Genomic DNA, 104,806 nt, shown 5'->3' with positions numbered 1-104,806 from the left:
TGTTTATGTATTTCTATGTTTTCATTTCAGTTTATACAAAAGACATTTGCTGGTAACCTACTCATCAATAGTAAGAGCTTTAACCCTGTTGCTGTATTCAGAGCAGTAATCGCGGATGGGACAGTAGATCAGGAACACACCAAAGAATGGGATGTTATGTCAGTTGTGAGGGATTCTGAACATTTTAATAAACCTAAAACGGAACTCAAAGCAATATCCACCAATTTACAGGAGGAATCTTTTACAATTGCGCAAATTGAACAGGAACATGAAAAAGTGAAAAGCGGAGCAGATTTCCCCCAATATATTCAAGCGATCAAAAAGTTAGGAGTGGAAGAATTTGTAACCCACGTATCCGACAGCCATACCCAGTACTATGGGCATAATGGCCATCAACTCAGCTCCAAGGCAAAGTATGAACCTTTAGTCGTCGCTGCTGTAAGTCATAAGAAAAAGTTTACGAAGTATTTGAAAATGCATCAGGCGGGGCAAACAGATTACCTTAGCTTTTGCAGGCATTGTGCAGAAACAGGAATCGATAGATGGATGGTGAATTTATCATTGATGACTTGCAGTTATTACGATCAGAAAGATCAGCTCATCCTGACAGAATCGATCCCCAATTCCGAATTACATTATGGACAATTCATAGCTAACTTCCTGACTAATAATTCCTGTTAAAGGCTTTACTTCCAATTCCAAAGGAAAAGCTTTTAATGCCGGATATGGTGCCCAGTAATGCTCTGCATCCTTACCCATATTTAATACCGCATTTCCGGAAAGCAGTTTAAACCTGAACTTATGCTTACCCACAGTGATCAAAACCGTATAGGCATCGATTTTCGTAAACACCATACCTTTACAATGAATAATGGGTTCAATGATTTTTACCACCGGCCAGGCATCATGATAAACCAGTCTGATGGTTTTTACCACGGCACTATCAGAAAAGAGATATTTCATATGGTAGCCAAGGCCTGCCGCCAGCCAGTTTTTATCCTTCAGTTCACCAGAAACGCTGACTTCAAATCTGTTGCTACCTGACTGCTTCGCTTCCATCCTGCTGTCAAACTCAAATAGATTCGTAAAATAACCCAAGCTATCGGTAAACTCTATTCTTGGAGTTAAGGACCTGACGCCAGCTGCTTCGGGAAAACTCATCGGCTCAGGTCTCGAGTACTCCGTTACACTGGATGCAGTCAGATAACCATGATCCTTTACCCATAAAGCAGAAATAGTTCCACCCACCGGGCGGTACATGTATTTACTCTTTGCGCCAGCTTTATAATCTTTATAGCCATAGGAAGTAATGGTTGCCATAAAATTTTGGGTCCGTAGCTGGGCAACATCAACTGTTTTAAAGTATTTTACCCAGCCGCTTTCTTCAGTTGGCAGTTTCGCTAATAGCCGGTTCTGTTTTGTTTCCAGTTCATAAGCCATAGCAAGGTTCTTGGCCTTGGTGAAAGTTGGATAAATACAAGGAGGATGATCCATCACTTCCTCGTGTTGCGGCCCATAGCCGATAAGTCCATTTGGTAGGATATTTTTACGCAGGTATTCCAGGTTTTTTAAGGAAGCAGCACCATACCTGGAATCTTCATCCGCATATAGCGAAAATAAAACCTGGCAACCATCAGAGGTGGCTCCCCCATAGGTAGTCCACTTATTGGAACGGATACCCCAGGAATTGTCCAGCGAACCATCAGGGTAAATAAAATAAAGATGGCTTTTCAGCGCATGTTTAACCGCATTATTAACCAGGGTATCGCCAGTTAATTTTGCATAAAGGCCCAGCCCCCATAAAGACATTTCCATGCTGTAGCCTAGGTCTACACCCAGTTTATTGGCATGGGTACGTCCACCTTCTCCATTTAAAAAGCCGTCCTCATCCATCTTGGAGACTGTGCGATGTGCAAGTTGATTCGCCCTTTTAGCATATTTGCGGTCATTAAAAAAAATGCCTGCCTTCGCCAGGGTCGCACAAGTGGTTGCTACATAATTGATACTGGCAAACTCGGGTGTCATTACCCCATGCAAATAATCAACCGCTTGATGTATCGCGTTGCGCCAGCCGTCTTTTTCAGTTTTGCTGAGCTGAGGAGCAATATTGTCCCAGGCCAGCATCAGCATTAAAACCTGGTCGGTCGTAGTACCTGTCCATTCTTCAGGCGTTTCTTTCCAGCTTCCGTTTTGCTCCTGCTGCTGAATCAGCCAGTTTCCCGTGCCGATCGCCGCCTCGAGGTATTTACGTTCACCGGTAATTTTATAGGCCGCAGCAAAAGGGTAAACCGCCTCTGAGGCCCTGGTGTGTAACACTCCATCATAGTCGCATTTAAGCGCACCAAAACCAGGCATTCCCTTTTCTTTCAACTGGTGTTGCAACAATACATCAGCCAGCTGAACCAATGTTTTCCCATATTCCTTTTTAAGGTTAACAGATTGGGTTTGAGCGGATGATGACGCAACCCCGATAACCAATAGGACGAACAATATTTTTAACTTATATCCTGCCATAATATATGGATTTACGGGGTTAAACGATAGGATGCGGTATTGTTAAGTGTTGTAATTTCGGGATGATTTGTAAATACCCTAACTGAAATCGCTGATATTGCCCTACCAGTTTCGATTTTAAAGCTGATTTTTTTCCAGCGTGGAACCAAGTCATTTGGTGCGGGAATCTCTGCTATTTTGCTCAAGCCGATCTTTCTCGCTCCAGCCCACAGTTCAACCCTGATGTTTTTGGCCGTCACATTCCCTACATTATGGATTTTAACACTGAGCTGATCATTAACAATTGAGATATCCCGATCAGAAAGTGCAACATCAGCCGCAGCTTCAGGCTTTGGGTATGCCTTTAACTGTTCGATCCTCACAGCCTGGAGTTTCCCTGCCGGCACCTGCAATCGCACCTGGTTTACCCTTTCCTTCAGCACAAGGACCCGTTCCAATTGATCTGCATCAATTTCACCATCATCATTGGTATCAGTGCCGCTACTCAGTTTATAAGTGCCGGGTTCCAGCAGCCAGGTTTGCATGGTCACCATCTTGGTTTTCCCAAAATTGTAAAGAGACACCTTTGCCGATGTAGCGTCACCATGACGGACAAACACGCCTATATCCGACCCTGTATTTTTCCAGGTGGCCACCGTTGAGGGGTATTCATATCCCGAACCAAAATGCCCGGTATACATACCAAACAGCAGCTCGCTACCCCGTACATAGACACGGTCGGTATATTTAACTTCAGTAGTTAAAAGCGGAAAATTATACCTTAACGAGTTTAGCAATTCCTCAAAGCCTTTATTGATGGTTTCCGGATCTTTGTTAACCAGATATTTGTTATAAGGATTGCCATGAAGGGCAATAAACTCATCATACTTAGAACTGTTGCTAATCCGCCCGGCCATAGCAAAAACATCAGTCATCGGATTATCTGCTCCGCCCTTATCTACCCCACCCTGCAGCAATACCTTTTTTACCCAATTTAATGAACCTTGTTCAGGATTCTCCGGCAGCTTCTCCTGGGCAGCACCGATCATCAGGTCGTAACAAAAATTTACAGGCTTTAAAAAAGACGTATTGTTGGTAATACCGTACATGCCAATCAATTGCGCCTGCGTTTCATTAACATGACCCAAGCTCTCCCATTTATAATAATCGTATTCCAGCCCGGGGTCATACCATTTCCCCGTATGGGCCCCTATCCCATCATCAGCAAAAGCAATTGCCGCAGGCAATACACCCGCAGGCTTTCCTCCATCGGTACGGGCAGCATCTGCTACCCAGGCATTGCCCCATTCGCTAAATAGCTGAATCAATGTAGGGTTCCGGTTATACCAAGCGGCCCATAAACCCGGCAAAACTGCTCTTGCATTAAGCGGGACATCCACATTCATGGGTGCCTGCTCCAGCACTGCTGTTGCAGAAAGATAACAGGACTTAAAATGACGATGCCCCTTAGGCGTTATACCTGTCCATACTTTCTCAAAATTCTGCATGCTGATCAGACAGCGCTCTATGTATTCGGGATCACCATAATGGATCATAAACATCGAAGGATGTGTATCACGGAACAGTTCTGCAGAATGTTCTACATCATCAATTTTTTCAGCAAAGCCACGTTCCATGATACCACTGTTCCAAACCCCATCTGCCAGTCGCATGTACCCTCTTTTTGCCGTAGCATCGTCGGCACCTAAAATTGCAGGCAGCCACCAGCGCAGGATTTCCACATCATCACCATATTTACCACCCAGTTCGCCATTCGCCTCCTGTCGTTCGTTTACCCACCAGTAAATAATTTTCAGCATTCTTTGCATAGCCTCATGTTGCTTAACCGCCCATTGTGGTGCAGCTTTTCCATCAACATGATCCGGCAGCTCAAAGGGGATCTGCTCACCCAGGTACATCTTAATCAGTTCCGCGTCCGGGTATTTCTTTTTTAAGATAGTAAAATACTTTCTGGCTTCGGCTTCATGGTAAGGATCATTGTCTTCCTGGTCTAGCCAATAATGGATTTTAGCCAGCAGATAAATGGCTTTATCATATAAAGGATCATTTTCAGAGGCGGCAATCTGCTCCAGCATATCTGCTGCGAGGTACATTCTAAATGTAAAGTTGATGCCCGAAGTTTTGGCTGATTTCGACCAGGCGCCCAGGTCATAATAGTAACTAGCTTTTAAATATTTAGCGGCAAAATCTCCTCCTAAATGTTTTATGGCAATGGTATCCTGTTCAAACCCGGTAAGCGTGCTGATCTTTTGCCTGGCAATCGGCCGGAATTCAATATTTTGAACTGCCACCAGCGATGCGGAGCTAATCTTTACAACCGCTACTCCATTGCTGATGGTTATTTTTTTATTTACACTTTTAAAGGGAATACGGTACCAGGGTGTGATCACCGAATCTGCAATAAGTGCTCCGTTAAAATAAACAGATTGGTTTAACTGTTTTTCGGTATTATCGCCCAAGGTAAGCGTTAAAAGGTACACCCCATTGGGGATGTTTGCCTTAAAAACAAGACTGTCTTTTGCCCATACCCCATCCCTGTTCAGGTCATTGTTCCATTTCCCGGCAAGGGTATCAAAGGCCCCCTCAGGTTTATTTAACCAACCGAAACCAGCATTTTCAGTATAAGTACCAGCCGGCGTAACCTGTATATACCCTTTTTCAACAGCCGAATTTTCGGTTCCCATATCGTACAGGTATAAATTCTGCCCGACATTTTCAGTACAGGAAACCAGGCCCATTACAGTCCACATTAAAAATACCAGGTTTAATTTCCGTTGTATGCTCATTTCCTGAGTTTTGATATTTCTATACCTGCAGTAATTACAGCGCCCATGCCACGGGGGTCATTGTTTATCGTTTTCCTTTTCATATAGAATTCCTGATTGTAACCGATATCTGTACCCTGACAAATACCATATACCACACCATTTTCATCAATTTTTGTCTTAACCGCTTCCCAGCCGGCATGAGCATTTTTCTTATAAGCAGCACTTAACCAACCTTCCCTAACACCTCGGGCAAGGGCAATTGTAAACAATGCTGTACAGGAAGTTTCTTCGTATGAGTCAGGTCTGTCCAATACCTGGTGCCAGAAGCCGTTTTTATCTTGATAAGCGATCAATGCTTTCATCTCCTGGCGGAAATTCCGGAGCACCTGCTTGTAGGCAGGATGCTTTCTTGGTAGCTTCGCCAACAGTTCCGCATTAGCCCAGGCAACCCAACCATTGGCACGCCCCCAATAGGCAGCAGATTGCTGCCGTTTGTCATTAAACCAGGCATGTTTGTATAATCCTGTTGCAGAGTTAAGCAGGTATTTTCTAAAGTTTACAACCTGAATACTGGCATCATCATAGTATTTGCGGTCACCGGTAATTTCTGCCATTTGTAGCAAGAAAGGCACCCCCATAAACAAGTCATCCGCCCATACGGTAAACTCCACAGGTTCAGGCCGACAAAAAGTACCGTCCTTTAGTCTGTGTTGTTCGTTCGCTACATAGTTAGCTATAGGCATCACCAATTCTTTAACGGCCGCATTCTTTTCCCTTAACAACCATTCTGCAAAAGGTAAAATTGGCGCCCCTGTATCATCCAACATGGTGCGTCTAAAAATCCTATGATAACTTCCACGCCAGGCGAATAGCGAATTGTACTGGTAAACGAAATAAGGTATCTGTTGTAGTGTAAAATCAATGTATTGCTTCGCAAAGGCACTATACTTTCCGTCTGTATCCAGCGCCATAATACTCCAAACCATTGCACCATGCGAATAATGCCAATCGGTGTAGGGATCACGCTGATAGGCGGCAGTGGCCGGTGTTTCCAGCTCAGGTATAAAACGTTGCGGACTTTTAACCCAGTTTAACACTCCTGTACCTTCCATCAGGTAATCGGGTAGTCTGGCCTGCATATTCAGCTGCCGCATTTTATTAAACGGCCCTAAAAGCATCCAGGAAGTATTCTGGCTTTCCTCTTTAATTCCGGAGCTGAATCTTGCAGCTGCATCCAAATCGCCCTCCTTTGTGGCTGGCATTAAAAATACGACTGGAAGTCTGGGCTCAACGGCCGTATAACGGATTACAATTTCATTATCACCTTTTTTTAAACCAGCAGAAAACCGCTGATTAAAGGTAAACCGGTTATAGGAAATCTCTTTAGGGATTTTAACAACAGAATTTTCTCCATCATACACTGGCTTGCTGTTGATCCAGATGCTGATCTGACCGGCATAGCTGAGGCCAAAGCTAAGGACGGTATCATTAATGGCGGTAAGCTTACTTTTTGCATAGACCTGCTGTCCTGAAACAGGCCTCAAACTTCTAAAATCTACCACCTGCAAGCCCAGCACTTCTTTTTGAGGCACTAATGTAAAAGCAAAATGAGTATCGGCGATGACCTTATCTGCAACCTTTTTCGCGACAGACAAGCCATCATTTTCCTGCGGAAATACCTTTAATGACATTCCTGTTAAGACTGCCGTACCTCCTATACCTAAAAATATCTTGCTGAATAAGTTCATGGCCTAATTTTTTAAAGGATCAGTGCAGCACTGTCCTGATCTAAAAACAAGATGGCATCAGCATGATCTCTCAACGAAGTAGATGGATATTTTGCACTAATGGCCTCAGTCAGCGTATGCTTCACTGCCTGTGCTTTATTTTTACCGGGAACCATGCAAAAAATATACGCCGACTGCAATAAGGCCGGGATGGTTAAGGTGTAAGCGTATGAAGGCACATCAGCAACTGTAGCAAAACAGCCATCGTGTACCTGCTGCAGCTTACAGGGTTCATCCAGGTCGACGATCTTGACCAGCACAGGATCGTTAAAATCGGCTACATGCGGATCATTAAATGCAAGATGTGTATTTTCACCTATGCCCATAAATGTTATATCTGGTGGCATCTTTTGCAGCAATGCAGCATACCGTATACTTTCAGCTTCGGTATCATTGCCTTCTTCATTCAGGTAATAAACTTTTTTCAACGGCAGCTTCGAAAAGATCCGCTCATTCAGGAAATTTCCGAAACGTTGTGGGTGAGCTACGGGCAAGCCTGTATATTCATCCATATGAAAGGCATTTACCCGGTCCCATTCTATATCTTTTTCCAGAACTATCGCTTCCAGAAACTCCAACTGAGAAGCCGCCGCAGCAAAGATCATGTTAACCTCATCTTTCTGCCGCAACAATTCCCTTAAACATTGCGCTGCCAGTTTAGCAGCGCTGATGCCCATTTCTCTCCTATTTGAATAAATTTTAACCTGTAAATGGTCTTTTAAAAATTCTTTAATCATTGTCATTTAATAGCGGTATTTTAGTCCGGCACGGGCCGAATAATCATAAAATGTTTTCGTAAAAATGCGGGAACGCTCTCCAAAATATTCTACCTGTGGTTCATTAGTAAGATTTACACCCTCGGCATAAATAGTAAGGCCTTTGGTGATACGGAAAGAAGCATTCACATCCACCTGGTAACGTGCGGCCCTGATCACATCAGTCGCATCATCAGTACCTAATGTAGAGGTATAGGCGCCATTATAGTTCAGATTTCCCTGTAGCGTAAAGCCCTTTAAAGTATAAGAAATAGAACCGTTAGCAGTATGATCAGCCTGTCCGGGTAAACGGAGTTTTTTCCTTCCCAATGCATCAGCCCTTGAGTGGGTATAGGTATAATTGGCATACAATGAAATTCCTTTCAGGATGCCCGGAAGAAAAGTAAGGTTAGTTTGCGCATTAACTTCAACACCAATTACCTTGGCCAAATCTCCATTGTAAGTCTTGTAATACAAATAATCTTTGTAAGCAGCAGCATCAGGGAACTCTGTGCCTGCTAAAGTAACCACGCTGTTATATTGAAACTTATTGATGTGTTTGTAGAATGCGCCTACAGAAAGAATACCCAGATTATTTAAATATTGCTCAATGGATAAATCGTAGTTTGTTGCAAATGCGGGTTTTAAATCAGGATTACCATCTGTTAATGTCCTGTTCAGTATACTCACCACACGACTTGGCACCAGGTCGTTAAAGTTTGGTCTTGAATAACCGAAAGATACGGCACCACGTGCTACCATGTTTTTGGTCAGATCATACTTACCCTGCAGATTCGGTAAAAATTTGGTGTAATTATATTTCGAATTAACTGGTACTGATGAAGTCAGTTTACCATCACCATCCTGATTTACCAGCTTCGCATCGTAATCAACATCTGTTCGCTCTACCCTCAAACCTCCTAACAACATCAATCTCTTGAACTGAATGCGGTTCATCAGGTATCCGGCTACAACGTTCTCCTCTGCATCGTAAAAGTACGAATCGATTGATATTTGTTTTTGATCCGCATTTTGTGTAAAATAAGAAGGGTTGCCATTAAAAAAACCTATTGTAGCGTCCTTATCCACGCCTAAACCGAAATTGATATTATTGTCCAGAAAATCAGCGGAAACTTCTGAATCTCCTTTAAAATTATTGAGATTACCTACACCGGCAGGCCCACTATAATTCGCTACAAATGTACTTAATGGTCTGAAACGCTTGTTGCTCATTCTTTTCACCTTTGCACCCATCTTAAAATAAGCATCATTATCACCTATTTTGTAGGGGTAGGTAAGGTTTACACGAGCCACAAAATTGCGACCTTGTGTTTTAAAGTCATTCGCTTCAATGGTATTATAGTTGTATAAAGCTGCATTATTTTTGGCATCTGTCGAGCCTGTTGCCTGGATATAATCGCCCGATATATTGGCAATCGTTAATGGAACATTACCCGTGATATAGTTGTACGCCGCCGCACGTTGATCAAAATTAGATCCAGTAATGAATATTCCTCCATCTAGCTTAACCTCACTTAACATGGTCTCACCTTCCAAACTAAAATTGATATTATTGTTTCGCATCTGTCTGTCCAGTACCTCATTGTAGCCTCGGCCCCGGGTAGTGGTATAAACACCGTTTGCAAATGTAGTATTGGCAGTCTGCATACGGGTACGTTTGCGGTAGCGGGTAGCATCATTGTCTAGACTATTGAAAGTTAAGTTCGCCACGATTGAAGTAGTAGGGCTAAAGCTATAATCTAATGTGGTTGTGGCACCCATACGGGTACGGTCATTCTCCAGATAGACAAGACGAATATCGGTTGGAAAATAGATATTGCCTTTTCCGTCAGCAAAATCTTTCAACTGCCAGGCCTGTGCGTTAATCTCGTCATAGCCATTACTTGTTTTGTAATAACTACCGGAAACCGTAACACCCAATTTACCATTTGGCATATCCTCCGTTGCACCATAACGACGGCCAAAGCTGATGTTACCGATGCCATTTGAATTGTCGCGCAGTTTATTATAGCCACCGCCAAGGTCAACCGATAATTGCGGCTTTAAGCTGATCGCTGTAGGAGTTTTTAAGTTGATAGCACCCGAGATCGCATCACCATCCAGATCAGGAGTTAAAGTTTTAACCACTTCCATAGAAGCCAGCACATTGGCAGGGATCAGGTCCAACTGTGCATTCCGCTGCCCAAGTTCCTGGGTACCCATAATCTGTTCACCATTAATATTGATATTGGTATAGCCACCTGGTGTACCACGTAATTGCACAGTAGAGCCCTCGCCCTGCTCACGACCAATGGTTACTCCCGGAAGTCTTTGCAGTGATTCGGCAACGTTAAGATCAGGAAAACGGCCCATCAAATCCGCAGAGACCACCTGTTTGATGTTATCTGCGTTTCTTTGCTGATTCAAGGCCTTTTGCTGTCCTTCCATCACGCCCGACACAGTAACGCCTTTTAAAGCAACGCTGCTCGTAACCAGTCTAATGTTTTGTACCAATGTTTGTCCAGCTTTAAGTTCCACATTCGTTTCAACGGGACTAAAACCCATATAAAACACAGTTACGACATAGCTACCCGGCTTCAGGTCATTCAGTTGAAAGTCGCCGGTAGTACTGGAAGAAGTCCCTTTGTTGCTGCCCTTAATTTTTACAGAGGCCCCCGGCAATGCTCCGCCCTGCTCATCAATCACTTTACCCCTGATGTTGCCCATGGTTTGGGCCTGAGCAGGAAAACTAATCCCTGCGGCGGAAATGATGACTGCCAATATCCACATGAGATATGATTTAAAAATAGATTTTTTCATGACAAGTTCTTTTTAGAGTTTGCATTTGGTTGTTTGGTTGATATATTCGGTTAGTTCTGAAATGATTTAAATTTGTAGTAATCACTTAAAAAGCGGAGTGCGAAGCTGGTACCGATGTCGCGATTGACCAGCCAAACCTTGCCTTTAGAACGGATTCTGGTCTCTATGACCTGCCCTCTCAGGTTTTTGTCGGGGTGGTCTTCAGCAAAACGATTGTGCACCAGCCAATAGGCAGACTTCTCGATATTGGCATCAAATTCCTTATAGCCTAATCTGGAAAGCTCTATCCATACGATGCCCGAAAGGGCAACCTCTGATCCTGTTACAGATCCTTTGTCTGGTGCTTTGCCATTTGTATAATTATCGTAATACATGGTGCCATCTTTTTGCTGGGCTTTGGCATGTGTGCGTGCCGTTCTGGCCGCAGCCTCCAGGTACTTTCGATCTTTGGTCAGTTTAAAGGCTTCAATCAGCGATTCGGCATACCAGAGGTTAAACCTGGGGTGGAAAGAATGTACCTCCTTGAAATTAGGCATAAAATCAGACCATATCCCATTTTCATCCTGTAGCTTCAACAGACTGTTACATAAATTGATGAAGGCATCTTTAAAAGCTGTATTGCCCGAAAACTCATAAGCATCTTTAAACAAGGAGCCCTCGGTATTTGGGCGAGAAACATCGAATAATGTTTGTTCACCAACCTTTTTATCCTTCCAGAAGGGACTGAATTCCCTCTGTACATCACCAGTTTTCAAGTCTACATTGTCATAACACACCCCTTTCTCGGCATCGTACATATTTTTCATCATCCATTCAGCTGCCTCTGTGGCCGTTTTAGCATATTTTTTGTCTCTAGTTACCCTACTCAGCTCATAAATACCTGGCGTACCATCAGATATGGTGGCAAAAACAATGACATCATCGCCTATAAAATCACCATGTGTAGCACCGAGCATACCTTTCAGTTTGGGATGGTCTTTGATCTGCAGGCTAACCCAGTAGTTCCCGGCTTTCTTAGCCGCATTTAACCAACTTTCATTGCCCCTGATTTTATAGCCTGCCAGCAGGGCATTGATAGCCTGGCCAGTATGCCATGGCACCTCATAAGGATACCATTTACCTTCCGTCAGGTTGTAATCGCAACGTGATTTACCCTGCTCATCCAGGATCACATTGACAATACAATTGGCCGTCTGATCAATTGCGGTTACAATCTCTTCCTTTTTTACTTGAGAAAAGGCAGGAATTGAGGCGCTAATAAGGGCGACCAGGATTAAACTGGTTAGGATCTTAATCTGCTTCATGGCTCTCTTGGTTAGCATTGATAGTGTATTTATGTTTATGGTTGGTTAGTGGCTCATTGGTGTCTAAGCGAAAGGTGAAAGCTGCATTTGTGGCATTACTTTTTACCTTTAACACGATATAATTGGTACCTGCTTTTAAAGGCAGGTCATAGGATTTCTCTTTTGGCAGGGCTATATTTCCTGCGGGGCCTACAGCCCCTTCGACTACCTGGCTACCGTTACAGAATAGCTGCACTGCTGAGTTGTTTCCAATCCATGCTGGTAGCGGTTTAGCGGTTTCAGTAGTGATCGTACAAAAAGCATAGACATAAGTATCGGTCCCAGGATTTTTAAATTTATCGATGATGCCACCATTGTCGGTATTGTATTTCATCCAGCGGGATTGTTTACCGTTGTACTGCGCAAAATCTCCGGGTTTGGGTGGATGATCGGCCTGTTGGTCTTCAGAATATAGAAACGTTGGGAATGTATCGCTTTTAAAAGGGCCTGTAAGTAGCCAATAATTGAAATAGAAACGGTTGCTCTCTACCACATTCAGACCAATCGCAGTAGCTGGAGGCAGTGTGGCGTTTGCGGCAGCAGCTATACTGACCATGGTCAGCTTACGCTCCAGCTCTGCTAAAGCTGCAATTCGGTTTTTATATGGTTTTAAGGCGTAGTCCAGTGTGTAGGGCTGATTTTCCCGGTTCCATTTATTTTTGAAATCGGCTTCCATGGAGATGTACCTGTTCTTCAGGCTGCGCAGGTTTGCTATTTTCGGTTCTAAACCGGCAATTCCCTTTCCTTCATTTTGCTGGTACCATTTAGCAATTTCAGCAATCTGTATGCGGGTATCAAAAAGCAGCTTGTAACGATCTACAATGTATTTTAATGTCGCCAGGTCGGAAAGATTTCTTGCTGGCTTTGCTGACTGTAGCAGCGCTGCAGCTTCATCTACCAGGCCTAAGCCTTCGGGAACATCTTTATTGTTCAGAATCAGGGCTTCTCCATTTTGAGGTAAAATGTGTTGCCACCAAATTTCGTGAGTCATATTGTAAGTCAGGGGCAGGTCTCTCAACTCCATCAACTTATCGATCGCTTTCACATAGGCGCCATTTTCGGTACCATAAGCTGTTTTTTCATAGCGTTTATCAAACCCATCGTTGAAAACAGCTTTTGTATTCCAGCTTTTCTCTGCCGCCATATAAACACCGTACCAATCTTCCGAAAACAGCTGGTCACCGCCTTCATCCCAAATGGTGGTACATGCACCAATTGCACCTTTTTCATAACCTTCATTGATAAATCCCTTGATATTTGCTTTGGCGATGGCCAGATCAGGGAAAAGCCTATTGGTGTTTAAAATACCTGGACAAACCATAAACTGTAGGTTACGTTTTACAAAGGGGTCTATCCATTTGCTGTACGATTTCGGATCACCATACTCCCAGGTCATATAAACAATATCATTTGGCAGCATGTCCAGAATTTCCTCATGTTGTAATGCAATGTCACCCCACATCATCAGTTTCTTGCCGTTCTTTTTTACCACATCATACAGGAATTTAAGATGGTCGGCATAGAATTTAGCTATCCCGACACTGTCCGTATATTTTTTAGATTTCCCCTTCCCCAGGTCGAAAGTCTCATCACAGTTGACATTGAAATAAGGAGCGCTGAAAGCACCACACATTTCAGTGATCACGCTTTCCAGAAAGTGTTTTGCCTTAGGATCGAGCGGTGAGATCATGGTTGAAGTTTCGCCCATCGACTGGTATTGGGGCAGGGACAAGATGTTATTAAAATGTCCGAATGACTGGAAGCTCCCTACTAGCTGCATATGGTATTTCGCAGCATAAGCATCCAGTTCTTTGACATCAGCAATGGTTAGCTTTCCATCCTCGGGGGCAAAATCGGGATACGCATTAGTCTGGATCACATGTTCAATATAAAACGACAAGCCATTCACCTTTAAAGCGGCCATCCTTTCAATCTGACGTTTGATATAGGCGACCTTTGAAATGGGGCCACGGCTAATGTCGTCAAACATGATCCTGTTCGGCAGGGACGGCCAGTCGGCAATAACCAGCTCTTTATTCCAGCCAGCATCGGTTAATTGCCTTAAAGTCTGCAATCCGTAAAACAGGCCTGTTTCTGTGTTCGCCACCAGCAGCTGTTCCTTTTTGTTCAGAACCAGCACATAGCCCTCTTTTCCGATCTGCGTTTTCCAGTCGACCTTTAGCTGTGTGTATGTCCTTATCAATGCGTCAACCGTTTTGTTGCCGCTTAAGCTTAGCTTCAGGGCGACACCAGTTCTGGTATCGGTGCTGTATTTAGCGACGTCGGCCAAGCGTTTCAACATGGGTAGATCTATCCCAATCGCTTTAACAGCTATGCGTTTACCCAATTTTATGGTAGCGCCCCCCTGCTGTACCTGTTGAGGATAAGGTACAACCGGAACCTCTGCCGAAAACAGTTTAGTGTTCAGTAATAAGAGCAAAATGAATATATTTATTCTGCTGATCATTTTTTTATGGTTTGATTACTGCCTGATTTAATTTTCGGGTGATGGTTATTGCTTACCGCTACATCGGTCACCGTACCTTCCTTCCATATGAAATGTTTCGCAGAGCTGTACACGGCGTTTGCGGTGATGAAGCCTCTTGTTGTATTTTTCAGGTAAACAGGCGCATTGGTCTTTGCAGTACTGCCCATTGTTGATCCTTTAATTTCAAAATCGCTGGTATTTTCCAGTGCGATAGCAGGGCGCTCATCAGTCTCCGTAAAGGAGCAACTGATGTTATTTAACCTGATACCTTTCACATGTTTGATAAATAAGCCGTATGCAGGCAGTGGACCAAACATAGTGGCTTCAGGATAATGATCAGCCAGGGTTTCAAGCGTCCTGAACATTGCATCAGCTTTAGCACCACCTGAACCAGATAGGGAAATATTGCTTAGAGAGACATTTTCAACAATAGCATTTTCGAGTCCTATTACCGAACTGCCGGTAATGTCTGCACCTGTAGCCGTCACATTTGAAATGTGGATATTCCTGGCAATGCCAACACCTGGCATCGGGGCGTTATCCGTATGTTTCCTTGCCCTGTTGCCCAGTCTGATAAACAAGGGCACCTGAGGGCCATCAATCACCACATTGCTGATGGTAATATTTTCCATAATCCCCCCATCTACCATTTCCAGTGAAATACCACTGTTACCGGCCGGTTTACCATAAATGGTGGTCAGCTGCGCAGATGGTTTGATCACAATATTGCTGACAGTCACATTCCTGAAACCACCTGTAGATTCTGTACCGAATTTCAACCCGTTACAATGACTACTGAATACACAATTACTGATGACAATATTCTCTGAAATGAGTTTAGAAGTACTTTTTAAGGTAAGGCCATCATCATCGGAATCTCCCTTAACATTGGTGATCAATACATTTTTACAGCCGTCAATATCAATCATGTCGTTGTTTTTATTCGAATGGTTCCAGATAGAGATACCATCTATGACCAGGTCTTCACAACCCAGGTAATGTTGCATCCAGAATGCAGAATTACGCAGGCGAACCTCCTTAACGCTCACTTTTTTACAGCCTACAAACCAGATCAGGTACGGCCTGTTCATATAACGATCTGGTTTTTTGATGGTATTGATCTCGAAGCTAGCTCCCTGACCATCTATTGTTCCTGATCCTTCAATACCTATATTTTCCGCTTTATTGGCATAGATTAGTGCCTGCTTTGCCCAGTTTTCTCCATAAAAAGGGATTCCTGCCTGCTGATATGGGTAATTTGAGGCGCCTTTAACGCCGATCAGTGTACAACCATTAGCAAGGTAGAGGGTCACATTGCTTTTCATGACTATAGTTGCCGTCATGAAATTGCCAGCAGGGAAGATCACTTTTCCCCCACCAGATCCAGCACAGGCATCGATACTTTTTTGAATAGCTACAGTGTTTACGGTACTTCCATCGCCTTTGGCGCCATAAGTGGTTACCTCCACATCGGCTGCCTGTGCAAGAATAGAAGTACCTGTTAGTATCACAAATAAGAAATTACGCATATGTAAGATTGAGCTAAGCATGATATGTTTGTTTTTTAGTCCTGGAGATTTGATAATACACATTAAAAAGGTAGCAGGGAACCAACAGCAGGTAAGCGAGCTGATTGTTGGAAATATGTGAAAGCCAGCTGTAAACCAATGGAAGGATGGCACCACCTGCAATACCCATAATCAATATGGCTGATCCTCTATTTAATAAGGCACCACTTAATCCATGTAGAGCGAGCGGCCAGATTGCCGGCCAAAGCATCGCATTGGCAAAGCCCAGTAATGCGATAAATACGATTGAGGTCTGGCCCGGTACGAATACCGCAAGCAGTGTAAGCAGTATACCCAGCAGGGAGGAATACAAAAACGCCTTTTCCTGGGTGATGAGTTTAGGGATAAATAAAGCACCCAGAATATACCCCGTAAGCATAGATGCCAGCGTATAAGAGGTGAGGCTTTTAGCTACATCAAGCCTTACCCCATGATAAATACCGTAATTACTAATAGTATCACCGGCAATTACTTCTACTGCTACGGTTACAAATATGGCTGTAAAACCTAGCGCGAATGCGGCATTATGACTTTTACCGGTATTAGCTAGTTCTTGTTTTTCATTCAGGGCCTGTTCTTCCTCCGAAGGTTTAATTTCAGGAAGATGTGCATACTTTATACCGAAGGCAATGATGCAGAGTACAATGGTTAACACAATATAGGGCATGATCACATCGCGGGCCAGTTCGTCCAGGCGTGCGGTTTTCGCAATCGGAGCCAGGCTTTCCAATTCGATCAGCAGACCATCAGAATTTTTAAGGATAATAGCACCCAGGATCATTGGCGCAAGGATACCTGCGAATTTATTACAAATCCCCATAATACTGATCCGCTGTGCGGCCCTGGCCGGATCGCCCAACTTGGTGATGTACGGATTTACTGCAGTTTGCAATAATGTTGTGCCTGCGCCTACCACAAACAACCCCAGTAGGAACAGTGGATAATAGCGCATCATGGCTGCAGGAACAAACAACAGACAGCCTGCAGCCATAATGAGCAAGCCCACCTGCATGCCTTTAATGATTCCTGTAAGCTGCAATATGCGACTGGATGGCAGCGCCATAAAGGTATACGAGATATAAAAGGCGAAGGTAACCAGATAGGCCTGCCATTCCTGTAGCTCGCAGGCAATACGCAGATACGGGATCAGTGTTCCATTTACCCAAGTTACAAAGCCGAAGATGAAAAAGAAAAAACCGATGGTCATTACCTGTTTGATGTAAGTACCATCTGTTGCCGGTTTAGCCATGTTTACTATTGCGTCCATAATTTACATTTTTAGTTTTTCCATTGCAATCTTCACATTCCCATATTTTAACAGGCTTGCCTTAGCCTGCGCATAGTCAGTTATTCCGGTTTTCTCCATCAGCATTTTCACCCCACGCTCTACCAGCTTTTCATTGCTGATCTGCATATTCACCATACGGTTGTCTTGCACTTTCCCCAGCCTGATCATCACTGTGGTAGAGATCATGTTTAAAATCAATTTTTGGGCCGTCCCGCTTTTCATACGGGTACTGCCGGTCACAAACTCCGGACCTACCACCGCTTCAATCGGAAAATCTGCATATTCAGCGATTGGTGAATCGGCATTACATACGATACAAGCAGTAAGGATACCTTGCTCCTGTGCTTTTTTCAAAGCCCCCAAAACATAGGGTGTAGTACCGCTGGCAGCTATGCCGATCAGGATATCCTGATTGTTAATGTTGTATTTTTCCAGGTCCACCCAGCCTTGTTCATGACTATCTTCCGCATCCTCAATACCAAAACGCAAGGCTTCATCGCCCCCGGCCATAATACCGATCACCACATCGGCTGACACCCCATAAGTAGGTGGGCATTCGCTGGCATCCAGTACACCTAACCTGCCACTGGTACCAGCGCCGATGTAAAACAGCCGACCTCCTTGCTCCATGTGTGATGCAGCCGCATCAACCAGTCCGGCAATGCGGGGCACCAATCCACATATCACAGCTGCAATGGAGGCATCTTCATCGTTTATGTAGTTCAGCAGTTCTTCTATCGACATCTTTTCAAGATGACGGTAGACTGATGGCATTTCGGTTGTTCTGATAAAACTCATTTTTATATAGAAGCTATGTTAAATTTCTCATTTTTGCTAAAGTTTAACCTTTTCCATTTTAGGAGCAAGCAGGTGTATGACCAGCCATGCGACCAGAAATGAACAGCCACAGACCAGGAAAATGGCATTATAGCCTGCGACAATATTTCCTGTGCTTTTATAAAAATCAAGGATAAAACCAATAAACATGGGAAAAAGTACACCACCTATGGCACCGGCCATGCCGCCTAAACCGACTACAGAGCTCACCGCCTTTTTAGGGAACATGTCTGAAACGATAGTAAAGATATTGGCACTCCAGGCCTGGTTTGCGGCTACCGACAGACTAATGAGGGCAATTACAAACCACATATTGGTCGTATAGCGGGTTGCTATTATCGGGATCACACAGATGGCGGCAACCATTAATGCTGCTTTGCGGGCTTTGTATACCGGCCATCCTTTTTTAATGAGCCAGGAAGAAAGGTAGCCCCCTCCGATACTGCCGATCATGGTACCAGTATAAACGATCACGAGTGGCAGACTTGGCTTTTTAAGGTCGAGGTGAAAATAAGTGGCGAAATAAGAAGGCAACCAGAACAGGAAAAAGTACCAGATCGGATCAGTAAAAAATTTACCGGCAATAAATGCCCAGGTCTGTTTAAGGCCCAGCAACTTTTTCCAGGTCACTGTACTGGTATCGTTATCTTCTGTAAGTGCATCTTCATCACTATTGATATAGGCGAGTTCCTCAGGCTTCAGTTTCTTTTGCTTAACAGGAATCTCATAAAAAGAGATCCAGGCGGCGAGCCATACAAAGCCCAGGGCCCCGGTTACAATAAATGCCATTTGCCAGCCGTATACCGACAGGATCCAAGGCACCAGGATTGGTGCCACACATGCTCCGATGTTAGATCCGGAATCAAAAATACCTACGGCAAGCGCCCTTTCTTTTTTAGGGAACCATTCGGCAACAGTTTTAACACCTGCGGGATAATTACCAGATTCTCCCATTCCCAGCAAGGCACGCATAGCGCCAAAGCCAAAGGTTGTTCTTACTGCTGCATGCAGCATGGCTGCAATGCTCCATACGGAGATCGAAATGGTATAGCCCAATTTTGTGCCTATTTTATCTATTAGTTTTCCATAAAATAGCTGACCTAAAGCGTAAGTCGCTGTAAAAGCCATTACGATATGACTGTAATCGGTCTCTGTCCAGCTAAATGTTTTTTCCAGACTTGGTTTCAGCAGGCCGAGAATCTGTCTGTCCAGGTAATTGATAGTTGTCGCAGCAAATAGCATAAAGCAAATGAACCACCTGTAATTTCCGATCTTACTTTCTTTTATCATGATTGTTTTAGCTGATATCTGTTTTTTAAAAGGTTCATTATATACAGGTTGTTTTGCCATTGCCTTTCCTGTGGCAGCTGATGTGGCATATAAGGTATGGGACCAAACTCCGGTGTGATGGTCAATATGTCCCCTTTATAATTTTCGACCACTTTATCCCAGCAGTTCAAATGAAAAGCCAATGCTTCCGCATATTCGGGAAGCGATGGGTCTGCTACCTGTGGACCTTGCGGAAAGCCCACCCTGGCATGTATATGTGCCGTATGTTTTATCGCCAGATCAATCGCCTCGGGCTGATCCTGCAACAGACTTTCTGCCACGGCACACCAGTGCGAAACATCAAGGGTAAGCTGCAATTCCGGCCGTTGATTAAGGAATGGCGCGGTTACATGTGCCGCATAAGCAAACCTGCCGCGGTGGGTTTCATGTACAATCTGGATTCCAGTAGCCCTTGTTACCTTTTCGGCAATATCGAGCAAACCGCAGTTCTGCTCCTGGCTAAAAAAATCCCTTCCAGTGTGCGAATTGATAAATAAAGGTTTTAATGCCGCCAGTTTATGCAGTCTTTCTTCATAATTTGCCTGATGCAATTGCAGGTCAGTATCCATTGTTTCGCAATGCTGGGCGATAAACTTCAACCCGTATTGTTCCAATCCTTCCATAAACTCCCTCCGTTCTCCTTCAACCGGAAGAGCTGCTTCTACGCCCTGGTAACCATTAGCAACGACACCTGTAAAAAAGTCCTGCCAGCCACTCATTTTCTGACCCCATGTTGTACAAAAGTAAAGTATCTTCATAAGCCCTTATTTAATGTTTAATTAAACAACCTTTAACATCCACGTCATCAGCTTTTAAAATCGTCGTTCTTTAATTTCCTGTCGCCCGCATTATTTCGTCCATGATCAAACCCCCGTTCCCGTTCATATCTGATCATTTCTGCAGGTCTAAAATTGAGGATAAACGCCCTTCGGTCACTACTTGTCGAGTTGCCCCTGCTATAGTGTAGTGTACGCCCCTGGTGGAAGGTACAGGACCCCGGCTTAAGCTCAACATATATTCCTTCTTCTTCGGACGCGTCACAGGTAAGCGCTCCTCCGGCTTTACTGGCAAAACGATGTGGCCTTACCTCTTTCAGATTCGACCCCGGAACAAACCACATACAACCATTATCGACGGTAGCTTCATCTAAAGCCAACCAGCAACTGTTCGCACGTTTATCCGGGACATTGAGCCAATATGCTTCATCCTGATGCCAGGGCGTAATGGTATTGGAATATGGGGCTTTATTAATCAGCATATCGAAATCCATTTCGGCATCTTCACCAATCAGCTCCCTGCTGATGGCCAGTGCCCGTTGATGATAAGGCATATCTAACAACTCTTTTACAAAGTCGCTGGGCCACATGATCTGGGTAATGTTTTCCTTTGATTTACTTTTGCCTAATCCATCCCCCAGATCAGAGCGGTTCGCCCCAACAGCTATTTTCTCCGACAGGAAATCATTATAAATGGCTTTATAAAGCTCAACTTCATCGGGTGTAATGATGTCTTCAACAGTCAGGTATCCGTTAGCATTAAAAAAGGCAATCTGTTCAGCAGATAAATACTTCTTGTTCATACGCAGGTATTTGGTTTTATAATCCTGCCATCAATGTTTATGAATCATAACGAGTGTACCTTGTGGATTACTCAATATTTGATTTGCAGAATTATTTTATCAAATTTAACCTTTGAGCTACAGCCTAACTTTCAATTTAGTAGGAACATACAATTTTATACATGTCGGACTTTGATACCCGCTCCACTACAGAAAGGAGCATTGTAAATTTCAGTAAGTTTAAGCTTGACGGAAAAGTCAGGCTGGGAAGGTATTCCTATAAACATGTGCATGGAAAGCTGGAAACCCATTCGCATGATGGTATGATGGAGATCTGTTATTGCGATAAAGGTATCCAGGTATATGAGGTGAACGGTAAAGAATACCAGATCAGGGGTGGCGATGTTTTCATTACCTTCCCTAATGAGCCTCATGGAACCGCCAGACATCCTGAAGAAAAGGGCTCTTTATACTGGCTGATTGTTCAGATTCCCAAGGAGGAGCGTTTTCTGCATTATGATGATGAAGAATCGGCTGTATTTATAAAAGAGCTGATGTCCATCGAGCAAAGGCATTTTAAGGGAACTGATGGGATGAAGAAGATGCTGGACCAGCTCTTTATCCTGCATGAGGAGCCTGTACAACCGCTACATAAATTACAGACCTTAAACCTGATCAGCAATTTTCTATTAACTGTCATTGAGTATTCGCAGAAAAATATAGCCAGGGAGCAGTCTGACAGGATTTCTGAGATCAGAAATTATATCCATACTCATATTTACCAAAGCCTACCTATTGAACTGCTGGCTAAAGAACTCTGCATGTCTGATTCTCATTTTAAAAGCTGGTTTAAAAAGGAGTTTGGCATGCCCCCGGTAGATTATATTTTACGTACCCGGGTTGAGGAGGGGAAAAAACTATTGCAATTACCAGATGCTGAATCAGTAACGTCTATTGCGTTTAAGCTCAATTTCTCTTCTTCTCAGTATTTTGCGACTGTATTTAAAAAATATACGGGTGTGAGTCCGGCAGAATTTAAACAGCGGGAGGCAAAAACTTAAATGCTATCAATTAATAGATTTACGACTACGAGTCCTTCTTGATAAAGAAGCATCTGCTGAATTTATTGACGAAGAGCAAGAGTATATAAAAAAATGGCGTCACTTGAAGATAAGTGGCGCCATTTGGCTTTTTTAGTCGGGGTGGCAGGACGCCGCACCAACACCATAAATATCTTATTTTCAATCACTTAAATCCAACTGAAACATCAGGGTGTAGATTAGGGCATAAATCATTTCAAATCAAATCAGCTCAAACCATCTCCAATAGTAAAGTATAAATAACTGCTTATTTGATGACCTAAAGATCGGTTTTTGATGTGATGCCACCAAATAAAATTTGAATTTAATATAACAATTAGCTAATTCAATTTGTGTCTTATAGCGGGTATTTCGCCAAAAGTGGGGAAGAACCACATTCACCGAAACGTACAACTAAGATTACCGATTCAAATTGAAAACGAACTATTTTGACATCCTGTTACGATAGAAGTCTTATAAATTCCTATACTCATTAGGTGTATACCCAACACGATTTTTAAATAAGCGGCTAAAGTGTTGTGGATATTTGAAACCCAACTCAAACGCGATTTCATTAATGGTCTTGCTGCTATCAAAAATCTTATTTTTTGCAATCTCAATGATTTTGTTCTGAATATACTCTTGCGCAGATTTGCCAGTTTCTTTTTTTACCAGATCACCAAAATAGTTAGCAGATAAATGGACTTCATCTGCAAAATAGCCAACAGAAGGCAGACCGATGCTATAGGGCTTTTCGGATGCGAAATAGCTATTCAGTAATTCCTCAAATTTTTGCAGTATTCCCCTATTGGCATTTTCCCTAGTGATAAACTGACGGTCATAAAATCTCTCACAATAATTCAGAAAAAGCTCAATATTGGATGCAATTAACTTTTTACTATGCTTATCAACCGACTGGCTTAATTCATATTCAATTTTAGAGAAGCAATCAAAGACAATTTTCCGCTCTTTTTCTGATAGATGCAATGCCTCACTTGTGTTATAGCTAAAAAAGCTATACTCATCCAGGCTCTTGGCCAGAGGTGTGCCTGCTATTAGATCTGGATGAAAGACCAATCCATGCCCCATCGGCTGGTAAAAATCTACTTTATTTTCTACATCTATAACTTGTCCAGGGGAAATAAATACCAATGTCCCCTTGTCATAGTCGTAATAGTTACAGCCATACTTTAAATCTCCGCAATGTATTTCTTTAAGGAAAATGCAGTAAAGTCCGAAAGTCATCCGGGAACCGGTTCTTTCCTTCGCTTTTGAGAAATCAATAACACTCACCAGTGGATGTAAAGTTTCGTGGTTATTAAACGCATTGTACTCGCTTACCGTGTCAAAATTATAGGCCTTTTCCATAGCTATTGCTTTTTTGTTAATACAAAACTAACCATTCTAGTATAACAAAACGGCAGACACGCACCAATCAGTAACATTGGTAGTAATATCCGTAATCGGTATACCAATTCACTCCATATCAAAGCTGAACTTTGTACCATTAAAAGTGTTGTATAGACATTGAGCAAATTTAATAAGAAATGAAAACAGTTAAATTGAACAACGGATTAGAAATGCCAATCTTGGGATTTGGCGTTTTTCAAATACCCGATGCGGCAGAATGTGAAAGGGCAGTTATTGATGCAATTGATACAGGTTATAGGCTAATAGATACTGCAGCCTCTTATTTAAACGAGCCAGCAGTAGGTAATGCACTAAAAAATAGCGGCATAGACAGAGATGAGTTATTTATAACTACTAAACTTTGGGTACAGGATACAGGTTACGAAAAGACAAAAGCAGCATTTCAAAGGTCTCTTGAAAGGATGCAATTGGATTACCTGGATCTCTATCTCATTCATCAGCCCTACGGTGATATTTTTGGCTCATGGAGCGCTATGCAGGAATTATATCAGGAAGGAAAAGTTAGAGCAATTGGTGTTGCCAATTTCCAACCAGATCGAATGATGGACTTGATCATAAACAGCGGCTTCACTCCTGCTGTTAATCAGATTGAAACCCATCCTTTTCATCAACAAGTAGAAAATCAAAGATTTCTGGAGGAGAATAATGTGCAAATTCAATCATGGGGGCCTTTCGCAGAAGGTAAAAACAACATATTCCACAATGAGGTATTATCAGACATAGCTGCAAAACACAGTAAATCGGTAGCACAGGTCATTCTAAATTGGTTAACCCAAAGAGGTGTAGTTGCTATTCCCAAATCTGTTCGCAAAGAAAGGATGGCTGAAAACTTCGATATTTTTGATTTTGAACTCTCTGAGCAGGATATGCAATCCATCGCTGCTTTAGATGCCAACGCAAGCTTGTTTTTTGACCATAGAGATCCCGCAATGGTAAAATGGTTGAGCGAAAGAAAATTAGCTATATAACCCCAAGCAGCGATTAATAAAAACAGAAAATCTATACCTAAAATAAATAAGATGATACCAAAAAGAATATTAGGGAACAGTGGTCTGGAAGTATCAGCCCTTGGATTAGGCTGCATGGGATTAAGTTTTGGCTATGGTCCCGCAGCAAATAAACATGAAGCCATAGCGTTAATAAGAACTGCATTTGATGCTGGAGTAACCTTTTTTGATACGGCAGAATGTTACGGCCCTTTTACCAATGAAGAGTTATTAGGTGAAGCGCTTGCACCCTTTCGGGAACAAGTAGTCATTGCCACCAAATTTGGTTTTCAGGATGGTGATTCAAAGAAAGGATTGGACAGCAGTCCTTCAAGGATGAGAGCTGTGGCAGAAGCATCCATGAAAAGACTGAAAACCGACTACATTGATCTCTTTTATCAGCATCGTGTTGACCCCAACATACCTATTGAAGAAGTTGCCGGAACTATTCAGGATTTGATAAAAGAAGGTAAAGTCAAACATTGGGGTTTATCGGAAGCAGGCGTAGAAACCATTCGCAAAGCACATACCGTACAACCAGTTGCTGCATTACAGAGCGAGTATTCTTTATTCTTTCGGGAAACGGAAAAGGAGATCATACCTACATTGGAAGAACTAGGAATAGGCTTTGTACCATTCAGTCCATTAGGAAAGGGCTTTTTAACGGGAGCCATTGATGAAACAACAAAATTTGACACTACGGACTTCAGAAATATTGTTCCCCGCTTTTCGGAAGAAAACAGAAAAGCAAATCAGGCTTTGGTAGACTTGTTGAGATCTATCGCTATTGACAAAGATGCAACACCTGCACAGATCGCCCTAGCCTGGTTACTGGCACAAAAACCCTGGATTGTACCGATTCCTGGAACGACAAAATTACATCGCTTGCATGAAAACATCGGAACCGCAACCATTTCGTTGTCTGCGGGCGATGTGCAACAAATCGACACGGCTGCATCAAAGATTTCCATACAAGGAGCGAGATATCCCGAAGCGTTACAAAATAGAGTTGGAAAATAAAATTATTTGAAATGAACAGGAAACTAGTAAGATATATAGGCACATTAACATTATTATTGGCTACTTCAATATCGCTTAAAGCCCAGAACAGAGCACAGCCTTTAGTTATCGCTGAGCAAGGCAGTTTTGCTATAGGGGGAACAAAAACTACCGTACCGGGCAGCTTTAATTTGGATAGTGCATTGAAACCACAAGGCCAGACCTTTCATGGGGATCATGCTTATGCCTTTTATCAAATTCCAGTAAAAGCCCGTAAATACCCCCTTGTATTCCTGCATGGCGCCGGACAGTCTAAGAAAACATAGGAAACTACCCCTGACGGACGAGAAGGATTTCAGAATATTTTTCTTCGCAGAAGATTCCCTGTTTATCTGCTTGACCAGCCGAGGCGTGGTGAAGCGGGTAAAAGTTCCGTTGCAGCAACCATTAACCCTGCTGCTGACGAGCAGTTTTGGTTCAGCCAATTTAGGATCGGAAATTATCCTGACTACTTTCCAGGTGTTCAGTTTCCTAAAGATACTCCTTCATTAGAACAGTTTTATCGGCAAATGACTCCGAATACTGGCACATTTGATGGAAATGTGATCTCGGATGCCATCACTCAACTGTTTAATAAAATTGGTGAAGGTATATTGATTACCCATTCCCAGGGAGGAGGACCTGGTTGGTCTACGGCCATCAAAAATAACAAAGTTAAAGCGGTTGTAGCTTATGAGCCTTACAGCGGCTTCATGTTCCCAGAAGGAGAACTACCTGCGCCGATAAAATCAGCAGGTCTTTTTGGAGAGTTGAAAGGCATGGAAATACCGCTGTCTGACTTCAATAAACTGACTAAAATACCCATTGTTATTTATTATGGAGATAATATCGCAAAAGAAGCTACTAAAATATGGAATAAAGATCACTGGCGTTCAGGACTTGAAATGGCGAAGATCTGGGCATCAACTATCAACAAACATGGAGGTGATGCAAAGGTGATACACCTGCCAGAAATCGGCATCAAAGGTAACACACACTTCCCGTTTTCTGACCTGAACAATATCCAGGTAGCTGACCAGCTCTCGAAATGGTTAAAGGAAAAAGGTTTGGATAAGTAATATTGGTAGCAATACCCGTAATACATCTACCATAAAATCCTTTTGTTCTTTGGAACTTTGCATAGCTAAAAGAAAGATATGAAACGGTTGAGGATATATGGCATACAGGTAATTACGCTTTTATTGATGATCACCTCCTGTTCAAGGGCTGGAGAACCAACAAAAGTAAAAGAAGAGCTACCGATAGATAAAGGTGACTTACTTAAAAATAAAAAAGTACTGATTGTCTATCTGTCACGCACAAAAAACACCAAAGCCGTTGCGGAGATCATCCACAAAAAAGTTCGTGGTAGCTTAGTAGCATTGGAACTGGTAACACCCTATCCGGAGCATTATCAGAGAACGGTGGATCAGGTAGCTGCAGAAAATGCGAAAGGTTATTTACCACAGCTAAAAACAAGGATAGACAGTATAGAAAAGTACGATGTTGTCTTTATCGGTTTTCCTACCTGGGGAATGCAGTTGCCGCCTCCCATGAAAAGCTTCATGAATAAATATGATCTAAGCGGAAAAATAGTAGTCCCCTTTAATACCAATGCTGGATATGGCGTTGGCAGCAGCTTTGAAACCATAAAAGAATTATGCGCAAACAGCAAAGTACTTGAAGGATTTTCAACAAAAGGTGGCGTGGAAAGAGACGGCATTTTATTCGTAATGGAAAACGAAAAAGAAACGCAGGTACAACTTGAAATACAAAACTGGTTGAAGAAAATAGGTCTAATTAATTTATAAATCATAACAAAATGAAAAAAGCAATCTATTTTACAATTTTATTATTTGCTGTAGTTACAACTCAAGTAACTGCACAGGAACAAAGTATTTTTCCATTAGGAGAAAAGGCAAAAAACGTAAATCATACCGGAGACGTATGGCTTAGTGAATTAAATAAACCAGACGATGCCATCAATTCCCAAATATCCCTTGCCGTGTTTGCGCCTAACGCCAAACTCAACTGGCATACCCACTCAGGCGGACAGATATTGCTGATTACTGACGGTATCGGTTATTATCAGGAAAAAGGAAAGACTGTACAGATCGTACAGAAAGGAGATGTTGTAAAATGCCTGCCGAATGTAGAACATTGGCATGGATCAACCGCTAATAACGGTGTTACTTATTTAGCAGTCTCGCCAAAAAGTAAAACGACCTGGCTGCATCCTGTTACAGATGAGGAATATCAGAAATTGGAAAAACCAGCTGTATATTCCATGAACATTGAAAAGGAGCTTAAAGATCTCTCCAAGCAAAAATGGAACTGGATGGCCGACAAAAACACAAGTGAGCTTAGTAAACTCTTCCATGAAAAATCTGTGTTTGTTCATATGGGGGGATCATGGGGAAAACAACGTGAAATGGATGTGATTAAAAGTGGAGGTATCTGGTATAAGAAAGCCGATATCCACGATGTTTCTGTGAATGTAATTGGAAACACAGCTGTCCTGTTGAACAGGATTACACTTTTGGCAGTAGTAGGTGGTAATGAAGTCACCAATCCATTTATGGTTACTGAAGTTTATAAAAAAGAGAACAACAACTGGCAACTGGCATCCATGTCCTTCACGAAATTAGTAACGCCATAATAAACGGATATGATGATCAAAAAATTAATGAAGTCGATATTATTTATAATGACAATGATTATTGCAACCTCTGCAAATGCCCAATCTGGTACTAGTCAAAATTTAAGCGCAAAACAACAAGCTCTGGTACGCATTTCGGCGGTCACAGCAAAAGGTGACCTGTCAAAATTAAAAATTGAGTTAAATGCTGGCCTGGAAGCGGGTTTGACTATCAACCAGATTCGCGAGACTATCGTTCATCTGTATGCTTATGCGGGTTTTCCCCGCAGCATTCGGGGATTGCAGACCCTTATGACCGTAGTGGATGAACGCAAAGCCAAAGGTATTAATGATGAAAAAGGTGCAGAAGCCTCCCCTATCAATGACGGGCATAGCAAATACGAAAGAGGTAAGGCGATATTGGAAGAATTAACAGGTACATCAGAAACAGGATCGAAAACAGGATATGCAGCGTTCGCACCTGAAATAGAGGTCTTTCTCAAAGAACATCTTTTTGCCGATATTTTTGAACGTGATGTGTTGACCTATACTGAAAGAGAGTTGGTAACTATTTCGGTACTCAGCAGCATTGGTGGTGTGGAACCTATGCTACGTTCGCATTTGAACATCTGTTTGAATGTTGGTCTATCCCCAAGTCAATTACAACAATTCGTAGGTCTGATAAGCTCAAGCATTGGTAAAGAAGAAGCGAAATCAGCACAGTCGATATTGGATGAAGTTCTGAAAAGTAGAAAGTAAAATATTAAAACTATGAAAAAGCTAACATCAATTATTGCATTAGCAATGTCAGTAGCGGCTACAGATGTTGTAGATGCGCAATCTACTCATAAGGGAAAACAACAAAATCCCTATACCCTGGTGTATGAAGGAGCTATTACTAAAAATGAAAAAGGAAAAGTAAATATTCATCCGGTGAAGTATAAACTGAATGGGATTGAAATTGCGGCGAATGTTTATACACCTGCAAATTACGATGCTTCAAAGAAATATCCGGCAGTATCAGTCGCACACCCTAACGGTGGTATAAAAGAACAGACAGCTGGACTATATGCACAACGTTTGGCAGAGGAAGGCTACATAACCATTGCTGCCGATGCGGCATATCAGGGAGCAAGCGGCGGTGAGCCACGTCATACGGATAAACCTGCAAGCCGTATCGAAGATATTCATGGTATGGCTGACTTTATTATACAGTATGCAGGGGTTGATGCGAACCGCTTAGGTGTTTTAGGTATTTGCGGTGGCGGCGGTTATACTTTAAAAGCAGCACAGAGCGACAAACGTTTTAAAGCAGTCGCAACCTTGAGTATGTTTAATTCAGGTGAGGTAAGACGTAATGGCTTTCAGAATTCCCAACTAAATACTATTCAACAACGTTTAAAACAAGCTTCAGACGCACGTGTGCAGGAAGCCGCAGGAGACAAAATAATTTATGCTGGTGTAGCGAGCATTACAGATGCAGAAATCGCTAAAACCACAACAGATTTGTATCGGGAAGGATACGAGTACTACTATAGAAGTCACGCACACCCAAATTCGACCTTTCTGTATACCATGAGCAGCCTGTTGGACTTGATGACTTGGGATGCAGCCACAAATATGGATTTAATCAATCAGCCTCTCCTGATGATGGCCGGTAGCAAGGCGGACACAAAATACATGACAGATGAAGCGTTCCCTAAAGCAACCAATGCAAAAAACAAAGAGTTATTTCTGATTGAGGGAGCTACACATATACAGACCTATTGGAAGCCTGAATATGTGTCACAAGCTGTGAATAAATTGCTTAGTTTTTATCAAAAAAACCTTTAAAATCACGATGATGAATATTAAAACCACAACTATACTACTTCTTATAGGAGCAGCTTCATTATCATGTAATGAGCAAAATAAGTCGACACTTATCTCTCCATCCGAATCACAAGACTCAACTGTATTTGCAAAAGGAAAACAGGTAACTAATGATAACTTTACCGGAACCGTATGGTTGGAAAACTTAATCCAGGCTGACAGCCTTAACCAGAATTCTATAGGGAGCGTTACTTTTGAACCAGGAGCCAGAAGCAAATGGCATACCCATCCGGCAGGTCAAATATTATTAGCAATAGATGGTGTTGGTTACTATCAGGAAAAGGGACAACCAAAGAAAATACTTCGTAAAGGCGATGCCGTAAAATGTCCGCCCGACGTTCCTCATTGGCATGGAGCAAGTTCAGACACCAAATTTATTCAGGTAGCGATAACAGGAAGGGAAAAAGGCGAAACTAAATGGCTAGAAGCGGTAACCGACAAGGAATATGAAAGTGAATCCAGCATTTAATAAATAAGACACAAAAATAACACATTGTTCGCGTTAACCAGAGATGAAAGTTTTTTCACTTGGCCAGCCCCTCAATACAACAATTATATCTAAAAAAACAGGGTGCAGAATAGGGCATAAAAACCTTGATATATTATGGTTTTCTTTGATATGGTTTAATATGAAATAAACGAAAAAACCCTCTAAACTGTTACATTTAAAGGGTTTTTAATAGACTTTATGTCTTTGTTTCGTCGGGGTGGCAGGATTCGAACCTACGACCTCCTGCTCCCAAAGCAGGCGCGATACCGGGCTACGCTACACCCCGAACTTGGTATCTGTTTTTCCCTTTTTCGAAGGGATTGCAAAGAAACAATATTAAAATGATAAATCCTATTTTATTTTACACTTTAAATAAACTTCGCCATAGCTTCGTTTGCTATGGCGCAAAAATAGAAATAAAACATCTTCCTACAAATTATTTAAGCTTAAAATCAGTTAAAAAAACGCCATTCAAGCTCAAAAACAAACTTATTCCTCAATATCAACCACTTACAAATCCATTATTTCAGCTCATATTCGAAACTATCTTTTCCAGAGCCAATAGCTAGCGCAATTTTTGTCTATTGCTACAAATCTTAGAAAAGCAAAAAGCCTATAACTATTGCTATCTACAGGCTTCTTATTTATGAATACTTTTATATTCTTTGTTTTGTGCGGGGAATGTGTCAACCCGTTAGAACATTTGAAAGAACTTTTGAGGATTATACGAGACATTTATAAGAACAAAAATCGAGGAATTAAATTTGAATTGTCAATTCTTATTTTCGGGCTTGATAACCGTTTTATTTGAATCAGGAACTACCGGTGGTATGGTATCTGCACGTTTCTTATTTTTCTTTTTAAATAGGTTATTCAATTTTTCCCCAGCTTTATTTAATGCCTTGTCCGTAGCATTGTCGGAGGTTTTATTTACTGCTTTATCTACTACTTTGTCAGTTGACCGGTCGACTGAACTTCCTACAGCTGCTTTCGCTTTTTCTTTGAGTTTACCCAAAAACTGAGCTTGCGCCATTCCTCCTACCCCCAGGGTTAGGAAAACGATAAAAATTACTTTTTTCATGATCTTAATTTTCTAATAAAAATAGCGCTGATAACCACGCAGGTCAATCATTAAAAAAGATGATTTTTATAACATATTCCTCAGAGCATCAAAGTCGAAGTTTTCCGTAAAGTTTTCCAACAAGCTCTTTCCAAGAGAGGTTTTTACGTACCTATAGGTCAATTCTATCATATACGGTTTTACCGGATTTTTTTCTGTTCCCTTAAAATACTCTGGGTGATACCGATAGAGTGTTGCATCAGCTTTGTTATCCCAAAAGCCACTAAAAGTGAACGATCAGGTTTTCTGGGCATCTTCCTTGGTATTGGCATTGTAGGTCTCCACCCATACCCCATCGTTGGAACCCGCCCCATAAGGGAAACCTCATCGAAGGTTTGTTTTTGGGCGAAAAATATTTTTCATCAATTTCATATCAATTTTGTATTTACAAATCAGCCACTTACAAGCATAATCTGCACTATTGAACATCAATATTATCCATTGTAAAATATATAGCATTGTTGCTTAGGTTTTGATCGCCAATTTTATTCAAAGGGTCAATTTTAATGCTATACATTCTGTGTGCTCCACCGGCACTAGTAGCTTTATTCCAAACTGCCCTATCAATTGCTATAGAATAAGCAGATTCTCCAGGTTTAAGAATAGTATTATTATATAACATTTCACCAACGTTAACATTTGGGTCTCTGCTAATCGATGAAAACCAACTGCTTTCTTTCAACCAAAAACTTCTTCCATTTAAAGAATTAACTCCGCCACCAGGCAACTCTGTTTCTAAATCAAATGGGAAATTTATATCGGGAGGATATGTTGAGGTATTCCACAAATAGGGGTCAGTATTGGTGACTTCTGTAAGTAAGTGATTAGGTGCTCCTGCAACAGCATATTTCAAAAGATTTAAATCTATATCGGTGGTACCCGCATTAAAGACCCTGCACTTAAGAATATAACGTTTGTTCGCAGGCTCAAAAGAAATAGAAATGAGTTCTATCGCAATGTCTTTTGCGAACTTTTGATTAGCAAGTATCTGAGGGTTCACCTTCATTTTTAAAGACTGTAGTGGAATAACCTTTGCTTCTACTTGCCCGACCCTCATGGTTCCTGCCGGCACTCTAATATCAATGGTTTTACCTGTATGCTGTCCCTTTACTAAAGCAGTATTTGTTTTTACTTGTGCATTTACTGCCATTGTTCCTACAATGAACAGCAATAAAATGAGTATTTTTTTCATCAGAATATAATTTTTTTTAATGGTGATGAAGCTATCATGAGCAATATTCATTGCTGTTTGCGAGCGTTTGCTCATGATGGTTTCATTGTTTTTTTTAATTTTGTGATATAAAAGTAGGTTGATATAAAAAAATGGTCAATCGTTAAAAAGGTGATTTTTATTTCAAAAAATCGCTTCCAAACCCTGGTATGGATGACCCGGTGGCCTTAAAACCACTGCTCACACTTATTTCAACATCAACTAAATTAACACCTGCACTGCCTCCCATAGGGCCACTCATCTCTGCTGAAACTGATTCTTTAACGATCAAATCAACCGGGTTCATATTCCCATCAAACTTGATGGTGGTTCCTATTTCTGCACCTATTTTTCCACCCAGTTTTTTGGTGATCTCAAATTCTTTTTCTTTTCCTGCTTTTACAGTAATGCTGTGCCCGGTAGTTTGCCAGGTTACAGGATCAACACTTCGATCGTACCTAAATGAACCTTCTTTGAAATCTGCATAAACCGACCAGCCTTCGCAATTCATTTTTCCACCGGTTACCATGAGGTCTATCCCAAAATCCACTTCGCAGTGTTCTCTTTCCCAATCGTGTATTTTTCCTCTGTAATTGTTGGCTTTCATATAATCCCCACAGGGTTTTGATAGCCCCCCGTCCACATGCGTAGGGAAAAGCAGATAAGCAAGATTATACAAGTCTTTCAAATAGCCCACATAAAATGCGTAGTTAACGGCCGTAGGGTCTTGCATGGATTGCATCACGATGGTATTCCAAAAAAGATGCTCTTGCAAACGCTGGTTCAACAGATCTTCCATTTTATGGATATATTGATTATTTATTTCGGCCATTTTTTCCAGCCATTTATTTTGCCTTGCTGTATTCAAATCACAGAGTTGTTTTTCAATTTCTACTGATCTTGCATTTGCTGCATCCTGGCCTTCGCCGTCTTTCAGTTTGCTTTCTTCTTTTACCAAAGCATTTATCTTATCATCAAAATCGGTTTTCAATGCCTGTTTCAGTTCATTCACGCTTGCTAACCTGTTTGCTGTTTCAGTTTTCATTCTGTTGATATAGGATTTACTGAATTGTGGATTGTCTATACTGGCTAGCATGACGGATGCCTGGGTTACAAATGGATTACTGAACGATTCTTTCAGATCCTTAACCGATTTGGAAAAACCAGGTTTGCCAGCATTGGCCAGCGTTTGCTGCATTTGTGCCATCATTTTAGCCTGGTTTCCCTGTACTTGGTTCCCATATTTTTTATCCAGTTCTTGTTGTGTTTTATAAGTTGCGTTAATAGTAGCATCAAAGTCCCTGAAATAGGCTTCCACTTCACCATCACGTGCTACTGCTTCTTCATACGATGCCGGTATTGACGGTACGATAAAGCGTTTGGTAACACTATGGTCTTTATAAAATTGTTTAAAACGTTTTCTGATATGCGCCGAAATGTCTTTTTGAGGTGCCACCTGTTTCAATAAATTGATATTCTCTGGAGTAGCAGCGCCATGTGCTATGGCTTTTTCGAGATAGTTTCCGCAAAGCGCATTGTCTCCCTGTTTTTGTGCAATAAGTGCCATCGAACGATACGCTTCGGTTTTGGTCGAATCTTTTGCAATGGCTGATAAAAACAACGGTTTCGCTTTGTCAACATAACCCAAACTCAGATAAGCCTGACCTATATTGTTAAGCAACGTGCCGCTTTGAGGCACAAATTTTTGCGTATATAAAAGCAGCGGGAAAGATTTATGTGCATATCCCGAAAGGGTAAGCAATGCGCCGAGGTTATTGATGGAAACATAATCATCCGGATTGGTGATACAGGCATTAATAAGCAGGTACAATGCTTTGTCCAATTCATTATGCGACCAAAATACCAGTGCATATTTTCCGGTTTCAGCGCCCTTATCCAATAATTTTTGTACCGCTTTTACATGATCGGGTTTCATCGCAGTTTCTGTTTGTGAAAAAATTGGTTTGAGGTAAGCTATAAGTTTCCCTTTATCAGTGGGTGTGGCCGGTATAGCCAGTGTAGAAAGTTTTTCGGGAATTTTGTTCGGGTCACCCATTTGCATCAATGCTGTTCCAGTACCACCCTGCTGCATATTTTTTTGGGCAGTTTTCATTGTTTTTTCAAGTCCCATTTTCTCTAGCATGGCTCGCTGCTCTGGGGTCATATTTTTTTTCAGCTCCTCCATTTTTTTTATGGCATCTTCCATGCGCTGTTTTTCTTGTGCTATTGCCAATAAGGGCAGCATCAATAGGATTATCAATATATTTTTCATTGCCTCATTCTTTATTGTTTTTTAATATCAATATTGCCCAAATAAGCATCGGGATCTCCGAAGTACCAGCCAATTTTCGTGTAGGCTACACCTGTTGGCAGTACCATTTCATTTTTAAAAACTTCTTTATTGTTAACCGCTACTGCTACCGATGCGCCATTGACAGTTATAGTTACACGAGCCACATTTTCTGCTTTCAGGTTTTCAATCCTAAAGCGTTGAATTTTTTCAGGAACTTTTTTCTTCATAAACTGCACACTCGTTTCAGCTTCCCCGCCTAAGGCAAATGCAAAATCAAATCCGTTTCGGTTAATGTCTTGTATGTTGATGTAGTTTTCGGTTCCCAAGCGTACATACATTAGCGATCTATAATTGCGAATGTTTTTCCCGAAATACACATCGTAACTCAGGGTAAAATTGGCTGGAAGTGGTTTTGGAAAATCAGGATAGAACGTAAACTCTTTGGGTATGGATATCCATTTTCCTTGCTGACCCCTTAGCGTATGAAGTGTGGCATTTTGAAATTCGTGTCCATTTTTTCCGTATGTATGCCATCCTTTAGCAGAAAAATCACCAGAGATATGGCCCTCGAAGTCTTCATATAAAATCGTATTCGGGTCTTTATTTTTTACGCTTGCCGTAACCGATTTACTTACAATACTTACCATTGTATTGCCCGAAGTTTTTGCGGGTTCTTTCACCGGTTTATAGGCAACGGTTTTCATCTTTTCAGGGTCGGCTAACCACTTGCTTACGTAATCGAAATTAAAATTTTGTAACATTGAATGCACCAAATGTTGTGCATCGGTTCCAAAAGTTACATCATAGTTAGCGAGTGATCCTGCAAAATCGATTCTGGGCGTAAGGTTTACATATAACCAAAGTGGTTTATCGGTTTTAGATTGATTGATGATTTGTTGGGTTGTACTTACCAATAGGTTATATTCAGGGAAAGTTTTGCTGAGCTGTTTGCCATTTAAGATATGGCGTGGATCGAGCAGGTAATGTCCTGCACCATCGCTAGGACCGATACGGTAGTTGATACGAGGATCTAACTTTGTTACTTCGTTATAAAAAGGTTTGAGACCTTCTAACGCGGCCTGTATTTCCTTTTCGTAGTGCGGATATTTTTTCATAATACCAGGATAGATGGCCATCTGCTGTTGAATAAAAGCTACGGCATCTTTTACCAACACGGGTTTAAAAGGCCATTCGCCATTTCTGGGAACTACCACATCAATTTTACCATAGCCTTTTCCACTATCATGGTAATGCTGCAAGTAGGTCCGATAATTATAAAGATTGGCTTGAATCCTTTTATCAATCCCTTCACCCTTCACAGTAGCATCATCCTCGCCCGCACAAAATGGTGCCTTTTCAGAAAAGAAATACAGTCCATTGGGATTAAATCCGTCTATATAAGCACCTGGAAAATCATTGAAGCCTGCAATCAGCTTGCTTCCTTGTTCACCATTGAGGTTGATTTTTCCATTCTCAAATCTTGCAGAGAAGCCCATTAATTCAAAACCATAACTATGTAACGGGCCTAAATCAGGTAAATATGAGCGATCGTCGTTTTTACTAACACGTCTGATGATTAAGCCTCGTGGCAAATAAGATTGTTGTATCCAGCTATATAATTTATCAACGGCCTGTTGCTGCCAAATGGAATACGAGCCATAATAACCTTTGTAGGGTTTATAAACCGTATTGGCTTTGGTCGGATTGGTAACGTATTGCCAACCCAATACCGAGTCTCTGTTAAGTTCCTGATCATTTTGGGCATGGGCAGAAAAAGCGATAAAAGACAGTAGTATAAATAAGGGGATAAGTAGTGTCGATTTCATAGCAATTAGTTTAGTTTAAAACCAGTTGGATTATCAAAATATTTTTATGTGTTTCATTTCTTTAATTATTTAACTGGTGTTGCACTTTTGATATAAATATTCCCGAGCAGCATATTAGGATTACTGCAATACCAGCCAACACGTTTATACATTTGCTCGGCAGGCCTGGCATTATCATTTCTGATTACGTCTTTACCGTTTACCGAAATAGAAACCATAGTACCGCTGACGCTGACGCTTACATGCGCCACCTCTTTTTCCTTAAATGCCGCAATCCTAACATCCTGATTCATTTCCTTATATTGGCCTTTCCTGAAGTTGCATTCCATTGTACCTTCGCCACTCATGGCAATCCTAAAGTCCATTCCTTTATCAACAGCGCTGGCCATATTCATAGGTTGAGGATATTTATCTTTGGAGTCATAGGCATCCAACCTGAAATAATGCATCACTCTTTTGTTGGTAATGCCGGGGCCAAAATATACATCATAGCTTACTGTATAATTCTGTGAGAGTGGAATATTTAAATCAGGGTAAAAAGTAAATTTATTCGGGATTGAAACCCATTTACCATTTTGTCCATTTATAGTGGTTAAAGAAGCATTGGCAAAGCCATATCCTGCCGTATGCCATTTTTTGGCCGATATTTCACCGGCAGGATAGCCGTCAAAATCTTCATACAAGATGGTGTAAGGGTCTTTGTTTTTTGCTGTTGCTGTTGCTGATACAGTTGCCGGTGCAGTGGCTGTATTACCTGTTGATTTTGCAGGCGTTTTTACTGGTGTATAAACCATACTCTTTCTGTCGTTGGGCTGCGCCAGCCATTTGGCTACATAATCAAAATTGAAATTATTCAACATTGAATTTACCATGTGCGGTATGCCTGTGCCAAACCTTGTATCAAATTTTACAGGATTACCCTGTAAGGCCACGTTTATTGGTGTTAAATTAACATACAGCCAAAGTGGGTTATCAGTTTTTGCCTGGTCAATCGTCTGCTGAGTTGTGCTAACAAGTATGTTGTATTCCGGGAATGTTTTATTGTTGCCTTTGCCGTTTATAATAGCTTCGGGATTGAGCAGGTAATGCCCATTGCCATCGTTAATGCCGTTACCGTAATTATAACTTGCATTTAATTTTACAACTTCATTGTAGTAAGGTTTCAGTCTTTCCAGATCTTTTTTCAACGGCTCTACCGAGTAAGGATTTTTTTGCAGGATACCTGGATAAACTGCCATTTGCTGCTGAATATAGGCCACGGCATCTTTTACCAGTACTGGTTTAAAGGGCCAGTTGCCGTTTTTAGGAACCACTACGCCAATTTTAAAAACCTGTTGGCCATTGTCGTGATAATGGTCGAAATAAGTACGGTATTTATAGAGACTGGGCTGAATCTTTTTATCTATTCCTTCTTTGGCTAATTGAGCTTCATCATCTCCACTCGTAAATTGCGCTTGCTCTGCAAAGAAATACAAACTACCAGGATTAAACCCTTTGATAAAAGTACCCGGAAAGTCATTAAATCCGGCTACTAATCTTTGACCTTGTTCGTCGCTTAGGTTAATTTTCCCATTGGCAAAATGTGTAGAAAATCCTAGAAAATTTACACCATAGCTCTGCAACGGGCCATTATTAAATAGATACCAGCGCTCATCGTTTTTGACAATAGTACGCATTACTAGCCCACGGGGCAGGTAAGATTGCTGTATCCAGTTGATCAGCAAATCCGAAGCTTGCTGCTGCCAAACTGAGTAAGAGCCAAATTGGCCTTTTATTGGTTTGTAAACAGCAATGGCTTTTGGTGGGTTGCTTATATACCGCCAGCCAATTACCGAGTCACGGTTAAGTTCCTGATCACTTTGGGCATGGGCAGAAAAAGCGATAAATAGAAATGCTGTTATTGCTACGTATGATTTCATAACTATATTCTCTATGGCTTTATTTCCAGCTTCAACTCTCCTGTTACTGTTCCAGGTGTATAACCCGCTGGTGCATTAGTAACAGGAAGTACTTGCAGGGTATAGGTACCTATTAGTGTTTTGTTGCTGTTGTTATAAATAAGATTGCAGTTCATGGTTACATTTGTATTCTTTTTTAAAAGGATGGTTACATTATTGCCATGAACGGTGTAAGTACCAGATTCGAGTCTTGTTACAGCTTCGGGTGTAGTGAGACTACAGCTAACTGTGCCATTGCTGAGAAATTTAAAAGAAGGATCGGTAATCGAATGGCCTGCATTAGGTGTAACCCACCAGCGGATGAGCTGCCAGTTGGGTATTGTAAATTTGGCTGTTTCACGGTTGGCTAATGTTGGCAGCACTGTACCCAAAGGCAATTTTACGGGCTGTTGCGGCAAAGTAGGTAGTTTTGCATCTATAACATTTTTTATAGGTGGTACCTTCGGTGGTGCTTCCTGTGCATTTGCAGCAATAATGGTTACTGCCAAGCTTAGTAAAAGAATAATTTTTTTCATGTATAACGAGATTTAATAGTTTGGAACAGATGTTTTATTTAATCTCCAGAACAGGTTATTTTGATGATAAAGCCATCTGGGTTTCCAACTGCTTTCCCTTATGGAAATTGGCATTGTAATTAAAGCTTTTGAAAAGAAGAAACCGTTTCTATTCTGTTTTTATCATAATTACAGGCATACAAACCCATTAAATTTCTCCATTGATTATTACCATATTTTTTGGAATAAAATCTAATGAAGTATTTTGTTACTGGACCTGAACTAGTTTTTCTTTCCAGCACATTTCCTTTAAAAGCAAATACACCTTCACCTTTAAATTGTTTGCTTTTAATCAAGTCATTATAATAGTCGTAACCCACAGTGTAAGAAGATTGTGTTAACACATAATATTTTCCTTCTGCTGTGTAACTGGTAGCAGCAATTAAACTATTTCCGTATGACCCGCTGCTTGAAGCCCAGGTACCTGTTAGCTGTTTTTTATAATCCATATTTTTTTCGGCAATACCATTTATCTTCAAATTGAATAAAAGAAAATTTAAAGCCATTTCAGTTTCGCTGCCCAGTATTTGATCTGCCGAATTAATAATGGCTACGTTTGGCCCTACCTGTATAAGTATGACGAAGCTTTTTATAACATCGCCATTACTAGATCCGGTTTTTCTTATGTTATTGCTTAACATATAATAAGGCAGGCCTTGGCTGGTAAACCCTTTTTCATGATCACCTTTTTCAAATAAAAGATTATTGGGGCTGTTATACAGGCTCCATCCATCAAAAACTTCAAAGAAAACATGTTCCATATCTTTTTCTAAATTGCCAGATGATTTTACCATACTCATAAACTCAATAATTCTTTTTCCTGTATTGGTGTTTTTTTCTAAGGTTAAACTATTACCTCCGGCATTTAAACTCCACGTAGGCGGAACAGTAATTGAATACATACTTTTATTTCCTGAACCGTTTATAGCGTTTGTTGACGAAGCTGTTTCATTAACCGATTGTTGAACCGGGCCTATATTGTTGCCATGTGCAGTTGCCGTTTCGTTTAAGTCAATGCTTTTTATAAAATCCAGTATCTGGGTTTGATATTTATCGGTATTGGTCATTACGACCACATTAGCCATTTTGCCGCTCCCTGTAGCCGTTATCAGCGTTACCCATCCTTTGCTGGCGCCATCGGTATAGCCGGCCTGCCCCGAAATAACGTTCCATCCTTTTTCAGTAGCAGGTGCCTGCATGGTTGGTTCCCCGGAAACAGACACAGTACCTTTTACCAGTTTCTCCCAGCCATTATTAAAGTTTTCTTGTGCAGATACCGTGCTTGCTGCCGAACGCAAAATAACAACCGCTGCATAATTTCCTTTACCATCGTTTTTGGTAGACAGCTGTATGCCATTTGCCATTTCTGTTTTATCCCAATCTTTGGGCATGGTATAGTTTAATACATCAAAAGTCTGCTTTTGGGCAAAAACCACTATCGCAACAAACAAAAAAATGAGGGTTAAAAATAATTTCTTCATGGGTTTATTTTTAAGTATCTATTTTATTTACCGTACCACAATAGCATTGCCTGATGAATTAAGTACGGCATTGCCTAAATTAACAGGCACCCCGTTTTTCCAGTATTTGGCTACATTATAGCTTCCGTTGTTTTCCCATCCTGATACATAAACATCATTACCAAAAACCGCAATACCTGTAGCACTAGATGATGTTGTTGATAATTTTACTGCTACCCCGTTTTTCCAATATTTTGCAAAAGTTGGCCCAACGTGGTAATAATCTTCTTGTTCATATCCTGCCACATATACGTCGTTTCCCGCTACGAAAACAGCGTTTAATACACCTACCGAAACAGTGCCTGCGGTTAGTGTTGCAGCAGTTCCGTTTTTCCAGATGGTAGCCATAGGCAACGCTGTTGTTGGACTTTGTTGGTAGCCTACTACATACAAATCGCTTCCACTTAAGAAAACAGCATTGGCAAAACAATGCTTATCGTTATTGGGTATAGTATTGGCCGGTAGTACCCCATTTGTAAATTCCCATGGCGAAAACCTCCCCTGTGAGTTTCGATAACTTCCAACAGCGCAAACATTATTACCACTTGTATAAACACCATTACAAGAGCCATTACCCGTAACAGTATTCGATATAATGGGGTCAAAGACATTTATGGTTGTACCTGTTCCATTTTTCCAGTATCGGGGGACATCCGGTCCGTTCACAAGTTCCCAGCCGCCTACATGCACACCTTTACCGTTTACCGAAATACTATTAGCAGCAGAAGCGCCGGTACCAAGCGTGGTTTTAGTGCCATTTTTCCAATAATTGGCCAATTGTAAATTGTTAGTCCTTTCCCATCCTGCTGCATACACATCATTGCCATTTATAAAAATTGAACTCAATGCTGATTCTTCTGTGCTTAGTTTAACAGCAATGCTGTTTTTCCAATAAGTAGCCAAAGGGCCTGCGCCATTATCCTGAGAACCAGCTACAAATACATCGGGCACATAGGTAATGTTGCCACCGCTCACAGTCTGGTTGCCTGTTTTTATTTTTACTTCCCCATTAACTGCTCCAACAGCTGGAACAATTACCTTTAATTCTGTAGCAATTGCCGATTGTAAGGTGGCAACCACGCCGTCAATAGTGACGGTATTACTGATGGCTGTAGCGGAAAAGTTGCTGCCCTTAATGATAAGGGTATCGCCATATCGAAGGGTGGTGTTAGATAAAGAGCTTACTTTAAGCGTAGTATCTTGTGGCGTCGGGTCATTTTCGGGCATACCAATACCCTTTTTGCAGGAAGACAATGCAAGCATAAACAACACAAATGTTATTCCCGTTGCTGCTGTTAAGATGTTGTATTTTATTGTTTTCATATAGTTTGAAATTTTTTAATTGAAAAAAAATAGCATTACATAAAAGTAGATTAGCCTAAAAACTGGCGCAATCATTAAAAAAGATGATTTTTATGCATGACAGATTTCTAATTCATTGGCCTATTGGTAATAAATGGAGTCAGCGCATTAAAATACTGATCGGTTTTGCAGTACAACTGCCATTTTTTAAAATCCAGGTACATATTTGAATCGGTAAAATAAATAGTCTTGGAACCCATTGTTGGATGTAGGTTCCCATTTTTATCCTTAAACTCCAACGTAACACTTACCTCCTCAATTTTCCAGGCATCCAAAGCGAAAAACGGCCCATTACCTACTGTGTTGTAGTTAACATCTACCATAATACCCGTTTGTCTGTAATGGGCAAGGCTGTTAAAATTCTGATCAAAAGCCGCAGACCGCGGCAATGTAAAATCATTTGTACCCCATACTTTTAATTCTGATTTATAATTTTCCTGGTTATACCCTTTGCGCCAATTATCGCTACCGGCAGCTGGGTAAACCCTCAAAATTAGGCTAGATCCATTTTCTTTATTATCCTTCCCCGTTTTAAGGGTAACTTTTGCAACCGCTAAAAAATAATCGGCATCGTTAATGGTCGTACCTGATGTTGAAGCCTGTTGGCTATTATTAGTGTTTTTGACAGGTTTTAAAATCTGTGCATGAAGCGCACTTAAAAAACAAATACAAATCATGGTTATAGATAGCTTTTTCATTTTTTCAAAATTTATAGGATAAAATTAGAATTGGAGATAAGGCATATCAATCATTAAAAAAGATGATTTTTATAGGTAGACATCTAAAAAATCATTAAAAAAGAGGATATAAAATAGGCCAGATCTATATTTAATTTGCAATTAGAAAAATGTAAATTAGGGTATGAGAAAATTAACGTTACTATTTTTTTCAGTTATGACCTGTTTTTTATGTACTGCTCAGGTTGACAAGGTGGACAGCCTTTTAAAGAAAATTAAAGTAATTCAAAATGATACGAATAAGATAAAATTGTATTATGCCCTAGCCGACCAATATCTAAATAGCAATTTAAAAGAGGCAGAAAAATTTTGTCGCAAAGCTGAAGCTTTAAGCAGAAAACTAAATTATAAACAAGGGATACTGGACTATTATACCAATTATTCTAACGTGCTATATTTAAATGGAAGATTTGATGATCGACTAAAATTAGATATGGAAGGTATGGAGTACGCAAAAAAAAATGCCGACTCTATCGATTTTGCCCGCACCATGCTTAATGTTGGTATTGGATATTCATTAATAGAAGATTACCAAAGTGCTGTAAACCATATTGAAAAGGCCAGAGATATATTAATTAAAAACAATAACTATAAATACGACGGCAATATTTATAATCTACTCCAACTGTTGTATAATTATATGCATCAATACAGAAAAGGCGCTAATAACGGCTTGTTAGCTGTTGGCATTCTTGCAAAATCAAAGAATAAAGCGTCGCTGGAAGAAGCGCTAAACAATCTGGGATTAAATTATATAGAACTAACGTTGTATGACTCCGCTAAATATTACTTAAACAAGGCTATGGTTTTGGCAAATACAAGCGGAAACAAGCAAATACAGACGTCAACTGCACTAAACTTTGCCTTAATTGCACTTCGGTTGCAACAAATAGACAGCATAAAACCCTATGTAACCAAAGCACTTAAACTTTCCAAAGCGAATGATTGGCGTGAACAAGAAGGTTTAGCACAATACGGAATGGCCTATTATCACCTGCTAAAAAAGAATAATGCGATTGCGCAGTTATACGCTGACTCTGCACTTCGCTTAACTCAACAATACAATATACCAAACTTAAAAAAAAAGCTATATCCTTTGCTTTCAAGCTTATACTACGCTCGACAGAAACCACAGCAGGGTTACTTCTATTATAACAAATCAGAAATGTTTAATGATAGCTTGTTAAATACGACCATAACAAAACATACCATTCTCACTGAAAAAAAATTTGAAACCTCAAGAAAAGAAGCGCAAATAAAATTGCAACAATCGCAACTACGACAAAAGAACAACCTGATTTATTTCTTATTTGCAGGTGCCGTAGCCTTGCTTTCTATTTCTTTACTTAGCTACCGGAATTACAGGAATAGGCGAAAATTACAACAAGCCAAAATAGATGAATTAGAAACTGAAAAACGACTCATGGCCACTGAAGCAGTGCTAAAAGGTGAAGAACAAGAACGTACCCGACTGGCCAAGGACCTGCACGATGGCCTGGGCGGTATGCTGAGTGGCATCAAATTTTCCTTAGGTAACATCAAAGAGAACCTGATCATGACCCCGGACAACACACATGCTTTTGAACGCAGTATCGATATGCTGGACAGTTCTATCCAGGAAATGCGCCGGGTAGCGCATAACATGATGCCTGAAATGCTGGTCAAATATGGATTGGACACTGCGTTGAAGGAATATTGTGAAGAAATGGATCGTAGTGGCGTACTACATGTCAATTATCAATCGGTGGGAATGAATCGGGCAGAGATACCGCAAACCACAGCAGTGACCATTTATCGCATCATACAGGAACTCGTCAACAACAGCATCAAACATGCTCAGGCAAAAAATGTACTGGTCCAATTACATCTTTCCCAAGGGGAAAAGTTATTGGCTGTTACCGTAGAAGATGATGGACAAGGTTTCGATACGGATCAACTGAAACAAGCCAATGGAATGGGCTGGTTAAATATCCGAAACCGTGTCGAGTTTTTAAAAGCTAAATTAGATTTGCAATCCGCTTCCGACAAAGGCACTTCAGTAATGATCGAAATTAATATCTAAACAGGCAATGAAAGCAGGCATTTTTGTAGTAGACGATCATTTTATGGTCATAGAAGGCATTCATTCTTTATTACAGCATGAAAAAACACTGGACTGGATGGGACATGCCACCAATGCAGCATCCTGCCTGAGTTTTCTGAAATTACAGCAGCCCGATGTGATCTTAATGGATGTCAACCTACCCGACAAAAGCGGAATAGATCTATGCAAGGAAGTCAAACAATTACATCCTACTGTAGCTGTACTGGGACTTAGTACCTTTAACCAGCAGCCCATTATCAAAAACATGATGGATAATGGTGCATCAGGCTATGTGTTAAAAAATGCCACCAAAGAAGAGCTCCTGGAAGCTATAAATACCGTGCTAAAAGGCAAAATATATTATAGTCAGGAAGCTTTTAGTGCATTGCGAAAACCAGCGCCCAGTCAACTCCTGATCACCCGCAGAGAAAAAGAAGTATTGCTGTTAATCGCCGAAGGACTAACCAATACCGATATATCAGAAAAACTCTTCATCAGCATTCCTACAGTAAATACACATCGTAAAAGCCTCCTGGAAAAGTTCGAGGTAAAAAACACAGCCATGCTCATCGCCAAAGCAATAAAGCTGGAGCTGATTTAGTCAACTTATATTCCCAACCCCTATCAATCAGGTATTTTTCTTAACCACTTCCACCAAATGATCAATATCAAAAGGTTTTTCAATATAGTCATCGGCTTTACAAGCTGTGGCTTTTTCAGGCAGGTTCGCAGAAGTAGAAGTCAGCACAGCCGACACATCCTGCGTCTGGGGATCAGATTTTAATTCTTCAATGACCGCAGATCCTTTCTTTTTCCCTTTGATGTGCTCATCCACCACCACTACATCTGGATCAATCTCCTCAAGTTTCTCTATCGGCTCCGTCGTCAGTGACGCCGTAACCTCAAAACCTTCCTCCTCTAGTACCTGATCCATAATATCAAGTATATCTTCATTATCCTGAATCAGGACAACCTTCTTTTTCATAACGGCCAATTTATTAAGCGTAAATGTAGCAAAAAGAGTAATGGGTTCATAATTTGAATCCATCAGGGAGTAATCCAAATCTATAATAGTCTTAGGTCAGTTTTTAAACAGAATAGGGTTGCCCGAAATCGAACAACCCTATCATTTTGAGAATTCATGGATAATTTAATAGTCCATACTTTTTTATCAACCAGCCGTATCCGGCCGCCGTACCGTTAATCTTCTCAAATCCATCCAATGTGCACTCACAGTCGCCAACAGGCCCAAACATACCGTAATTATATTTCGCCCTATAGCTCAATCCAGTGAGCAAAAAATAACGATTGCCTGCTTTTACAATTACCTGATCTATAATGCTTATTTTATCAAAGGGGAGCATCACATTCTGGTATTCAACAGCAGGGTTAACATCGGCTTTTACCATACTATCCCGTATGATTGATTTGTTTCGAACAAGATAAAAACGAACTTGTTTGGTTTCTTTTTTACTAAACCCATCAAGTACAAATTCGATTTTTCTGTTTACCGTTGTCATGGTATCACAAACCTCTTTTTGATAACGGATCGCCTCTTTTTCCTTTGAATAATTGTTCCACTTCACGTTTCCCCAAAAAAGCCCTATAATTAATAGTAGAAGACAGATAAGGATCAAGGTAGTTACACCAATATTTTTAAGGATCTTATTCATTACTGGCTTATTATTCTACCTTCTTAAAATACAATGTCGAAGAAATTCGTATAGTGTTTGCCCAATTTTCTTCTCTGTACAACACCAAACTGTCTTGATCAACTTTCTGTATGCCATAATGGGTGGTTTTACCATCGGCAACAAATCGAAGTACCCTATCATTTATGGAATAGTCATAACTTGACTTCTTTGCTTTTGTGGTAATTTCTAAATTTTTAGCTGTTTTGAAATTGAACTGATTATAAGTAAAATTCGAAATCTTTATTGTGGTCGTATCAATTTTAGCATCCTTAATTTTATTAACCTCTTTTACAACTTGCCATTTCCCTATAATCGGATCGTTCGTACCAATTCCGCAAGCACACATTAAAATGACACATGGGATTAAGAGATATCTGGATTTAAGCATAGTATATGAATTTAAAAAGCCAAAAAGGCGGGTTAGCGTTATTTTATCTTACCAAGCGTTTGGGCGATGATTGCAATGTGTTCCTTTATTTTTACTTTCTGAAGATGGTCTGCTTTTTCTGCTCCTCCCAATCCCAGCAAGGGTACATAACCGTAGCATTCATCATATCCCGGTTCGCCTAACTTTTCCTTTGCAACCAGATAATTTTTATCATTTAAATTATCCCTCAAAAAGCCCTCATCAGCTAGGTCCATGTCAAAAAACCATTCCATATCATCCCCGCTTTCGACAATGGAATCATAACCGTTTTTAAAATAGACAGCCCTTATCGCATCACCTGTCCAGGCCAAGAAATCACCAAGCGCGGTAACAGCAAAAACAATTTCGTTGTCCCTGTTATCATAGGCTTCATTGAAAACTGCTTGAAATTCCGAAGGATCAACCAGCTTCAGATAGCCATTCATAAGTGTTCCAAAACCATAAACATTCCAGAAGTCAAGGAGCTGCGATGGAAGTTTGCCGGTAAACTTATCCAAAACATCTGCTGTCGGTCTTTGTACGGTTGAATAGTCGGGATATTTCTCAAAAAAAGTATCAAACATAACTGTATAAATGTTTTAGTTTGTAAACTAAAACTACAATTTTTTATATTTTATTGCAACGCCAAGCTATTATCAATGAAAAATTCTCCGGCGGTGATAAAATATGATCCCCGATCATCTCCCCCAAAGCCACCCATTCATTGTTCTGATTACGCTCCAGAATCTTCTCATTAAATGTTTAACAATTCTTTCGGATCAACTTTAACCTAGTCCATCCCTCAGAAACCATACTTGCTCATCAGCTATTCAATTGCCAGTAAAACATAGCGTCAAAAGTATTATTGAATAATTAAAAAATCAAGAAAGCTTTAATTAACGAGCGTCGGAATTACCATCCGCTCACTCTTATTTCAAAAGCAACAATATTTGGCCAATGAAAGAATCAATCGGAAATTTTAGTGTATACGTTATTATCGCCATCGGCCGATATTCGAGTAACTGTCTTCTTATCAGGATTAACTTTAAATATCCTAACCCTACCTTTCATTGGTTCGGTAATCCTAAGTGGAACACCTGGCATCAATAAAAATTTAGACTATAACTCACCGGCATTAAACAAAATAGGGTTGCTCGAAATCGAACAACCCTATCATTTTGAGAATCCATTCTCGTCTCGCGGAGGAAGAGGGATTCGAACCCTCGGTACCGTTGCCAGTACGACAGTTTAGCAAACTGTTCCTTTCGGCCACTCAGGCATCCCTCCGTTTTTTCCTCTGCATATCCGTGCTGAGGGAGTGCAAATATAGTAATTCATTTATGTTTGCAAAAAAAAATTACAGAGTTTGTTGATAATCTATTCGCACATGATAAATACTCATCAGCATCGTCTTGAATATCAACTTTATAGTTTCTATATCTTTTAATGTAATATCGCAATTATCTAACTGATTTTGTTCCAATTTGTAGCTAATGATCCGTTCGACCAGGTCATTTATGCTCTGAGCATCCGGATTTTTTAGACTTCTCGACGCAGCTTCGACCGAATCTGCCAACATTAAAACACCAGTTTCCTTAGAAAAAGGAATCGGTCCAGGGTACCTGAAAATGTTTTCGTCGACAAATTTCTCGGGAGAATTCTTTAAAAATGATTGATAAAAATAATCTACCCGCGTATTTCCATGGTGCGTTCTAATAAAGTCGATCACACTTTCCGGCAATTGGTGCCTGCGCGTAATTTCTATGCCCTTATGAACGTGCTTAATGATAATCTGCGCACTCTGCTCATAAGGTAGCTTATCATGCGGGCTCAATGCGGTATTCTGGTTCTCTATAAAATACTGCGGGTTCTCTATCTTTCCAATATCATGGTACAATGCCCCTGCCCTAACCAATAAAGAGTTTCCTCCTATTTTAAAGATGGCTGCTTCGGCCAGGTTAGCCACCTGCAAGGAATGCTGGAAAGTTCCCGGAGCTTTAAAGGCCAACTCTCTTAATAGTTTATTATTGGTATTGGTTAACTCAATTAAAGCCACATCCGAGGTGATGCCAAACATCTTTTCAAATGCATAAATAAGTGGGTAGGCCAATAAAGAAAGTAATACACTAATGATAAAAGGAACAAAGTTAATCCAGACCACTTGCGAAAAGGATCCTTCTCTTAACAAGGAAATCCCTACAAAAGCGATAAAGTATGCAGACAGAATAAATAACGCCGATAAAAGCAACTGCTCTCGTTTAATCAAATTCCTGATGCTATAAATAGCAACCATACCAGAAGTAACCTGGTAAAACACAAATTCAAAACTGTTGGGTACAAAGAAACCCGAAATAAGCACCACCAGCAAATGCAGATAAAGTGCAAGCCTGGTATCGAATAGAATACGGATAATGATAGGAACTATACAAAATGGAATATAATATATAGTAGGTAAATCCAGTTTAATGGCCCATGTTAAAGCAAGCAACATAGTGGTGATCACCAATAGGATCAACGACAACTGCCTGTTATCAGCAAAGATATCTTTCCTGAATAGTTTAAGGAACACCATTAATAAGCTTACAATAAAGCCTACCAGTAAGATTTGGCCGAAGTAAACGACTTTACTATCTCCAATAGTCTTGGTTTGCGCTTCATAAGCCTCTTTAAACGACAACAACTTCTGATAGCTCTCGTCATCCACCACATTATCCTTAGATATAATCAATTCTCCCTTCTGTACCATCCCTCTCGTGGTAGATAAACTATTCACTGTGCTCGCCTGCACAATTGCCGTCAGCTTTTCATCAAAAATAATATTGGGCTGCAAATGATCTTCAACCAGATTTACCACTACCTCTTTTATCTTTAGATTAACTGAGTTAAAATTAGTTTTAAAATAGACCAGCGCTGTTTGTACAGTAAAAACATCCTGAGTATTTACTGTTTTCGAGATATTGTTATTTAACAAAGAGAAATCGTAATTGGGAGAATTCCCCTTATGATGCTTTGGATTTATAGCAATAATCCCTTTGTCGTAGATGGATTTAAGTAATTTAAGAGAAGCCTGCTTATAGGTTGCAACCTCGTTTTCAGGAAAAGCGTTGGTCCTCCATTTTACATCAAATTCGTTTAAATAAGCTTCCTCAACCCCATTAAATAAATCTTTGTTTAGCTTATAAATAGGCAAAACGTTTTCAAGCGCATCTTTTTTATCTATCGTAACCTGGGGACTGGTTTTTAAGATCGCAAAGCTAAATGGCGAGATTAAATCTTTATTTTTCCAAATCGTGCCTTTTTCAAATTCATATCTAAAACGTGGTTGTTTGGGTAAAAACGTAGTTATAATCAATACTGAAAGTACCATCATGATATACTTAATATTAGATGAATACTTCCTGTAGAGTACCTTATGAGAATTTTTTCTGATTTTGGCCAAAGCGATGCAAATTGATTTCTATTCAAAAATAATATAATTTCATCAGTATATCCTATTTTAATGGTTATCCGCTATCCCGATCCTGGCATACAGCTTCTATTGTAAAAGTTAAATTACCTCCATTTTAACCACCCATACACCGTAATTACTTAACTTTGTTACTAACTAACTTATAAACATTGATGAAAGAAGTAGTAATTGTATCTGCAGTACGGACCCCAATTGGGAGTTTCGGAGGCTCATTATCTGGTTTTTCGGCCACGCAATTAGGTGGGTTCGCTATTAAAGCCGCTGTAGAAAAAGCGGGAATAAAACCAGCTGATATTCAAGAAGTTTACATGGGAAATGTTTTATCTGCTAACGTTGGCCAGGCGCCTGCTACACAGGCAGCTAAATTTGCTGGCTTACCAGATGTCCCATCTACCACTATTAATAAAGTTTGTGCCTCAGGGACTAAAGCGATCATCCTTGCCGCACAAAGTATTGCCCTAGGCCAAAACGACATTGTGATTGCCGGAGGTATGGAAAGCATGAGTAATGTGCCATACTACCTTGATAAAGCTAGAAATGGTTACCGTTTAGGTCATGGTCAGATTACCGATGGTTTGGTTAAAGACGGTTTGTGGGATGTTTACAATGACTACCACATGGGTTCTGCAGCCGAGCTATGTGCTACTACCTGTGGCTTTAGTCGCGAAGAACAAGATGCATTTGCCATCAGTTCATACAAAAGATCCCAGGCTGCGCAGACAGATGGAAAATTTGATAGCGAAATTATTACAATAGAAGTTAAAGACCGCAAGGGCGACATTACCTTAATTAATAAGGATGAAGAGCCTTTTGCAGTAAAATTCGATAAAATACCTGCTTTAAAGCCTGTTTTTCAAAAGGATGGTACAGTAACGGCAGCCAATGCATCTACATTAAACGATGGTGCAGCTGCACTAGTCTTAATGAGCGCAGAGAAAGCAAAAGAACTGGGATTAAAGCCTTTAGCCAGAATTCTAGCTTATGCTGATGCACAACAAGCTCCGGAATGGTTTACTACCGCTCCCTCAAAAGCAATTCCGTTGGCACTTAAAAGAGCAGACAAAAATATTGCCGATGTTGATTATTTTGAAATAAACGAAGCTTTTTCTGTAGTTTCGCTGGCAAATAACAAAGAACTGGGATTAAATAGCGACAAGGTAAACGTAAATGGTGGTGCTGTTTCATTGGGACATCCACTAGGTGCCTCGGGAGCCAGAATTGTTGTTACCTTACTTTCCGTACTATCACAAAACAAAGGCAAAATCGGCGTAGCCGGAATTTGTAACGGTGGTGGCGGTGCCAGTGCAATGGTCATAGAAAACCTAAACTAAATGATTAAGGCTTTAAAACCTTTAATAATAATTTTAATATTATGTTGTGCAGGAACAAGACTTTCTGCACAGCATAGTTTTGACCTCACAAATGTATCGCGACTGAAAACTTATCAGGACTCGCTACAACACATGAGCGATGCGACCTACAATGCATCAAATGATCAGGATCGCCTTTTGGCAAATTCCAGGTTCATCAAAACATTAGTTACCGCATTAAAAACACCCGCATCATTTAACTTCCCCTTCGATTCTTTGAAAAGAATCTCAGTGATAAAGTCGCCAAACAATGCTTTAAGAATTTTCTCCTGGTATGTCCCTAATGAGGATGGCACTTATCGTTTTTTCGGCACCATACAAATGGCAACCAAAGACGGGAAGCTAAAAATGTTTCCACTGATTGATGATACCAATAACATAAAAGACTTAAATCAGATTACTGGTAACAAAAACTGGTATGGTGCCCGATATTATCAAGTGATACCGGTGGTAATGAATGGCAGAGCACCTTATTACATCCTACTTGGATGGAAGGGCAACAATACAAAGACCTCTAAAAAAGTAATAGAAATACTTTCTTTCGACAAAGCAGATCAACCTGTATTCGGCAAAACCATTTTTGATGGTGTAAAAGCTGAAGCCGCAAAAAACAGGATTGTATTTGAATACAATAAGCTAAATTCAATGACACTAAGTCTTGACCGGACTGTAAACATGATCGTATTTGATCATCTAGCACCATTTTCTCCTGAAATGCAGGGAAACTTTGAATTTTACGCGTCCGACTTAAGCTTCGATGCCTATAGAATTGTTGGCGGCAGACTCAAATTGGTAGAAAATGTGGAGATGAAAAACGAGCCTAATGCTATGGATGATTTTTATATAGACCCTAAGGATAAACAGAATAAAGCCGAAAATAAACTTTAATGACCACGATGCCAACTCAATCAATCTTTAAAATTTGTGAGTCTGCCTTCGTGTAGCTATCTTGCGCAACTAACTAAACTATTAATAACACATAAAAAAATAAAATGAATACACAGAGTTTGGACACTCCAAATAACTTTTTCGAGAATAAAGTACTCGGACATCCGGCGGGATTGTTTGTCTTATTCTTCACTGAAATGTGGGAAAGATTTTCTTACTATGGCATGAGAGCCTTGTTGGTGCTATTCCTTACTTCCTCATTAATCGGAGACAATCCAGGATGGGGATGGCCAAGAGAATATGCCCTGGCAATTTATGGTTCATATACCGGTTTGGCTTATTTAACTCCTATTTTAGGTGGTTATATTGCCGATAGGATTATCGGATACCGCTGGGCAGTTATTGTGGGTGCGCTACTCATGACTTTAGGTCACCTCTCTATGGCTATAGAAATAGACCATACATTTATGTATCTAGGTTTATGTCTGCTAGTATTGGGTAACGGTTTCTTTAAACCAAACATGACCTCGATCATTGCACAGATGTACAAAAAACATCCAGAGAAAAAAGATGGTGCTTATACCATTTTCTATATGGGTGTAAATGCGGGTGCATTTTTAGGTATGCTACTTTGCGGTTACATTGGTGAAAACAAAGATTGGGGATGGGCTTATGGATTCGGCTTAGCTGGTATCTTTATGTTTATCGGTATGTTACAGTTCTATTTTACGCAAGGTATTTTCGGTAACATCGGCTTAAAACCACTAAAAAATGATGTAAAAGATCTTACAGAAACTGCAGAAGAAGCAACACGCAATCCATTCTCTAAATTTGATTTAGTACTGATTGGCTTAATTGCTGTAATTGGTTTATCATGGATCATCAACGATCCGGTATCCAAAATTACCAGCATGAACTTATTCAATTTTAAAATAAACGGCATAGAAGGTAGCAATATCATGATTGTGGTTGCATTGGTGCTATTCCTGTTCATCCTGGTGAAAAGGATCTCTCAATACACACCTGTTTTAAGAGATAAAATGATTGCTGTAATTATCCTGGCTTTCATTACCATCTTTTTCTGGGCTTCATTTGAGCAGGCAGGTGGTTCGATGACCATATTTGCAAAAGATTATACACAACGCGTATTAGTTGGTAATTCAAAAATTATTTTCAACGTGGTAAATACCTTAATTACGGTAATTCCATTGATGATTATCTCTTATGTGCTATTAAGACTGTTCTCAAAAACTTTTGGCAAGTACTCTCTTGGTAATATTATTTTAGCTTCAGGCTTTGTGATCATCTGGGTTCTTGTTATTTATATGCTTAAAAATCAATACAGTGAAGTAAAATCTGAAGTTCCAGCTACCTGGTTCGGTATCTTAAACTCTCTATTTATCATTAGCTGTGCTCCTATTGTATCTAAACTTTGGGAAAGTAAATACAACCCTTCTGCAACTTATAAAAACGGTTTCGGAATGATCTTGTTGGGTACAGGTTTTGCTGTATTGGCTTATGGTGCAAGTACGATCCCTCAGGGAGCAGCGGTTGCATCAGTAAGTATGATCTGGTTGGTATTGGCTTATTTCTTCCATACCATGGGCGAATTGTTTATCTCACCAGTAGGTTTATCTTATGTAAGTAAGCTGGTACCTGGAAGGATGATCGCCATCATGTTTGGTATCTGGTACCTGGCTATTGCTATTGGTAATAAGATTGCCGGTACTATGGGCGGTATGATTGATGAAATTACTTCTAAGTATTCGATGACAACCTTCTTCCTGATCTTCACCTTTATTCCGGTGGGTCTGGGTTTGATTATCATGCTACTTACCCCAGTGCTTAAACGATTAATGCACGGCGTAAAATAGCTATTAAAATCACAACTTATAAAAGTCTTTAGAGCACATTCTAAAGACTTTTATTTTTACATTTATATTTTATATAAAAACTGACATGGCTCAACAAACGTCATTAGAAGAAATCCAGGATTTTAAAGGAAAATACCCAAAGCAACTTTGGGCGCTTTTCTTTTCCGAAATGTGGGAGCGTTTCTGCTTCTACGGAATGCGGGGAATGCTTACCTACTTCATGGTAACCCAATTGTTAATGAGGGATGTGGATGCAAATCTGCAATACGGTGCAACACAAGCCTTTGTTTATGCATTTACCTTTATAGGTGGTTTGTTTGCTGATAAAATATTGGGCTTCAGAAAATCACTATTCTGGGGTGGTATTTTAATGATTGTAGGTAGTGCTATTTTAGCCTATGATCCGCATCAATTCTTCTTTCTTGGCATCAGTTTTACGGTTGTAGGTACAGGTTTCTTTAAACCGAATATCTCGACTATGGTTGGAAAACTGTACAGGTCGGATGATTCCCGTAGAGACGCTGGTTTCTCGGTGTTCTATGCCGGTATAAACATTGGCGCTTTATTGGGTGGATACGCTTGTATAACCATTGGTAAAGAATACTCATGGCACCTGGCATTTGGACTTGCAGCAATTGTAATGACCATCAGTTTGATCACTTTCATTTTCACCCAAAAGAGCTTAGGCCCGATTGGTTTGCCTCCAGGTCAGGATGAAGAAGTAACCGATATTGCCTTGGCTGGTGTAGATGATAAAGTACCAACTCAACCAGCAGTGATCAGTCGCAAAGCCATCAACAAAAAATGGTATGATTATGCCGTATATGTAGGTTCTTTGGCAATTATCCCTGTGATCATGATCATGGTGGCTAAAACACAGTATACAGACTGGTTTATGTACATTATTGGTCCTGCAACCTTGCTATATATAGTTTTCGAAATGACCAGATATGGATGGGCAGAACGTAAAAAGCTAGTGGCCGCATTAATCTTCATCTTGTTCTCTATATTATTCTGGGCATTTTTCGAACAGTGTGGAGGTTCCCTAAGTTTATTTGCTGCCAGAAACTTAGACAACAACTTGCTTGGTGTCATCAAACTGGATCCAAATGGAGTTAACAATTCGGCGAATTCCTTTTTTGTTATCATTTTCGCATTCTTGTTCAGCTTAATCTGGATTGGACTGGCTAAGAAAAAAATTGAGCCCAATACTGTGATCAAATTTGGACTGGGCTTTTTATTCCTTTCTGGTTCCTTCTTTATTTTCTATAGCACAAGATTTTTTGCGAACGCCCAAGGTGTTACCTCATTAGATATATTCACTGTAGCGTATTTGGTGATGACTTTTGGAGAGCTTTGCCTTTCCCCTATCGGTCTTTCTATTATGACTAAATTATCTCCAGTAAAATTACAAGGTGTAATGATGGGAATGTGGTTCCTGGCTAGTGCCTATGGCCAATATGTTGCCGGTTTATTAGGTGCAGGAATGGCTGAAGCCAGTGAACATGATAGCCCTATGCAAAAGTTAATGAGCTATACTGAAGGATACAAACAGCTTGCGATTTATGCCTTGATTGCTGGTGTTATTCTGATTGTGATTTCTCCACTCGTAAAAAAACTGATGCAGGAAGTAAAATAAAGCTTCAAAAATTTAGTTTTTAACATAATTTAACCCGTAGTATAGCCATACACTACGGGTTTTTCATTTAGAATCCATAATTTTACTGACTAATTCATTTTGCGTGTCAGACAGCTTAATTATTATTCCAACTTACAACGAGAAAGAGAACATTGAGAAAATAATCAGAAAGATATTTTCATTAAACTACTTTTTTGAAATTCTAATTATTGACGACGGATCTCCGGACGGTACTGCTGATATTGTAAAAAAACTACAGTCAGAATATCCGGCGCTACACCTTGAACAACGCAGTGGAAAACTTGGCTTAGGTACTGCGTATATACATGGATTTAAATGGGCATTGGCAAGACCTAATTACCAATATATCTTTGAGATGGATGCTGATTTTTCGCATAATCCAGAAGACCTGATCCGCTTAAGAACAGCTTGTGTAAATGGAGCTGATGTAGCTATTGGTTCCCGCTATGTAAATGGAGTTAATGTGGTAAACTGGCCAATGAGCAGAGTACTGATGTCTTACTTTGCTTCTATGTATGTAAGATTGATTACGCGTATTGACATACAAGATGCCACAGCTGGATTTAAATGCTACCGTAGAAAAGTTTTAGCCACCATACCACTCGACAAGATTAAATTTGTGGGCTATGCCTTCCAGATAGAAATGAAGTTTACAGCACTAAAGTATGGCTTTAAAGTAGTTGAAGTACCAATCATTTTTACCGACCGCACAGAAGGTAGTTCAAAAATGAGTACCAGAATATTCAGGGAAGCATTTTTAGGTGTTATACAGATGAAAGTATGGAGTTGGTTTAGAAAATACGACAGACCAGAAACCTAATCTACTTTTCTTCCCGAGGTTTACCATCACGCATCATGGTTCCAAAATCCCAGCCTTTATCCATAGCATTGACAATCCTCACCAATCGTTTTGTTCTTGTAGGCTCTGTTTTGGCTGCATTAACCCAATTGATATACCAATTTTGATGTGATTTAGGCAGTTTTAAAAAGCCTTCCAGCAAACGAGGTTCATCAGCAAGACAAAGCTCCAGATCTTCAGGCATCTCAATTTTAAAGGTAGTATCTTCCTCTAGAACCAAAGTCAATACAGCGCCCAATTGCTTTTTAAGCTTTTTCCGGAGTTCGCCATTTAGCGCTATGATAAAATCGCCCTCTCCCATAGGAACAAGAGAAACCCCTTTGATTTCTACATGATCCAAATGGCCTTTTACCCGAAAACTCTTCCTACAATCAGCCTTAATCTGATTGGCAATAGCCTGCGGAATAAAAATATAAGTCCAACCAGTTTTTTCGCCCATTTCGGCAAAACGCTCTATCTCTGCTTTGAAAGTAATCATACTATTTTAAAGATATGAACATTATGCGTCTTTTTTAAAACTTCTCCTCTACACCAAGTCCAAACAAAGCGAAATCGTATTTAACGGGATCTAAAGGATCCAATTCCAGCAAATGAGCCGTTAGCTCAACCGCGGTGCGCCAATCCGTTTGCTTGCGTTCAATAAGCCCTAGCTTACGTGCTACACGATCGACATGAACATCACAAGGACAAATCAAATCAGAAGGCTTTATCATGTTCCAGATGCCAAAATCGACACCCTTGTTGTCTTTACGCACCATCCACCTCAAAAACATGTTTAAACGCTTACAGGTAGACTTTTGCATGGGTGATGAAACATGCTTAATCGTACGCCTAGGATAATCAGGCAAGGAGAAAAAATAGGACCTAAAGTAATTCAAAGCCCTTTCTATTTTCGGCTTTTGCTGATCTAGCTCTGAGAGCATACAACTCGATGAGGCATACCCTTTATAATTTCCCACAACCTGCCCTGATACAAAATCAGTTTGGAAGCTATCCCCTGGCGGCAAAAAAGCTGCTTCAAGACTATCAAACTGTTGATAATGCTGATTGAAGAAAGCTACAAAATATAAAAGATCAGTATCATTAAAGGTCCTATGCTTAAACCCCAGCAATCTTTTCAGGTCATCATCACTATGATGTAGCATAAAATTATGCGGATCATTATCCATCCTTGCAAACAGTTCATTGCATTTATTGATAATGGTTTTACGCTGCCCCCAAGCTAAAATTGCCGCAAAAAATGCGGCAATTTCAATATCCTGTTTTTTAGAGAACTGGTGCGGAATACAGATTGGATCATTTTGAATAAAGTTGGGTCTATTGTACTGCTCAACTTTGATGTCCAAAAAATCTTTGAGTTCTAAAAATTCCAATTCCGTTTATTTAAGTGCCTGTTCCAGATCAGCGATCAAATCATCAATATCCTCTACACCAACGCTTAAACGCAATAAGTTATCTACTACCCCTACTTTTTCACGTTCTTCCTTAGGGATAGAACCATGAGTCATGCTGGTTGGGTGATTAATCAACGATTCTACACCGCCTAAAGACTCGGCCAATGTAAATACCTTAAATGAACCTGCTACCCTAAACGTTTCCTTTAAATCAGCATCTTTTAAAGTGAAAGACACCATTCCACCGAAATCACGCATTTGCCTTTTAGCGATATCGTGGTTAGGATGATCTTCAAAACCAGGCCAGTATATTTTATCAACCTTAGGATGTTTTTTAAGGAAATGAGCAACTTTAGCACCATTTTCACAATGTGCTTTCATGCGTAAATGAAGGGTTTTAATTCCTCTAAGCACTAAAAATGCATCTTGTGGACCAGGCGTTGCACCGCAAGCATTGTAAATAAACCAAAGGTCTTTATACAACTGATCATCGCTTACCAATAAAGCACCCATCACCACATCAGAGTGACCGCCAATGTATTTTGTAACCGAATGCATCACAATATCAGCGCCCAAATCCATTGGATTTTGCAAGTAAGGTGAGGCAAATGTATTGTCGACGGCGAGCAACAATTGATGCGCTTTAGTAATTTTAGCCATCCCCTCAATGTCAACAATCTGCATCGTTGGGTTAGTTGGCGTTTCTATCCAAACCAACTTCGTTTTATCATTGATGTATGGCAGTATATTTTCTGGCTTAGAAAGATCCAGAAAATGGAATTTGATGCCATACTTAGCGTAAACTTTAGTGAAAATACGATACGAACCACCGTAAAGATCATTACCGGTAATTACTTCATCTCCGGGCTGCAATAACTTCATCACTGCATCAGTTGCTCCCATACCGCTTGAGAATGCTAATCCGTGCTTAGCATTTTCTAAAGCTGCCAGACAAGCTTCCAGAGCTACACGCGTTGGATTGGTACCTCTTGAGTATTCGAAGCCTTTGTGATCGCCTGGTGATTTCTGCCAGTAAGTAGAAGTTTGATATATTGGAGTCATTACTGCCCCAGTAGTTGGGTCAGGTTCCTGACCGGCATGGATAGCTTTTGTTGCAAATTTCATATGTTATTATTTTGCTCTATTTCTGATTTAAACTGGTAGCCAATGTTTTTGCTTGTAGGAAATCCACTGGCAACCAGCATAGACTGTTTCTGATTTAAAGTTACGTCTTTTACCTGCGCAAAAGGAGGAATCATCAGATCCGAATCCAGACAAAAAAGGATCGATCTCTCAATAATATCTGTTAATTTCTCTTCCGTAACCAGGTTATTTGCAAAGTCCTGATATAAAGAATCAAGTACGCCCTCGCCCTCAACCATAAAATGTTTATCCTTATTGATCAAAATACGGGCAATTAGTGTCCCTTCATCTGCCAGGCGGTTATACTTTATAGAATCGGCCAGGAAATTATGAAGGTAAATGATCCCGCAATAATTAAGGCTCGGATCATCCTTAATGTATTGACTCTGAAACATAGAATGCGAGGGGTCGAAAGAAAAGATATTGGTATGCATAGATACCATGAGCATATCGCCAGAAAATTTAAGCTGCCCCTCAAAATGGCTATGCTCCTTAAAATTGATCTCTACCGAAGGATCTTTGACATTGTAATCGTGCTGCAATCTCAAGGCGATCTCTGCCAACTGCTTTTTCAACATACCAAACACTTCAGTGGTATTGCGGTAGATCGCCTGTTTTAAGGAAGCTTTCTCTTTAAATTCAGTTAGGATCTTGTTATAACTTTCTGTACTCATCCTTATCTTTTAGTAGGCTCTCGCAAATAACACACGCTGTTTAGATGGTTTACCTGAATAAATACAAACTCCATCTTCCAGTTTATTATCTAAAGGTATACATCTGATCGTGGCTTTTGTCTCTTCTTTAATCTTCTGCTCTGTTTCTGGAGTTCCATCCCAATGTGCAGCAATAAAACCAGCTTTAGTGTCTAACAATTCTTTCAGCTCATCATAAGAATTTGCCTCAGTAATGTGTTCAGTTCTATAGTCTAAAGCTTTGTTATAGATATTCTTCTGAATTTCCTCCAACAGTTGTACGATATATATATCTAAACCATCCTGCTGTACAGTTTGTTTTTCTCTGGTATCTCTACGCGCAAGTTCCACAGTTCCATTCTCCATATCTCTGCCACCAATTGCCAAACGTACAGGAACACCTTTTAATTCATATTCTGCAAATTTAAACCCAGGACGTTGTGAATCACGGGCATCATATTTAGCGGAAATACCCATTAATTTTAATTTTAACATCAGCTCATCCACAAAGACCGAGATCTTTTGCAACTCTTCATCATTCTTGTATATCGGAACAACCACCACCTGTATCGGAGCAAGTTTAGGAGGTAACACCAATCCGGCATCGTCGCTATGCGCCATAATTAAAGCACCGATCAGACGGGTAGAAACACCCCATGAGCTAGCCCATACATGTTCTTGTTTACCTTCTTTACTCGTAAATTTCACATCAAAAGCTTTGGCGAAGTTCTGTCCCAGGAAGTGTGAGGTACCCGCTTGCAAAGCCTTTCCATCTTGCATTAAAGCCTCAATACAAAAAGTATCCAGCGCGCCTGCAAAACGTTCATTAGGAGTTTTTACGCCCTTAACAACCGGCAAAGCCATCCAGTTTTCAGCAAAATCTGCATATACATCCAACATCTGTTTCGTTTCAGCAATTGCCTCATCAGATGTCGCATGAGCAGTATGTCCCTCTTGCCATAAAAACTCTGTAGTACGTAAAAACAAACGCGTACGCATTTCCCAACGTACAACATTGGCCCATTGGTTTACAAGAATTGGCAAATCGCGATACGATTGAATCCAGCCTTTATACGTATTCCAGATAATGGTTTCCGAAGTTGGTCTTACGATCAGTTCTTCTTCTAATTTTGCAGTTTCATCTACGATAATGTTACCATTTCCATCATTTTTTAGACGATAATGTGTCACAACAGCACATTCAGTCGCAAAACCTTCAACGTGTGAAGCTTCTTTAGAAAAAAATGACTTGGGAATGAATAAAGGGAAGTAAGCATTGCTGTGGCCAGTATCTTTAAATTTTTGGTCTAAAACCGCCTGCATTTTCTCCCAAATGGAATATCCATAGGGCTTAATCACCATACATCCTTTGACAGATGAGTGCTCAGCCAGGTCGGCTTTTATAACAATGTCGTTATACCACTGTGAATAATCTTCGTTTTTGCTTGTAATACCTTTGCTCATAACTGTTTGGAACGTTTTTTGTGTTAAATGACTTGTAATGTAGGCTACAAATCTATAAATTTATACCTACAAAACACACAACACACAAAGAAGGGATATAGTTATGAAATCAAATTATTTATTCACCAGTATGCTTGGCCTGACAGCAATAGTTGTCACGTCCTGCTCTACGCCAAGGTTAGCGCAGCAAAATTCGAATGATGATGTCTATAACTCTGTAGCGCAGGCAAGGGAGTATAAGCAACAAGTACCGATAAGAGAATCCGATTATAATACTCAGGATGAATACTATGGCACAAGTGATCCCTATTACGACATGGATTATTCATCACGTATAAACAGATTTTACAATACAGGACCCTCCTGGAGAGGATACTATGATCCATTCTTTGATGGTGGATGGTATGGCAATTATGGCATGTCCTTAGGATTTGGATTTGGTATGGGATTTGGCTATAGTCCGTTTTATGGTTCTATATGGAATTCTCCATACAACTCATGGGGTAATTACTATTCTCCGTTTTATGGCTACAACAATTACTATGGCGGTGGTTACGGCGGTGGATTATGGGGTGGTGGCTACTGGGGAGGCGGTTTTTATACCGGCAGGACTACCAATGTACCAAGACCAAATAGAGGTGGTAGTGCGTACACAGGAAATAGAGGTAATGGAAATGATGCCTATCTTTCTCCAAGATCGTCTAGAGTACAAAACGGTAATGGTACAAGTGTAATTTCAGGCAGACCTTCGAGAGGTAGCACTAATGGTAATTATGGTACATCTCAAAGACCAGTAACAACGGGAAATTCGAGACCAAGTAGAACTGAAGCTCCAGCAAGACCTGCAAATACAGAAAGTTCAAGACCGAGCAGAACAGAAAGAACAGAAGCTCCAGCAAGACCACCGAGAGAATCATATTCTCCACCTCCATCTTACAGTCCTCCATCAAGAGGTAATTCTGGCGGAAGCTATGGTGGCGGTAGCTCAGGCGGTGGCACAAGCAGACCATCAAGAGGCGGAGGCAGATAATTTAAGCGAAATACAGAGATGAAGAAATTTATACAGATGCTTATGGTGGCTATAGTAGCCACCACGGGCACTACATATGCACAATATGCCCAGGATGCCATCAGGTTTGGCAACACGAACTATGGTAGTTCTGCAAGATTTAAAGGTATGGGTAACGCGCAAATTGGCGTGGGTGGAGACATGAGCTCCTTAAATGGTAACCCAGCTGGTTTAGGTCTCTTTACCAGATCAGAATTTAGCTTTACCCCTGAGTTTAACAATGCAACTTCGAAATCCGATTACCTGGGGCAACAAGGCAAAGGTTCAGATAGTAAATTAAATATGAATCAGGCTGGTGTGGTTTGGTACAACCCTACTTTTAAAGCAAAAGGACAAAACACTCAAAAAGGTGTTTTGAGTTTCGTATTTGGTATTGGCTATAGCAGAAACAACGATTATACACAAAGTCAAAGTTACAGTGGAAACAATGACCTGACCTCTATGCGTGATTATTTTTCAGAATTAGCCAATGGCAGTATGGATGTAAACGGAGTTATTGACGATAATACTTTACAGCGCCTGGCTTATGAGCAATTCCTGATAAATTACAATGTACCGAACTTCCCGGGATATTCAGCCGAACCCTTTATTGGCAGTAATATGCAAAGTAGAAATCAAACTACTGCGGGTTCTACCTCCGAAGTAAATTTCTCAGGAGCAATTAACATCTCTAATCAATTGTACATTGGTGCAAGTATAGGAATGGTAAATGTACGCTACATTAATGATGTAGAATATACAGAAAAGGGTATATTAAGTGCCTACAACGACATCCCAACTGATCCTGATTTTGGCTTTAGTCCTGACAAAAATTACAATTTCTCTTACGTATCCAGTCAGGAAACTCACGGTTCAGGAATCAACGCTAAATTAGGTTTAATCTTCAGACCTGTTTCAAGTTTCAGAATCGGCGCAACCTATCAAACACCAACGTGGTTATATATGGAGGATACATTTACAGAAAATCTATTTACTACATTGGATGGTGTAAGACAACCAAATAATATTGGACCATTATCCTACCCTTATAACTATAACCTAAAAACTCCTGGAAAAGGATCTTTGGGTGCTAGTTATGTCATCGCAGGACAAGCCATCATTTCTGCTGATGTTGATTTTATTGATTATGCAGGCACCCGTCTATCACAGGATGGTGGAGGTTCATTAGACAATGCAATCATGGATAGTAATGCCGATATCAAAAAATACTATACTTCTGCTGTAAATTATAGAGTTGGTGGAGAGTATAAAATCAATAACCTGAGCTTAAGAGCTGGCTACGGATTAAATGGCAGTCCTGTAAAAGATGATACGAACAACACATACGGTACTAAATATTATAGTGGTGGTTTAGGCTACCGCTTTAATGAGTACTATTTTGATCTCGCTTATCAACGCGTTCAATCAGAAGACAGAGTAAGTCCTTATGCATTGAGTGACGGAGCTGAGCCAGTAGCCAGTATTAAAAATGCAAACAACAATGTGTTTTTAACTTTTGGAATTAGGTTTTAAAAGTCCGGTATTAAAAATATTACACTCAAAAGTAGAGCATTTACACTTAAAGAGTTTAATTTAGTAGTTATAATTAAACTCTTTAAATATGAAAAAAACGCATCTTTTAATGCTCCTCATTTTCTTATTCTCATGTAAGAAAGAAAAACAACAAAACAATCAATTTGTAGAACCTCCACTCTCTGCTAGACAAGAAGCAAAAATTGTTTTTTCTAAAACCTTAGCTATTGCTTTAGAAAAAGAACCGTCTCTAAGAGCTTTTATTAAATCAGAGGCACTAAAAATGTTTGACAATGACTATGATGTTTTATTACAAATGGTCTTGGGTAAAGACCTGGGTCAAGAAACTGTATCAGAAATTTTATTCAAACATGCACCATCTAAAGTTGCTCTTCAAGATGCTATAGAAAGTTTGCCAACCTTAACAATTATGGTTCCTGAGGTTCCTAACTTCACTGCGGAAACATGGAATACTGCTTCAGAAATACCAATGGTTGCCGTAGCCCCTGAAAGCAAACATTTTAATAGCATTGATCTTTACAATGCTAAGCTAGAAGTAACTAAAGCCCCTTATGGCTTAGTTCCTGGATTTCCTGTCGTTGTTGTTAAAGAGAACGAAAGAGTAGCTATCACAGTTCCTTCTGCCTCTTTATCTTCAAAGAAAACGTCAACAATAATGAATTATGTAAATTCAGGGAGCAACACCACGCAGAAATACAATTTTCATTTTCTAGATCCTGCTTTCGATGGAACCTCAAAAAATTCTAAAGGTACAAATACTAATGTGTCAGTTTCTAGCAAAGGAAAGACTTCACTAGGCCCAGCCGATAGCAAGATTTCAAGAATCGTAAATTTCCCAACTACTAATATTATTGATTATAATTATTTTTCTCTGGATCAACGGGTGGTAGAAGCATTTAACAAAAACGTGGAATGGCAAAGAGATTATGTTTATTATGGAATAGATCCTGCAGCAGGAGTTGTTAAAGGAAAATTTAACAATAGATATGTAGAACATATTGTTTCATTAAAAATCAATAAGGCAGCAAGTGACCTTTCTGACTCACCTGAAGATCCAGTTAACGTCGAAACCTACCAAAAACACAAACCACCTGCACCATTTCCTAAATTATGGACTGATGGAGCTTTCGAAATCCGAATAAATATTCTAATAAACGCAAAGGCCGGTGCAGGACCTACTTTAGAAAAGATTTTCTCTATACCAGGAGATCTTTTATATGATGTGGTTTATCAGCAAGTACCCAATTCTATCAATTGGTATAGAGTCAGTTCAACTCCAAAAGAATATAAGCTTCTTCAACCCGAACCAATTGTGGCTTGGGATTTAGAAAATTATAGTTCCCAATGGAAGTTTGTTGTCTCTGAATTTGACAATGCGACTACAGTAACTAACATCCATACTTATTCAACAAAATTTGCTACAAATTTTAATTTCGATGTTGCACTTGGCGAAAAAGTAAAAGTTGGGGCTAAGTATGGATCTTCAACAGAAGAAACTGAAGTAAGGACTCATCAAATAGTAACAACTTTGACTTCTGATCAATTAGGGGAGGGAATTTTAGAATTTGCCTCTCCGATTATTCTAAGAAGAGAAGACAATGTACCATATGATCCTTACGCAAATGGGGGCCGTCCACCAAGAGACAATCCTAATGGGCCTTGGTTTGTGAATAGATATATCACCAATGATATAAGCGGTGGATCAATTACCTTATCAGTAGAACCTAAGTACAGATAATATTATATAAATGCCAGTGGAAGTATTTTCACTGGCATTTATATTATCCCGTGCAGAGAAGCTCCTTGAAGGCCCAGCCTTTCAATATGTCTTTCTACTGCTTCATCCTTAATCAATTCAGGCGCATGATGTGGCTTTTTCCGGGCATCGATAATAACTGGTCCGGTGCAGCCCCAATGTTTGTTACTGATAAAACTGCCTACCCCATGAATATCAGAAGCCGGATTGCTTCTCGTAAATGTAACCCACACTAAGTTATTAATCGTTGCTGCAGTAAAAATAGGGTCGTCACAAACGACAATCAAACCTAATCCAGCCAAGTGCTGATCTTTTAAATCCTTGTTCAACAAAACCATTTCCTGTTCAGTATGAGCAGCGTCCACATAAGGATGAGCACCTATAACTAATACCCCCGGAATTGCCATCTGGTAATGGTTAAACGGCTCTGGCAATTGAAACCCCTGGGGTAACTCATTGGTCAATATTCGCTTTTGAGCTCCTGCCGCTGCAAAAACAACCTTTGAGCCACTATTTAAACCATCACCACTGTAATCCAATGTATCAATAGTCGTATGGGTATGAAAATGTAAATCTGTACGGAAATCCATTCGCGAAAGGACATGTTGCATAAAGCCAGCAAGATCATGTGTATCCAAATGTTCGTCATCCTCCCTTGCTGCAATAAATAAATACTTGGCCAGACTTAATTGGTTTTTCCCTAGAATATGGTTGGCGATGGTTAATATCTCCTGAGGTCTGCGTTCATCTAAATATGGTGTATATCTTTCACTTCCTATCGCAAATAATAAAGGATGAACTCCGGCAGCATCAACTGCATTCACCTCTTTTAAGCCATGAATTTCTTTGGGCAGGGCCGATCCCGCTATTTCATGGATCAATGCGCCGAAACTGGTATCTTCCTGCGGTGGCCTACCAACGACGGTAAAGGACCATATCGCATCCTTACGGTGGTAAACATTGTGCACCTTCATTAATGGAAAAGGGTGTGTAAGGCTATAATATCCCAAATGATCTCCAAATGGTCCTTCAGGTTTATTTTCCTGAGGATAAACCGTGCCAGTAATTACAAAATCAGCATCAGCGGATAAGCAAAAGCCCTCATCATCATAAAAATACCTAAATCTTCTATTGCCTAATGCACCAGCAAAAGTCATTTCTGACAAGCCTTCTGGCAATGGCATTACCGCAGCGAGTGGATGAGAAGGTGGTCCCCCCACAAAAATACTCACTTTTAGCGGTTCGCCTTTGGCATTGGCTTTAGATTGGTGTACCCCTATCCCTCTATGGATTTGGTAATGCAATCCTATTTCTTTATTCAATTCGTAATCATTACCGGCAAGCTGTATCCTATACATCCCAAGGTTGGCATTTAAAATCCCTGGTTTATCAGCATCCTCGGTATACACCTGGGGCATCGTGATAAAAGGACCACCATCCATAGGCCAGTTTACAATTTGTGGCAATGCACTAATCGTAGTTTTACTAAATATTGATTTAAAAGTTTGCTTTAATGGCAGCGCGGTAAGCGCAGTCAACGCAATACCTGGTAATTTTAAGGGATTTTTTAAGGCTTTGACTGGGTCTGAACGAAGGTTTACCAATTGTTCTACTTTAGGCAGACTATCTCTAAACATAAATTTAGAGCGTTCCAATGTCCCAAACAAATTGGAAACCGCCGGAAACTTGCTGCCCTTCACGTTTTCAAAAAGCAAGGCTGGCCCCTTCCGCTCATATACACGCAAATGAATGGCCGCCATTTCGAGGTAAGGATCAACCTCTTCTTTTATCCGAATCAAATGACCGTGTCTTTCTAAATCGGCTACACAATCTGCTAAGCTTTTATATCCCATCGCCTCAAAGATATTAAAAGAAAAATCGTCATGCCGAAAATAAATTCAACATGACGACTCCTCAAAAAAATAGTTTATGAAATTATTTCTTACCGGCAAATGAACGCAGCATCCAGGTATTTTTCTCTTTAAACTGCATAAACCTGTTAACCATATCGTTGGTCCCGTCATCACTGGCATTAGCCGTAGCATCCAGCAAATCACGCTCAAGCTCAATCAATTTAGCCATATCATCCAAAATGGCGTCTACCATATCCAGATCTTTCATTCCAATGGTGTTTATTTCTTTAAGGGCCGACTCTTTGATATAGTCTGCAAAACGACTGTGCGGTGGCTTCCCTAAAGTCAATACACGCTCTGCAATCTCATCAATGGTCAACTGCGCATTGGTATACAACTCTTCAAATTTGATATGCAAGGTAAAGAAATTCTGCCCTTTAACATTCCAATGACAACCTCTTAATTTTTGATAATGTATATGATAATTCGCCAGATAATCATTCAACATGTCGACCACTGGTTTTACTTCTTTTTCTTTTAAACTGATTTCTTTCGCATCCATAGTATTATTTTTAATTTTATTTGAGAACAATATTTGTCTGCTATTGTAACAGATGATGCGATAAATGGTTTGGAAAAATGTTAATATACCACGCAATAGGACCGAAAAAAGAACGTTTAATATTCGAATTCGACGCTTTATTTATATTATTCGTATAATTGCCCTTTAAATTTTACAAAGACATTAATGCATAAATATTATATAGTATCCGTATTTGCACTCCTGATTAACCTGTCTGCGGCCAGCGCCATTACAAGAGACTCAATCGGAGTAGAAAAACTCAACGGAAAGAAAATAATTATCCACCAGGTTGTCGCTAAAGACACTTATTATTCCATCGGCAGACGTTACAATGTAGTTCCTAAAGACATCATGAACTTTAACGACAGCAAGTTCTTACAGATTGGCGTAATCATTAAAGTACCTACAAACCTTCCTTTTACAGCTTCAACTGCAACAAGTAAAACTCCACCAGCGATAGGTAAAACTAATCAGAATACTGTTCCTGCAACAACGTCAGAAGGTAATCTAATCGAACACATGGTACTGAAAAAAGAGAATCTGAATATGATTGCTCAAAAGTATGGCACCACTGTTAATGACATTAAGGAAGCAAATGGACTCAACTCCAACAACCTTCAGATTGGACAAATACTAAAAATCCCAGGAAAAGTAGCTGAACAACCAGCAACAGAGCAACGCACGACGCAAGCACCTCCGGTGCAACAAAAAGCAGAAGAAACTGCCGTAAAAACTAATATCCCCCCTGAAAACAGGTATAAAAAACCTGAGCAAAAACCAGAGAAAAAAGCAGCGGACACCAGTAAACCAGAAGAGTTTATTGAGCATAAAGTAGCTTCAAATGAAACCATGTATTCTATCGCGACACGCTATAAAATAACCATGGATCAGTTAAAAGCAAAAAACAACCTGCATGACAATTCTTTGTTTGTTGGACAAAAACTATTGATTAGTGGGCAGTATCCGCCGAAAAATGTTCCAATTAGTTCAGAAAACCATGTAGATACTTTAAATTCTATAAAAGATCCTGCCTTAAGGTTACCTGCCAGCAGATACGGTTTAAATCAGGTAGATGAAAAAGGAACGGGTATCTGGATTATGGATGCAGACCTTGATCCTTCGAAAATGTTGGTATTACACCGTACAGCACCTATTGGAACGGTAATGAAAATCACTAACCCTATGACCAACCGGTCGACCTTCGCTAAAGTTGTTGGTAAATTCACAGAGAATGAATCAACAAAAGATGTTATCATTGTAATGACTAAAGCTGTAGCTGATGCTCTTGGCGCTTTAGACAAAAGATTTTATTGCAATTTAACATACGGCGGACAAGACAATGAACAATAAGCCCTTCATTATTGGTATAGCGGGAGGAAGTGGATCCGGCAAAACCTTTTTTTTAAATTCATTTTTGCATCATTTTAAGAATGATGAAGTAACCTTGGTTTCACAGGATGATTACTACCATCCTGCTGGTGAAATGACCCAGGAAGAGAATAAAATATACAACTTTGATCTCCCAACCACCATTGATGATCAACAGTTTTTAGTAGACATAAAAAAACTCATCAGAGGGGAAGTCATCTATAAAAAGGAATACAATTTTAACAACCCTCTGGCGGTCACTAAAATATTAGAAATCAGTCCTGCACCAATTATCATTGTTGAGGGACTTTTTATACTCCATTTTAAAGAAATTGCAGCCCTATTGGATCATAGAATCTTTGTAGAAGCAGAAGAAGAGGTTGCCTTGCAACGTCGTATCAAACGCGACGGCATGGAACGTGGATATCCTGAAGAAGATGTATTGTACAAATGGCACAACCATGTAGCACCATCTTATAAAGAGTTTTTATTACCTTATAAGGAGATGTGCAACACTATTGTGATCAATAACAACAATACGCCTGATGACATCATTAGGGTGACAGAGGAGATTTCTACGGATTTAAAAGCGAAAATACTGCGGGCGTAATTAAACAACAATATTGCAATCGTAAACAAACAAAAAAGGAGCTTTAATAAGCTCCTTTTTTGTTTGTTTAAAATACCATCTCTGGCACATCGTCATCTGCAAACAATTTACCTAAGGTAGCTTGCCTGATAAAGTCGACACTTACACCCGGTGCACGTTCAATCAGTTTAAAGCCACCTTCCGGCAATACATCCAACACAGCAAGTTCCGTAACAATCTTCTTAATACACTTCACACCTGTTAGCGGCAAAGTACATTTCGGAAGTAACTTACTTTCGCCAGCCTTATTTACATGCTGCATGGCAACAATTATATTTTTAGCAGACGCAACAAGATCCATTGCACCACCCATACCTTTCACCATTTTACCTGGGATTTTCCAATTGGCAATATCTCCATTTTCCGATACCTCCATAGCACCCAGAATGGTCAGGTCTATTTTCTGACTTCTAATCATTCCAAAGCTCAATGCCGAATCAAAGATTGATGACCCTGGCAAAGTAGTAATCGTCTGTTTTCCGGCATTAATTAAATCAGCATCCTCATCTCCTTCAAAAGGGAAAGGTCCCATTCCTAACAGTCCATTTTCTGACTGCAGTACTACATTTATTCCCTCAGGGATGTAATTGGCTACCAATGTTGGAATACCAATCCCTAAATTCACATAATATCCGTCACGTATTTCTCTTGCGATGCGCTGCGCAATTCCATTTTTATCCAGCATATAAATATTTTATAGGATTACCCTCTAGTTCTAACTGTACGTTGTTCTATTCTCTTCTCATAATTTGCTCCCTGAAAAATGCGGTGAACAAACACACCAGGCGTATGTACCTGATCCGGATCAAGCTCCCCTGCCTCAACCAGTTCTTCAACTTCGGCAATCGTTACTTTACCTGCCATAGCCATTACTGGATTAAAATTGCGACTGGTAGAACGGTAGATCAAGTTACCTGCAGTATCTCCCTTCCATGCTTTTACAATTGCAAACTCGGCATCAAAAGCATACTCCATCAGGTAATCTTTACCATTAAAGTTTCTTACCTCTTTACCTTCAGCCACTTCAGTACCCACACCCGCCGGAGTAAAAATTGCAGGCATACCGTAACCAGCAGCCATACATCTGGTCGCTAAAGTTCCTTGAGGAATCAATTCAACTTCAAGCTCACCACTTAACAGCTGGCGCTCAAACTCGGCATTTTCACCTACATAAGAAGAGATCATCTTTTTTACCTGACGCTGTTGCAACATCAATCCTATACCAAAATCATCAACTCCGGCATTGTTAGAAATACAGGTCAATTCTTTAACACCCTTTTTTACCAGTGCAGTAATGCAGTTTTCTGGAATACCACACAACCCAAATCCGCCAAGCATTAAAGTGTCACCATCTTTAATGTCTTTTATAGCTTCTTCAGCACCCGAAACAACTTTATTGATCATACATGAATATATTTTGCTGCTAAATTATACTATATCTGCGGTACCGACCAAATATTTACTGGATTTCTACGATCTTATCGTCGTTGCCATTACTACTGCCTATGTATATTTTGCCGTCTGGCGACTGACATATAGCTCTTAAGCGACCATATTGGTTTACAAAAAAATCTTTGCTACCCAATATCTTATCGCCTCCATCATTCAATTTAAGTTGGGTAAACTTAGATCCTTTTAAGCTAAGCAGCAACAATGAATTTTTAAATGCGGGGATAAGACCGGAGTTGTAATAGGTCAATCCAGAAGTAGCAATGGTAGGTGTCCAGGCCATCAATGGCTCAACTACATTATTAGCCGTGCAAAATGTCTGCTCAGCAGACTTATCGCAAAAACCTTCTACATTTGGCCAGCCATAATTGCGTCCCTTCAGAATCAGGTTTACCTCATCGTCATTATTAGGCCCATGTTCAGAAGCATAGAGTTTATCGCCAACCTGTACCAATCCTTGTGGATTTCTGTGACCAAAACTCCATATCCTGCTATTTGGAAAAGGATTATCAGCCGGAATCGATCCATCCATATTTACGCGCAATATTTTACCAGATAGAGAGCCTGTATTTTGGGCATTACTGGCTGTACTGGCATCACCAGTAGTGATAAAAAGCTTCTGATCGCTAGAAACCAATAACCTCGATCCATTATGTATAGAGGATGCCGGGATCTGATCAAGAATAGTTAATGGAGAATTTAAGGTATTACCCGAATAAGTATAGCGAACCACTTTTTCCTTATAGCCGCCAGCGTTGTAATTGTAAACTACATAAACCCATGGATTAGTGGTAAACTGAGGATTAATGGCCATACCCAATAAGCCACCCTCACCATCTGCCACCACATCTGGGACATTTAACAACAAGGTAACTGCTCCGGTTTGTGGATTGACACGGCTAATCTTGCCTCCACGTTCTGTGATCCAAAGTTGTTGATCTGGTCCATAGACCATTTCCCATACATGAGAAAGTCCGGCACTTACTATCCGCGTTTTTATTTCGACATCAGGCAATGGAGTCTCCTCTTCTTTAGTCGACGATTTCTTTTTTGAACAAGCAAAAAAAGCAATTAAAAGCGCAAAGATACTGATCGCTAAAGTTTTCATAATGGGTATGTTATATTTAAACTGACAACGCCAGCTTAAATATAACACACTCATTTTAAATATGTTTAATTAAAATAAACATAGGTGATACCGTCTCCCCCTCTATCCGCATGTTCGTCTTCAACTCGGTTTACCTGGCTATATTTTTTTAAGTACTGTCTAATCATTTTTCTAAGAATGCCATCGCCCTTGCCATGAATCAGTTTAACTACAGGAAAGCCAAGCATAATCGACTTATCTAAATATTTCTCTACTTCATGCAAGGCATCTTCACCGCGCATCCCTCTTAAATCCAACTCCGCATTAAAACTACTGATGGCTTCAGAAATACTGCCCGAATAAGAACTGCCCTGAACAATCTTTTTAGCCTGTTTGTTGCTGATCTTTTGCACCCTGTTCTTCTTTACTATAGAACGCAAGTCGCCAAGTGCCAATACCAGATTATCTCTGTTAATTTCTAAAACCTGCCCCATGGTCTCCGTCCCTTTCAGTTGCACCAAGTCTCCAACTTCAATAGGCGTATTTAAAGGTTGAGGCACGTCTGGCTTTTTCTCTTCTTTTACATGATGCTGTACCAAAACCTTTTGCAGGTTTTGTCTCAATTCCTTGGTTGCCTCTTTATCGGCCTGCTTTTCTTTAATCTCAGCAATAGTATTTTCAACCAGTTTATTCGCATTCTTAATGATCGCCTGCGCTTCAAGCTTTGCTTCTTTAATGAGTATTTTTCTGTTCTCGTCCAAAAACAACTTCAACTTCTCATTCTCAGTAACCAGGTTTTTAACCTTATTTTGTTGAGTAGACAGATGAATCTTGGTATCATAAATCTGTTTTTTCTCACGTTCCAGATCTACCAGCAAGCTATCTATTCTATTCTGATTGGTTCCTGTTTTTGCGCGAGCCAATTCAAGCACTTCTTTTTGCAGGCCTATATTCTGGGCAATTTCAAAAGCATAAGAACTTCCGGGCTTGCCAATCTCTAAAACGTACATGGGCTTCATTTTCCCATTGTCAAACAGCATCGAAGCGTTCTCCAATCCCGGTGTATTACCGGCGAAGAGTTTTAAATTAGAATAGTGCGTAGTAATTACGCCCCGCACCTTTTTATTGTTCAATACCTCCAATACCGCTTCGGCCATAGGTCCACCAAACTGCGGATCAGTACCTGTACCAAACTCATCAATCAGCACCAAAGATTTAGGTGTGGCGTGCGCCACGAAATACCGCATCTTGGTTAAATGTGCACTATAGGTACTCAAATCACTCTCAATAGATTGATCATCGCCAATATCCGCAAAGATATTATCGAAGATACCGACCTCACTCGATTCATGCGCAGGAATTAGCAAGCCTGATTGTACCATCAGCTGTAATAAACCCACAGTTTTCATGCAAACAGATTTACCACCGGCATTAGGCCCAGACACCAATAGAATCCTTAGCTCATTGTTGATGTGCATATTTAAAGGAACAACCGTCTTTTTATCTTCTTTAAAAGAAAGATATAACAACGGATGGGTTGCATTGACCAATTTTGTTTTAGCTTCGGGGATCAGTATTGGCATATCAGCCTCCACATCTATCGCAAACAGAGCCTTGGCCCTTACAAAGTCTAGCTTGGTAAGAAAACCATGGTATGATAACAGTAATGGCGTATAAGGACGTAGATCATTTGTTAATGCAATCAAGATCCTGATGATCTCTCTACGCTTATCAAATTCAAGATCCCGCAGCTTATTATTTAAGGTAAAAACTTCTTCGGGCTCTATGTAGACTGTTTGTCCACTGGCAGATTCATCATGGATAAAACCACGAAGCTTCCTTTTATTTTCTGCCAATACGGGAATACACATACGGCCATCGCGAATGGTTAAACTGCCATCGGCAACCCAATTGTTACCCACCGCCTGCTTATAGATCGAATCCATTCGCTTTCGTACATCTTGTTCCGTTTTGGCGATATCGCCAATAATGCTTTGCAATTCATGCGAAGCATTAGGCTTAATTTTACCTTTCGGATCAAGAACAGTCTCTATTTTTTTCAGGATATTTTTCTCTACAGGAAGGTGCTCAAATAAGGCTTCCAAATTAGGGTATACATCCTTTCGCTCATCAAAAAACCGTAAAACAGCAAATACCGTCTGCAGTGAAGCATACATCTGATGCAATTCATCTTCAACCAGGTAAGCTCCTTCCACCCTAATCTTTTCAGCAAGGGTTTTAATGTCAAAAAAGGTGCTGATTTGTAAAGGCTCCTGATTTTCGAGGATACTTTTAAATTCCTGTGTTTGCCTCAAAAACTTATTGATCTGGTCAAACTTGGTCATCACCTGCATTTTCCCAACCATTTGTTGTCCCATCGGACTCAAACAATGTTTGTATATAAGCTGTCTTACCTCACTAAAGCCCAACCGCTCCAAACAATTCTCTGGATATAACATACTTATTTTAAATCTTGCGGACCTTTATAGTCCATTTTTAATCTGATCACCTCAATCTTCTTTTTAACCGTATCGGTCAATTTAGCCGTATCTCTCAACTTAGCGGTATCGGTTAGCTTAGCTTTATTCAACTTAGTCCTATCTTTCAACAAAAAGTCAGCCCAGAACGTAGAATCAGCAGTCCTTGTGGAATCCCTGACGATCTTCAATTTTGCTTTCTCTATTTCTTTGGCATTAAAAGTAGAATCTGCCTTCACGATCAAATCCTTCTCTTTTGTCAACTGACCGGTAACCTTTACATAAATATCATTCAACACTTTAGGATCTTTATAATAGTAATTCATGCTCTTGGTATACAAAGCCGAATCGATATCATATTTCTTATAAATCCCCTTATAATAACCCGCAGCAATTATTTTCACCGAATCAGGGCGCGCAATCTGACCTAAATAGCCATCTGCAATATGAATATCGTGCAATACCTTAGCCATCTCATCAGGTTGTATGATATCCTTTGGGACACCAGGCTTACATCCGGAGATAAGAAAAAAGACAATTACGATATATAAAAAGTTCCTCATTATGTTAAAACATCATTATTTCTTAGACAAAGTTCGCTAAGGTTGTTAATTTTACCAAAAATACTGATAAATGAGTATAGCAGATAACTTATTAAAATATAAAAGCGAATTAGATCCATTAGCCGTTAAACTAATTGCAGTATCTAAGTACCAGGAAGCCGATGCTGTTTTAGAAGCCTATAATGCCGGACAAAGGGTATTTGGAGAAAACATTGTACAGGAACTGGTTGATAAACAAGCGAAACTACCGCAAGATATAGAATGGCATCTGATTGGCCATTTACAAACCAATAAGGTTAAATACATTGCCCCTTTTATTAGTTTGATCCAATCGGTAGATAGCTTAAAGTTACTGACTGAGATTAACAAACAAGCCCTTAAAAACAAAAGGGTGATTGATTGTCTGCTTCAGATTTATATCGCTGATGAGGACACCAAGTTTGGACTAGGCTTTGATGAAGCTATCGAGTTGTTACGTTCTGATGAATTTGCTGAACTACAAAATGTACGAATTGTTGGTATTATGGGTATTGCCAGTAACAATGCACTGGAAAAACAAACTAGCGATGAGTTTAATGAATTAAAGGTGTTGTTTGACGGAATTAAACTTAGTTTTTTTAGAAAAGCAGACTATTTTAAGGAAATATCAATGGGTATGTCTGGCGATTATAAGCTAGCCATCGAACAAGGAAGTACAATGGTGCGCATTGGCAGCAGCATTTTTGGCAAAAGGAACCATCAGAAGCTAACAAAGAAAAATGAAGGCTAAGCTTCTGATAGCTTCATTACAAATGAAAGCAATTAGAAACTAAATGAAAAATCAAACATTATAAAGAAGAATTGTAAGGAAGAATGAACATAAAGTTAAGGGAAGCTGTAAAAGAGGATTGTGTAAGATTACTTGAGCTGGTAAATGAACTTGCAGTTTATGAAAAGGCTCCTGAAGAGGTTACAGTTACATTAGAAGAATTTGTTGATGCTGGTTTTGGTGCGCATAAAGTATGGAACGCCTTTGTGGCTGAGGTAGATGGATTTATTGCAGGCTTTGCGATTTATTATACCAGATACTCCACATGGAAAGGCTGTCGCTTATACCTCGAAGATTTTATCGTAACCGAAGCGTACAGAGGTAAAGGCATTGGAAAATTACTTTTTGAACGTGTGATAAAAGAAGCAAAAGACAAAGGATACAACGGCATGACCTGGCAGGTTTTAGACTGGAATGAGCCAGCCCTTAATTTTTACAGCAAGTACGACGCACAGATAGAAGCTGGCTGGCTTAATGGTTCTTTTTCTACAGAACAGCTAAGCAAGAAATAATATCAACAAAACCTATTCCTATGAAGAAATTAGCCCTTTTATTCCTCTCATTAAGCTTTATTGCCTGTCAGAATGAGAAAAAAACAATTAACAGTTCAGATCCAATCGAGACTGATCAAACCAGTCTGTCCTTTACATACGACTCTGTAAAAGTATCCAGCAACGTTTTAGTTAAGGGTAATGAAAATACGACCGACACCTCTAAAGCAGTCATCTCCTATCCCGTATTTACAGATCAAAAAATAAACGAGTTTATTGAGCAAAAGGTTATGAATCTTGCCGATGAGGGGGAACATTTCGCCACTTATAAGGATTTTACAAATGCCTTTATTAAGAACTTCGATACTTTCAGTAAAGAGAACAAAGACTATGGCCAAACCTGGTTTATGGATGCAAAAGTTAAGGTTGAGGAACAAAATCCGCAGTACCTTTCCTTTCTGCTTACTTACGTAAACTATGAAGGTGGAGCCCATCCAAATAGTTCTTTCACTTATTTAAACTACGATCCGAAAAGTCATACGGAGATTGTTTTAGATTCGCTGATCAATCCTGGTTCAATGCCAGAATTAACTACTATAGCAGAAAAAATATTTAGAAAAAATGAGAAGCTATCGCCAACGGCGAGTTTGAAAGATAATTATTTCTTTGAAAACGATAAGTTTAGCTTAAATAAAAATTTCAGCATTAACAAAAAAGGCCTAAAGTTCCTTTACAATCCATACGAGATTAAAGCTTATGCCTACGGAATTACTGAGCTGGTTATTCCTTTTGCCGATTTAAAGGATATCGCAAAACCAAACAGCTTACTTAACCCCGCTAATTAAAAAATGAAGATATATAAATTTGGAGGAGCATCGGTTAAAGATGCCGAAGGAGTAAGAAACGTTTCGTCAATTATCCAAAACCACAAAGGCAACGAGCTACTGATTGTGGTTTCTGCAATGGGTAAAATGACAAATAAACTGGAAGACCTTACAAAAGCTTATTTAAACAGTCAGGATGATGTATTGCAAATATTTGAAGAGATAAAACAATATCATTTCAATATTTTAAATCAGCTCTTTCCGGATCACAATCACCCCATATTTAATGATGTTGTAAATACCTTTGTAGAGATCGACTGGCTGATTGAAGAAGAGCCAGAAGATGCGCCTGATTATATTTATGATCAGATCGTTTCTATTGGCGAGATTATTTCGACGAAAATCCTTGCTGCGTACCTGGGTACATTACAAAACAATGTGAAATGGGTAGATGCCCGTAATTTTGTTCATACCGACAATACTTACCGTGAAGGATTGGTAAACTGGGAAAAAACTGAAGCGGAAATACAAGAAAATCTTGCTCCTATTTTGAAAGACCATATTGCCGTAACACAAGGTTTTATTGGCAGTACCAGCGAAAACTTTACCACCACATTGGGTCGTGAAGGTTCCGACTATTCTGCAGCCATATTTTCTGCCTGTTTAAATGCCGAATCTATGACGATTTGGAAAGATGTGCCAGGTGTTTTAAATGCTGATCCAAAATGGTTTGATGAGACAGAAAGGATTCCACAGCTTTCTTACCATGATGCCATAGAATTGGCCTATTATGGTGCCACGGTTATCCATCCAAAAACGATCAAACCGATACAAAACAAAAACATTCCTTTGTATGTTCGCTCATTTCTTCATCCTGATGCAGAAGGAACGGACATTACTGACCTAAAGAATCACTTGCCAGTACCTTCCTTTATTTTTAAGGTAAATCAGGCTTTGTTGTCCATATTCCCTAAAGATTTCTCTTTCATCATTGAAGAAAACCTGAGCCATATTTTCAGTCTGTTTCATAACCACAGAGTTAAAATTAATACCATGCTCAACTCTGCCATCAGTTTTTCCATCAGCTTTGATTACGATGCAAAGAAATTGGAAAGCTTAATTGCAGATTTATCTAAGGATTATAAAATAAAGTACAACACCGACGTTGAATTGGTGACTATCAGGTATTACAATCAAGAAACGATAGATCGCGTTACCGTAAATAAGAACATTCTTTTGGAGGTAAAAAGTAGAAACACCTGCCAGATTGTAATGAGAGATAAAAAAGAAACGGAGTAAACATCCTTGAACAAGCATATTTTAGATCAGCCCGTACAAGAGTTCATCAGTCAACATTTAAATGATGATGTCCATAAAATCGCTATGGCCAAAAGTCCTTTTAAGGACGTTGAAGCCCGTGAACTGGCCAATCAAATTGCTGCGAAAAAGAAATCTGTAAGGAAACTATCCACATGGTACCATACAGAAAATATTTACTACCCACCCCTGCTTTCTATAGAGCAATGCTCATCAGAAACAACGGCTGCATACAAAGCAAAGCTTGCCCTGGGAAACAGCCTGATTGACCTAACAGGAGGCTTTGGCGTAGATAGCTATTACTTTGCAAAGACGGTTAGCTCGGTGCTGCATTGCGAAATAAACCCAGAGCTATCAGAAATTGCCAGATACAATGCAAAAGTATTGGGCCAAAACAATATAAGCTTTCTGGCTACTGATGGTTTGGTGCAGCTACAAGACAGCCCAGCTAGCTTTGACACGATCTATATAGATCCGGCAAGAAGAAGCAGCGCAGGTAAAGTGTTTATGTTGAAAGACTGCACACCAAATGTGGTGGAGCATTTAGATTTATTACTTAAAAAATCTGCGAGAATCATCGTTAAAACTGCTCCGCTCTTAGATCTATCTACTGGTATAAAGGAATTAGGCAAGGTTACGGAAATCCATATTGTAAGCGTAAAAAACGAATGCAAAGAGCTGCTGTGGATTATTGAAAAGCAGGAAGTATCCAGTATAAAAATAACTTGTACCACCTTAAATGAAAGCGAAAAGAGCTTCAGCTTTTTTAAAGGTGATGAAGAATCCAGTTTGCCCCAAATACTTAATGAAACACCTGCTGGTTATTTATACGAGCCAGATGCCGCCTTATTAAAGAGCGGAGCCTTTAACCTGATCGGCATAACTTACGGATTAAAGAAACTGAATACCCAAACACAGCTTTACACCAGTGAGCAGATCAACAATCAATTTCCAGGAAGGATTTTTAAAATAAACAGGATCATCAGCTCTGGAGAATTGAAAAAAGAAAAGCAGCTTGTTGGCAATGTAATCGTTCGAAACTACCGGGATAAAGCAGAAAATCTGGTTAAGAAGTATAAAATTAAACCCGACAATCACCAATTCCTGATTTTTACCGAGAGCAAAAATGATGGTTTCATCGTAATTGACGCCACTATTGAACAGTATTATTAATGCTTTTAAAAGGATTCTTGCACGCTAGAATTTAACAAACTTTAACACTTACAACCCATTGTATCTTAATGATTTAATTATTTTTGATTAACCATAAATCAAAAACCTAAATCATGAAGAACTACCAACGCGTTAATAACCTTACGGGCTTCATTCTTTTCGCCTTTGCAAGTATTCTTTATTGGCTTACCATGGAGCCTACTGCCAGTTTCTGGGATTGCGGCGAATTTCTATCTGCAGCTAACAAACTTGAAGTAGGTCACCAACCCGGAGCGCCTTTATTTCTGATGATTGGAAAAATGTTCTCGCTCTTAGCCATGGGTAATGCTGCTAAAATAGCTTATTGGATAAACTTCAGTTCGGTATTGTTTAGTGGAGCAACCATCATGTTTTTATATTGGACCATCACTGCCTTGGCTTCAAAGCTATATCCTAAAGAAAAAAGCAGCGTACAAAGCTACAGCATAATTGCTGCTGGCGTAATAGGCGCATTGGCTTATACTTTTTCTGATACCTTTTGGTTCTCGGCAGTAGAGGCCGAGGTCTACGCACTTTCTACCCTCTTCACTGCTATTGTATTTTGGGCCATCCTGAAATGGGAAAGCAATACAGATAACCGCTGGCTGGTTCTTATTGCATTTTTAGTCGGACTTTCCATTGGTGTTCACTTACTTAGTCTGCTCGCTATTCCAGCTATTGTATTGGTCTACTACTTCAAAAAAACATCAAATCCCAACTTAATTGGCACGCTTAAGGCCTTTGCAATTGGCTGTCTACTAGTAGGCCTGGTCCAATTTCTAATTGTACAATACCTGGTGCTCTTTGCTGCAAAGTTTGATCTCTTCTTTGTAAACACCCTCGGTTTTAGCTTTGGCTATGGGGCTATGACATTTATTGTCCTACTGGCCGCTGTTATTGCTTATGCCATTTTCTATTCGATCAAACATCATAAATACAACCTTAACCTTGCCTTGGTTTGTCTAACCTTCATCCTTTTTGGCTTTAGTTCCTACTTCATGATCGTGATTAGGGCCAATGCCAAACCAAATATCAATTTATCAAATCCAGACAATCCATTTGCTTTACTTAGCTATTTGGGGCGTACCAATTATGGAGATACACCATTGTTATATGGAAGAACTTTCGATGCCCAACAAACTGAGATCAAAGAAACAGGTACAGAATACAGAAAAGGAGAAAAGACCTATGAAGATGCTGGTAAAGCTTACAAGCTAAACTATGATAAGAACCTACTCTTTCCACGCACTTACAGCAACAAACCGAGACATCCTGAGTTTTATAAAAGCTGGATGGGACTTCAAGAAAATGAGAGCCCCAGCTTTTTCCAAAACCTAAGCTTCTTTAGCTCCTATCAGGTAGGGTTTATGTACTGGCGCTATTTCTTATGGAACTTTGTAGGACGCCAAAGCGATGTCCAGGGTCAAGGTAGTTTAACGGAAGGGAATTGGATCACCGGAATTAAAAGCCTGGATGCACTGAGGCTTGGAAATCAATCCAAACTACCACCATCCATTACCGCCAACGAGGGAAATAACATTTATTTTGGTTTCCCCTTACTTTTAGGTATTGCAGGTCTGATCTTTTTGTACCGAAAAAATAAACAGATTACCATCATCATTGCCACGCTTTTCTTTTTCACTGGACTGGCCATTATCCTTTACTTAAATCAGGATCCATTACAAGTGCGTGAAAGAGATTATGCCTATGTAGGTTCATTTTATGCCTTTGCTATTTTTATTGGCTTCGGGGTGTTGGCCATCAAAGAAACACTGTCAGGCATTGCGTCACATAAATTAAGTCTGGCTGTTGCCGCTATCATTGGTCTATTGGTTGCCCCGGTAATTATGGGTACACAAGGATGGAATGATCATGACCGTTCTAATAAAAAAACAGCTACAGACTTTGCCGCCAACTATCTCAATTCTTGTGCGCCAAATGCTATCCTATTTACCAATGCTGATAATGACACCTTTCCTTTGTGGTATGCCCAAGAAGTTGAAGGCATCAGGACAGACGTAAGAGTGGTTTGTCTGCAATTTTTAGCGGATGGAGATTATATCAATCAAATGAAAACGCAAGCCAACCTGTCGGCTCCTCTACCAATCGCTATGACATCCGATAAATATCAAAAAGGCGTCCGTGATTATCTTCCTTTTATAGATTATGGCTTTAAAGACAGCGTTGAACTGAAAGATTTATTAACTGTTCTTACTTCCGACAACAAAGATGATAAAGTAGAAATGCAAGGTGGTTCTTTTGAAAACTTCCTACCTACCAAAAAATTTAAATTAAGTATTGATGCCAATCAGCTGGTAAAAACAAATACCATCCAGGCAAAAGATAAAGGCAAAATAGCCAAACAAATGGAATGGGATTTCAAAAAGAACTTTGCTAGCAAAGCAGATCTTACCATGTTAGACATCCTTGTGAACAACAACTGGGAAAGACCTATCTATTTTGGCTCTTCACTTTCCGAGGATACTTATATTGGCTTGGATAAATACCTTTATCTTGAAGGCTATGCTTATCGTTTATTACCACTTAAAAGAGATGCTAAAGACAACCGCGATAAATCAGAGATTACCAATTCCGATGTCATGTATAGCAATACGGTACATAAAATGAATTTCTCTGCTTTCAACAAAGCAAATTACCTTGATCCTGAAACCAGAAGGGTTGCAAATGATACATGGACTTACCAAAACACACTTGCAAAAAATCTGATGTCGGAAGGAAAGAATCCTCAGGCTCAACAAATCATCACAAAGAACATTAAAGAACTCCCATTAAAACTTTATTCCATCCATGATACCTTGAATAGATTGGAAACCATACAGATACTCCATAACTTAAACAATCATCAGGATGCAAATTTGCTGGCTAGTCAAACGGCTTCATTTTTAGATCAGGAATTAAGCTACATAGCCTCATTACCGATACGCCAGCAGCAAGCGTCTATTAGAGATATTCAGATTGGGATGTATGTATTAAGTGGTTTGACTGAAGTAACAAATGAAACGGGGCTAAGTAAAAAGATCAAGTATAAGTTGAAAGAACTGGAAGATACTTTCAGTAAATCTTTGGGCTAAATCGAGGCTTTTACGAAAAAAAAAAGAGCCCATATCATAATGATCGGGCTCTTTGAGTTTATTTTCTGAATTTAGCTTTTGCTAAAAACTTCAGCTAATTTTTTATCCATGGCAGCATCATCTTCACCACCACCACCGTAACGACCTATAATTACACCATTTTTATCAATCAGTATTTTTGTCGGCAGGCTATGTATGCCATATCGCTCATTGATATATTTAGATTTTTCCTGATCACTGGCCTTCCGATCATAACCACTCAGTATATGACGCCAGATTCCTATTTTATCCTGTGCTACAGCCTTTTTCCAGGCATCCACAGCAGTGTCGTCATTTGCCACACCAATGATTTCCAGTCCGCTTTCTTTATATCTATTATACAGCCCAATCAAATGAGGATTTCCTTTGCGGCATGGGACGCACCAGCTGGCCCAAAAATCAATCAACACATACTTTTTCCCTTTAAAATCTGAAAGGCTGAGTTGCTCGCCATTGATGTCCTTTGCACTAAAAGCTGCAGCAGTGCTTCCCGGAGAGCCATTTTCGAGTTTTTTAATTTCTTCAGCTATTTTTTTGCCGTAACTACTTTGTTGAATACGTGCCGTCCAGCTGTTATAAATTTCCTTTGCCTGGGCAGTGTTTAGTCCAGCTATTTTGAAACGCATCATATAAGGTGTCACATAGGAGTCGGGATGCGACGCAAAAAAAGCAAAATCTATTTTATCCATTCTTGCATTAAAAGGCTCAAACTGTTCCCGAATTTCGGCAGCCTTTTCATGATTCTTCTCCTTTCCGTACGCTTCTAAAACGGGCTCCATTTCTTTTCTTATCGGTGCTTTCAGCTTCTCCAAAGCCTTTTGTTGATCCTGGCTAACAGAGCCTTTCATAACCACATTCCTGAAAGCTCCAGCAGTTACATCGATGGTCATTGGGACCGGTTCCAGAAATATGCTGGTAAAGTTAGGGTCGTCCATACTCTGGCTTTTCATTTTTCCGTACAGAAAGGCAACAGTAGGTTCGACGATGCGGCCCTTAAACAGAAATGTGCCTTTGGTAATTTTAAAACTATCCAGCACACTCGCCCCCGAAGAAGGGTCATTGTACCGCAGGTAAATAAAATCATAATCCTGGCCCTTTATCTTTCCAGAAAGGGTAAAACTATCTTTTTGCTGTCCGTAACCGGCAAGGCAAGTCAACATCAGCAGCCCTACAATCAGGCTTTTTATGGTAATATTATTGTTTTTCATAGTTAAGGGTTTTGTTCTAAAGAATTGGTTACACCATTGGTTTCATCTAAGGGAAGGAAATAAACTACACGCGAGGCAGTAGGCTGAACGGTAATATTAGAGCCCGGTTGGCCTGCCTTACCATAGGTCCTGATCATGGGCAAATTATTTCTTAAAAGATCATCCCTACGCATACCGCCTTCGAAAGCAAATTCCAGCCGGCGTTCATCTAAAACTACCTGTAAAACACTGCTCCGACCGTGCAGATTACCAAGAATATATAGGTCTGCACCAGTAAGCCCAGCTCTTTTGCGAATAGTATTCACATCATCAAGAGCCAGCTGATCTTTCCCCTGTTTAGCATATGCTTCAGCCCTATTCAAGTACAGTTGTGCCAGCCGGTATATGGGCGGCGAGCTTACCTTTTCGGTGGTGTTCACTGCGGGATTCTGTACAAACTTAGTCGTAAAGTTCCACGTCGTTCCATCGGAGGTTTTTAGTGCTTTGTAAAAGTTTTTACGTAAATCGCCATTGCCTTCGTTCAGTAGATCCCAAAGGGGCGGCGATACCGCAGCAAATTTCTCTACAGTATAGCTTTGGTTGTAATAATAAAAACCACTTCCCGTTCCATCCAGATTTTTGAGGCAAAACACCGTTTCCTTATCGGCACTGTGATTAGTTGAGAAATAGCTCTTATACGCTTCCCCCTGCACCAGAGTAAATTTAGTCGCCATACCAATCACTTTATCGGCGTACTCTATTGCTTTTGCATCATTTCCCATATCCAGGTATAACGATGATAGTATCGCCTGAGCAGCATACTTGGACGCGAAAGCATTGTTATTGTTATCTATAGTCATTAAAGATTCTGCTTTCAATAAATCAGCGCTCATAAAATCGTAAACTTCCTTAACGGTATTGCGTTTGGCTGGGCGCTCCAGGGTTGGAATGGGTTTATCAAGAATAACCACTCCAGGATTGTTTCCATTCCCCTGTATATAGGGACGCCCAAATATTTTAATTAAATATTGATAGGCAAGGGCTCTTAAAAAAAGATTTTCGCCTTTTAGTTGCAGTAAAGTACCTGAAGCATCGTCTGGAATAGCCGCAATTACGTTGTTAACGCCCCTAATCAATTTATAAGCATTTGCATAAAACCGGCTGGAGTTTGCCATAGTTGGAAAATGAACGTATGAATACGCTCCATACTGTCTAGTACCTCCCGGATCAAATACGGATGTAGCTTCTACGTTGTCTACGGGAGATTCTGCAATGTGGAAATAAGTAGTAATGTAATCACCGTCGTTCAGCAAACTGTAATTACCACTCGTAGCTAGCCTAAGGTTAGCTTCGCCAGTTAAGGCCTTGTCTGTATCCATACTGGTTTCTGGTCTTAGATCCAGTTTCTCTGAGCATGCTGCCAATAACATTACCGTTAAAAGAAGCAAAGTATAATTGTGGATTTTTAATCTCATGGTTGAAAATATTTTAGTTGAATAGCCTCCTTACAAGGTCATATTGATACCCAGGGTTATTTTTCTGTTAATCGGATACTTCGAGGCGTTTTCAAAATTATTACCGCCCACTTCCGGATCCAGTCCGGTGAATTTGGTAATGGTGAAAACATTATCCGCAGCAATATAAAAAGCAGCCTTTCCTATTTTCACCTTATCCAGCCATTTGGAAGGCAAATCATAAGTTAATCTGATATTACGTATCCGGAAAAAACTCGCATTGTCTATAAATCTTGTAGTGGTATAGCCATTGGCTTCCGGATAACCATTTAAAGAAGCTGCAGGAGCAAAGGCTTGGTCGCCTTTTTTCTGCCAGCGGGTCTGCCCATCAGGAAGAGCGGTATTGTTAACGGTTTTTGAAGCACCATCTATTTCCAGTGGACCGAATATGTATCCTCTCAGGTCATTATTTACCCTTAAGCCTGTGATAAAGTTGGCCAATATACTTAAGGTGATACCTTTGTAGCTGATTGAATTGCCTATACCACCTGAAAAGTCAGGCTGCTGAGAATCCAGGATCTGTAAGGTAGCTTCCTTGATGTTTAAAGTAGTGGTTTTACTTCCATCGGCATTTAGCACTTCATATGAAGGCTTTCCGGTGTCGGGGTCTGCGCCTTTATACACAATACCATAAATGGTACCAATCGCATAACCTGGAGCAGTTACAAATCCGCCGGTTGTAGGTAAAATAGAAGGAACATCAGTTAAATAAAGTACCTTGTTACGGTTAAAGGCCAGGTTAATATTGGTAGACCATTTCAACTTCCCATCAATATTTAACGAGTTGAGATCTAATTCAACACCTTTATTTGAAACCTTTCCTATATTTTTAACTACTCCTGTAACACCGCTGGTAATAGGCGCCTGAACCGTTCTTAAAATATTGGTATTTGTTTTGTCGTAAAGATCTATTGTCATGTTTAAGCGATTCCATAAACCAATGTTCAGGCCAATATTGTTCATTCGCTGTACTTCCCAATGCAGGTCTGGGTTGTTATCATTTGCACCGGGTATGATCCCCGATTTACCATCATACTGCGATGTTCCCGCTACATAGTTGTACACTCCGTATACAGAATAGGGACCCACTGGATCGGCATTTCCTGTTGTACCATGGCTCGCCCGTAAACGCAGATTGGTCAGCGTTTTGTTGTTTTTTAGAAAAACTTCATTGCTAATTGTCCAGGATGCCCCTACTGAGTAGAAGTTACCATACTTGTTGTTTGCCCCGAATTTTGAGGAACCATCTCTTCTGAATGATCCTGATACAAAATACTTATTGTCATAGCTATAATTTGCTTCAGACAGATAAGAAAGAAAAGAAACTTCATTAATACTTTCCGAAATACCCTGAAAAGTACCTTGTGCCAGCGACAATAAACCCGAAGTAATGTTTGAAGTACTACCACCAGTAATTTCGTTGCGGATATTATTAAACTCGAAGCCGGCAAGGCCTTTGATCTGGTGCAATCCGAACTCCTTTTGGAAAGACAGGATGTTTGAAGTGATGTAATTGACATTCTGATTCAGGTTCCGAGTGTAAGATCCTCCAGGTCGGCCAGAGGACAGATCCAAGGGATCAATGTAAAAACCATATTTGGCATTCGTAAGCGTAACCCGGTTGGCTGTTGAAAGGTTTAACCAGGGATTAAAACTATAACTGATTTTTGCATCCACTCCAGCCATGAATACTCTGTCATAGCGGTAATTAAGATCTTTTTGAGTACTATAAAATGGGTTGAATGCCCCCTTGGAATACCAATTGGGTTCATTAGCCCCGCCCAAACGATAGCTACCATCTGCATTTTTCGGATAATCCCAAGGCATCATTTTATACAATGCCGTACGGTAGTTGCCTAATCCCGAGTTCTGTGAGGGAGAATAAGTTCCGTTAAAACCTGTAGTAATAGTCAATTTAGCCGTTGGTTTATATTCAGTATTTACCCTTAAACCGTATTTTTCAAACTTATCAGTAATGGCCACAGGCAATTCCTTGTGATAGGTTGCCCCGGCATAGTAGTTAAATTTCTCTGAGGCGCCCGCCAGCGATAAGTTATACCTCTGGATCCGCCCGGTTCTGTATCCCTCACGCATCCAATCGGTATTGTGTGACAAGGCTTCCTGCTTATTGGGCATCACCGTAGCCACATAGGTCTGCACCTCTTCATCTGTTTTACTGGGGTTTTGATTCCTGTAATCATTGCTATAAGCCTGACTCAGTAAGTCGTACCGTTCTGTGCTGTTCATCATCCTGAAATTGCCAAAAACAGGGTTTTCCCAGCTAAGATTTGATTCCAGATTTATCTGAGGCTTTCCATTGCTGCCCGATCCGGCTTTGGTGGTAATCACCAATACCCCATTGGCTGCTCTGGAGCCATATAAGGAGGTTGAGGCTGCATCCTTTAACAAAGTCACTGATTCCACATCATTCGGGCTCAGGTTAAGAATATTTCCAGCGCCTAAAACGCCTGCAATATTAGTTGCATCCTGAATTAAACCATCTATAACAACAAGTGGTTGTGTTGATGCATTTCCTCCTAATGACCCCACTCCTCTTACACTTAAGCTGGCCACACCTGAGGGATCACCACCCGGATCACTCACAATCAAGCCTGCCATCTTTCCCTTTAAATTCTGAATGATGTTGGAGGATGCCACATTTCTCAATTCTTCCCCCTTGACGGTTACCATTGCGCCGGTGAGTTCACTTACTTTCTTTTTTCCATATCCCGTAATGACGAGCTGCTCCAGTTCACCAATATCCTCCAGTAAGGTAACATTTAATTGTTGCAGCCCTCGAACAGCGAGCTCCTGGGTTTTGAAGCCGATCATACTGAATAAAAGTATATCCGATTCTTCAACCCGGATACTGTAACGGCCCTCATTGTCGGATATTACGCCGGTTCGTTTCCCTTTTACGATAACATTTACACCAGCCATGGGTTGGTTTTTGCCATCCCTTATCGTTCCTTTAAGAACTATAATAACCGAGATGAGCGGTTTTGCCTGAGGCGCTGATACTTTATCTTTAATTAGTATCGTTTTCTGTTCTATTTTATAAGTTAAAGGTTCGTTTTCCAGACAAAAATCTAGAATTTCTTTAAGGGTGGAATTTCTGAAATTTACATCCAGTTTTTTATTATCATTTACTTTCTGATCCGAATATAATATCTGGAAACCCATCTGTTTTTCTATCTCTTGGAATACTTGCTCCAGCGTAACATTCTTTTTAGAATAGGTAAGACGCTGTGCAAAGCCAGCGGCACTGACGTGCATAAGACTGGCAATAAAGATAATTATGACTAACTTCATAATTAATAATAATTTGTTAGGCAGCCACAGTCGAGACATGCCTAGGTAAAAAGCATTTATTTTCATACTTTCGTTTAGGTTTGGGTTAATACGTTAAGACTCTTCGCAAAATTGTTTTTAGGGGTTAACTCAGCCATATGGCCATGAAAGTGTTACTAGCACTATCATGGCTTTTTTGCTTAAAAACCCAGCCTGTTAGCTTCCCTTTCGTAACTGTTTCTTCATTTTAGTTTTTATTAGTTGATTACTGATTTGTTAAATGGCTGGTCAGGCCAATACTGTTTATTGTACTTTTATCGTTTTTCCTTCAATTGAAAATTTAATGTCACTGGTTTCTTCGAGCATTTTTAAAACTGCGGATACATTATCAAACCTGGATACAGAACCACTAAAAGTAGTCATGTTTTTAGGGGTCGACTCATAAACGATCTCTACGTCATACCACCTTGAAACCTTTCTTAAAATACTGCCAAGCGGCTCATTCTTGAATCGAAACTTCCCATTTTTCCAATCGGTTGTGGCATTTACGTTTACTTCTTCTACGTTAATCTTATTGTCCTTAACGGTAGTCTGCTGTCCCGGTTTAATCACCACTAACGAAGTCCCGGCCGTAACTTTTACACTTCCTTCGAGCAGCGCTGTTTTTATACCGGGTTCATCTGTATATGCGTTTACGTTAAAATGTGTACCCAGAACTTCTACTTCCTGCCCTTTGGAACTTACAATGAACGGATGCGCGCTATCTTTAGTTATTTCAAAATAGGCTTCGCCATCTAGCTCAATACTGCGTTTAGCTGAACCTTCAAAAGTTGATGGGAACTTTAACTTAGTCGCGGCGTTTAGCCATACCTTACTACCGTCGGGCAGGGTAACCTGATAAGTACCTCCGCGTGGAGTAGCAGCGGTAAGGGTTTTAATGCTTGGCATTGAGCTTTCCAATGCCGTCCCGTCTTCGTAGGTAAGTTTGCTATTGTTGATCATCACCCCGTTTTTGGTGCCATTCAACGTTATCGTTTTACCATCATCTAAAGTTAAGGTCGCCTTATTTTTCCCTGGAGCTATATCGCCAGTCAGCTGTTGAGCCTCCGTTTTGCTCAACTCCTGGTGAAATGGATTGAAGAAATACAATCCAATGCCTGATAGGATTAAAACAGCCGCAGCTATGGCAATGCGCGGCCAAAGTTTAACAGTTCTTCCTTCGCCCGAAACTACGCTTAAAGTCTTTTGCCTGTTTACCAATAAATCCTGCATTAATGCATCGTCTGAGAGGTTTAATGGCTTATCGCTATTCCATTTCTCATACCAGGTTTCAAGCAATGCGATTTCATCGGGAGTACATTGCCCCTTATCATATTTTTGTATCAGATTTTCTATTTCTGTCTCTTGCATAAGATTGCTGATTGCGTTAATACTTGCATTCAGGCACTAAAGACAAAGAACGAAAGGCTTGGGGGTAATGAAAATGAAAAAATAGTTATACGACTAGGAAAAACATTGATCCCAGCTTTACACGCAAGATTTTTAAAGCATTGTTAACTGTAGTTTTAACAGTTTGTTCTGAAATATCAAGTTGTTGGGCAATTTCTTTATGAGATAGAAAGCCCTTTCTGCTCAATTCAAATATTTCTCTGGTGCGGGTGGGTAAAGCAGTGATCTCGCGATCTATAATTTCGGTCAACTGATTTTGCCGGGCCAAATGATCAGTGGTTATATTTCCTTCTTCAGCGATTTGTTGAATTGCTGAAATGTATCCTTTATTTAACTTCTTTTTAGACAGCAAATTAAATATCTTATTTCGTACTGACATGTACAAATATCCGGAAAGCGTAGTCGTAAAGTTAATCTCATCTCTTTTTAACCAAAGTGTAGTTAAAAGATCCTGCACAAGATCACGACATTCTTCTCTATCCTGCAAGCGTTTAAATGCATGAATGTACAATGCTCCGTTATACCTGTCGAAGATTTCTGTAAACGCCGAGGCATTTCCCTTCTTTAATAAGGCAATCAGTTCCTGATCGGTATGTGTGCTGTAAGCAGTCATGACAATTGTACCCAAATAAAGTTACTCTTAAATTCCGGACCAATGATATAAAATTATTCTGTTATTCAACTATTTTGATAACAAAAAGAGGTTATACCATTCTTATCAATGATACAACCTCTTTCACCTCTCGAAACCTAATCTTAAATACTATTTATTTGGTTGAGGAGTCATTCTCAAATAAGGTTTAATTTCTTTATATCCTTTTGGAAATCTTGCAGGAATATCTTCCGTTTTAATGCTATTTGCAACAACAACATCTTCTCCATCTTTCCAATCAGCTGGCGTAGCCACACTATAATTGGCAGTAAGCTGTAAAGAATCAATTACCCTTAACACTTCATTAAAATTACGTCCTGTAGAAGCTGGATAAGTAAGCATCAGCTTTACTTTCTTGTCAGGAGATATAATGAACAGCGAGCGTACAGTTAAGGTCTCAGATGCATTTGGATGGATCATATCATACAAATCAGCAATTTTCTTATCCTCATCCGCAATGATTGGGAAATCAACATTGGTATTTTGAGTTTCATTAATGTCTTTAATCCAGCCTTTATGAGATTCAGCAGAATCCACGCTAAGTGCCAATACTTTCACATTTCTTTTCTCAAATTCACCTTTCAATGCAGCAGTACGGCCCAGCTCTGTAGTACATACTGGTGTATAATCTGCCGGGTGAGAAAATAACACACCCCAGCTATCTCCTAAGAATTCATAAAAATCAATATCTCCAATAGATGTCTCAGCCTTAAAGTTGGGAGCAACGTCCCCTATTCTTAAACTCATAATTATATATTTTTGGTTTATTAATTGTCTAAAACAAATTTAACTAATAAAGTCTACAAATTAAGTATACTATCTAAAATAATTCTCCTTGATTTGTCAAAACATCAGGATCATTGAGAAATTTAATAGGTGCTACCTTAGCACCCAGGTGTTTGTTAAATTGCTCAATGGTATAATTGGCCAGGATTGGCGTATCCTTTTCATCATGCTGATGCAGAAAAAAGTAAACCTTCGCTAATCCCTTATCTAACCAGGTTTTAATCCGAACTACCCAGTCATCAATTCTTGCGAAATCAGAATCTTTATGTTCCTGTCCATTTCCTACAAAGCGAATAAATACTTCGGGGATGGTCAATTCCATGTGTACACAATCTCGCCTGCCACTTGCATCCGTAATTATCGCCCCTTTTTTATATTTGGCCAGCATTTCAAAAAGCTGAGCCCGTGCTGCAGGATCCGAAAACCAATCTTCGTGCCTCAGTTCTACAAATACTTCTAAATCTACAGGTAGATGTTTAATGTAATTCTCCAGCACATCAAAATTCTTAGGTCCAAAGTTATCTCCCAATTGCAAAAAGCAAGGGCCTAAAAATTGACCAAACTCATGAATACTAGAAAGGTAAAGATCTGTAGGTACCTCTGCATCTTTTAGCCTTTTAATATGACTGATGGTTCTCGAAAATTTAGGACAAAATAAAAAGCCATTACTAGCATTCTCTTCAGCCTTTGCTCGCCATTTACGAATTAATTCAGCATTAGGAATGCTATAAAAAACTGCATTCAATTCAATAGAGTTAAAATGCTTTACATACTCATCCAAAAAGTCGGCCTCTTTGGTTTTTGGAGGATAAATCATATTCAACCACTCCTTCCGCCCCCATTTTGCACAGCCAATATAAAATGCAGGATCTTTAACAGGTTTAGCTCCCGCAAGCGTTATTGCAGTCTGTTTCCCATCTTCTGGTAGTGTAAAATCTACAGCCCCCAGCTCATTTGCGCCTACTTTTCCAAAGTCCATATTTGAAGTTCTATATAAAAGAAAACCCGAAACTAATGAATAAGTTTTAAGGATTCAATTTGTTCTTCGTCCAACGCACACTAAATCAAAATACTTTTAACAAAACAATAATTATTGAATAATGTATATTTGGATTCCCATTATTATTAACTGCTCACAATGAATCACAAAACCCAAAAAGAAGAATTACAATTCGACTGCCAATTAAAAGCCAAAAACCTACAAACCGCCTTGAATTCAGTAGTTAACTATAATTTTCAATCATTTTTTCTCCTGGAGAACTATATTCGATGCAAAAAAGAAAGTATTGAAGCAGTTGAGAGATTGATTAGACATTTAGAATCTGGCAAATAAAAAAGAACCCCACATTAATTAAAATGTGGGGACTGTGAACGGTTTCTCAGGCCGTTCTTAACGCTCTCATCATGAAGGTAGCATTTATATTTTATTTATCAGTTTTTTAAAAAAAAAAAATTGAAGGTCACGATTAAAAAATAGACTGGACCAATCAAAATGTCCAGCTGCTCAGAAATATGATCTCACTCCTAACATCCTACAAACTGAAAGCAGCCTGTAAAATACGTAACAATTAGAAATAAAATGGATAAAAGTAAGATCCGACCTTCCTTCTTTATATCTTTAATCATTTGTTTTCTTTCTTCATCGGTCATAATTGCAGGTCTGGTTATATCTTAATTTTTGTTGGGGTTAAAAACAAATATACCAAACCTGTACTATTTTAATAGAACAATCGGTAATATTTTTTTATCAAATTTTGCTTCAATGGATGCAAAAAGGATTGTAGCAGGAAATGTGAAGAAGTATAGATTAGCACTAGGGTTATCCCTGCGTAAGTTTGCGACCATATCCGACTGTGAACTCTCGCAGATCACCAGGATTGAAAACGGAGAGGTCAACACTACTGTTAACACCATCTTCAAATTGGCCAACGCTCTGGGCATTAAACCTGCTCAACTATTGGAAGAATAAATACAATAGGTAGCAAAAAGAATGTGTAAAATTTATTCAATTTGGTATTATGATCAGAAAAGAAATACAGGACAAATTAAAAGAGAATAAAACTACTGTTTTCTGGGACACAATTTTGAGAGAAAAAATCAAATCAGAAGATTCGAACTCAGTTGAAAATTATATAGAAAAAACTATAATTAAAGAAGCACCTGAAAACAGAGAAATAAAAAAAGAAGATAGACCTTTATAAAAATCCCCTTAAATGTATAATTTAAGGGGATCAACGAAAACAGCTATCAAATCACTGTTTTCAATTCTTTTAAGGAAGAACTACTATTTATAAACCTTGATCATAAATACGTAATCCTTGATTTTATTTACTTGCTTATGCTTACTTAAGCCTTGCAATGAACTTCTTTTGCTAAATGCAACCTTTCTGCCCAACGAATCATTAGGAATAGAATTTAACGCTTCCTGAATGTATTTCGATTTAACAGCAAATGTAGCACCATCAACCTGATTTTGTTTAGCGCTGATTACTCCAATGATATTACCGTCGTCGTCTAATAAAGGGCCACCACTATTACCAGGATTAACAGGAATAGATACCTGATACTGGGTAGTATCGCCATTATAACCAGTTTTAGAGCTTACATAGCCTTGTCCATATACCGCATCATCCTTAGGAAATCCCAAGGTGTACACCGACTCGCTCATACCAATTCCATTTTGTTTTAATCTATACGGCAAACTAGGTAGGCTACTAAATGATTTATCTTCAATTTTAAGAATGGCCAGGTCGTATTGAGAATCTTTACGTTTTACAACCGCTTTAAATGAATTACCTCTGCTATCCTGAACATATACAGAATCTGCATCCGCAACTACATGTAAATTAGTTAAAATATAACCGTTAGATGTTAATGCAAATCCGGTACCTCCAAAATTAGCAGGCTTTAAATTCGGAGTTGCTACGTTAGTGGAATTTATTTTTCTGATCAGGTTGCTCTGAGAATTTTTAATTTTAGCCAGCTCTCTGCTCACCAACTCCACACTTCCACTTTGCTGAGTAGTTTGCTGTATAGAATAAAGCGTAACTACAGTAAGGAGGATAAATGAGGCTGCCACAGCAATTGCTGCTTTATTTTTACGCCATATATTTACAATAAATGAAGGATGAGGACCTAATTGTCGACTTAAAGTATCTACATCGATTTGTCCATGCACCTGATTCATTTTACTTTTCAAATCTGAAATCGCAGCATAATCATTTAAAGACTCCAGAAAAACCTTATGAGCAACCACTTTATGATCAACTGTAGGATCATTTAACCGCAATTGTTCAAAAGCTTTTGCTTCTTCTTCATTCAGTTTACCATTCAGGTAATCCTCAATTATACCTTCTAACTCTATCTCGTTCCGCATATCAGTATTAAGATTGAAAAAATAACTTTTTTAACCTTTGAAGGCATTTATACTTCTGTGTTTTGGCATTATCCGTATTGGTATAGCCGAATTTCTCACAGATGTCCTGCATTGAAAGGTTATTAATATAAAAATCCTGAATAATAGTTTTACAGGGTTCACCTAGATGAAGTAGTGCCGATTGCATTTTATCAAACTGGCGATCCTTCTCTTCATGTTGCTCTACATCCTCTTCCACCGATATTAAATCGTCAAAGTCTGTAACGTCACCTGATTTTTTGCTTTGCTGTGAAAGCTTCTTTAACCAAATTCGTCTGCAAACTGAATATATGTATGTTTTTAGTTTACTACTTAATTCAAAATTGCCGCTTTTAATTTTATTGTATAAAACGATGATTCCTTCCTGATACACGTCTTTTGCATCATCTTCATCACCATTATTATTCAAAATAAATTGTAAAATCATCGGGAAATACCCCGTGTACAATTTATTTAGCGCTTCTTCTGAGTTATTCAAGATCCCTAAAACTACCTCTCTATCTGTTGGAACTGAACTGCTTATCTTATTACTCACCAATTAATACCTTTATACGTGAATGGTAACCCAATGTTAACTAAAAAAAATATTTTTTATTACTATTATCTCTTAAAACATAAAATAGCAGTGTTTTATTATCCTTCGGGAAGGCTGGCACACACCCAGGACTCTCTTTGGAGTGTGAAAGGAACCCGAATATTATATATCACTCATTATAACCACAAAGCGAATAATATTAAAATAAAAAGAAAATAAATTTGAAAACAATAAATAAATGATGATATATTTGCGGCTCGGAATTAGGACCTGATAAACTTATCCGATTGTAAAACAGCACGATATAAAGAAAAAGCATTTTTATTAAATTAATTTTACTTTTTTTTCAAATCACTGGGTTACCTTTTAAGCTTTCAGGTATTAATCATTAAAATTAATTAATTATTTAAAATAAAATTAGAATGAAAAACGCATTTAAATTTGGCTTTTTAGCTTTAGCAATCACTTTATCAGTAGCAGCTTGTCAATCATCTGAAAAAACTGGCGAATCTACAGATACTACTTTAACTGATACTTCTGCTGTTGTAACTACAGTTGATACTACAGTTACTGATTCAGCTGTAAAAGATACTACAGTTAAAACTACAACTGAGACTACTGCTCCAGCTCACTAAGCTAAATTAGACTTTATAAAAAGGCCTTGGATTTTCCAAGGCCTTTTTTGTTGCCCTATCCATACTGAAATAACTTAACCATTCCTGTGCAACCGTATCGATATTTATCCATTTAATGCCTCGCTTTAAAAAGAAGGAGTGTGCAGCTAACAAAATATGTCTTTTTAGATCCTCGCCTCACTGATTTTGTATTTTATTCTTGCATCTATTGTATTGTTGTATGCTTGTTGCCAGATCGCCTGCGCTTCCAGTACGTCCTTACCAACAATTGTTCCAGCACTGAGCCTATTTTCTGTACAAACTAGCCTTCCTGCACTGCAACATTATTAACTACACCAGGCACTGCAAAACCTATCTGAACGGTATTGTCCGGTTCGATGGTGCCCGAATACTTGAGTTCTTGTTTTTGGGCCAATCTTGAAACTTCGTATACCGAAACTTTTATAGGATCTACCTTGGTTGATTTATCTTCTTGGCTACCGCATGAAGCCAGTGTTTCTATCTAGCCAACAGGTTTATTTATAGCTGATATTGGTCAAAATGGTGGATATTGCGCAATGAAGCTGTTCAACTGATAGTTAGAAGGAGACATACCTGCATACTTTTTGAAATATTTCCCAAAAAATGATTGGTCACTAAACTGCAGTTCAGCGGCTACCTGACCAACATTGAGCACATGGGCAGACAGCAGTGTCTTTGCCTCCTTAATGACCATTTCATCGATAAATTCTCCAGGTGTTTTTCCAGTGACCTTCTTTACCACATGGGAAAGATGTCTAGGGGTAATGCACAACATGTTTGCATAATATTGCACCTGTCTTTCTTGTCTGAAGTGCTCGGAAAGCAGCAGTAGAAAATCAGTTGTCAGCTCTTCTTTTCGGTTAAGCTTTACTAAATTACCCGACCAATATTTACTATGTATCAGAAAAGCTTCAAAAAGCACCGATATGAAACTATGCCTAACCACCTCGTTCAGGTGGACTGTTTCTGCTGGCAAGAAGATCCTTTTCTTTAGGGAAGTTAAATGGAATAGCATACTGTGATGCTCTTCATCCGATAGCGTAAACGATTTCTTGGCCTGCTCAGAAAACAAATGCATGATCTCTCCACTGTTAAAAAGAATGCCATGTTTTTTTAGATAGGCACTCTGGAAACATAAGGTCAGGAACTCTATGCTTTCGGTAGCGGCAGAGATTTCGCACATAGCACCTGGCACCATAAAAAACATATCACTTTCACCTAACGTATAGGAAATGAAATTGCACTGAAAATCCAATCGTCCTTTGCGTATCACGATAATAGCAAAGGAATTAGAACGGAAAGGCTCATTAAAGGCACAGAATGGGAGCACTTCCTCTTGGGAATGAACTGTCATCCCTCCCATCTCATTCAAACGCTGCTCTAATTCGTTAATTCCATGCTTAGCATTGCCATCGTGAACTCCCATACTCTAAAATTTTGTTGAAGAATACGCAATGATAAAGAATATTCATATCGAAATAAAACATAAATATCTATTGATAATAAGATTACTTTTTGCACACAATTTCGATCTCAGCTATGAAACACACTATGTCGTTGGACGGCCATTGATCAGCAATTTAATTATCTACAAATTGTCAGGAAATCACAAATACTACAAATTGACCAAATTACCCCACATATAAACCTTTCAGGGTGGACGGGGATATATTAAAATTGCATCAATTATTTTGTTCACAAAATATTAATTCCATCCGCTAAAGTCTTAATATTTCCCGAGCAGGTGACAAAAATTCAACCAATTCCAACAAATGGATATAGCAATATTAAAAGTAATAAATAAAATAATATGAAAGCACAAATAAAAGAAGCTAAGGGTAAGCTAGGCATACTAATGCCTGGTCTTGGAGCCGTCGCGACTACCATGATTGCAGGCGTTGCCGCCGTAAAAAAAGGTCTCTCAAAGCCTATTGGATCTCTGACCCAGATGGGAACGCTACGGGTCGGCAAAAGAACAGACAACAATGAGCCTAAAATCAAGGACTTTGTGCCTCTGGCAGCACTTGAAGACCTTGTTTTTGGAGGTTGGGATGTGTATGCCGACAATGTGTACGAAGCAGCAATGAACGCAAGGGTGCTTGATGCCAATCTGCTTCGCGACGTTAGAGATGAATTACAGGCAATTAAACCAATGAGGGCAGCTTTTGACAAAAATTATGTAAAAAACCTTACGGGTACGTATGTTAAAGAAGGCACAAAACATGAGCTTGCACTTCAGGTGATTGAAGATATCAAGAACTTTAAAGCCAACAACAACTGCGACCGTATTGTCCTGATATGGTGCGGCTCTACAGAAATCTACATGGAGCCAACCGAAATACACGAAACGTTAGCTGCATTTGAGCAGGCACTAATTGAAGATGATGCCCGTATCGCACCAAGCATGATCTATGCCTACGCTGCGCTAAAATTAGGTATTCCTTTTGCAAATGGGGCACCGAATCTTACTGTAGACATCCCAGCATTAATTGAACTTGCCAGAGAAACCAACACACCAATTGCAGGAAAAGATTTCAAAACAGGCCAGACCTTAATGAAAACAATCTTGGGCCCAGGCTTAAGTGCCCGTGCCTTGGGTGTAAATGGATGGTTTTCTGATAATATTTTAGGTAACAGGGATGGCTTGGTACTGGATGACCCTGATAACTTCAAAACTAAAGAAGTATCCAAACTAGGTGTACTGGAAGATATCTTCAAACCTGAGTTAAATCCTGATTTGTATGGCGATATGTACCACAAAATTCGTATCAACTATTATCCGCCACATGGCGATAACAAAGAAAGCTGGGACAACATCGATATCTTTGGCTGGTTAGGCTATAAGATGCAGATTAAGATCAATTTCTTATGTCGAGATTCTATTCTTGCAGCTCCAATTGTATTAGACTTAGCCTTATTTATCGATCTGGCCAAACGAGCCAATATGAGTGGTATACAAGAGTGGCTGTCCTTCTACCTGAAATCGCCACAGACATTACCAGGTCTGCCCGCAGAAAACGACATCTTCAAACAACTTATCAAATTACAGAATACTTTGCGCCACATGATGGGCGAAGATCTGATTACACATTTGGGATTGGATTATTACGAAGAACAAGTAGAAAAAGCCTAGTGTTTCTGCACAAGCTCATATCAACCGGACTGGGAATTGGCTACATCGGCAAAGGCTCGGGTACTGTTGCTGCGGTGGCAACCTGTGTGGTGTGGTACTATGCCCAGGTCGGTTTTCCAACACAAATAATAGCTCCCCTCCTCGTCACCTTGCTTATTACGTTACAGGGAATTAGAAGTGCCAATGTGGTAGAAGCGATATGGGGTAAAGACCATCAGAGAGTGGTGATTGATGAAATTGCCGGGATGTGTATTACGCTTATTTTTATTCCGTTAAGCCCAAAATACATTTTTACAGGACTTTTGCTATTTAGGTTTTTTGATATCGTTAAACCATTATTTATCAGAAGGCTTGAAGCCTGGCCTGGAGGTTTTGGTGTAATGGCCGATGATGTTCTGGCTGGAATTTACGCCAACATCATCTTACAGCTGATCATAATTTTCAATATTTTTTAATAATGTATGTGTTCTTAAAGGCCCAGGCTTCTTCGCTCAGCGCATCGATTATTGACTTTTTGATCACTTTCCTTTGTGTAAACGTAATTGGCTTTTGGTATGTCCTAGGTAGTATAATCGGAACAATTACAGGTGGATGTGTGAATTTTTACATGGGCAGAAATTGGACGTTCAATGCGACACAAAAAAGCATCAAACTACAAATAGTTAAATACATCATCGTATGGATAGGCAATTTGTTGCTGGTAACCGCAGGGGTATACATCTTAACTCATTTTCTGGGTTTAAACTACATGGTATCAAAAATAACAGCTTCTGTTTTAATGGGTACGACCTACAATTATCTTATGCAGAAGCAATTTATTTTTATTCATTAATGATAAAAAACTACGAAACAGTTAAATGTACAAGGGTAGCAGTTGTGTTGACCATCGGCTTTGCTATACCTACTCCATTATGGGTAACAAACGGGTAAGGTATCTGATTGGGGAATTAGGGCAAGACTAAAATTAGATTTTTAATTAGGATGAAATCAAAAGCAATAGTGAATAGAGATGGCCTCCAGCAGACTATCTACAGAGTTATCAATCCATTTGTAAAAGGGATGATAAAAATTGGCCTTACCCCAAATGCGGTAACTACAATTGGCCTGATACTAAACATTGGCGTTGCCATTATTTTTGTTGTAGGTGCAGAAAAATCCAATCGTGGCGACATGTCCTATATCGGCTGGGGTGGAGCAATGGTTCTTTTTGCTGGGCTCTTCGACATGCTAGATGGCCAAGTAGCAAGATTGGGAAATATGGGCTCAAAATTTGGTGCCCTTTACGATTCGGTCCTAGATAGATATAGCGAGCTGATCATGTTTTTAGGCATCTGCTATTATCTGGTGTCTCACCATTACTTTTTAAGCTCCTTATTTGCCTTTATTGCATTGATTGGTTCCATGATGGTAAGTTACACCAGGGCAAGGGCCGAAGGATTGGGAATAGAATGCAAAGGTGGCTTAATGCAACGTCCAGAACGCGTGGTTACCATTGGCGTATTCGCCATTGCCTGCGGCATAACAGGGTATTTTATTGGCGGCGACTATAAAATTTACATTCCCGGTATTTCTTTTCATGTGTTTGAAACCATGTCTATTTTCACTTTACCTATTACATTAATGGCCGTTCTAACAAATTTAACTGCGATAAAAAGATTGAAAGACGCTAAAAAAGTGTTAGATGCACAAGATGCTGAAGAAAGGATTAAGATATAAAAATGAAAAGAAATTTTGTTTCCAATTCGACGGATTCTATTCGAAATCAAACGCCCAAAGATTTGGAACTTTTTACCAAAAGGGACTTCCTGCTCAGCCTAACACTCTCGGTTTTTTATATACTCTTATCAAGCCTATTGGTCGGCTTTAAAACCGACCAATTGGTATTGGTATTCATTTTTAATACACTCTATTATATTTCACATACCACCCGTAAATTCATAATCGGCTTTTCTATATTCATTGTATACTGGATACTTTTCGACTATATGAAGGCGTTTCCAAACTATTGGTTCAATGATGTCCATATTGAAAGCCTGTATCAATTAGAGAAGAAATTGTTTGGCATCAATTTTCATCAAATGGTGCTTACACCAAATGAATACTGGAAACTCCACACCAATTCCTTTTTAGACCTGAGCACTGGCCTCTTCTACCTCATGTGGATTCCTGTTCCTTTGGTTTTTGCTACCTATCTATTTTTCAAAAAAAAACAGCAGTTCCTTTATTTCTCGCTCACCTTCGTACTGGTCAACCTGATTGGTTTTGTCGGCTATTATATTTATCCTGCGGCGCCACCATGGTATGTACAAGAACATGGATTTAGCTTTTATGCACATACCCTTGGCAGTAGGGCTGGGCTAATAAGATTTGATGATTTTTTTGATATTTCGCTGTTCAAATCCATCTATAGCAAAGGTTCCAATGTATTTGCCGCAATGCCCTCCCTACATTCATCTTATCCTGTAATCGTGCTCTATTACGGTTTAAAGAATAAATTGGGAAAAGTTAATATCTTCTTTGTCGTAGTGATGCTGGGCATATGGTTTGCTGCGGTTTACACCAGCCACCACTACACGCTAGACGTGATTGCAGGTATTATTACTGCCCTTAGCGGATTGGTAGGTTTTAACCTGTTGTTAACAGCCAAATTTTTCAAGAAATATATGGAATATATGTTGCAAAAGATAAGCTAACAACTGATAATTATTTTTTTTAACTCCAGATAAACAATCAATTCGACTCTAAAAATCTCTTTATTCATTATATCGTCAAAAACTAAATTCATGAAAACAATAATTGTTGCAACAGATTTTTCACCAGGAGCTAGTAACGCTACAGTTTATGCCTCCAAATTTGCCTCGGCGACAGGGGCTAAGATAATTCTATTTCATATTTTCCATATGTCAATCCATGCCCTTAATGCTAGGTTACAAGCTTCGGAAATGGATGAGCTTATGATCATTAGTAAGAAAAAGCTGCTTGAAAAAGCCAATAAATTTTCTGTAGATTATAAAATTGAAGTGATAACAGCCTGGTGCATGGGGGATTTTCAGGAGGAATTGCAGAAGATTATTAATTCTACGCAGGCAGATATCGTGGTCATGGGGATGGCTGCTAGATCAATTGAACAAGATCTTTTAGGAAATACTACTACTGCAGCAGTGCATAGTCTTAAATTCCCGATACTTGCAGTGCCAGTTAATGCTGTGTATAAAGGACTAACTACTATGCTTTTTGCATGCGATATCACTAGAGGCGTTCACAAAAAAATATTGGAAAAGGTAAAAAATATTGCGATAGGGTTAGGTTCTACTATTGAAATTTTTCATGTTGACACAAAGATTAGTCAGCTGGAGCATCAACAAAAAGACAGTGGTATATTGGAAACTTTTGAGGATGGACTTAATGGTACAAGCCACTATTATAGAAATATAGAATCAAATACAATTATCGAAGCTATTCAAGATGAAATAACAAACATCAACGCTGACCTGCTGATAATGGTACCCTACAAATATGGATTTTGGGGATCAATGATACATAGGAGTAAAACTACAATGATGGCTTCAAAAAGTGAAATACCACTTTTATCTATCCCTCTTTAGAAAATTGGGTATTGCTTTTCGCTCTAACGCGTAAAACTTCTGGATCCATGATAATGTACCTTAACAACACATGATCAATATCCTTCTAAGACCAAAGCAACAATCAGATATTTTTTGGGTTGATCTTAATTCTGTATTTAATCCAAGTGATTTAATTTGTTGGACAACACAATATACTACCTCAATTAACGTCTTTATATATGAGAGCGTTAATTTAGATGAGCGGAAATAGTTGGATTGACTATTTCCGCTTTTTTATTTACCAATAT

General features: G+C 39.7%; 89 protein-coding genes and 2 tRNA genes (1 of these 91 only partly in view). 38 read left to right on the top strand and 53 right to left on the bottom strand.

Annotated elements, in window-relative coordinates; genetic code table 11:
• A partial coding sequence (locus BLS35_RS08365) for a DUF1398 domain-containing protein (protein ID WP_254778753.1) occupies positions 1–681 on the top strand: 681 nt, incomplete at its 5' end.
• Here BLS35_RS08365 and BLS35_RS08360 read toward each other — a convergent pair.
• From BLS35_RS08360 to BLS35_RS08300, 13 genes are read right to left on the bottom strand one after another with little or no spacing between them, the layout of a single operon-like run.
• Positions 631–2,514 (bottom strand): hypothetical protein, encoded by a 1,884-nt coding sequence (locus BLS35_RS08360; protein WP_090779717.1) that lies wholly within the window; start codon positions 2,512–2,514, stop codon positions 631–633. The genes BLS35_RS08365 and BLS35_RS08360 overlap by 51 nt on opposite strands.
• 11 nt (positions 2,515–2,525) lie before the next feature.
• Positions 2,526–5,300: a tetratricopeptide repeat protein gene (locus tag BLS35_RS08355; RefSeq protein WP_090779715.1), complete on the bottom strand. Its 2,775-nt coding sequence runs from the start codon at positions 5,298–5,300 to the stop codon at positions 2,526–2,528.
• Positions 5,297–7,030 carry a glycoside hydrolase family 88/105 protein gene (locus BLS35_RS08350; protein ID WP_090779713.1) on the bottom strand — a complete coding sequence of 578 codons (1,734 nt, stop codon included), beginning with the start codon at positions 7,028–7,030 and terminating at the stop codon, positions 5,297–5,299. Before BLS35_RS08350 ends, BLS35_RS08355 begins: the two co-directional genes overlap by 4 nt.
• A gap of 11 nt (positions 7,031–7,041) precedes the next feature.
• On the bottom strand, positions 7,042–7,806 hold the full coding sequence (locus BLS35_RS08345; RefSeq protein ID WP_090779762.1) for a glucosamine-6-phosphate deaminase: 765 nt from the start codon (positions 7,804–7,806) through the stop codon (positions 7,042–7,044).
• Positions 7,807–7,812: 6 nt separating this feature from the next.
• Complete coding sequence (locus tag BLS35_RS08340; RefSeq protein ID WP_090779711.1) at positions 7,813–10,644, bottom strand: TonB-dependent receptor; 2,832 nt, start codon at positions 10,642–10,644, stop codon at positions 7,813–7,815.
• Between the two features lie 50 nt (positions 10,645–10,694).
• The gene (locus BLS35_RS08335) at positions 10,695–11,948 is read right to left on the bottom strand and encodes a hypothetical protein (RefSeq protein WP_090779709.1); all 1,254 of its coding nucleotides are present in this window, start codon (positions 11,946–11,948) and stop codon (positions 10,695–10,697) included.
• The gene (locus BLS35_RS08330) at positions 11,935–14,454 is read right to left on the bottom strand and encodes a beta-N-acetylhexosaminidase (RefSeq protein ID WP_090779707.1); all 2,520 of its coding nucleotides are present in this window, start codon (positions 14,452–14,454) and stop codon (positions 11,935–11,937) included. Before BLS35_RS08330 ends, BLS35_RS08335 begins: the two co-directional genes overlap by 14 nt.
• Complete coding sequence (locus BLS35_RS08325; protein ID WP_090779705.1) at positions 14,451–16,025, bottom strand: glycoside hydrolase family 28 protein; 1,575 nt, start codon at positions 16,023–16,025, stop codon at positions 14,451–14,453. Before BLS35_RS08325 ends, BLS35_RS08330 begins: the two co-directional genes overlap by 4 nt.
• Positions 16,018–17,310, bottom strand: coding sequence for a sugar MFS transporter (locus BLS35_RS08320; protein ID WP_090779703.1), 1,293 nt, complete (start codon positions 17,308–17,310; stop codon positions 16,018–16,020). Before BLS35_RS08320 ends, BLS35_RS08325 begins: the two co-directional genes overlap by 8 nt.
• Positions 17,311–17,313: 3 nt before the next feature.
• Complete coding sequence (gene murQ, locus BLS35_RS08315; RefSeq protein WP_090779701.1) at positions 17,314–18,129, bottom strand: N-acetylmuramic acid 6-phosphate etherase; 816 nt, start codon at positions 18,127–18,129, stop codon at positions 17,314–17,316.
• 36 nt (positions 18,130–18,165) lie between these two features.
• The gene (locus BLS35_RS08310; RefSeq protein ID WP_090779761.1) at positions 18,166–19,458 is read right to left on the bottom strand and encodes an MFS transporter; all 1,293 of its coding nucleotides are present in this window, start codon (positions 19,456–19,458) and stop codon (positions 18,166–18,168) included.
• On the bottom strand, positions 19,455–20,255 hold the full coding sequence (locus BLS35_RS08305; RefSeq protein WP_254778751.1) for a sugar phosphate isomerase/epimerase family protein: 801 nt from the start codon (positions 20,253–20,255) through the stop codon (positions 19,455–19,457). The genes BLS35_RS08310 and BLS35_RS08305 overlap by 4 nt, the downstream gene beginning before the upstream one ends.
• Before the next feature lie 47 nt (positions 20,256–20,302).
• Complete coding sequence (locus BLS35_RS08300) at positions 20,303–21,076, bottom strand: phytanoyl-CoA dioxygenase family protein (protein ID WP_090779696.1); 774 nt, start codon at positions 21,074–21,076, stop codon at positions 20,303–20,305.
• Between the two features lie 161 nt (positions 21,077–21,237).
• Here BLS35_RS08300 and BLS35_RS08295 point away from each other — a divergent pair, with 161 nt between their 5' ends.
• Positions 21,238–22,116, top strand: a complete 879-nt coding sequence (locus tag BLS35_RS08295; protein ID WP_090779694.1) for an AraC family transcriptional regulator — start codon at positions 21,238–21,240, stop codon at positions 22,114–22,116.
• A gap of 492 nt (positions 22,117–22,608) precedes the next feature.
• Here BLS35_RS08295 and BLS35_RS08290 read toward each other — a convergent pair whose 3' ends face one another.
• Complete coding sequence (locus BLS35_RS08290) at positions 22,609–23,502, bottom strand: helix-turn-helix domain-containing protein (RefSeq protein WP_090779692.1); 894 nt, start codon at positions 23,500–23,502, stop codon at positions 22,609–22,611.
• A 179-nt stretch (positions 23,503–23,681) separates the two neighbouring features.
• On the opposite strand from BLS35_RS08290, the gene BLS35_RS08285 reads away from it, so the two are divergent.
• The 9 genes from BLS35_RS08285 to BLS35_RS08250 all read left to right on the top strand — a co-directional run bounded on the left by BLS35_RS08285 (position 23,682) and on the right by BLS35_RS08250 (position 30,568).
• Positions 23,682–24,533, top strand: a complete 852-nt coding sequence (locus tag BLS35_RS08285; protein WP_090779690.1) for an aldo/keto reductase — start codon at positions 23,682–23,684, stop codon at positions 24,531–24,533.
• 54 nt (positions 24,534–24,587) lie between these two features.
• Positions 24,588–25,571, top strand: coding sequence for an aldo/keto reductase (locus BLS35_RS08280; RefSeq protein ID WP_090779759.1), 984 nt, complete (start codon positions 24,588–24,590; stop codon positions 25,569–25,571).
• Between the two features lie 11 nt (positions 25,572–25,582).
• Complete coding sequence (locus BLS35_RS28155; RefSeq protein ID WP_254778747.1) at positions 25,583–25,876, top strand: alpha/beta hydrolase family protein; 294 nt, start codon at positions 25,583–25,585, stop codon at positions 25,874–25,876.
• A gap of 243 nt (positions 25,877–26,119) precedes the next feature.
• On the top strand, positions 26,120–26,668 hold the full coding sequence (locus BLS35_RS28150) for an alpha/beta hydrolase family protein (protein WP_254778745.1): 549 nt from the start codon (positions 26,120–26,122) through the stop codon (positions 26,666–26,668).
• A 78-nt stretch (positions 26,669–26,746) separates the two neighbouring features.
• On the top strand, positions 26,747–27,400 hold the full coding sequence (locus tag BLS35_RS08270; RefSeq protein ID WP_090779688.1) for a flavodoxin family protein: 654 nt from the start codon (positions 26,747–26,749) through the stop codon (positions 27,398–27,400).
• A gap of 11 nt (positions 27,401–27,411) precedes the next feature.
• Positions 27,412–28,248, top strand: a complete 837-nt coding sequence (locus tag BLS35_RS28145) for a DUF4440 domain-containing protein (protein WP_090779686.1) — start codon at positions 27,412–27,414, stop codon at positions 28,246–28,248.
• 9 nt (positions 28,249–28,257) lie between these two features.
• Entirely contained in the window at positions 28,258–28,986 is a 729-nt protein-coding gene (locus BLS35_RS08260; RefSeq protein WP_254778743.1) for a carboxymuconolactone decarboxylase family protein, read from the top strand.
• 12 nt (positions 28,987–28,998) lie between these two features.
• A complete protein-coding gene (locus BLS35_RS08255) occupies positions 28,999–30,060 on the top strand; it encodes an alpha/beta hydrolase (RefSeq protein ID WP_090779684.1) in 1,062 nt (353 codons plus the stop codon).
• 7 nt (positions 30,061–30,067) lie between these two features.
• On the top strand, positions 30,068–30,568 hold the full coding sequence (locus BLS35_RS08250; RefSeq protein WP_207909072.1) for a cupin domain-containing protein: 501 nt from the start codon (positions 30,068–30,070) through the stop codon (positions 30,566–30,568).
• A gap of 233 nt (positions 30,569–30,801) precedes the next feature.
• On the opposite strand, the gene BLS35_RS08245 is transcribed toward BLS35_RS08250, so the two are convergent.
• The 10 genes from BLS35_RS08245 to BLS35_RS08200 form a co-directional block, all read right to left on the bottom strand.
• Positions 30,802–30,875: transfer RNA gene (locus tag BLS35_RS08245), tRNA-Pro, on the bottom strand.
• 486 nt (positions 30,876–31,361) lie between these two features.
• Positions 31,362–31,670: a hypothetical protein gene (locus tag BLS35_RS08240; RefSeq protein WP_090779683.1), complete on the bottom strand. Its 309-nt coding sequence runs from the start codon at positions 31,668–31,670 to the stop codon at positions 31,362–31,364.
• A 457-nt stretch (positions 31,671–32,127) separates the two neighbouring features.
• On the bottom strand, positions 32,128–32,901 hold the full coding sequence (locus tag BLS35_RS08235; RefSeq protein ID WP_132225913.1) for a hypothetical protein: 774 nt from the start codon (positions 32,899–32,901) through the stop codon (positions 32,128–32,130).
• 157 nt (positions 32,902–33,058) lie between these two features.
• Positions 33,059–35,191 (bottom strand): tetratricopeptide repeat protein, encoded by a 2,133-nt coding sequence (locus BLS35_RS08230; protein ID WP_090779680.1) that lies wholly within the window; start codon positions 35,189–35,191, stop codon positions 33,059–33,061.
• Between the two features lie 11 nt (positions 35,192–35,202).
• On the bottom strand, positions 35,203–37,038 hold the full coding sequence (locus BLS35_RS08225) for a hypothetical protein (RefSeq protein ID WP_090779678.1): 1,836 nt from the start codon (positions 37,036–37,038) through the stop codon (positions 35,203–35,205).
• A 65-nt stretch (positions 37,039–37,103) separates the two neighbouring features.
• The gene (locus tag BLS35_RS08220) at positions 37,104–38,957 is read right to left on the bottom strand and encodes a hypothetical protein (RefSeq protein WP_090779676.1); all 1,854 of its coding nucleotides are present in this window, start codon (positions 38,955–38,957) and stop codon (positions 37,104–37,106) included.
• An 11-nt stretch (positions 38,958–38,968) separates the two neighbouring features.
• Positions 38,969–39,511, bottom strand: coding sequence for a hypothetical protein (locus BLS35_RS08215; RefSeq protein WP_090779674.1), 543 nt, complete (start codon positions 39,509–39,511; stop codon positions 38,969–38,971).
• A gap of 119 nt (positions 39,512–39,630) precedes the next feature.
• Positions 39,631–41,031 carry a hypothetical protein gene (locus BLS35_RS08210; RefSeq protein ID WP_090779672.1) on the bottom strand — a complete coding sequence of 467 codons (1,401 nt, stop codon included), beginning with the start codon at positions 41,029–41,031 and terminating at the stop codon, positions 39,631–39,633.
• A 27-nt stretch (positions 41,032–41,058) separates the two neighbouring features.
• Positions 41,059–42,393, bottom strand: a complete 1,335-nt coding sequence (locus BLS35_RS08205) for an IPT/TIG domain-containing protein (RefSeq protein WP_090779670.1) — start codon at positions 42,391–42,393, stop codon at positions 41,059–41,061.
• A gap of 107 nt (positions 42,394–42,500) precedes the next feature.
• A complete protein-coding gene (locus BLS35_RS08200) occupies positions 42,501–43,130 on the bottom strand; it encodes a hypothetical protein (RefSeq protein WP_090779668.1) in 630 nt (209 codons plus the stop codon).
• 196 nt (positions 43,131–43,326) lie between these two features.
• Here BLS35_RS08200 and BLS35_RS08195 point away from each other — a divergent pair, with 196 nt between their 5' ends.
• Both BLS35_RS08195 and BLS35_RS08190 read left to right on the top strand, forming a co-directional pair.
• Positions 43,327–45,231 carry a tetratricopeptide repeat-containing sensor histidine kinase gene (locus BLS35_RS08195; RefSeq protein ID WP_165973200.1) on the top strand — a complete coding sequence of 635 codons (1,905 nt, stop codon included), beginning with the start codon at positions 43,327–43,329 and terminating at the stop codon, positions 45,229–45,231.
• A gap of 7 nt (positions 45,232–45,238) precedes the next feature.
• Positions 45,239–45,853 carry a response regulator gene (locus BLS35_RS08190; RefSeq protein WP_090779663.1) on the top strand — a complete coding sequence of 205 codons (615 nt, stop codon included), beginning with the start codon at positions 45,239–45,241 and terminating at the stop codon, positions 45,851–45,853.
• Positions 45,854–45,880: 27 nt separating this feature from the next.
• Here BLS35_RS08190 and BLS35_RS08185 read toward each other — a convergent pair whose 3' ends face one another.
• The 6 genes from BLS35_RS08185 to BLS35_RS08160 all read right to left on the bottom strand — a co-directional run bounded on the left by BLS35_RS08185 (position 45,881) and on the right by BLS35_RS08160 (position 50,719).
• The gene (locus tag BLS35_RS08185) at positions 45,881–46,237 is read right to left on the bottom strand and encodes a response regulator (RefSeq protein WP_175459579.1); all 357 of its coding nucleotides are present in this window, start codon (positions 46,235–46,237) and stop codon (positions 45,881–45,883) included.
• 154 nt (positions 46,238–46,391) lie between these two features.
• Entirely contained in the window at positions 46,392–46,925 is a 534-nt protein-coding gene (locus BLS35_RS08180) for a hypothetical protein (RefSeq protein WP_090779659.1), read from the bottom strand.
• A 10-nt stretch (positions 46,926–46,935) separates the two neighbouring features.
• Positions 46,936–47,334: a hypothetical protein gene (locus tag BLS35_RS08175; RefSeq protein WP_132225914.1), complete on the bottom strand. Its 399-nt coding sequence runs from the start codon at positions 47,332–47,334 to the stop codon at positions 46,936–46,938.
• 38 nt (positions 47,335–47,372) lie between these two features.
• Positions 47,373–47,936, bottom strand: coding sequence for a T6SS immunity protein Tdi1 domain-containing protein (locus BLS35_RS08170; RefSeq protein ID WP_090779655.1), 564 nt, complete (start codon positions 47,934–47,936; stop codon positions 47,373–47,375).
• Positions 47,937–48,552: 616 nt separating this feature from the next.
• A tRNA-Ser gene (locus BLS35_RS08165) sits at positions 48,553–48,639 on the bottom strand.
• 70 nt (positions 48,640–48,709) lie between these two features.
• The gene (locus BLS35_RS08160) at positions 48,710–50,719 is read right to left on the bottom strand and encodes an HD family phosphohydrolase (RefSeq protein WP_254778757.1); all 2,010 of its coding nucleotides are present in this window, start codon (positions 50,717–50,719) and stop codon (positions 48,710–48,712) included.
• 254 nt (positions 50,720–50,973) lie between these two features.
• Between BLS35_RS08160 and BLS35_RS08155 the strand changes: the two genes are divergently transcribed.
• The 5 genes from BLS35_RS08155 (at position 50,974) to BLS35_RS08135 (ending at position 57,433) form a co-directional block, all read left to right on the top strand.
• Positions 50,974–52,152, top strand: coding sequence for an acetyl-CoA C-acyltransferase (locus BLS35_RS08155; protein ID WP_090779651.1), 1,179 nt, complete (start codon positions 50,974–50,976; stop codon positions 52,150–52,152).
• Positions 52,153–53,079 (top strand): hypothetical protein, encoded by a 927-nt coding sequence (locus BLS35_RS08150; protein ID WP_090779649.1) that lies wholly within the window; start codon positions 52,153–52,155, stop codon positions 53,077–53,079. It abuts the gene before it with no gap.
• Positions 53,080–53,183: 104 nt separating this feature from the next.
• Positions 53,184–54,953, top strand: a complete 1,770-nt coding sequence (locus tag BLS35_RS08145) for a peptide MFS transporter (RefSeq protein ID WP_090779647.1) — start codon at positions 53,184–53,186, stop codon at positions 54,951–54,953.
• Between the two features lie 85 nt (positions 54,954–55,038).
• Complete coding sequence (locus BLS35_RS08140; RefSeq protein ID WP_090779645.1) at positions 55,039–56,592, top strand: peptide MFS transporter; 1,554 nt, start codon at positions 55,039–55,041, stop codon at positions 56,590–56,592.
• Between the two features lie 103 nt (positions 56,593–56,695).
• Positions 56,696–57,433 carry a polyprenol monophosphomannose synthase gene (locus tag BLS35_RS08135; RefSeq protein ID WP_090779642.1) on the top strand — a complete coding sequence of 246 codons (738 nt, stop codon included), beginning with the start codon at positions 56,696–56,698 and terminating at the stop codon, positions 57,431–57,433.
• A gap of 1 nt (position 57,434) precedes the next feature.
• Here BLS35_RS08135 and BLS35_RS08130 read toward each other — a convergent pair whose 3' ends face one another.
• Genes BLS35_RS08130 through proS form a run of 5 tightly spaced genes read right to left on the bottom strand, consistent with a single transcriptional unit; the run spans position 57,435 to position 62,165 of the window.
• Complete coding sequence (locus BLS35_RS08130; protein ID WP_090779640.1) at positions 57,435–57,950, bottom strand: YdeI/OmpD-associated family protein; 516 nt, start codon at positions 57,948–57,950, stop codon at positions 57,435–57,437.
• Between the two features lie 34 nt (positions 57,951–57,984).
• A complete protein-coding gene (locus tag BLS35_RS08125) occupies positions 57,985–58,845 on the bottom strand; it encodes a TIGR02757 family protein (RefSeq protein WP_090779638.1) in 861 nt (286 codons plus the stop codon).
• A gap of 6 nt (positions 58,846–58,851) precedes the next feature.
• Positions 58,852–59,991: a cystathionine gamma-synthase gene (locus BLS35_RS08120; protein WP_090779636.1), complete on the bottom strand. Its 1,140-nt coding sequence runs from the start codon at positions 59,989–59,991 to the stop codon at positions 58,852–58,854.
• A complete protein-coding gene (locus BLS35_RS08115; protein ID WP_090779634.1) occupies positions 59,988–60,683 on the bottom strand; it encodes a hypothetical protein in 696 nt (231 codons plus the stop codon). The genes BLS35_RS08120 and BLS35_RS08115 overlap by 4 nt, the downstream gene beginning before the upstream one ends.
• Before the next feature lie 9 nt (positions 60,684–60,692).
• Positions 60,693–62,165: a proline--tRNA ligase gene (gene proS, locus BLS35_RS08110; RefSeq protein ID WP_090779632.1), complete on the bottom strand. Its 1,473-nt coding sequence runs from the start codon at positions 62,163–62,165 to the stop codon at positions 60,693–60,695.
• 103 nt (positions 62,166–62,268) lie between these two features.
• On the opposite strand from proS, the gene BLS35_RS08105 reads away from it, so the two are divergent.
• The 3 genes from BLS35_RS08105 to BLS35_RS08095 all read left to right on the top strand — a co-directional run bounded on the left by BLS35_RS08105 (position 62,269) and on the right by BLS35_RS08095 (position 66,505).
• Positions 62,269–63,195: a hypothetical protein gene (locus BLS35_RS08105; protein WP_132225915.1), complete on the top strand. Its 927-nt coding sequence runs from the start codon at positions 62,269–62,271 to the stop codon at positions 63,193–63,195.
• Positions 63,196–63,213: 18 nt separating this feature from the next.
• Complete coding sequence (locus BLS35_RS08100; RefSeq protein WP_090779627.1) at positions 63,214–64,746, top strand: OmpP1/FadL family transporter; 1,533 nt, start codon at positions 63,214–63,216, stop codon at positions 64,744–64,746.
• A gap of 88 nt (positions 64,747–64,834) precedes the next feature.
• Positions 64,835–66,505 carry a hypothetical protein gene (locus tag BLS35_RS08095; RefSeq protein ID WP_090779625.1) on the top strand — a complete coding sequence of 557 codons (1,671 nt, stop codon included), beginning with the start codon at positions 64,835–64,837 and terminating at the stop codon, positions 66,503–66,505.
• Between the two features lie 38 nt (positions 66,506–66,543).
• Here BLS35_RS08095 and BLS35_RS08090 read toward each other — a convergent pair whose 3' ends face one another.
• Together BLS35_RS08090 and BLS35_RS08085 are read right to left on the bottom strand one after the other, a co-directional pair.
• Complete coding sequence (locus tag BLS35_RS08090; RefSeq protein WP_090779623.1) at positions 66,544–68,376, bottom strand: UbiD family decarboxylase; 1,833 nt, start codon at positions 68,374–68,376, stop codon at positions 66,544–66,546.
• An 82-nt stretch (positions 68,377–68,458) separates the two neighbouring features.
• On the bottom strand, positions 68,459–68,938 hold the full coding sequence (locus BLS35_RS08085; protein WP_090779621.1) for a Dps family protein: 480 nt from the start codon (positions 68,936–68,938) through the stop codon (positions 68,459–68,461).
• A gap of 186 nt (positions 68,939–69,124) precedes the next feature.
• Here BLS35_RS08085 and BLS35_RS08080 point away from each other — a divergent pair, with 186 nt between their 5' ends.
• Both BLS35_RS08080 and BLS35_RS08075 read left to right on the top strand, forming a co-directional pair.
• On the top strand, positions 69,125–70,309 hold the full coding sequence (locus BLS35_RS08080; RefSeq protein WP_090779618.1) for a LysM peptidoglycan-binding domain-containing protein: 1,185 nt from the start codon (positions 69,125–69,127) through the stop codon (positions 70,307–70,309).
• The gene (locus BLS35_RS08075; RefSeq protein ID WP_090779616.1) at positions 70,299–70,937 is read left to right on the top strand and encodes a uridine kinase family protein; all 639 of its coding nucleotides are present in this window, start codon (positions 70,299–70,301) and stop codon (positions 70,935–70,937) included. Before BLS35_RS08080 ends, BLS35_RS08075 begins: the two co-directional genes overlap by 11 nt.
• A 67-nt stretch (positions 70,938–71,004) precedes the next feature.
• On the opposite strand, the gene BLS35_RS08070 is transcribed toward BLS35_RS08075, so the two are convergent.
• The 5 genes from BLS35_RS08070 to BLS35_RS08050 all read right to left on the bottom strand — a co-directional run bounded on the left by BLS35_RS08070 (position 71,005) and on the right by BLS35_RS08050 (position 76,552).
• Complete coding sequence (locus BLS35_RS08070; protein ID WP_090779614.1) at positions 71,005–71,661, bottom strand: CoA transferase subunit B; 657 nt, start codon at positions 71,659–71,661, stop codon at positions 71,005–71,007.
• Between the two features lie 17 nt (positions 71,662–71,678).
• Positions 71,679–72,380: a CoA transferase subunit A gene (locus tag BLS35_RS08065; RefSeq protein WP_090779612.1), complete on the bottom strand. Its 702-nt coding sequence runs from the start codon at positions 72,378–72,380 to the stop codon at positions 71,679–71,681.
• A 55-nt stretch (positions 72,381–72,435) separates the two neighbouring features.
• A complete protein-coding gene (locus BLS35_RS08060) occupies positions 72,436–73,533 on the bottom strand; it encodes a PQQ-dependent sugar dehydrogenase (RefSeq protein WP_090779610.1) in 1,098 nt (365 codons plus the stop codon).
• A 65-nt stretch (positions 73,534–73,598) separates the two neighbouring features.
• The gene (locus BLS35_RS08055; RefSeq protein ID WP_090779608.1) at positions 73,599–75,971 is read right to left on the bottom strand and encodes an endonuclease MutS2; all 2,373 of its coding nucleotides are present in this window, start codon (positions 75,969–75,971) and stop codon (positions 73,599–73,601) included.
• A 2-nt stretch (positions 75,972–75,973) separates the two neighbouring features.
• Positions 75,974–76,552 carry a DUF4296 domain-containing protein gene (locus tag BLS35_RS08050; protein ID WP_090779606.1) on the bottom strand — a complete coding sequence of 193 codons (579 nt, stop codon included), beginning with the start codon at positions 76,550–76,552 and terminating at the stop codon, positions 75,974–75,976.
• A gap of 70 nt (positions 76,553–76,622) precedes the next feature.
• Here BLS35_RS08050 and BLS35_RS08045 point away from each other — a divergent pair, with 70 nt between their 5' ends.
• The 6 genes from BLS35_RS08045 to BLS35_RS08020 all read left to right on the top strand — a co-directional run bounded on the left by BLS35_RS08045 (position 76,623) and on the right by BLS35_RS08020 (position 84,275).
• Entirely contained in the window at positions 76,623–77,321 is a 699-nt protein-coding gene (locus tag BLS35_RS08045; RefSeq protein WP_090779604.1) for a YggS family pyridoxal phosphate-dependent enzyme, read from the top strand.
• A gap of 83 nt (positions 77,322–77,404) precedes the next feature.
• A complete protein-coding gene (locus BLS35_RS08040; RefSeq protein ID WP_090779602.1) occupies positions 77,405–77,872 on the top strand; it encodes a GNAT family N-acetyltransferase in 468 nt (155 codons plus the stop codon).
• A gap of 20 nt (positions 77,873–77,892) precedes the next feature.
• The gene (locus tag BLS35_RS08035; protein ID WP_090779600.1) at positions 77,893–78,696 is read left to right on the top strand and encodes a DUF3298 and DUF4163 domain-containing protein; all 804 of its coding nucleotides are present in this window, start codon (positions 77,893–77,895) and stop codon (positions 78,694–78,696) included.
• 3 nt (positions 78,697–78,699) lie between these two features.
• Positions 78,700–79,974: an aspartate kinase gene (locus tag BLS35_RS08030; protein ID WP_090779597.1), complete on the top strand. Its 1,275-nt coding sequence runs from the start codon at positions 78,700–78,702 to the stop codon at positions 79,972–79,974.
• 6 nt (positions 79,975–79,980) lie between these two features.
• The gene (locus BLS35_RS08025; RefSeq protein WP_090779595.1) at positions 79,981–81,165 is read left to right on the top strand and encodes a hypothetical protein; all 1,185 of its coding nucleotides are present in this window, start codon (positions 79,981–79,983) and stop codon (positions 81,163–81,165) included.
• Positions 81,166–81,278: 113 nt separating this feature from the next.
• Entirely contained in the window at positions 81,279–84,275 is a 2,997-nt protein-coding gene (locus BLS35_RS08020) for a DUF2723 domain-containing protein (protein WP_090779592.1), read from the top strand.
• A 71-nt stretch (positions 84,276–84,346) separates the two neighbouring features.
• Here BLS35_RS08020 and BLS35_RS08015 read toward each other — a convergent pair whose 3' ends face one another.
• From BLS35_RS08015 to BLS35_RS07985, 7 genes are all read right to left on the bottom strand, one after another.
• The gene (locus BLS35_RS08015) at positions 84,347–85,522 is read right to left on the bottom strand and encodes a TlpA disulfide reductase family protein (protein ID WP_254778741.1); all 1,176 of its coding nucleotides are present in this window, start codon (positions 85,520–85,522) and stop codon (positions 84,347–84,349) included.
• 2 nt (positions 85,523–85,524) lie between these two features.
• Complete coding sequence (locus tag BLS35_RS08010) at positions 85,525–86,976, bottom strand: RagB/SusD family nutrient uptake outer membrane protein (RefSeq protein ID WP_090779590.1); 1,452 nt, start codon at positions 86,974–86,976, stop codon at positions 85,525–85,527.
• 30 nt (positions 86,977–87,006) lie between these two features.
• Entirely contained in the window at positions 87,007–90,327 is a 3,321-nt protein-coding gene (locus BLS35_RS08005) for a SusC/RagA family TonB-linked outer membrane protein (RefSeq protein ID WP_165973201.1), read from the bottom strand.
• Positions 90,328–90,609: 282 nt separating this feature from the next.
• Positions 90,610–91,716: a FecR family protein gene (locus BLS35_RS08000; protein WP_090779585.1), complete on the bottom strand. Its 1,107-nt coding sequence runs from the start codon at positions 91,714–91,716 to the stop codon at positions 90,610–90,612.
• Positions 91,717–91,801: 85 nt separating this feature from the next.
• Positions 91,802–92,368 (bottom strand): RNA polymerase sigma factor, encoded by a 567-nt coding sequence (locus BLS35_RS07995; protein ID WP_090779581.1) that lies wholly within the window; start codon positions 92,366–92,368, stop codon positions 91,802–91,804.
• Positions 92,369–92,518: 150 nt separating this feature from the next.
• On the bottom strand, positions 92,519–93,154 hold the full coding sequence (locus BLS35_RS07990; RefSeq protein WP_090779579.1) for a peroxiredoxin: 636 nt from the start codon (positions 93,152–93,154) through the stop codon (positions 92,519–92,521).
• 73 nt (positions 93,155–93,227) lie between these two features.
• Positions 93,228–94,172 (bottom strand): DUF72 domain-containing protein, encoded by a 945-nt coding sequence (locus BLS35_RS07985; RefSeq protein WP_090779577.1) that lies wholly within the window; start codon positions 94,170–94,172, stop codon positions 93,228–93,230.
• A 783-nt stretch (positions 94,173–94,955) separates the two neighbouring features.
• Between BLS35_RS07985 and BLS35_RS07975 the strand changes: the two genes are divergently transcribed.
• Together BLS35_RS07975 and BLS35_RS07970 are read left to right on the top strand one after the other, a co-directional pair.
• Complete coding sequence (locus tag BLS35_RS07975) at positions 94,956–95,162, top strand: helix-turn-helix domain-containing protein (protein ID WP_132225916.1); 207 nt, start codon at positions 94,956–94,958, stop codon at positions 95,160–95,162.
• A gap of 49 nt (positions 95,163–95,211) precedes the next feature.
• Positions 95,212–95,394: a hypothetical protein gene (locus BLS35_RS07970; RefSeq protein ID WP_090779571.1), complete on the top strand. Its 183-nt coding sequence runs from the start codon at positions 95,212–95,214 to the stop codon at positions 95,392–95,394.
• A gap of 83 nt (positions 95,395–95,477) precedes the next feature.
• Here the strand turns inward: BLS35_RS07970 and BLS35_RS07965 are convergent, their stop codons facing one another.
• Positions 95,478–96,569, bottom strand: a complete 1,092-nt coding sequence (locus BLS35_RS07965) for a S1C family serine protease (RefSeq protein ID WP_090779569.1) — start codon at positions 96,567–96,569, stop codon at positions 95,478–95,480.
• Between the two features lie 7 nt (positions 96,570–96,576).
• Complete coding sequence (locus BLS35_RS07960) at positions 96,577–97,143, bottom strand: RNA polymerase sigma factor (protein WP_090779566.1); 567 nt, start codon at positions 97,141–97,143, stop codon at positions 96,577–96,579.
• 422 nt (positions 97,144–97,565) lie between these two features.
• On the opposite strand from BLS35_RS07960, the gene BLS35_RS07955 reads away from it, so the two are divergent.
• Entirely contained in the window at positions 97,566–97,778 is a 213-nt protein-coding gene (locus tag BLS35_RS07955) for a hypothetical protein (protein WP_090779564.1), read from the top strand.
• Between the two features lie 535 nt (positions 97,779–98,313).
• On the opposite strand, the gene BLS35_RS07950 is transcribed toward BLS35_RS07955, so the two are convergent.
• The gene (locus tag BLS35_RS07950; protein ID WP_090779562.1) at positions 98,314–99,225 is read right to left on the bottom strand and encodes a helix-turn-helix domain-containing protein; all 912 of its coding nucleotides are present in this window, start codon (positions 99,223–99,225) and stop codon (positions 98,314–98,316) included.
• 384 nt (positions 99,226–99,609) lie between these two features.
• Between BLS35_RS07950 and BLS35_RS07945 the strand changes: the two genes are divergently transcribed.
• From BLS35_RS07945 to BLS35_RS07920, 6 genes are all read left to right on the top strand, one after another.
• Positions 99,610–100,932 (top strand): inositol-3-phosphate synthase, encoded by a 1,323-nt coding sequence (locus BLS35_RS07945; protein WP_090779560.1) that lies wholly within the window; start codon positions 99,610–99,612, stop codon positions 100,930–100,932.
• Entirely contained in the window at positions 100,932–101,387 is a 456-nt protein-coding gene (locus BLS35_RS07940; RefSeq protein ID WP_254778739.1) for a phosphatidylglycerophosphatase A family protein, read from the top strand. The genes BLS35_RS07945 and BLS35_RS07940 overlap by 1 nt, the downstream gene beginning before the upstream one ends.
• 2 nt (positions 101,388–101,389) lie before the next feature.
• Positions 101,390–101,764 carry a GtrA family protein gene (locus BLS35_RS07935; RefSeq protein ID WP_090779558.1) on the top strand — a complete coding sequence of 125 codons (375 nt, stop codon included), beginning with the start codon at positions 101,390–101,392 and terminating at the stop codon, positions 101,762–101,764.
• A gap of 149 nt (positions 101,765–101,913) precedes the next feature.
• Positions 101,914–102,648, top strand: coding sequence for a CDP-alcohol phosphatidyltransferase family protein (locus BLS35_RS07930; RefSeq protein ID WP_090779556.1), 735 nt, complete (start codon positions 101,914–101,916; stop codon positions 102,646–102,648).
• 2 nt (positions 102,649–102,650) lie between these two features.
• A complete protein-coding gene (locus BLS35_RS07925; protein ID WP_090779554.1) occupies positions 102,651–103,625 on the top strand; it encodes a phosphatase PAP2 family protein in 975 nt (324 codons plus the stop codon).
• 90 nt (positions 103,626–103,715) lie between these two features.
• Positions 103,716–104,537, top strand: coding sequence for a universal stress protein (locus tag BLS35_RS07920; protein ID WP_090779553.1), 822 nt, complete (start codon positions 103,716–103,718; stop codon positions 104,535–104,537).
• Positions 104,538–104,805: 268 nt separating this feature from the next.
• Here BLS35_RS07920 and BLS35_RS07915 read toward each other — a convergent pair whose 3' ends face one another.
• Position 104,806 carries a 1-nt sliver of a helix-turn-helix domain-containing protein gene (locus BLS35_RS07915; protein WP_090779551.1) on the bottom strand. The gene runs 245 nt beyond the window's last position, so a 1-nt sliver of its 246-nt coding sequence is all that appears in the window; its start codon lies off the right edge, out of view; the stop codon is cut by the window's right edge — 1 of its three bases falls inside, at position 104,806.

The sequence above is a fragment of the Pedobacter sp. ok626 genome (assembly GCF_900100435.1).
Classification (GTDB): Bacteria; Bacteroidota; Bacteroidia; order Sphingobacteriales; family Sphingobacteriaceae; genus Pedobacter.
This window is presented reverse-complemented; position numbering and strand designations above follow the sequence as displayed.

Coding starts and splice junctions, on each gene's coding strand:
- BLS35_RS08060 (WP_090779610.1), bottom strand. CDS start 73,533: ATGAAAACTTTAGCGATCAGTATCTTTGCGCTTTTAATTGCTTTTTTT.
- BLS35_RS08005 (WP_165973201.1), bottom strand. CDS start 90,327: ATGAAGTTAGTCATAATTATCTTTATTGCCAGTCTTATGCACGTCAGT.
- BLS35_RS08360 (WP_090779717.1), bottom strand. CDS start 2,514: ATGGCAGGATATAAGTTAAAAATATTGTTCGTCCTATTGGTTATCGGG.
- BLS35_RS08085 (WP_090779621.1), bottom strand. CDS start 68,938: ATGGATGCGAAAGAAATCAGTTTAAAAGAAAAAGAAGTAAAACCAGTG.
- BLS35_RS28150 (WP_254778745.1), top strand. CDS start 26,120: ATGACTCCGAATACTGGCACATTTGATGGAAATGTGATCTCGGATGCC.
- BLS35_RS08235 (WP_132225913.1), bottom strand. CDS start 32,901: ATGAAAAAAATACTCATTTTATTGCTGTTCATTGTAGGAACAATGGCA.
- BLS35_RS08350 (WP_090779713.1), bottom strand. CDS start 7,030: ATGAACTTATTCAGCAAGATATTTTTAGGTATAGGAGGTACGGCAGTC.
- BLS35_RS08020 (WP_090779592.1), top strand. CDS start 81,279: ATGAAGAACTACCAACGCGTTAATAACCTTACGGGCTTCATTCTTTTC.
- BLS35_RS08290 (WP_090779692.1), bottom strand. CDS start 23,502: ATGGAAAAGGCCTATAATTTTGACACGGTAAGCGAGTACAATGCGTTT.
- BLS35_RS07920 (WP_090779553.1), top strand. CDS start 103,716: ATGAAAACAATAATTGTTGCAACAGATTTTTCACCAGGAGCTAGTAAC.
- BLS35_RS08030 (WP_090779597.1), top strand. CDS start 78,700: ATGAAGATATATAAATTTGGAGGAGCATCGGTTAAAGATGCCGAAGGA.
- BLS35_RS08195 (WP_165973200.1), top strand. CDS start 43,327: ATGACCTGTTTTTTATGTACTGCTCAGGTTGACAAGGTGGACAGCCTT.
- BLS35_RS08055 (WP_090779608.1), bottom strand. CDS start 75,971: ATGTTATATCCAGAGAATTGTTTGGAGCGGTTGGGCTTTAGTGAGGTA.
- BLS35_RS07995 (WP_090779581.1), bottom strand. CDS start 92,368: ATGACTGCTTACAGCACACATACCGATCAGGAACTGATTGCCTTATTA.
- BLS35_RS07965 (WP_090779569.1), bottom strand. CDS start 96,569: ATGCGGAACGAGATAGAGTTAGAAGGTATAATTGAGGATTACCTGAAT.
- BLS35_RS08150 (WP_090779649.1), top strand. CDS start 52,153: ATGATTAAGGCTTTAAAACCTTTAATAATAATTTTAATATTATGTTGT.
- BLS35_RS08340 (WP_090779711.1), bottom strand. CDS start 10,644: ATGAAAAAATCTATTTTTAAATCATATCTCATGTGGATATTGGCAGTC.
- BLS35_RS08345 (WP_090779762.1), bottom strand. CDS start 7,806: ATGATTAAAGAATTTTTAAAAGACCATTTACAGGTTAAAATTTATTCA.
- BLS35_RS08185 (WP_175459579.1), bottom strand. CDS start 46,237: ATGAAAAAGAAGGTTGTCCTGATTCAGGATAATGAAGATATACTTGAT.
- BLS35_RS08070 (WP_090779614.1), bottom strand. CDS start 71,661: ATGCTGGATAAAAATGGAATTGCGCAGCGCATCGCAAGAGAAATACGT.
- BLS35_RS08220 (WP_090779676.1), bottom strand. CDS start 38,957: ATGAAATCATACGTAGCAATAACAGCATTTCTATTTATCGCTTTTTCT.
- BLS35_RS07955 (WP_090779564.1), top strand. CDS start 97,566: ATGAAAAACGCATTTAAATTTGGCTTTTTAGCTTTAGCAATCACTTTA.
- BLS35_RS28155 (WP_254778747.1), top strand. CDS start 25,583: ATGAACAGGAAACTAGTAAGATATATAGGCACATTAACATTATTATTG.
- BLS35_RS08120 (WP_090779636.1), bottom strand. CDS start 59,991: ATGAAATTTGCAACAAAAGCTATCCATGCCGGTCAGGAACCTGACCCA.
- BLS35_RS07985 (WP_090779577.1), bottom strand. CDS start 94,172: ATGGACTTTGGAAAAGTAGGCGCAAATGAGCTGGGGGCTGTAGATTTT.
- BLS35_RS08205 (WP_090779670.1), bottom strand. CDS start 42,393: ATGAAAACAATAAAATACAACATCTTAACAGCAGCAACGGGAATAACA.
- BLS35_RS07975 (WP_132225916.1), top strand. CDS start 94,956: ATGGATGCAAAAAGGATTGTAGCAGGAAATGTGAAGAAGTATAGATTA.
- BLS35_RS08225 (WP_090779678.1), bottom strand. CDS start 37,038: ATGAAATCGACACTACTTATCCCCTTATTTATACTACTGTCTTTTATC.
- BLS35_RS07935 (WP_090779558.1), top strand. CDS start 101,390: ATGTATGTGTTCTTAAAGGCCCAGGCTTCTTCGCTCAGCGCATCGATT.
- BLS35_RS08145 (WP_090779647.1), top strand. CDS start 53,184: ATGAATACACAGAGTTTGGACACTCCAAATAACTTTTTCGAGAATAAA.
- BLS35_RS08080 (WP_090779618.1), top strand. CDS start 69,125: ATGCATAAATATTATATAGTATCCGTATTTGCACTCCTGATTAACCTG.
- BLS35_RS07970 (WP_090779571.1), top strand. CDS start 95,212: ATGATCAGAAAAGAAATACAGGACAAATTAAAAGAGAATAAAACTACT.
- BLS35_RS08250 (WP_207909072.1), top strand. CDS start 30,068: ATGATGAATATTAAAACCACAACTATACTACTTCTTATAGGAGCAGCT.
- BLS35_RS08140 (WP_090779645.1), top strand. CDS start 55,039: ATGGCTCAACAAACGTCATTAGAAGAAATCCAGGATTTTAAAGGAAAA.
- BLS35_RS08065 (WP_090779612.1), bottom strand. CDS start 72,380: ATGATCAATAAAGTTGTTTCGGGTGCTGAAGAAGCTATAAAAGACATT.
- BLS35_RS08115 (WP_090779634.1), bottom strand. CDS start 60,683: ATGAGTACAGAAAGTTATAACAAGATCCTAACTGAATTTAAAGAGAAA.
- BLS35_RS08130 (WP_090779640.1), bottom strand. CDS start 57,950: ATGATTACTTTCAAAGCAGAGATAGAGCGTTTTGCCGAAATGGGCGAA.
- BLS35_RS08035 (WP_090779600.1), top strand. CDS start 77,893: ATGAAGAAATTAGCCCTTTTATTCCTCTCATTAAGCTTTATTGCCTGT.
- BLS35_RS08330 (WP_090779707.1), bottom strand. CDS start 14,454: ATGATCAGCAGAATAAATATATTCATTTTGCTCTTATTACTGAACACT.
- BLS35_RS08210 (WP_090779672.1), bottom strand. CDS start 41,031: ATGAAGAAATTATTTTTAACCCTCATTTTTTTGTTTGTTGCGATAGTG.
- BLS35_RS07930 (WP_090779556.1), top strand. CDS start 101,914: ATGAAATCAAAAGCAATAGTGAATAGAGATGGCCTCCAGCAGACTATC.
- BLS35_RS08095 (WP_090779625.1), top strand. CDS start 64,835: ATGAAAAAAACGCATCTTTTAATGCTCCTCATTTTCTTATTCTCATGT.
- BLS35_RS08000 (WP_090779585.1), bottom strand. CDS start 91,716: ATGCAAGAGACAGAAATAGAAAATCTGATACAAAAATATGATAAGGGG.
- BLS35_RS07945 (WP_090779560.1), top strand. CDS start 99,610: ATGAAAGCACAAATAAAAGAAGCTAAGGGTAAGCTAGGCATACTAATG.
- BLS35_RS08230 (WP_090779680.1), bottom strand. CDS start 35,191: ATGAAAAATATATTGATAATCCTATTGATGCTGCCCTTATTGGCAATA.
- BLS35_RS07950 (WP_090779562.1), bottom strand. CDS start 99,225: ATGGGAGTTCACGATGGCAATGCTAAGCATGGAATTAACGAATTAGAG.
- BLS35_RS08295 (WP_090779694.1), top strand. CDS start 21,238: ATGTCGGACTTTGATACCCGCTCCACTACAGAAAGGAGCATTGTAAAT.
- BLS35_RS07990 (WP_090779579.1), bottom strand. CDS start 93,154: ATGAGTTTAAGAATAGGGGACGTTGCTCCCAACTTTAAGGCTGAGACA.
- proS (WP_090779632.1), bottom strand. CDS start 62,165: ATGAGCAAAGGTATTACAAGCAAAAACGAAGATTATTCACAGTGGTAT.
- BLS35_RS08285 (WP_090779690.1), top strand. CDS start 23,682: ATGAAAACAGTTAAATTGAACAACGGATTAGAAATGCCAATCTTGGGA.
- BLS35_RS08100 (WP_090779627.1), top strand. CDS start 63,214: ATGAAGAAATTTATACAGATGCTTATGGTGGCTATAGTAGCCACCACG.
- BLS35_RS08105 (WP_132225915.1), top strand. CDS start 62,269: ATGAAATCAAATTATTTATTCACCAGTATGCTTGGCCTGACAGCAATA.
- BLS35_RS08260 (WP_254778743.1), top strand. CDS start 28,258: ATGATGATCAAAAAATTAATGAAGTCGATATTATTTATAATGACAATG.
- BLS35_RS08160 (WP_254778757.1), bottom strand. CDS start 50,719: ATGGTACTTTCAGTATTGATTATAACTACGTTTTTACCCAAACAACCA.
- BLS35_RS08355 (WP_090779715.1), bottom strand. CDS start 5,300: ATGAGCATACAACGGAAATTAAACCTGGTATTTTTAATGTGGACTGTA.
- BLS35_RS08090 (WP_090779623.1), bottom strand. CDS start 68,376: ATGGGATATAAAAGCTTAGCAGATTGTGTAGCCGATTTAGAAAGACAC.
- BLS35_RS08255 (WP_090779684.1), top strand. CDS start 28,999: ATGAAAAAGCTAACATCAATTATTGCATTAGCAATGTCAGTAGCGGCT.
- BLS35_RS08015 (WP_254778741.1), bottom strand. CDS start 85,522: ATGAAAAACAATAATATTACCATAAAAAGCCTGATTGTAGGGCTGCTG.
- BLS35_RS08215 (WP_090779674.1), bottom strand. CDS start 39,511: ATGAAAAAAATTATTCTTTTACTAAGCTTGGCAGTAACCATTATTGCT.
- BLS35_RS08310 (WP_090779761.1), bottom strand. CDS start 19,458: ATGATAAAAGAAAGTAAGATCGGAAATTACAGGTGGTTCATTTGCTTT.
- BLS35_RS08335 (WP_090779709.1), bottom strand. CDS start 11,948: ATGAAGCAGATTAAGATCCTAACCAGTTTAATCCTGGTCGCCCTTATT.
- BLS35_RS08045 (WP_090779604.1), top strand. CDS start 76,623: ATGAGTATAGCAGATAACTTATTAAAATATAAAAGCGAATTAGATCCA.
- BLS35_RS08010 (WP_090779590.1), bottom strand. CDS start 86,976: ATGAGATTAAAAATCCACAATTATACTTTGCTTCTTTTAACGGTAATG.
- BLS35_RS28145 (WP_090779686.1), top strand. CDS start 27,412: ATGAAAAAAGCAATCTATTTTACAATTTTATTATTTGCTGTAGTTACA.
- BLS35_RS08040 (WP_090779602.1), top strand. CDS start 77,405: ATGAACATAAAGTTAAGGGAAGCTGTAAAAGAGGATTGTGTAAGATTA.
- BLS35_RS08320 (WP_090779703.1), bottom strand. CDS start 17,310: ATGGACGCAATAGTAAACATGGCTAAACCGGCAACAGATGGTACTTAC.
- BLS35_RS08325 (WP_090779705.1), bottom strand. CDS start 16,025: ATGCTTAGCTCAATCTTACATATGCGTAATTTCTTATTTGTGATACTA.
- BLS35_RS08175 (WP_132225914.1), bottom strand. CDS start 47,334: ATGCTTAAATCCAGATATCTCTTAATCCCATGTGTCATTTTAATGTGT.
- BLS35_RS08190 (WP_090779663.1), top strand. CDS start 45,239: ATGAAAGCAGGCATTTTTGTAGTAGACGATCATTTTATGGTCATAGAA.
- BLS35_RS07925 (WP_090779554.1), top strand. CDS start 102,651: ATGAAAAGAAATTTTGTTTCCAATTCGACGGATTCTATTCGAAATCAA.
- BLS35_RS08300 (WP_090779696.1), bottom strand. CDS start 21,076: ATGAACAAGAAGTATTTATCTGCTGAACAGATTGCCTTTTTTAATGCT.
- BLS35_RS08200 (WP_090779668.1), bottom strand. CDS start 43,130: ATGAAAAAGCTATCTATAACCATGATTTGTATTTGTTTTTTAAGTGCG.
- BLS35_RS08270 (WP_090779688.1), top strand. CDS start 26,747: ATGAAACGGTTGAGGATATATGGCATACAGGTAATTACGCTTTTATTG.
- BLS35_RS08075 (WP_090779616.1), top strand. CDS start 70,299: ATGAACAATAAGCCCTTCATTATTGGTATAGCGGGAGGAAGTGGATCC.
- murQ (WP_090779701.1), bottom strand. CDS start 18,129: ATGAGTTTTATCAGAACAACCGAAATGCCATCAGTCTACCGTCATCTT.
- BLS35_RS08155 (WP_090779651.1), top strand. CDS start 50,974: ATGAAAGAAGTAGTAATTGTATCTGCAGTACGGACCCCAATTGGGAGT.
- BLS35_RS08170 (WP_090779655.1), bottom strand. CDS start 47,936: ATGTTTGATACTTTTTTTGAGAAATATCCCGACTATTCAACCGTACAA.
- BLS35_RS08240 (WP_090779683.1), bottom strand. CDS start 31,670: ATGAAAAAAGTAATTTTTATCGTTTTCCTAACCCTGGGGGTAGGAGGA.
- BLS35_RS08050 (WP_090779606.1), bottom strand. CDS start 76,552: ATGAGGAACTTTTTATATATCGTAATTGTCTTTTTTCTTATCTCCGGA.
- BLS35_RS08180 (WP_090779659.1), bottom strand. CDS start 46,925: ATGAATAAGATCCTTAAAAATATTGGTGTAACTACCTTGATCCTTATC.
- BLS35_RS08305 (WP_254778751.1), bottom strand. CDS start 20,255: ATGAAGATACTTTACTTTTGTACAACATGGGGTCAGAAAATGAGTGGC.